The sequence below is a fragment of the Nautilia lithotrophica genome, from assembly GCF_054656815.1.
The window spans coordinates 1-96970 of sequence record NZ_BAAHXN010000004.1 but is presented as its reverse complement, the minus strand read 5'-3'; the positions used below and the strand labels follow the sequence as shown (position 1 = coordinate 96970).

Here is a 96970-nt window from a genome sequence, read left to right as displayed (position 1 = left end):
TCTTTTCTTATCTAATTTATACCTAGTTTAGAGTCTTGCAATGCTATGAGATGGTTTCTTTAAGTTTTATTCATGTGATTTTTTTATTTCATAAATATTTTGTTTCTTCCTAAATATATAAAGTTGATACTGCATAATTCAATTTATATATATCACGCACTTATTATTTCTTTTACTTATTATTATATAACTTTATAAACTCTTGTATATTTATTCTAAAATTCTTTTTTGATCATAAAGTCATACACTATATACCTAATTGTTATCAATTATATTATTGCTTCTTATTAATGATATATTAGTTTATTATGTCATTGTTATTATATTTATAAAAAAGATGTAAAAGAAAAAAAGAAAGATTAATTTTTAAAGTAATCCTGAATGGATTTTACTTTCTCTTCGCTTGTTTGTAAGAACTCAATCGCTTCAACAGCAGCAAATGCCGCCGCAATTGTTGTAAAGTAAGGAATTCCTTGATTTAGCACCTCTCTTCTTATTATTTTAGCATCATCTTTGCTTGCTTTATTATCGCTTGTATTAATAACAAGTGCAATTTCTTCGTTTTTGATCATATCTACGATATTAGGTCTGCCCTCACTGATTTTCAAAACTCTTTGACATTCTATTCCTGCTTCACTAATTACTTTATATGTTCCACTTGTAGCAACTATTTCAAATCCATGGCTTTTTAATGCTTTTGCAAGCTCAGGCGCAAATTCTTTATCTATATCCGTAAGTGAAATAAACACTTTTCCACTTGTTGGAAGGAAATTTTTACATGCAGCCTGAGATTTTGCAAAACTCTCCCCAAAGCTTTCACTGATTCCCATAACTTCACCTGTTGATTTCATTTCAGGTCCAAGTATTAAATCTGCTCCAGGTAATTTATTAAATGGAAATACAGCTTCTTTAACGGCAATATGCCCTTTTTGTTTTGGTTTAAACACATTTCCGTCAAATGTTACAACCCCAAATTTGTCATAAAAACTAAGCGCTTCTTGCAATACTTTACCATTATTTACTTCAGGGTTATATGCTAAATTCCACATAACTCTTGTAGCAACTTTTGCCAGAGGAAGTCCCGTAGCCTTAGATACAAACGGAACAGTCCTACTTGCTCTTGGGTTTACTTCAATTAAATATAGTTTATCTTTATGAAGGGCGTATTGGATATTTAAAAGCCCTTTAACACCAAGTTTAAGAGCTATTTGTTTTGTTGCGTTTTCTATTTCTTTAATTTTTTCTTCACTAATACTAACAGCTGGAAGCGAACACGCACTGTCCCCTGAGTGAATTCCGGCCTCTTCAATATGCTGCATAATTCCACCGATATACACTTCTTTTGTATCACTTATAGCATCTACGTCAAGTTCTATTGCTCTATCTAAAAATTTATCTATTAAAACAGGACTCTCATTAGATACGCTTACTGCTTCATCCATATATGCTTTAAGTTCATTTTCATTATAAACTATTCTCATAGCCCTTCCGCCAAGCACGTAACTTGGTCTTACAAGCACCGGATAACCGATATTTTCAGCTATTTTATAAGCTTCCTTTTTTGTAAAAGCGGTTCCGTTTGCCGGCTGATTAAGACCAAGTTCTTCTATAAATGCAGAAAATTTTTCCCTATCTTCTGCCGTATCAATTACCTCAGCAGATGTTCCTATAATATTTGCATTGATATTCGTTAGTGATTTGGCAAGTTTAAGAGGGGTTTGTCCTCCAAATTGAACAATAACACCATCCGGTCTTTCAAGTTCAACCACATTTCTAACTCTTTCAAACGTAATAGGTTCAAAATAAAGAACATCACTGGTATCGTAATCTGTTGAGACGGTTTCCGGGTTGCAGTTATACATAATTGTTTTAACACCCAAATCTTCAAGTGCAAATGCCGCATGCACACAGCAGTAGTCAAATTCAATACCTTGCCCGATTCTGTTAGGTCCTCCACCTAAAATCAACACTTTTTTATCGTTTTCAAGATCACTCTTTCTCAAAGGCACGTTTTTAGTAACATTTACACTTGAATAAAGATAACTTGTAGTAGTGTCAAATTCGGCCGCACACGTATCGACTTCGTTGTAGTCGATTTCAACACCAAATTTTTTTCTTGCCTGATATACGCCCTCTTCGGTTTTGCCTATAAGTTTGGCAATCATCCTATCACTAAATCCATATGTTTTGGCTTTTCTTAACAGATCTTCGTTCTCTAAGATTGCAGGGGTTATCTCTTTTTCAAGTTCTACAATCTCTTTAATCTGATTTAAAAACCATGGATCGATTTTACATATATCAAATATTTCGTCAATGCTTTTGCCTCTTCTAAACGCTTCGGCAACGTAAAGCAGTCTGTTTTCATTAGGCGTTCTTATATTTCTAATAAGTTCATCTTCACTGCATTCTATTTTTTCAAATCCATCAAGCCCTGTTTCAAGTGAATAAAGAGCCTTTTGCACAGATTCTTTAAACGTTCTTCCTATCGCCATAACTTCCCCTACACTTTTCATAGAAGTAGTAAGGGTTGAATCAGCCTGAGGAAATTTTTCAAATGTAAATCTTGGAATTTTTGTAACAACATAGTCAATTACCGGCTCAAAGCTTGCAGCAGTTCCCGTAATATCGTTTTTAATTTCATCTAAAGTAAATCCTACCGCCAAAAGTGTAGCAATTTTTGCAATCGGATAACCTGTGGCTTTAGACGCAAGAGCGGAGCTTCTACTAACCCTAGGATTCATTTCAATTACAATCATTCTTCCGTTTTTTGGGTTTACGGCAAACTGAACATTACTTCCACCTGTATCAACACCTATTTCCCTAAGAATCGCAAAAGAGGCATCCCTCATTTTCTGATATTCTTTATCAGTCAAAGTCAGTGCCGGTGCAACGGTAATGCTATCCCCCGTATGAACCCCCATAGGATCTACGTTTTCAATCGAACAGACTATAATACAGTTATCGTTTTTATCCCTGATAACTTCCATTTCATATTCTTTCCATCCAAGAAGCGATTCAAGTATTTCTATTTCATTGATGGGACTTGCTTCGATACCCGTTTTTGCTAAAGCTTCAAACTCTTCCATATTATATGCCACACCGCTTCCAAGTCCTCCCAAAGTATATGCAGCCCTGACTATTAAAGGAAACCCTATTTCTTTTGCAATTGCTACAGCTTCATCAAGCGTATGAGCGGTTTCGCTTCTGGCCATATCAAGACCGATTCTTTCTATTGCTTTTTTAAATTCTTCCCTGTCTTCACCTTTTTTAATAGCTTCCGGGTCCGCACCTAAAAATTCAATACCTTCAAGCATTCCTTTTTCATACATTTCCATTGCAACGTTAAGAGCGGTCTGACCACCCATAGTAGGAAGTATCGCATCAACATTTTCTTTTTTTATGATTTTTGCAACCACTTCGGAAGTAATAGGTTCTATATATGTGGCATCCGCAAACTCGGGATCAGTCATAATAGTAGCCGGGTTTGAATTAACAAGAACAACCCTGTATCCGAGTGATTTAAGCGTTTTTGCGGCTTGAACGCCGGAATAGTCAAATTCACAGGCCTGTCCTATTACTATAGGACCGGAACCTATAAGCAATATAGTTTTAATATCTTCTCTTTTTGGCATACGGAACCTTTTTTATATGTAATTATATCTTAATAATGAAAAATGGAAAATGCCAAAATGAAAATTAATGTATAATTCCATAAAAAAGGGATACGTTGAGTTTACCTCAAAAAATTGAAACATTAAGACTTGCTACGGCTTTTAATAAAAAAACAAGAGAATATGCTATAGAAAAATTAAAAAATGATAAAAAATACCTTCTTAATTGTTTAAATGAAGATCTTAGCGATAATGTAATTTTTAGAAATTATCAAGATTATTTAATTTCGGTAGCGTTAGAAGAAGAAGGAAAAATGAGACGTTTTAAGCCTATAAAAAGGCAAAAGGTATTTTCGACAAAAGAGTTTTTAAAATTATATATTAACGATTTAGAACAAGTCCCTCAAGAATTTAAAATTAAAAAAATAGGTGTATTCGATACTGAAACCACGGATATTTACGGATATATTATATCTTACGCAATAGTTATCCAGGATATGCAAACCCTTCAAACTGAGGAAATTTACGATTTTTTGAATCCTAAAGCGAAAATCAGTGAAGAAGCGTATGAAGTTCACAAAATAAAACAAGAAGACATAGAGCACAAACCTACATTTGCAGAAAAAAAAGATGAATTTCTAAATATATTCAATTCACTTGATATGGTGGTAGGACATAATGTTTTATATGACTTCGGGGTTTTAAAAAGAGAACTTGAAAGAGCCGAACATTTTCCAAATATAATTGACATCCCTATTTTTGACACTATGTATTATTCTGCCGATGTTGTAGTGCTTGAAAAGAAAAAAATGCCAAGACTTGAAGAGTGTGTGGCTTTTTTCTTCGGAAAACAAAACGTAAATTATCATGATGCGTTGGAAGACGTTAAAATGACTCTAAAAGTGTTTAACAGACTTCTTCAGGAAAAATAATCACAAAAAACACCTTTTACACCCATTTCAAACAACTTTTTTTGTTCTATCTTATCATTCACCGTATAAACATTGGTAAAAACGCCTATATCTAATAAATCTGCGACATCCTTTTTATCTACGTTAAATTTATCAATATTATAGGCGTCAACATTTAATAATTTAATATAATTAACCAAATTATCGGTTTTTTTATCAAACAGGGCCGCTTTATAAAAGCCATTTATCATTTTTACATAATTATGATTAAAAGAGGAAATTAAAATCAAATGTTTTACATCGAATTTTTCAATTCTTTGTAATATATCACTTACTATAAACTCATCATCTAAAAAAGAAGGTTTTATTTCCAAATTGGCTGGAAAATTATATTTTTTTATTAATAAAAGCACTTCATCCAGTAAAGGAATTGAGTTTTTGGGAAAAGAGAGATTATTATAATCCAAATCTTTATTAAAAGGATTTGATTTTATAAACCAGGAAACATTGTCGAGTTTTCTTATATCCTCATATGTAAATTCACATAAATTATAACTTTTTCTTTTAAAGATTTCTTTTACGTTTGTGGTTCTGGGCAAACTTTCATCATGAAAAACCACCGGTATTTTGTCTTTTGTATATTGAACGTCAAACTCAAACATATCAAAATATTTAATTGCGGCTTTAAAAGCCGCGATTGTATTTTCAGGATAAAAAGCCCTATAACCTCTATGTGCTATGCAGATATGTTTTTTTTTAAAAACATCAAACACTTTTTGCCTTTATTATTTTTAAATATTATAATTCCTTTTATTTAAAAAACAAAGGTTTACAATGTCTATATTAGATAGCATTATACTCGGAATAGTTGAGGGAATTACAGAGTTTTTACCAATATCATCCACAGCACATATGATAATAGTTTCCACCCTTTTAGGTTTAAAACAAAGCGTGGAAAATGTTGCATTTGAAGTTATAATACAGCTTGGTGCGACATTGGCAATAGTGTGGATATATTTGGAAAAAATAAACTTTAAAGAAATAAATCTTTGGAAAAAAGTGATTCTTGCTTTTTTACCTCTTGCGGTTATAGGGTTTTTATTAAGACATCAAATTAAAGAACTTTTTACAATTAAAACAGCCGCATGGATGTTTATAATAGGTGGAATAATATTCTTTATTGTAGAAAAAATATATTCCGAAGAAAAAGTTAAAATTAATGATGTTGAAAAAGTAACAGCAAAACAGGCACTGGTTATAGGATTTTTTCAGGTATTTGCCCTAATACCCGGAACAAGCAGAAGCGGAGCGACAATAATAGGTGGAATGCTAAGCGGACTTTCCAGAAAAACAGCGGCGGATTTTAGTTTTTTACTTGCGATCCCTACGATGTTTGCCGCAAGCGGTTATGAACTGGTAAAAAATATTAACTCATTCACTAATCAAAATATTTTGGTTTTATCTGTAGGTTTTATTGTCAGTTTTATTGCAAGCTATCTGGCTGTAAAACTTTTTTTAAAATTTGTTCAAAAATACACATTAAACGCGTTTGGTATATATAGAATAGTTTTTGGAATTATTCTGCTTTATTTGATAAACCAGGGAATTATTGTCCAATAACCCTGTTTCTTCCTTCATTTTTTGCCTTATACAGATATTCATCCGCCTGATTTAGTTTCTCTTCGAAATTGTGCTTATTTACGTTTGAAACAACACCAAAACTCGCAGTAAATTTAGGCACATGTTCATTAATGTTATTTTCGATATTCATTCTTAATTTTTCAGCTATTTTCATTGCAGCTTTTTTATTACCGGTAGCAAGAATAATTAAAAACTCTTCACCGCCCCATCTTGCAATTAAATCTTCTTTTCTTAAATTATTCTGCAAGATATTTGCAATCTCCTTTAAAACTTCATCCCCCGTTTTATGTCCGTATTTATCATTAATATGTTTAAATTTATCAATATCTAAAAAAATTATTGAAAAGTTTTTTTCAAGCTTTGGTAAAATTTTCAAAAGGCCTCTTCTGTTTAATAGTTTAGTTAAAGGATCCTTATAAGAAGACTCTTTCAATAAATCCAGATATTTGGATCGCTTTTTAATATAAAGATGCAATAACAAACCGGAAACAATAAATAATATCGTAACAATAATTCCTAATAATAGATAAAGTGTTTTTTGTTCGTTTAAATAATTATCCCTTTTTATTGAAACGAAATATGCTATAGTTTTGCCGCTTATATTTTTAATAGGCAATATCATTAAAATGTATTTTTCATTTTTATATGCTGTCAAATAAATATATTTTTTATTAAAGTTAACTATTTTTGAAAATTTTTTTTCCAACTTTTTAAGGTCATCTTTATTCAGATACTTTAAACTTAAAGCAAAATCCAACACTTTTTTATCCCAAACCAAATTCTTATCCAGCATACTCTCAATTCTGTACTTTTTATCTTTATTTAGATAATTCCATACTTTCTTTTTAATATCCGATTTTTTTAACAATAGTCCGTAAAAAGCAGGATATGATTTATAAATCATATTAATAATCGGTTTTGCAGAAAATGATATTTCCACAGACCCTATAAACCTGCCTTTGTAAAAGAGAGGATATACGTTTCTGAATCCATTAAAAATCCTACCTTCTTCAAAACCTCTTATAATTTTTTTATTTTTATTAACATAAACCAATGAAGGTCTGATATTTTTTAAAGAATCCCCATATTTGTCAAGTCTATGAAACCTAAGAAAACTTATTTCGTCTAAAAGGTGAAAATGTAATTGTCTAATTCCGTATTTTTGTAAAAATTTATATATGTTTTCGAGCTTTTCCGTTAATTTTGCTCTTAAAACATTTCTTTTATTTTTATCTATATTTGCTTGATATATTATTTTTAATATTTCCGGTTTGTTTATATTTAAAAAAAATATTGTATCGGCGATATTATTCAAAGAAATTGTTGATGTTTCAAACACATGCGTAAATAATTGATACTGCTCATTTAAATAATTGTTTTCCGTCTTTTTGTATTGATAATAAATATAATAAACACTAAAAATAAAAACCGCCAAAAAAAATAAATAAAAAACTAATTTTTTCAGATTGTCACTAATATCACTCCTCCATAAAATATTTTATAGCTAAATAATAGGCAAAATAGATAAGAAAGAAAAAAATAAGAGTTGAAACCAGCGGATTTGACATAAATGTTGTTACAAGTGCAAAGATTGCTACAAAAAGAATAAAAAGTTCGAAAATCCCAAACATCAATTTGTTTAGAATATCAAACTTCATTTTAAATCATTTCATAAAATTGTTTAAAAATATATTTCGCATCCCTAGGTCCCGGAGACGCTTCAGGGTGATGCTGAACTGAAAAAACTTTTTCATTTTTATATTTGACACCTTCGATTGTTCCGTCAAAAAGGTTCTTATGGGTAACCTCGGCAATTTCTTCAATTTCTTCAGGAACGTTATAGTTATGGTTTTGTGCGGTGATTTCCACTTCCGGATATTTACCTATAAAGTTTTTAACAGGATGATTTCCTCCGTGATGCCCGAATTTAAGTTTAAATGTCGGATATCCGTGCGCGATACTTAAAAGCTGATGTCCAAGACAGATACCAAACATCGGAACTTTTGCATCAAGCAGTTTTTTAATTTTTTCATGCACATCTTTTAAAATCAAAGGATCCCCAGGCCCGTTGCTTAAAAACACACCTTGAATTTCACCATTTTCATATTTTTCTATTACTTTTTCAACAGGTGTATGGGCTGGAACGACAATACATTCCATTCCGGCTTCTGTAAGTTCATTTAAAATGTTTCTTTTTACACCAAAATCGTAAACCACAATTCTTTTGTCTGTTTTTTTAGGATTGTAGCTCAAAGTCTTATCGTTCCATGCCCCGTTTGGATGAATATACTCTTCTTTTGTGGTAACTTCTTTAATATAATCTATTTCCTGAATGGTAGGTGTGGAATCAAGTATTTTTTTAAGTTCGTCTTTATCGTGTATTTCACTTGATGCTATCATCATCATAGCACCCTGGTTTCTTATTGTTTTTGTAAGATATCTGGTGTCAATTTCACAGATTCCAAGGACCCCTTCTTCTTTTAAAAATTCACCAAGACTTTTTTCACCCCTGAAATTTGAAAATGTATCCACATATTCTCTTACTATTACGCCTTTAAGCCATGCTTTTTTGCTTTCCATATCATCTGCATTAACCCCCACGTTTCCTATTTCAGGCATTGTAAACACAACAAACTGCCCGGCGTAACTCGGGTCGGTTATTATTTCCTGATATCCTGTCATAGACGTATTAAACACAATTTCACCGACAGCCGTTCCCTCAGCTCCAAAACCTTTAGCCTCAAAAAACATGCCGTTTTCAAGTAAAATACTTACTTTCATAATTTCCCTTTAAAAACTTTTCACTTTTAATTTTTCACTTTTCACTTAAATAAGTCCTCTTTTTCTAAGTTCTTGTTCATAAAGCCTCTGAAACACGAGCTCAAACTCTTCACTTCCCGGAACAAGCGGTCTTTTATAATTTTCTATTTTTCTATATACTTCGTCTCTCGCTTCTATTTCCCTGTGTAAAAATTCCATAATTGATTTATAAATAATATTTTTAATTTTTCCGTCTCTTACGTCATAATCAATTAATTCTTTATCCCAAAGCTCTTTTACGATAAAATGAGAAAGATCATCCACTCTTTCGTCTCTTTTTAAATTAAACCCTTCTTCTTCAGCAACTTTGCTTTTTATAAGCTTGAAAACTTCTCTTCTATCTACATCGTAAAACAAAAATTCATTCTCTTCTTCTTGCTGTGCAAGTATTTCTCTTGCTTTATTTTCTATTTCTCTTTCCCAAGCCACATCATCTTCTATAATTTCTTCTATTTCTTTTGTGGCAGCATCCATATTTTTAGGAAAGGTTACTAAACCGCTATTTAATAAATCAACGCTTATTTTTCTGGCAAGAAAAGGCACTTGGGCTTCTTTTATAAGCATACTAAACCTTTTTTTAGAATTATACCAAATATAAGGGAATTAAAAATATTACGCTAAACTATTAATAATAAAAATTTACTTTTTGCAATATGTTTAAATTATTATATTTTTCAGAAAAATCAATTGCTTCTTTTACTTTTTCACCTTCTACTAAAAACCCGACTGCACCTTTTGAGTCCTCTAAACCACCTGCGAGTATCACTTTTGCATCCAGATTAAATAATATTTTAAAAGCTTCTATTTCCGTAAATACTTGTCCTTTAAAAAATTTAAGCATAGCTATTTTGCTTCCTGTTGCAAAATCTACATTTTGTGAAGTTTCCACAAAATATGGAATCAGTTTTTCATGTCCTACCGGAATTATTATTTCACTTCCTCTACATACTGCTTTAACATAAAAATTTCCATATGTCCCGCCATTTGGATCTGCAGCGGCAACCGCAGCATATTTTTGTCCGCTCTCATACCAAAGAGCATTTGCACCTTTTATAAAAACATCATTTTCATTTATGTCGAAATCTTCAATATCCACAAGCATTCCGTTTTGTAAAATTATAATATTGTCTCTATTTGTAGTAACATTAAATTTAGCATTAACATTACATCCAGCTGCATAAAGAGAGTCTGTTTTTATCTCAAGATGATAAAGAAGATAATTATTTGTGCTTCCGTATGCAATATAAACTCTTTTATTAAAATCCAAATATTCTATTAAAGCTTTTGCTATTAAATGTTTAGCACCATTAACGGTTAGAAGTATCTGTGCTTGCATTGTCTTCTCCGTTTTGCATCATTTGTGTAAGGGTAGCAGCTTTAGCTGGGTCCATTTTGGCAAGTATTTTTGCCATTACTTTAGGTTGAAGCTTTTGAAGTATCTCAAGTGCGTCTTTAGGTTTCATATTTGAGAGAATCTGAGCAGCATTGTTCGGACGCATTTTTGCATAACTTTGAGTAATTTTATCAAGCTTTGCTTTTTTTATCTCTTCTAAAATTTTTTGATTTTTTTTAATCAGTTCTTCGATCTGTTTTTTTTCATCTTCTATTTTTGCAAGTGATGCATTTATTTCCGCCTGCTGCTTTTTTAATTTTTCTTCTTTTTTCTTCATTAACGCCATATATGTGTTTTTAAGTGCTTCAAAGGCTTCCTGTTTTTCAAGCAGTTTTTCAGCTTCTGCTTCAAGTTCTGCTCTTTTTTGATCAAAAATCTCATAACAATCAAGAAGTTTCTGCTGATCAACGGCAAATAAAAACATAGGCAAAAATAAAAAAGAAAAAATTATTTTTCTTAAATTCTCAATTCTCAATTCTCAATTCTCCGTTCTAATAAATTTCTCCTAAAATATCACCTACTTCCACATTGTCTTGCTGATTTAAATATTTAAAATGATCAGGCCCGAAAAATAGAAGTATTGAACTTCCAAATTCAAACCTTCCAAGTTCATCACCTTTTCTCAATTTAACAGGATTTTTATATTCAAATGTAGTAATTTCATTATAATCTTTTTGAAGTCTTTCATCAAAATTCAAATGAATTTTTCCTACAATCATAGCACCAACCGCTACAAAATAAAAATACCTGTCTTTTTTATCTTTACATCTTAACACCACTCTTTTATTTTTAGGAAAAACAAGCTCTTTTTCGAGCTGAGCAGGTTTTACAGGTTTTAATTCACCCGGAATATACGTAGCTTTTACAATCTCCATATCAATAGGAACGTGAAAACGATGATAATCGCTAGGTGATAAATATAAATTAATGAAATAACCGCCGTCAATTTTTGTTTCATATGGTATCAACTCATCAATTTTATATTTTTTACCCTTAATCTGATAAACGAAATTATCTTCAATATCGCCGTTGGCAATTACTTCAGAATCACTGGGACTAACTAAAATATCATCATCTTCATAAAATTCGATATATTTTTTGTGTCTGATGAAAAGATCATTCAACGTTTCGTAATCGCACGGGTTTTCAGGCTCATATTTTTCCATATCGATTTGAAAAATTTTCACATATGTTTTATTAATAAAACACTGAATAAATTTAGGGAATTTAGTTGTGGCTATTTTTACTACTATTTTAGAGAGCAAACGGGAGGGGTTCATTTTAGTTTTACTCCTTTTTGTCCTTTTTGAATTTTTCCTATTACATATGCATCTGAATTCGAAGTAATATAATCCACATTATTTTCATCTACGGCCAATACCAAACCTACACCCATATTAAACGTTCTATACATTTCAGATTCATCCACATATTTTGCCATAAAGTCAAATATCGGCAGGGTTTTAATTTTATCTTTATAAACTACCGCTTCCAAATCATCAGGAAGAACTCTTGGAAGGTTTTCGACAATTCCTCCGCCTGTAATATGTGCAAGTGCATTTATTTTATCTTTGAATTTTTTAAACTCTTTTACATAAATTCTTGTAGGTGTCAGAAGTATATCAATAAGTTTTTCACCCTCAATTTCATCGTCAAACTTCATACCAAGCTTATCGAAGAAAAGTTTTCTCACAAGTGAATATCCGTTTGAATGAATACCACTGCTTGGAAGTGCAAGTAGAATATCCCCATCTTTTACTTTAGGGTTAAGTTCGTCTTCTTCCGCAATCCCTACGGCAAATCCCGCCAAATCAAAATCATCTTCACTATACATTCCGGGCATTTCAGCCGTTTCACCACCAATTAATGCACACTCAGCCTGTTTACATCCTTCGGCTATTCCTTTTACCGTAGCGGCAGCGGCATTAACATCCAATTTCCCGGTAGCATAATAATCAAGGAAAAATAGAGGCTCACCGAAATTACAGATAAGGTCGTTTACGCACATAGCCACAAGATCTATACCGACAGTATCGTATTTTTTCGCATCAATCGCAAGTTTAAGCTTTGTTCCAACGCCGTCAGTCGCACTTAAAAGCACAGGCTTTTTATACCCTTGAGGCAATCTAAAAGCCCCTGCAAAACTTCCGATACCACCTACTACGTTTGAATTAAATGTTTCTTTAACGAAAGGTTTAATTCTCTCTACTAATGTATTTCCGGCATCTATATCAACACCGGCGTCTTTATAACTTATTGTTCCCATTATTCCTCCTCTTTACATTCACAATAACAGCTGCCAAATAGCTTTGTAAGAATCCACGTGCTTGGGCAAAAATCAAATGCTCCATATATAAAAAGCATAATAGCTACAAACGCCAAAAGAGCTAATGCAATAGTTGTAACACCATTTGCCAATAACATTAAAATAATTATCATCATAAATGCCATTAAAAATCTCTGTAGTCTTTCAGCACATGCAAATTTTTTACTTTTCATAATTCTCCTTTAAAAAATTAATTTATTTACTTCTTCCATTTTTTTAGAAGCCAGCTCTTTGGCTTTTCTTTCTCCTGTTTTTATTATATCCAAAATTTCATTATCATTAAGAGATGCTTTTTTTTCTCTAATAGGCGCAACTATTTTTTCAATATTCGCTGCACATCTTTTTTTACACTCCACGCATCCTATACTTCCCGCTTTGCAGGCGTTTTCTATTTCTTTTACCTCTTCAGCACTTGAAAAAGCTTTATGATATTCAAAAACTATACAAACTTCAGGATGTCCCGGATCCGTTTTTTTAATTCTTGCAGGATCGGTTTTTGCCTGACGGACTTTTGCCCAGATATCTTCGCTTGTTTCATCAAGATAAATTGCGTTATTGTAACTTTTAGACATTTTTCTGCCGTCAAGTCCGGGAAGACGGGGCATTTCCGTTAGAAGCTCTTTTGGCTCTACAAACACATTTTCTTTTTTAAACAGATAATGAAATCTTCTTACAATTTCCCTTGCTATTTCAAGATGCGGTTTTTGATCTTCCCCGATCGGCACAAGATTGGCATCGTATAAAATAATATCTGCGGTCTGCAGGACAGGATATGTTAAAAATCCCGCATTGTTTTTGTCTTTATATTCAGCCTGCGCCATTGCATCTTTATATGTTGGATTTCTTTCAAGCCAACTAACAGGCGTAATCATATTCAAAACAAGATAAAGCTCCGCATGTTCTTTAATGTCACTTTGAATGAATATTGTTGATTTTTCAGGATCAATTCCACATGCTATCCACTCTTTTACAAGTTCTATGCTTAGCTCTTTTAAATCAAGGCCTTCATCATATTTAGTTGAAAGAGCATGCCAATCAGCAACGAAAAAAAACGTGTCATATTTTTCTTGCAACTCAAGCCAGTTTTTAAGAACACCTATATAATGACCTAAATGCAAATTACCCGTAGGTCTCATTCCACTTACTACTCTCAAAACTTCGCTCCTATTTCTAAAAATGCACCTTTGTATTTTAAAAGTGTTTCATTATCACCATCTACGCCATAAGCTTCTTTGTATCTATATCCGACTTTTACAAATGGATTGACTGGTCCAGGAACATCAATAGTGTATTTTAACGCTCCTTGATAATCATAATGATGGTTATCCCCAGCTTTTGCCCATTTAATATCCCCAATTAAGGAAAAACCAAATACTTTCATTGTTTCTACATGCCCGTAAAGATAAGGCAAAACCACATCCCAATCATTGTCAATCCATGTTTTGGTAACACCACCGCCCGTTCCATAAATTTTGGTGTGTCCTTTCCATATATCTAAACCAAAACCTGCTTCAATATCAGCAACTACAGGTTTAAATTCATAAAAAAATGTAAAATCATAAGAATCTATTGTTTGTGAAGTGGTTGCGTTTGTAAGTGCCGTTGGAATTTTTACATCCCCAAAAATTTCCACATTTCCTGCTATGTAGTCACTATGTCCGGAAGTGTCATACTTTGTATATTGTGCTTTAATATTTGGTAATATAGGAATTGGATGGATAAACTTAACCCATACATAAGGATTTTTTTCATCACTTAATCCAAAATTCCCTGTATTACTATTTCCATCTGTTTCAGCTGAAGAATTATTAAAATAGTTTATAGTATTATTCAGTTTTACATATCCGCTAATATTCTGCTGTTCATACCCTAAACCGGCGCTAACACTCAATAAATCCGCGCTTGCAAGGCTAACAAGTCCCGCTGCAATTAATGCAATACTAAGCTTCTTCATTTTTTTCTCCTTTTTTTCTTGCTACAAAAACAATTGGCGTTCCTGTAAAGTCTTCTTTTTTCCTTAAAAAGTTTACCAAATATCTTTTATATGAAAAATGTAGTTTATTTCTATTCATAACAAGCGCAATCGTAGGTGGTTTTGTTTTATATTGGGTCGCATAAAAAATTTTAACTTCCTTACCGCCTATATCAGTTGGAATATGATGTTTGATAGTGGCTTCTTCAATCCATTTGTTTAGGGTTGAAGTCGGAATTCTTTTTGAATAATTTTTATAGACTTTAATAATTGTATCTTTAAGTTTGTCTATATTTCTACCGGTCTTTGCACTTACAACCAAAAACGGCGCAAAGTAAAGATATTTAAATCTATAATACACTTCATCTCTGAATTTATGAAACTCCTCTGAGTTTTCATCCCATTTGTTAGCAACGATAATCACGCCGTTTTTATGCTTATCAATAAGCCCTCCGATTTTTTCGTCAAGTTCCACAACACCTTCTTTCGCATCAATCACGAGTATGGCTATGTCGGCCTGTTCTAATACTTTTTCGGTTCTTAAAAGTGCATATTTTTCGATATCTTTTATTTTACTTCTTCTTCTAATCCCCGCAGTATCCACAAACGTAATATTCCAACCCTCATGCCAGATGCTCTCATCAATCGGATCTATCGTAGTTCCGTCAACATCACTTACTATTGCCCTCTCTTCTCCTACAAGGGCGTTTAATAGTGAGCTTTTACCCACATTTACACGTCCAACAATAGCAACTTTTATCTCTTTAATCTCTTCAAGGTTTTCTTCATTTTCTTCAGTCGCTAGAAGATCTTCAAGCGGAATCTCCTGCTCAAACTCGCTTACTTCAAACGTTTTAGGCTTTTTGGGAACAAACTTTTTAATTCTTTCTATCAGTTTTCCCACACCTCTGTTGTGAGCCACGGAAATAGGATAAATTTCATCTGCCCCCAGCTCATAAAAATCATAAACCTTTTCCATCATTTTGTCATTATCTATTTTGTTGACAACCAAAATAATATATTTTCCGAGTTTCTGCAAACTTCTGAAATATTTAATTTCTTCTTCATCAGGAATCGTTTTTCCATCCACCATATACAAAATCAAATCCGCATCTTTTGCCACTTCAAGCGCTTTTTCCTTTACTTTATTAAAAAGCTCGTCTCTTTCTTCAAGTCCTCCCGTATCAAGAAGAATTATTTCTTCCAAATCATCATCAAGGCTTACTTCTCTTTTTTTTACATCTCTTGTCGTTCCGGCTTTTTCACTTACAATAGCATCTCTTTCTCTTAATATTCTATTAAAAAGTGAACTTTTACCTACGTTTGGTTTTCCTAAAATTGCTACTTTTATCATTTCTGTCCTGTTTTTTTATTTATTATTTTACATTTTCCATTAATGTTTTTCAATTTATATACTATCTTTATAACTTATTTTTTTCTGTAAAAGATCTTTCATATGCACGTAATTGTTAAGTGCGTTTATATACGCCCTGGCACTTGCAAGCATCGTATCAATGCTAAGCCCGTGCCCCATAACAGCCGGTTTATTTTCGTCAAACACAACTTTTACCATAACTTTAGCCAAAGCGTCTTTGCCTTCCGTTACCGCTTCTACTTTATAATCAAGAAGTTTCCCGTTTATTCCGCTAATTCTGTCTATTACCTTAAATACTGCATCAATAGTCCCTTCTCCTATTGCTGCATCCACATAAACTTTATCTTCAAATTTTATTTTAGCTGCGGCACTTGGCATTCCGTCGCTGCAATCGCTAAGTTGTAAAGAAATCAGCTCATAAGTTTTAGGTGTAGAATCCATTGTGTCATTAAGTATGGCTATAATATCCTCATCATAAATCTCTTTTTTCTTATCAGCAAGTTTTTTAAATTTCATAAACGCTTCGTTTAACTCTTCCTGATTTAATTTAAATCCTAACGCTTCAAGTTTTTTTGAAAACGCATGTCTTCCGCTGTGTTTACCAAGAACGATAGTATCTTTTACATCAAGCCCTATACTTTCAGCACTCATAATCTCATATGTTTCTTTATGTTTTAATACTCCGTCCTGATGAATACCGCTTTCATGAGCAAAAGCGTTTTTACCTACAATTGCTTTATTAGGCTGTGGTTCAATTCCCGTAACACTTGCTACAAGCCTGCTTGTCGGATAAATTTCTTTTGTATTAATCCTTGTATCAATTCCGTCAAACAGATCTCGTCTTACTTTAATAGCCATTACTATTTCTTCAAGCGCTGCGTTTCCGGCTCTTTCTCCAAGTCCGTTAATTGTGCACTCAACCTGCCTTGCGCCGTTAAGCACGCTGTAAAGAGAGTTTGCCGTAGCAAGTCCCAAATCGTTATGACAATGCACACTGAAAATTATATCTTTTGGAAAATAATCCGTAAGTTCTTTAATCATTGCTCCCATTTCGGTAGGAAATCTGTATCCGACCGTATCAGGAATATTAATAGTCGTAGCACCGGCTTCTATTACAGCGGAAATAATCTCTTTTAAAAAGCTCATTTCGCTTCTTCCGGCATCTTCGCATGAAAACTCAACGTCCTCAACAAAACTTCTTGCATATTTAACCGCATCAACTGCTCTTTTTATTACTTCATCAGGACTCATTCTAAGCTTATATTCCATATGAATAGGGCTTGTTGCAATAAAAGTATGTATTCTTTTAAGTTTTGCCGGGGCAATAGCGTCTGCCGCCGCTTTTATATCTTTTTCCACAGCTCTTGCAAGAGAGCATATTGTGCTTTCACTTACCTCTTTTGCTATATTGTTAATAGCTTCAAAGTCTCCGGGACTCGCAGCTGCAAAACCTGCTTCAATAATATCTACTTTTAATTTTTCAAGTTGGCGAGCTACTTTTATTTTTTCTTCTATAGTCATAGAAGCACCGGGACTTTGCTCCCCATCTCTAAGAGTTGTATCAAAAATTTTAACCATTTCCATGGAAATCCTTTATATTTATAATTTAAAATTATATCATTTTACACTAATTTTAATTTTTTGTCAATGGAAAAAAATTATCGTTTAGATTTGATCACTTTCATATATCCTTTTATCCCTCTAAACACACCATAAAATGCATATAAAGTCAAAATAGTCGATAATGCTTCAATAGGATACAAGTAAATAAATGAAGCTATAATGATTATAATAATTAAAACTTTCAGTGCAATATTTTTATTTAAATCTATTTTTTTAAAACTAGGATATCTGAAATTACTCACCATTATCAGTCCTAAAAACAAAGCACCTACCAAAATAAATAAATCAAAACCACTTTTATAACTAACATCAAGCATAACCCAGCTTCCAAGCACCACCGCAGCGGTAGGAATCGGAAGCCCTATAAAGTATCTCGGATCATTTTCATTCGTTGTAACATTAAACCTGGCAAGTCTAATCGCCCCAAACACGACATATAACCCACTCACAAGTGCCCCAAATCTTCCATAATGTTCACCAATTGCAAAAAACAGAAGCATTGCCGGTGCCACACCAAATGCCACAATATCTGCAAGTGAATCAAATTCGACTCCAAATTTACTGGTGGTGTTTGTAAGTCTCGCAACTCTTCCATCAAGTCCATCGGCAATTAATGAAAAAACTATATAAATAAATGCTTTTTCATATTTACCTTGCGATGAGGCAATTACACTCATCACTCCAAAAAAGACGCTTAAAGCCGTAAAAAAATTTGGAATAAGATAAGCAAACTTAATCTTCATTCAAAAATCCTATTAAACTTTCACCTGCTTTTACTTTTTGAAATTCCGTTACTTTAATTTTCGCATTTTTAGGAATATACAAATCTACCTGACTTCCAAACATAATCATTCCATATCTTTCCCCAAGTCTTACCTTTCCAAATAATCCGAAATCAACTATTCTTCTTGTAATAAACCCTGCTATCTGATTAACAATAATTTTTGAATTATTTGTAAATAATACTCTGTGCTGTTCATTGAGCTCACTTGCTTTTTTATTGCCAAGCGCTAAAAAAAGCCCGTGAATATACTCTTTTGCGGTTATTTCACCATCAATAGGGCTTCTTTGAACATGAACGTCAAAAATAGAAAGTTTAATTGAAATCTTTATCATCTCTTCATGTATAATCGGTGCTACCGCTTCAGTTATTTCAATAATCTCACCATCACTAGGGGAAATAATGGCCCCTTTACTTTCGTCTTCCGGAACTCTTTCCGGGTTTCTGAAAAAATAAACAAAAAAAGCAAAGATTACAAAAAAAATAATCTGCCAAAATGCGTTAAAATGAAAAAGTAATGAAAGAATAAAAAGTGCACCGCTCGAAAATATAAAAGGATACCCTTCTTTTAAAATAATTTCAGTTTTCATTATTTCCTTCTTTTTCATTATTGTTTTGTTCTGTTTCAGTATTTTTTTCATCTTCAGTAATATTATTTTCATTATTTTCAAACTCTTTAATAAGCTCTCTTACCCTCTCACCTTCAATAACTTCTTTTTCATAAAGTTCTTTAACCATTTTTTCGATTACAGGAGAATACTCTCTAAGTTTACTTTTTACGTGTTTATATCTTTCTTCTAACGTATCTTTAATAAATTTATCTACATCCTCTTGCATCTTTTCCGAATATTCTCTAGCCTGTGCAAACCCTCCGCCTAAAAATCTGTTTGATTGCTTTTCAAGCACCATAAGTCCAGCCACTTCTGTCATTCCGTATATCATTACCATCGATTTTAATATATCAGTTGCTCTTTCAAGATCGTTACCAGCACCTGTAGAAATTTCGCCTATAAACACTTCTTCTGCAGCACGCCCACCTAAAAGCGTATCCACTTCTGCTATAAGTTCGCTTTTTTGCATTAAATATTTGTCTTCTTCCGGAAGGTTTAAAGTATATCCAAGAGCGGCAAGTCCTCTTGGAACGATTGAAACTTTTTTCACTTTTCTGGCTTCAGGGGTAATTTCCGCAATTACGGCGTGACCGCTTTCATGATAAGCAACGATTTTTTTATCTTTTTCATTTAAGCGTCTGCTTTTTTTCTCAAGTCCCGCAATTTGTCTCTCAACCGCCTCAACAAACTCTTCCTGGTTAACTTCTTTTTTACCTTTTCTACCGGCAAGAAGTGCAGCTTCATTTACAATATTCGCCAAGTCCGCACCGGCAAGCCCTGCCGTCATTTTTGCAATTTCCCTTAAATCTACGTCTTTTCCGGCTTTTATTTTTTTAACATGAACCTGAAGAATCTGAACCCTTCCTTCAAAATCAGGTTTATCAACTAAAACCTGCCTGTCAAATCTTCCAGGTCTAAGAAGTGCTGGGTCTAAAACTTCCGGTCTGTTTGTAGCGGCCAAAACTATTACCGGCTCGTTGGAATCAAATCCGTCCATTTCCGCCAATAATTGGTTAAGAGTTTGTTCTCTTTCATCATTTCCGCCAAACTGACCCGCAGCTGCCCTGCTTTTACCGATTGCATCAATTTCATCTATAAAAATAATACTTGGTGCTTCTTTTTTAGCCTGGTTAAATAGATCTCTCACCCTTGCAGCACCGACACCTACAAACATTTCTATAAAACTACTTCCGCTAACTGCAAAAAACGGAACATCCGCTTCACCCGCAACTGCTTTTGCAAGAAGTGTTTTACCTGTCCCCGGAGGCCCTACCAATAAAACACCTTTAGGGATTTTTGCACCGAGTTCGATATATCTTTCTGGATTTTTAAGAAAATCAACAATTTCTTTGACTTCTTCTTTTGCTTCATCATTTCCCGCTACATCGTCAAACTTAACATTTGGCTTTTCACTTTTTATAAGACCTTTGGCACTTCCTACACCAAGAACGCCTCCCATACCCTTTTGCATACGAGAAGCCAAAAACATCCATATCGCAAAAAATATAAATATAGGAATAATCCATCCAAAAATTAAATCATTTAGCCAATTAGTGTCATTCATTGCACCATATGGTATATTGTTTTCATCTAATATTGGTATAAGAGTAGTATCGCCTGGAACTTTTTGGACGGTTATTATTGCACCATCTTTTAGTTTTGCTTTAATGGTAGTTTTACCTATAGCCACATATTCTAATTTTTTCTGCTGTGCAAGTTTTTTAATATCGGAATATGTTAAATGCATAATTGGTTGATTTCCGTTTACAATTGCACTTACTTCACCTGTTGCTGTTGGTGCTATACTTCTAAAAATAACTATAATAATTAGTGCAAAGATTATAAATAATATCAGAGGATTTTTATTAAAAAAATTATCGTCATTCTTCTTTTGTGCCATCTATTTCCTTTTTAAAATTAATGTAACCCATTCGTTTTCAGGGATTTCTTCTATTAGTTCAAAGTCGCTGTATTTTTTTAAAACTTTATCTTTGTATTTATCTATTATACCCGAAAGTATTAAATAACTATTAACTCGTTCTTTTAATTCTTTTGAAATAAACACCAATACATCTGCAATGATATTTGCAACTACAACATCATATTTTTTATCTGTGTCATTAGCGCTACCATGCCAAATATTTTCATATTTTGCCTTATTTAATTCAAAATTTTCTTTTGCACTATCAACTGCTATAGCATCAGTGTCACAAGCATCAACATTTGCACCAAGTTTACTTGCAACAATACCCAATATCCCACTTCCACATCCGACATCTAAAAAACTATCATTTTCTTTTACATATTTTTTAATTGCCTTAACACAACTTCTTGTAGTTTCATGATGACCACTTCCAAACGCCAAAGCAGGGTCTATTAATATGTTTATTTTATTTTCTTTAGGTGGATACCAGCTTGGGTGTATATAAAACTCATCAATTTCAACTGGTTTTACTGATTCCTGATATGTTTTAATCCAATCTTTATTAGATTTTTCTTTTATGTCTATTTCTAAATCTATTTTAGTATCAAATATTTCTTCTAATGCATTTACATAGTTTTTTAATTCTTCTATTAAGTCTTCAAATTTATCTTCACTTCTTAATATAAGTGTGTTATCTTTTTCTTCTATTCCGTTAAAAAAGCGTTCCATTAAAAAATTTTCGATTTCATCTTTAAAAGATGAAACTTTAACGCTTAACTCATAATAATTGTTTGTCATTTGCTTCCAAGAACCGCTTCAAGTTTTTCTTTTAAAACCTGTGGGGTAAATGGTTTAACAATATAATTGTTAACACCTGCTTTAAGTGCAGTAATAACTTCTTTTTTACCACCTTCGGTAGTAACCATAATAATAGGTGTTTTAGAATCAACTTCCCTTACTTTCATTACAAACTCTAATCCATTCATATTTGGCATGTTCCAGTCTGTAATAATTGCGTCTATTTCATCTTTGTTATTTTGATATGCTTCCCAAGCTTCTACCCCATCAGCCGCTTGAATAGTATCTTTAAATCCAAGCCTTGCAAGAGTATTTACTATAATTCTTCTCATTGTTGAAGAGTCATCAACTACTAATATTTTGCCCATTAATACTCCTTTAAAATTTTTTCTAAATCTATTTTACCTTCATAAAATGCTTTACCTATTATTACCCCATAAATATGATTTTGTTTTACTTTTTTTATATCTTCTTCACTAGCAACACCACCACTTGCAATTACCGGTTTATTACTTGCTTTTTGAATTTCAAGTATAAAATCAATATTTAAACCGCTTAGCGTTCCATCCTTTGATATATCTGTTGCAATTATACACTCTATTTTTGATTTTTCATAAATTTTAGCAAGTTCACTCGCTTTAATTCCTTCCGTTTTCCCCCAGCCATCAATTGCAACAAATCCATCCTTCGCATCTATACCTACTGCTATGGGATAATTATCGGCAAGTTCCATTACTTTTTGAGGATTTTTAGCCGCAATACTTCCAAGTATCAATCTATTTATCCCCAAATCAAGATATCTTTTTATCGTATCTTCATCCCTTATACCACCGCCAAGTTGGATTTTAAGGTTTGTGTTTTTTCTAATTTTTTCAATTTGTTCGATATTTTTAGGCTCTCCTGCAAAAGCTCCATTTAAATCTACAATATGAAGCCACTTGGCACCCATTTCTTCAAAACGTTTTGCTAATTCATACGGCTCGTTACTATATACTTTCGCACTATCCATCAACCCTTTAGTAAGCCTTACAGCCTGTCCGTCTTTTAAATCAATTGCGGGAAATATTATCATTTAAACTCCTTATAATTTAACAAAATTGTCAAGTATTTTAAGTCCTGCATTATGACTTTTTTCCGGATGTGGTTGAAATCCAAAAACATTATCCCTATTTACAGCACTTACAAATTCATATCCATATATAGTCTTTCCAATTACATACTTTTCATCGCAAGTAACATGATAAGAATGCACATAATAAAGATATGGATCATCAAGTCCTTTAAAAAGAGGGGTTTCTTTTTTAAAAAACATTTTATTCCAACCCATATGCGGAATTTTATGTCCTCTTACTTTTTCTTTATCAAATTTAACTACTTTGCCTGGAATTATGCCAAGCCCTCTATGATTTCCGAATTCTTCACTGCTTTCAAATAAAAGCTGCATACCAAGACATACGCCAATTACATATTTACCAGTTTTGACAAACTCTTTCATTGCTTCATCAAGCCCGGTTTCTTCCAAATGTTCCATTGCATCACCAAAAGCACCGACCCCCGGAAAAACCAGTTTGTCATAATCTTTTAATTTATCAGCATTATTTACAATTTCTGCATTGACGCCAATTTTTTTAAACGCATTGTTTACACTTGCGAGATTTCCCATATTGTAATCAACAATACCAATTTTCATATTTTTCCTTCATTTTTCACTTTATTTAATGTCTTTTCCAACACTTTTCATATAATATGCAAGTCCTATTAATAAAAATGTAACCGATGCCAAAAGCGCTGCGGCATACATCAGTTTTTGAGGTGAAATCATAGCAAATTTAAATACCAGCATCAGTCCTTCAATAGCAAGAGCTATTACAATACTTCCTAAAAATTTAATCATTGTTTTATGTATCGCAAATGGATGATCCTCTTTTTCACCTATTACTTCCTCAAAAAGCAGTGTTTTTACCAAATCAAAAAGGGCCAAAGACAAAGTAATCAAAATTGTTGACTCAAACATTTTTTTAACATCTATGTTATTAAGCGTATATGTAAAAAACATCTTAATCCCATCAAAAAACAATAAAACACAAATTGCAAAAAGAGCTCCTGCAAAAATTCCATAAACTATTCTATTAAAATTATGAGCCCAAGTATCGCCTCTTTCATGATGGACAAACTTTAAAATTTCTTCAAGAGGTAAATCTATTACTGCTACATATAAAAGGTCACCTTTGTCATTGAAAACTGGCATTGCCGCACTTACAACCATATCTCCGCCTATTAAACTTGGATAAGGATCAGTTAATATACATTTTTTCTCTTTAACCGCTTTGTAAAAATATGTTCGATTTGCTTGATTAAATTCCACCTGAAAGTTTTTATATTTCTCTTTTATCGTAATCATTTTACTAATCTGTTTACCACCAGCATCAAGTATATATGCCGCATTTGCTCCCGGTAATTCATGCACAATTCTTTCAAGTCCTTCATATATAACATCTATTCCAATATTTGGGAGTCTGTTTGGAAGATTTCTCTGCAGTAGATAACAAAAATATGCTCTTGCGTCTTTCCTTATTTTCTGAAATTCCTGAATTTCCCTAATTAGCATTTTCCCCTCCTATAATTTTTAATAATTCTTCCACACAAAGTCCCATTGCGGTTGATTCATAACCTTTTACATTTTTTATATATTTTTTGCAAAAACCTTCAACCATACATGCACCAGCTTTTCCTTGCCATTCACCTGAATTTAGGTAATTTTCCAAATCTTTTTCAATAAAATCATAAAATTCGTATATTGTTTCGTCCAATCTTGAAAAAATTTGATTATTATATTTTACCCACATTGATGTAACTATTCTTATCTCTTTTCCGCTTTGTTTTAGTAAAATTTTTCTAGCATCTTCTTTTGATTTTGCTTTTCTTAATATTTCTGTTCCATCAGTTACAACGGTATCTGCTGTAATTATATTTTCATTAGGAAAACATCCCAAACAGCTCTTAAACTTTCCGTAACTGGCAATAATCACAAATTCATAAGGATCGGATGTTTTAATACTTTCCTCATCAAAAAAACAACTTTTTTGTATGAAATTAATTCCTGCTTCTTTTAATAATTTAGCTCTTGTGGGCGAAGAACTGCAAAGTATCATTTTAACCTTTTTATTGAAATTGTATCAAAATAGTTATACCTTAAAAATATACTCAAATACATTCATTTCATCCTCATAATAAACTTTATATTTTATAGAATACTTGTCACAAATATTTTTAACAATATTAAGTCCAAGCCCCAATCCCCTTTTATGAGTCTGTTCTCTATAATTTTTATCAAATATTTTTTTTGGATCTTTGATTGGCTCGCCAAATGATTTAAATTTTAAAATTATTTTATCTTTATATTTTTTGAGTTCTATATATATTTCTTCATCATTTGAATATTTAATTGCATTTGAAATATTGTTATCAACAATTCTTTCAAATTCAATTCTATTAATGAAATATTCAATATCTTCATCTATATCGACTATTAACTCTTTATCATTTACTTTTGCAATCGTATTAAAAAAACTCACTCTCTCTTTTAAAACTTCTGAAATATTTATATGCGAAGGCTTATATGTTATGGCTCTGTTTGAAGAGAGATAAGCCAAATCTTCATATGAGTTATTAAGCATTGCCACTGCGGCATCAATTTCTTCTATAATATCATGCACATTTTTATCTTTAATTTCAAGTTTTAACAAATCAGTATTAAGCATAATAACATTAAGAGGCGTTCTTATCTGATGAATGGTATCTACTATAAATCTTCTATTTAAATCTAAAAGATTTTTATTTTTTTCAATTTCATTATTCAATTTATAATGCAAAGTGTTATAACTTTCTTTTAATTCATCAATTTCTTTAATGAATGAATTACACTCATCACAAGGTTCGTTTTTCTTCATAAAGTTTACTAATTTAATTATTGTTTGAGATGAACGATGAATAATTACTATATATAAAAGAACAAATACTAATATTAAAAAAGAAAAAGTTAACAAAAGATTATTCAAAAGCTTATTCAAGTCCTGTTTAAGATGTTTTATATTATATACGGTTTTAATAATTACTCGGTTGTCCGTTCTATCAAATACAGAATTTATAAGAGTATACATTATAAGTTCATTTTTATTTAAATCTATCTTTTTAATAATGTTGTTATTTTTAGCAAACAAATCTACTACTTTTTTAAATAATATTTCGTTTTTTTGACTTAGATTTATATTATGTTTATCGCCTTCGCATTTAATTATATCATTTAATATTTTCAATGACTCTTCATACAATAAATTCAAAGGAACTTTCTTTTGATATCTTTTTTTCATATTTATTTTATAAATCATATATTTATTTACGAAATATAGTTTTAAATCTTTTATAGTAGGTTTAATGAAATAGTAAACTTTTTCCAAATCATTATAAATATCAACAACGTAAGCAAGTTGTAACAGATATTTTTTATCAGGTGATCTTATCAAATAATATTTTTTCAAATTCATAGAAGCTATATCTAAAAATATTGGAGATACATCAATTTCTTTTTTACCGGAAAATATTTCATCTAAAACTTTTCTAAATGCCGGGAATTTACCTAAATCATAACCTATATCAGGTTTATATGTTGCATCAATAATTTTATAATTCCTGTCAATTATAAAAATTTCATAATGTCCTTTATCAACATCTGAATTTAATACTTTTGCAACATTTTCAAGATCAATATGTCCTTTTTCATAAAAAAAAGGCAAAAGATATAGTTTTTCTATATCGCTCTCTTCATGACTTTTAAAAGTATATAAGGCTTTGTCAAAAATATTTTTGAATTTTTCTTTAATTTGGAGAGATTGAAAGGCATATTTGTTTACATAACTCTGTATTAATATATCTTTTGAACTTTTATATTGCATATAAATAAACATAAAAGTAACTAATGTAACTACAACAAAAAATAAAAAAATAACCTTATTTAGAGTTATTTTATTTTTTATCAAACCTATACCCTATACCTACAACGGATGTAATATAATCTTTTGGCAACTTATTTTTAAGCTCACTTACAAGTTGCCTTAAAGGATACTCTTTTCTTTTTTCATCTTCCCACACGAAATTTACAATTTCTTCTTTTGTAACTGTCTTTCCTATGTTTTTAAGTAAAATTGCAAGAAGCCTTTTTTCTTTTTTTCTAAGATTTGCCAAAACTCCATCAATATACAAATCAAATGTATCGAAATAAAAATCCATATTGTCAAGTGTGATTTTATCTTTATCATTACTTTTATTGCATGTTTCTTTTTTTACTTTTAACCAATGATTTATTCTAAGCAGCAGCTCTTCGGAATGAAAAGGTTTTTTTATATACTCATCACATCCGTCATGATTTTCACCATATGCTTTTTCCATATCTTCTATCTGTGCAGATGCGGTAATCATAATTATAATAGCTTGAGGATTTTTATGACGGATAAGTTTTATTAACTTAAGTCCGTCAATTTTAGGTAAATTAATATCTAAAAGATAAACGTCATATTCATGAATCAAAATATCATTAAAAGCATCTTCCCCGTCTTCTATATGATTTACTTCATAACCTTTGGTTTCTAATGTTTTTTTTAATGCTCTCCCTAATTGTTTATCATCCTCAACAAGCAAAATTTTCATCCATTCCCCTTATTTATATATTAAAATCCTCTTTAACTTTTTTTAACATATCATCTATTTTATTTACATCTTTTCCCCCACCCTGTGCGAAATCAGGTTTTCCTCCACCTTTTCCGCCAACTATTGGGGCGTAATTTTTAATAAGATCTCCTGCTTTAACACTATCAATTGTAGATACGGCTACAAGTGTAACTTTACCTTTATTTTCACCCGCTAAAAATGCTACAAGATTATCAACTTTTCCTTTAAGGTCCGTTGCGATTTCTCTAAGATTTGCGTTGTCTATTCTCTCGATTACGTAGTTGATGCCGTCTTTATTTACCGGTTTAATCTCTTTAACCGCCGCTTTTTCAAGCTCTTTGATTTCAGTTTTTAGTTTTTTAATCTCTTCTTTTTGTTTTTCCACAAACGCTTTTAGATCTTTTGCTTTGTTTTCAGCTTTAATTTCCTCAACTAAATCCCTATAATTTTTAGCGTATTTATACGCACCAAATCCTGCAACGGCTTCAATTCTTCTAACCCCGGCACTTACACCGCTTTCTTTAATAATATAAAAGCTGTTAACTTCAGCCGTATTGTTTACATGGGTTCCACCGCAAAGCTCAATACTGAAATCACCAAATTTTACAACCCTTACAACATCTCCGTATTTTTCTCCAAAAAGCGCCATGGCACCCATTTTTTTAGCTTCATCAATGCTCATTTCCTTAACTTCAGCCGGAATAGATTTGGCGATGACTCTGTTTACCATCTCTTCTATCGCATCAAGTTCCTCTTTTGTGAGAGCTTTTGGATGCGTAAAGTCAAATCTCAGTCTGTTTGCCTCAACTAAAGAACCTGCCTGTGTCACATGTTCACCAAGCACTTTTCTAAGTGCCGCGTGAAGAAGATGCGTAGCCGTATGGTTTTTGGCAATTTCGCTTCTGCTCTCATCAACCTTAGCCACCACTTCATCGCCTGTTTTAAGCTCTGCTTCAACTACTTTACTTAAGTTTCTATCGTCAAATTTCTTGGTATCTACAACTTTTGCAACTACCTTATCGCCTTTAACAAGCTCTCCTTTGTCTCCTACCTGTCCACCGCTTTCTGCGTAAAAAGGAGTCTCTTCAAGCATAACCCATCCGCTGCCGCTAAGAGAATCAACCATATTCATATTCTCATCAAAAAGGGCTTTTACTTTGGTTTTATACTCCGTATGCTCATATCCTACGAATTTGTTGTTTTCCACTTTTTCAAGGTCTTTTAGGTTAATTTTAATATCCCCGCTTCCTTTCCAGTTTGCACGGGCTCTGTCTTTTTGTTCCTGCATAAGTGCGTTAAACGTTTTCATATCAACCTGTTTGTTTACTTCTCTTAGCATATCCTGAGTTAAATCAAGCGGGAAGCCGTATGTGTCGTAAAGTTTAAACGCAACCTCGCCGCTGAATGTATCGCCTGTTGTTTTTTTAAGCTCTTCTTCGAAAAGCTGCATTCCTTTGTCAATCGTTTCGAAAAATCTCTCTTCTTCAAGTTTTATAGTATCTTTTACCGATTCTTTCTTTTCAAGAAGATAAGGATACTGCTCTCCCATCTGTTCAGCTAAAGTATCTACGATTTTATACATAAAAGGTTCTCTCATCCCTAAAAGATATCCGTGCCTAACACCTCTTCTTAAAATTCTTCTAAGAACGTATCCTCTACCTTCCCTGCTAAACTGCACACCTTGGGCTGTAAGGAACGTAACAGCCCTGATATGGTCGGCAATTACTCTGTGGCTCGCACCTCTTTTGTCCGTATGGTATTCTTTTCCTGTAATCTCTACAATTTTTTCAAGTAATGGTCTGAAAATTGAGCTGTCGTAGTTGCTCGTTACACCCTCTTTAATAGCCGTAATTCTCTCAAGCCCCATTCCCGTATCGATACTCGGTTTAGGAAGAGGAGTCAGTTTACCGCTCTCATCCCTGTTATACTGCATAAATACAAGGTTCCAAATTTCAAGGAATCTGTCTCCGTCTCCCCCTAAATAATCTTCAGGGGAATTAAACTTATCCGCACCCTGGTCGAAATGTATCTCACTGCATGGTCCGCATGGCCCCGTATCACCCATCTGCCAAAAATTGTCTTTATCTCCCATTTTTACGATTCTATCTTTAGGAACATATTTTTCCCAGATTTTGCCCGCTTCATCATCGCTTTCATGAATCGTAATCCATAACTTCTCTTTTGGCAGTTCAAGCACTTCGGTTACGAACTCCCACGCATAAGCTATAGCTTCTTCTTTAAAATAATCCCCGAAACTGAAGTTTCCGAGCATTTCAAAAAGAGTATGGTGTCTGTTGGTATATCCCACATTTTCAAGGTCGTTGTGTTTTCCGCCAGCTCTCATACAAAGCTGTGACGAACACGCTCTTGGTGGCTCTGGTGCCGGTTTTTCACCTGTGAAAATAGGCTTAAAAGGAACCATCCCGGCATTTGTAAACAAAAGTGTCGGATCATCCGGAACAAGGGGCGCTGAAGGGTAAACCTTGTGCCCTTTGCTTTCAAAAAATTCCAAAAACTTTTTTCTTATATCCATAAAAGGCCTTTTTTGATAAAATTTTAACAAAAAAGGTCTCAAAACAATAATGTATAAGAAAGAATTGGAAGTTTTAAAGAAAAAAAACAGACTTCGAGAAAGAAAAATATATCCTCAAAATATCATAGACCTAGCAAGTAACGACTATTTGGGACTTTCTGAAAACGAAAACATTCGAAAAAAAGCTTTTTCACATGCAATGGAATTTAATTCTCACGGCGCAAAAGCCTCCATGCTCGTAAACGGATACCACACGGCACACAAACTTCTTGAAGAAAAATTAAAAGCCCTAAACGGATTTGAAGAGGCTTTGGTGATTGGCAGCGGTTTTTTGGCGAATATGGCTCTGTTTGAACTCGGAAGAAAAGGGGATCTTTTTTTAGTGGACGAAGAATACCACGCAAGCGGCATAGTCGGAAGCAAACTAACGGGTGCTGAAGTTAGGTTTTTTAAACACAACGACATAAAAGATCTAATAGAAAAATCAAAAGATTATAAATCATACAAGCGTGTATTCACAGCCGTTGAAGGCGTATATTCAATGGCAGGGGACAAAGTTGATAAAAATATAACCGATTACGCCCAGAAAATCGGAACGCTTATAATCGATGAAGCGCACAGCGTGGGTGTTCTTGGTAAGAATCTTATGGGTATTACGGACGAATACAGCTTAAACCCATCAAAAACGATCAAAATGGGAACACTCGGAAAGGCGCTTGGAAGCTATGGGGCATACATTTTAGCCAATGAGGAAATTATTTCATATCTTCTAAACAGGGCCAAAAGCGTAATTTACACCACGGCTCTCAGTCCAGTTGATGCACTATTGGCATATTACGCCCTTGAAGAAATGGAAAAAAATAGAAATTTCTATAAAAATGAAATAAATAAGAGAAAATTAATCTTAAATTCAGATTCATTAATTAAAATTCTGCCCGCCCAAGACAATAAAGCACTCCTTTTAAAGCAAAAGCAATTATTTAACCGCAACATACTAATAGGGGCCATACGGCCTCCTACGGTAAAATCACCCATATTCAGGCTGATTGGACGGGTTAATGTCGAAATTGATATAATTTCTGAAACGATAGATTTTTTAAAGGGACAATTTGTTTAAAAAAATATTTACTTTTTTTCTAATTATAGGGTTTTTGATTACATTAGGAATATTTGGTTATTTTATATATTTATATAATTCTACCCGTTTTGCAAGTGAAAAAATTATATATTACAATCCTCCTTTAAGTGCGAGATTCTACGACAGAAACGGAAAATTAATAGCCGTAAAATATAAAAAAGAAAACAGATTCTACGTAAAATACGATGACATTCCGGGTCGTTTAATCGAAACGCTTATCGCTACGGAAGACACTTCTTTTTTCGAACATGAAGGAATAAATTTTAATGCAATTTTAAGGGCTTTAATAAAAGATATAAAAGCCGGAAAGAAGGTTGAAGGCGCTTCTACGATTACACAACAGCTTGTAAGAAACATATATCTAAACCGCAAAAAAACTATTGAGAGAAAACTCAAAGAGATGATAATTTCTATGAAAGTTGAACATTTTCTCACAAAAGAGGAAATTCTCGAAAGATACTTAAACCAGATATATTTTGGTCACGGATATTATGGCGTTGCAACCGCCGCATACGGATATTTTCACAAAAACCTAAAAGATCTAAATTTAAAAGAAATAGCTATGCTTATAGCGCTTCCTAAAGGTCCTTCACTTTATGACCCTACCAAAAATTATGATTTAAATATCAAAAGGGCCGACAGAATTATAAAAAGGATGTATCTTTTAGGATGGATTTCGCCTTCGGAATACAAACAAGCAATTTTAGAGCGTCCCATAGTCTATAAAAAAATGATTGAAAATCAAGCACCTTATGCAGTCGATACGGCCATTATGAGACTGCTTCCAAAATACAAAGACCTGTTTACCAGAGGTTATAACATATATATGACAATTGATTTGCCAACCCAAAAAATTGCACAAAAAACAATTAAATGGAACAAACAAAGGGTTTTGAAACTAAATCCTGATCTTAATGAGAGCATACTTAATGGAGCAATGATTAACATTAACCAACAAACAGGTGAAGTATTGGCAATTGTTGGTGGTGCGGATTATAAAAAAAGCAAATTCAACCGTGCAGTCCAGTCAAGAAGAAGCGTGGGAAGTGCAATTAAACCATTTATATACCAAATTGCCCTTAATATCGGCTACAACCCTGCAAGTCTTATTCCGGATATTAGCAGAACTTTTAAAATTCCAAGCGATACCCCAGAAGAAGACAAATACTGGAAGCCTAAAAACTACGAAAAAAACACTTTAGGACTTATAACATTAAGAGAAGCTCTGGTGCATTCCAGAAACTTAGCCACCATAAACCTTGTTCTTTCAATGGGACTTGACACCGTTATAAAGGAAATGTATAACTTCGGGTTTGACAAACTTCCAAACAACTTAAGCATCGCCCTTGGAAGTGTGGGTGAGAGTATGTGGAAATTCAGTGAGCTTTATACGATATTCAGCAATTACGGAATAAAAAGTAAAGTTCATATAGTTAAAAAAATAACTATACCAAAAGAAAACATTACTATTACCATTGAGCCAAAACACGAATACATTGAACCCGATTATCAGGCGTATTTAATCGTCAACATACTTCAGGATGTTGTAAAAAAAGGAACTGGTAGAAACGCCAAAGTAAAAGGAATCGAAATAGCCGGTAAAACAGGAACGACAAACGATTTCAGGGATGCATGGTTTTGTGGATTTACGCCAAACAGTGAAACGCTTGTGTGGTTTGGAAACGACGATTCAAGCTCACTTGGAAAAAGAATGTCGGGTGGTAGGGTTTCGGCACCGGCATTTGCATACTTTTATAAACATCTACTTCAAATTCATCCGGAACTTATTAGAAAATTCAAAGTGCCAAAAGGTGTAAAAACATACGAAATAAACGGGCATAAAGAGCTTTTCACAACGCAATCGCCACCGCCTAAAGAAGAAACTTATGTTCCTGTATTTTAATGATACATTTCTATAAAAGAAAACCTTAGTTTTTTAAAAAAAGAATAAAACTCAATCATTTCCTTTTTGGCATCTTCAAGTGAAATTTCTTTAAATTTAATTTTTCCTCTTCTAAACTGAGACAATCTAAAACAATCAAGCGGTAAAACGTTTCCGATTTTAGGATATCCCCCGATTGTCTGATGTTCTTTTAAAAGCACTATAGGATCACCGCTTGAAGGAACCTGAACGCTTCCGAAACTTATACCTTCTGAAATGATGTCACCTTTTTTAGGATTAACCTCACCTTTTAAAACCGCTCCTTGGCGGTTGATTGATTTTAACTGGAACTCTTTATTTAAAAATTCGGCCGTGTCGAAAAGCTCTTTTTGATGTCCAAATATAATTCTAAGTTCTAAATTTTCAGGAATGTTAAAAGAAATTTTTGCATATCTGTTGGGAATAGTTTGCGGATTTTTAAGTTTTAATACATCACCCTCTTTTATAGGCTCTAATATCTTTTCTCTTATGCTCACGCTGCAGCTTCCGTATTTTTTTGGCGCATTAAAGCCGTTTTTTACACACAAATATGCAAAATTCCCTTTTTTTAAAGGTTTTATTTTTACAATGTCGCCTTTTTTCAGTTTAAAGGTTCTGTTTATTTTATATTTTTGAGAATTAATCTCAACTTCCCCGTCAATTGCGCAAACGGCGGCAGAAAAATCCCTCATTACCTCAAACTCAAAATTACCAAACGTAATTTCAACACATGCCTTTTCCTTATCACCTAAAAGAGCATTTGCCAAAAGATATGAAAACTCGTCCATCACCCCGCTGTGAGTAAGCCCTATATCGGTATATCCCGCCCTTCCCATATCCTGAAATGTGCTTAAAAAACCGCTTTTTATCACCTTAATCAATTTCGCCGCCTCTGTTGATAAATTCAGCCCTTGTTATTGGCTCAAATTTAACTTTTTGACCAACTTTAAGAAGTGAAAACCCGTCAATCTTTTCACTGAACATCTCTTTATAAGTTCTTGCTATTATATTCCAGCCTCCCGGACTTTTCATAGGATAAACACCCGTCTGCTCACCGGCTATTCCGATAGAGCCTTTAGCCACTTCACTTCTTGGAGGAATTCTGGGAGTCGGAATATCCACAATCCCCATATACGCAAAGCCCGGCAAAAATCCTATCGCGTAAACGTCGTATATTTTTACAGAATGCCTTTTTATTACCTCTGTAATGCTTATTTTGTGATATTCGGCCACCCTTTTTAAATCATACCCGACACTTTCATCGTAAAATGCAGGGATTACAATCACTTCCGAGGTTTCTTCCAATTCTTCTATGTCTTCAACAAGCATATTTTTTATACCCTCAAGTGCATCATCATATGTTCTGTCTATTCCGTATTTGACCAAAATAGTAGTATATGAGGGGGTAACTTCTAAAAAGTGAGGTTTTAATATTTCATAATTTTTCATAACGAGTCTGTGGATTTCAGGTGAGATCACATTACCAAATTCAATTATTAAACTATCAACCCCCGCTACTTTAAACTTCATAAGATTTCTCTTATGGCTTTGATTATCTCAAGAGCCTTTTCATTATCCCCATGCACACAGATAGTATCTACCTTTAGATTCAAAACCTTTTTGTTTTCGCTTAAAATATACCCCTCTTTAAACATCAAAACCCTCTCAAGAATTTCATTTTTATTACTAATTACGGCATTTTGTCTGCTTCTTGGCACCAAAAACCCGTCATCCGTATAGTTTCTGTCTGCAAACACTTCATATATCAGTTTAACCCCGAACTCATCAGCAATATTTTCATATTCTTCGTTTTTAGAACTGCTAAGAATCATAACTGGAAGATTTAGCACACTTGCCGCGTTCAATACAGCCCTAAACACTTCCGCATCCCCCATCATATCGTTATAAAGAGCACCATGGGGCTTTATGTATTTAATATCCGTTTCGTGTTTTTTGCAAAATGCATCAAGAGCACCCACTTGATAAATAATGTAATCTTCAATCTCTAAGCCACTGCATTTCATACTTCTTCTTCCAAATCCCAAAAGATCAGGATATCCCGGGTGTGCCCCTATTTCCACATTATCGTTTTTGGCCAAAAGAACGGTTTTATCCATTATAATAGGATCTCCCGCATGAAACCCGCATGCAATATTTGCCATGTCAATAAGCGGCATAATTTTTTCATCCATTCCAAGTCTGTAATTTCCGAAACTTTCACCCAAATCAGCGTTTAATTTAATCATTTTATCATTGTCCTTGGCAGATATAGTGCAATTTCAGGAAACAATGTAATAATTACCACTATTAAAATCATTATAACAAAAAAAGGAAACGTTGCTTTAAGAATATAATCGATTTTTTCACCCGAAATCCCTTGTATTACAAAAAGCGAAAACCCAACAGGCGGCGTTATTTGAGAAAGTTCCACCATAAGAACCAGAAATATCCCAAACCATAAAGGATCAAACCCCGCATGTATTACAATCGGAAGCACAATCGGAAGAGTCATAACCACAATGGAAATTCCATCCAGTATCATCCCCAAAATTATATACATAATGCCAATTACCAAAATAAGCATATAAGGACTTAAATGCATTGAAGCTATCCACTCACTTACAGCCCTTGCAATCCCCAAAAACTCAACTACCTGCGAAAGAAATCCAGCACCCGCGATTATAAAACTTATCATAACGGTCGTTTTTATAGAATTCAGCATTGAAACCTTAAAGACTTCCCATGTCAATGTTTTAAAATAGATAGATAGGACAATACTGCCAAGCACCCCCAAAGCCGCAGCTTCTGTAGGAGTGGCAAAACCTGCGTATATGCTTCCAAGCACCAAAGCCACAAGTAAAAATACCGGGATTAATTCCTTAACGGCTCTAATTCTTTCACCCCAGCTATACTCTTTTTCTGTTTTGGGAGTAACGTTTTTTCTGACTTTTGATATTATAATTATATACATAGAATACGCACCTGCCAAAAGAAGTCCCGGTAAAATTCCACCAATAAAAAGTTTACCAATAGATACGTCCGCCAAAACACCATAAATAATCATAATAAGACTTGGCGGTATCAAAAACCCAAGAGTCCCGCTTCCGGCAAGCGAACCGATAGCCAGTTTTTTATCGTAACCTCTTTTTTTAAGCTCTTCCAATGTAATTTTTCCAACAGTTGCCGTTGTAGCTGCAGATGAGCCGGAAACTGCGGCAAATAATGACGATGCCGCCACGTTTATATGAAGAAGTTTTCCCGGGATTTTATTAAACCATGGAATCAGTCCGTTAAAAAGCTTGGTGGAAATATCACTTCTAAACAAAAGCTCACCCATAAAAATAAACATCGGAAGGGCCGCCAAAGACCAGGAATTTAGAGTGTCATACATCGAACTTGCAAGAAGAGAGCCTATTTTATCCCAAATGCTGATAATAGGTGGCAGATTAACTTTGAAAATCAGCATTCCCACTATTCCGGTTACAATAAGAGAAATCGCAATCCATACCCCCATAAGTAAAAAGAAAAACATTACAACAACTAAAACAGCGGTTAATAAAAGAGGATCACTTATCATTTACAACCTTTATTAAAAATCCCACAATAGCAAGTAAAAATATAAAAAGCCCAACCACCATCGGAATTTGAGTAAGATATAAAGGCGTTTCGCTAACCCCTTCGCTTACCATTTCATAGCTATAAGATTCCCAGCATAAAATAATAGAACGATAAAATATAAATCCTACTACCGCCAATGCGATAATTCCTGCAAACAAATCCATAATTTTTCTTATATTTTTAGGCATTTTGGAATAAATAATGGTTATTCTTATATGGCCGTTTTCTTTAAATGTAAACCCTAACCCCAAAAATACATAAGCCAGATAGAAATAACCACTATATTCATCAGCAATCATCGTAGAATGATTAAAAATTGCCCGAGAAAAAATTTCAATTAATATAAGGGTTGTTAATAAAATAAAAGCAATGGAAGAAAAAAAAGCCCCAAAGTTTGAGAGCTTTTCAAAAATTTTTACTAATTTTTTCATTGTCTGTATTTTTTAAATATCTCTTTAACATCTTTTGGCGCATCTTTTAGATAATCTTTAAGCATTTTATCAGCTATTTGGTCAAGTTCTTTTTTTAGTGTTGGCGTTGCTTCCTCTACGACCATTCCATGTGCTTGAAGAGTTCGCAAAGCTTTTGTATCTTCTTCTTTAGATACTTTCCACTGCATCGCTTCTGTTTCTTTTGCGGCTTTAAGTATTGCTTTTTGCTGAGCCGGTGTTAGACTTTTCCAATAATCAAGATTAATAGTAACTCCCTGAAGTGGATATGCATAATTTATTTTTGTAAAGTGACTCAAAACTTCCCAAAATTTCCCGTCTTTTCCTGATACAGAAGAAGTAACCACGGCATTTACAAGCCCAGTTCTCAGAGCAGAATAAACCTCAGCCCATGGAAGCGCCACGGCACTACCGCCTGCAAGTTGAATAAATCTGGCTGAATTTTTATCATACGTTCTGGCTTTAATGCCTTTAAAGTCTTTAAGGCTTTTAACTTCCCATTTGGTATAAAGACCGCTTGGCGGCCAGCTTACGGCATACAGAAGTTTTTGATTCCATTTTCTGCACACTTTTTCATAAGCGGGTTTTGAAAGTTCATATAATCTGTAAGCATCGTCATAAGATTTTGCGATAAACGGAAGAGCTGAAATACCAAACACTTTCCCGCCACCTGAAGTAAATGGTAAAAACATATCGCTAATAGGCACAACGGCATTTTTCACCGCTTTTAAAGGATTGCCTTTAACAAGAGAATTACCTGCATGAACCTTGATTCTAATAGTTCCATTTGAATATTTTTCAACAAGTTTGGCAAAAGTTTCGGCACCTTTTGTATGGAAATTGTTAGGTCCGTAAACGCAATTCATATCCAAAGTCATTGTTGAAGCAAACAAAGCCCCCGCCGTTACCAGCATTGCTGAAATTTTTTTTAGCATCTCTTTCTCCTTTTGTGAATTTAAGATTAATTATAGCACATTTTATTTTTTGATTTCTTTCAATGTGCTTAACATTCCGGCAAGTGAAATTAAAACTGCCCCAATCAACTGATTTAAATCAGGAACCTGCCCCAAAAACAGATATGCTAAAATCATAGCAAACACAATATCCAGATACTGCAAAATAGAAGCAAGTGAAACTTTTATGTAATTTAATGCGTCATACCATAAAAATAAAGCAAGTGCCGTATGAACCACCCCTGTAATAAAAGCGATAATTATACTTTGTAAACTTAACTGCCAATCATTAAAAAATAAAAAAGGAGCGGTTATAAAAATAGAAATCAGAATCTGCCATGCAGTTACGGCAGCAGCTCTATGATGCATTGTGGCTATTTTCGAAAAAAAACCCAACGCTCCGTAACTAACAGCTGCTAAAAACGCCAGCAGGGCACCTTTGCTTAAACTTATCCCGCCATTACTTATAATCACTCCTAAAAAAGCAAAAACAGAAGAGATTATTATGAATTTATTAAGTTTCTCTTTTAAAAACATTCCGGCAAGAAGTAAAGAAATAATAGGTCCCACATAATAAATAGTAACCGCAGTTGCCACATCCGTATAATTAAATGCCAAAAAGAAAAACACCCAGTTCACTCCAAGTGCGATACCGCTAATTAATAAAGGCCAAAAAGGACGCAGTTTTAAAAACTCCTTAATTCCGGTGCGTTTCACGGCAAAATAAAGTATAAAAGGAAATGCGAAAAGAACTCTAAAAAATACAAACACCCCACTCGGAAGGGCAGAATATATCGACATTAAAGGGGTGCTACCCCAAATAAAAGTAGCCCCTATCATTTCAAGAAGACCTTTTTTTTCTTTATTTTTCATTTATAATATTCCTTTTCATTTTCCATTGAAACATTCTCAATTTTCCATTAATTCTCTCGCCATTTCCACCTCACCTATAAGCGCCAAATAACACGCATAAACATTCTCTTCGCTGAAATTTTTTAGAATTTCCCTTTTTTCATACTCACGGATACTTAAAGGTTCATCAAATTTAACGTTTATATCGCCGTATATAAAAATCCCGTGTTCGTTTTTTACTACGTTTTGGGCGTCGAATTTATCATGCTTTGCAATCACCCTGATAATTTCTACACCACTTTGAATATAAAAATTCAGCCTCTCATAAACCTCCCTATCAAACACATCTACAAAAACATCTTCTTTAAAATACTTAAATTTAAGATAATAAATCGTAACGATAAGTATTGAAGGGGTAAGAGCCGAATAAATATGCGTTTTATCCGCTTCAAATTCCAATATCTCACCTGCATGAAGAGGGTGAATATTATCAACGCTTCCGACTTTCACATCGCCCTTTAAAACATAGACTCTCTCAACCGCCCCGGCAAAATGCGGTTTTGCTATATATTCGGCCCCGCTTCTTAGGTTCATTTTGTAACTTTCAAATTCATCCGTTTTTTCTATTAAAACAACGCTGACACCTTCACCCTTTACTTCACCTTCACCCACAAGTTCTCCAAACGGAACCCCTAAAACCTCGGCAATCGCCCAGATAGTATTGATGGTGGGATTGGTTTTGTTTTCCTCTATTTTAAAAAGTGTGGACTTTGCAACCCCCGCACGGCTTGCAAGCTCACTTAAATTAAGCCCTTTGTTCTCTCTAAAGAATTTTATTTTCTCTCCTAATGTCATTTCAAACCTTTTGTTTCTTTTAAGAAATTATATCACAATATTTGTTTCTTTATGGAAAATTGATATAATTTTAAAAAAGGTTCTTTGTGAATTTAATCCAAGGTATAGCCACTATCGTAATTACGCTTCTTGGAAGCGGCGTGTTTATTGTTCCGGCTCTGAGTGCGACATACAGCGGATGGGCCGCACTTGTTTTATGGTTTGTATTAGCCCTTATGATACTGCCTGTTGCGTTTGTATTCGGAAAACTCGGGATTATGTACCCGAGTGCCGGAGGGAGTGCTACGTTTGTAAAAGAAGCTTTCGGTGAAAAAATGGGATTTGCCACAAAACTTCTATACCTTTCAATCATCCCAATAGGCCCGCCGGTTGTAATTATCACAGCCGCTTCATACCTCGCGGGTGCGTTTGGGAGCGAATATCTGATTGAATTTATACTTTTGGCGAGCGGAATTATTTTGATTTTAAACCTGATGAGTCTCACAATCTCATCCAACATAAACATCGCCGTAGCAATTACAATAATTACGATAATTTCAACGTTTTTTACTATATCTTTTTTTCAAAATTACTACATTACCTCCCACAAAATTCACATAATCAAAACTCTCGGAATAATATTTTGGTGCTTTGTGGGAATTGAAGCCATGAGCCATATTTCACACGAATTTAAAAACGAAAACGACTTTTTCAAAGCCGTCGTAATCGGAATAATAATAGTAGCATTTATGTATATGGCCGTTACTTTTTCGTTGCTTGTATTTAACGCTTATGGAAGTGAAGACAAAAACCTCCACTCGCTTGTAAGTGTAGCGTCACACATAATGCCTTACGCCGATAAAGTTATGGCGGTGGTGGCGTTTATTATATGTATAATGGCTTTAAATTTATACGTAGCATCTCTAACGCGTCTTTCAACGACCTTGAATATCGGATTTAAAAAGGCTCTTTTCGTAATCATGGGAATTATTTTAGCAATTAGTGTTTTAAAATTTATGTTTAGATTTAAGATTGATTTTTTAATAACATATTCAAACGGGGTATTTGTTTTGATCTATTTCTTAGTATCCCTTTCGGCATTTAAAATATTAAAAAGCAAAACCACACTTGCCGCGGTAGTCTCAATGGGTGTGATTATTGCAATTTTGGGGTTTGATATGGTGTATGCGTTAATTATGCTCGCAATTTTTTATTTATTAAAAAAAGAGGTTTAGAAAACCTCGTATTTTGCAAGAAGAGAAGAAATTCTTTTTTTAACTTCGTCTTTGCCAAGAACACTTAAAAGTGCAGAAAGATCTATACCTTTTGTATCTCCTACCATTGCTATACGAAGCGGCGGCATAAGGAATTTTGGTTTAATATCTTTAAGTTGTAAAAACTCATCCATTACATCATGCCACTCTGGTGGAAGTTTAGGATTTTTATCATTTAAATAAACTAAAAATTCCCTAAGATTTGCAATCACCTCATCTTTTAAGAATTTTTTTACGGCTTTTTCGTTATATTCACTAGGTGGCGTTAAGATTTTATTTATTTCAGCCGCCATTTCCTTAAGGGTTTTAACTCTTTCTTTAAGTTCATCTATTAAAATCTCTTTTCTGTCGTGATCAATTATATCCACACCAAAATCATCTCTTAAAAGTTTTTCTATTCTCTCATTAGGTGAGTTTTTAATATAGTGCTGATTCAGCCAGTCAAGTTTTTCTTTATTGTATCTGCTTGGTGCTTTGTTGATGTATTTTGGATCAAATAGTCTAATCATTTCTTCAATACTGAAAATTTCCTGATCGCCGTGACTCCATCCAAGTCTTACAAGAAAATTTAGCAGCGCTTCTGGAAGATAACCTTCTTTTTTGTATTCCATAACGTCAACGGCTCCGTCCCTTTTGCTCATTTTAGAGCCTTTTTCGTTGTGAATCATAGGAACGTGGTAAAATTTCGGCACATCCCATCCAAACGCTTTATACACAAGCACCTGTTTAAAGGTATTAGTAAAATGATCGTCCCCTCTTATAATATCAGTCATTCCCATTTCGTGATCGTCTATTACCACAACGAAATTATAAGTAGGAGTCCCGTCGCTTCTTGCGATTACGAAATCATCAACCTGGCTTGCGTCAATTTCCGCTTTTCCTTTAACCCCGTCTTCGAATCCAACTTTTCCTTCAAGCGGTGCTTTAAATCTAATAACATAAGGCTTATCAAGCTCACCTTCAAAATTTCTATATTTTCTGATATCTATAGGGGGTTCTTCGCCCTTCATTCTTGCTTCTCTTATGCTTTCAAGCTCTTCTTTTGTAAGATAGCATTTATAAGCCATGCCTTTTTCTAAAAGTTCGTTTATATATTTTTTATAAATATCAAATCTCTCGCTTTGAAAAACCACCTCTTCATCCCAGTGAAGACCTGTCCAGTTAAATGCTTTTAATATCGCATCAACAGCTTCTTGTTTGTTTCTGCTTAAATCCGTATCTTCGATTCTTAATCTAAATTTACCTTCGTTTTTTTTAGCCCAAAGCCAGTTAAAAAGAGCGGTTCTTAATCCACCTATATGAAGATATCCTGTAGGACTTGGTGCAAATCTGGTAACTACCATTAATATCCTTTTTGGTGAAATTATATCAAATCACATATCTTATTTTTTTATTGATCAAAATCAATCAATTTTAATTTGATATTCGTTAAAATATGAAAAGTCCGGAAAGGATTAATAATGGGAATGTTTAAAAACATACTGCTTAAACTTAAAAAAATTTATACTTTTGAAGATAAACTTATTACAGAACTTAAGCATGATCATCAAAATCTGTTTTCGCTTTATCATAAAATTGAAAAAAATTTATATAAAGAACAATTTGACAAAATACCAGAAATTCTTAAAAAGTTTCATTATGAATATAGACTACATATCATATACGAAGACAATTATTTTTACACATATATGAAAAGTAAATATAAAAATAACGAAAAAATCTTAGAATTTATTAATAATAAACAAGAAGAAATGAAATCAATTTCAAAAGCAATTGCAGATTTTATCAATCGATTTGATTCGGTAAATAAAATTAAAACAGATCAGTTTAAAATAGAATTACAAAAACTCGGAAAAGCATTAAAATCAAGAGTAGAATTTGAAGAAAAAGAGCTTTATACCCTTTATACCTGAACTTTTCTTTCTATTATTTTTACACTTATCATTACCACAATAACCTCAAGCACGGCCGTGAAAACCAATACATTAAACCAATAATCGCTGATGGTTCCATTCTGATGTGCAAGAGTCGCCGTTGCAATCAATAAAGTAAGCGGCATCGAAAGAGAAAGTGCAAAAAGAATCGTTTTTCTTAATCCCAAAGTAAAATAAAAAACGGCCGATGCTAAAATCCTAATTGCAATCATTACTGCGACAATCATCAATGAATCTCGTATCATATTAAATGATATCAGCGATAAATTCAAGGAACTTCCAACATGAACGAAAAATATGGTAATTAAAAATCCAAAACCAAAAGGAGCAAGTTTATGTTCCAAATCTTTGTTATGTTCAAAAAATGTCGCAATAAACACCCCTACCACAAACGCACCAAGAACTACATCAAGATGTATTTTCATTAAAAACGCTATCATAATAAAAAAGAAACTAATAGCAATCCTTACATCCTGATGATATTTATCGACACCCGGCATAAGATAATGTTTAAGTTTTGGAAACCACCAAAACAGAGCCCTCATCATAAAAAACACAATTGCTAAAAATCCTAAAAATAAAAATAATATTCCTATGTTTATTAATAGTTCTTTACCAAATCCAAATTCAAAATACCCACTTACAATCGTTAAAATCAAAATTGATATAAGTTCACCCAAAACACCTATTTTAATGGCTAAATCAAGCCACTCTTTTTTACCAATTTCCTGCTGAATTGAAATCATAAGACCAATGGATATAAGAGGCATAATAACCAAAAAAACTTTTGAAAAACCAAATACGAAAACAAAAAGCATACTAACCAGATTTAAAATTATTAAAAACAAAATTCCTTTTTTAAAAAGAGATTTTTCCATTTTAAAAAGATCTTTTAAATTAACTTCCATTCCGGCCAAAAGCATCAAATACAAAAACCCAACCTCAGCCAGTAAATTAAACATTTCATTATGATGTATAAAACCAACCGCACTGAATATTGCCCCAAGTGTAATTTCAACCATGGATATTGGTAGTTTTAGCGTATTACTCAAAAACGGCGATATTAAAAGTATTATTGATAAAGATATAATAAGTAATTCAGCACTCATCGGCTATTTCAAACCCTTCTTTAATTAATTTTTCTAAATCCCTGTCCGGTCTTTCACCTTTTGTCGTTAAATAGTCGCCTATTACAATTGAATTGGCACCGGCTTTTAAAGCCTCCGTCCATTCATTGCCAAACACTATTTCCCTTCCGCCAGCCAACATTATTATAGCTTCTTTAAATTCATTTGCAAATCTTTTTACTATTGTAAAAGCAAATTCTTTGTTATGGGTGGCTTTTAAAGGCAGTTTTTCATTTTCGATAAAAAAATTCAGCGGAATTCCATTGGGTTTTAGCTGTTTTAAGGAATTTATAAAACTTTCAATATCTTTTTCGCTTTCACCCATTCCGAATATTCCCCCACAACAGAGTTGAAGTCCAACCGATTTAATATTTTCACATGTCTGAAATCTCTCATCCCAAGTATGGGTAGAACAGATTGTGGGATAATATTCACGGCTTGTTTCAAGGTTGTGGTTATATATTTTAACACCGGCTTTTTTAAGTTCTTTTAACGACTCTTTATCAGCCGTTCCGTTACAGGCTATAATAGATATATCGACTTCTTTAAGGACTGCTTTTGCCGCAGAGCAGACATACTCGAGCGTTTTACCATCAAGTCCCTTGCCGCTTGTTACAAGACAAAATCCCGCTGCCATGTTTTTTTTGGCAAGTTTAGCTTCGTTTACAATGGTTTTTAGATCTTTTTGTCTGTATCTGTTTATATCCGCACCCCATTTAACGCTTTGCGTGCAAAATCTGCAGTCTTCATTGCACGCACCGCTTCGTATATTACTTATGGCACAGAGATATATTTTTTTCATTTTAAACCTTTGGCAAGATAAACTCTTTTACCTTTGTTTTCCATTCACTTGTTTTAATTTTTCTATAAAATAGTGTAACTATATATTTTCCTTCACTGACATCAAGCGTCATACATGTTGAAAATCCGTGATCCCTTGCACACACTTCACCCGGGTTTAAAATTAGATTTTTACCATTAAATGTAATGTCAACATCATGCGTATGTCCGTAAACGATTATATCCGTATCCAAAGGAAACATATATTTCGGATAATGCATCAGTTTCCATGTTTTACCCGCAAGTTTAAAATAATGTGGTTCTGTAGTTAGATTATACTTATCAATTACTTTATAAAGGTGAAAATCATTGTTTCCTAAAACCGCAGCATATCTTATCTTTGATGCTTCAAGATATTCTAAAACTTCCTCTTCCACTATATCCCCAGCATGCAAAATAAACTCAACACCTTCGTTTAAAAGCAAATCAATGGCCTTTTTGGCTCTGCCGGCCTTTCTATGTGTATCGGACATTATTCCTATTTTCAAATTTCATCCTTAATTTGTCACTTTTAATTTTTATCAACTCTGTGTTTACATTTAATACATTCATATATATCTTTTTTTCTATATGTTCTCTCTGCCATTAAATATCCACACTCAGGACACTTTTTATTAACCGGTCTGTATTTTGATATAAAATTACATTTAGGATAATTTGCGCATCCGTAAAATTCGCCCCTTCTTGATTTTCTTTTTACTATATCCCCGCCGCACTCAGGACACTTCACATCTTCTAAAACCTCCGGTTCATTTAAAGGTTTAGTATTCTTGCATTCCGGATAATTACTGCACGCAAGAAATTCTCCCGATTTTCCTCTTTTTATAATCATGTCGGCACCGCATTTGTCACATTTAACATCGGCTTTTTTTTCTTCTTTCTCTTCAATAGGGCGTGTGTATTTACATTTCGGATATGCACTGCAAGCTATAAACTCACCAAACCTTCCTTTTCTGATAACAAGCGGTGCCCCGCATAAAGGGCATGTTTCGTCAATAGGTTTAGCGATTTTTTGAGAAGGAATCTCTTTATATCCTTTATTTACAAGTTCCATAAACGGATTGTAAAATTCCTTTAAAACCTCCTGCCAGTCTTTTTTGGCTTCCGCTACCTCATCAAGCATCTCTTCCATATTGGCCGTAAAGTTTGCATCCACAATATCCGGAAAATGTTTTTCAAGCGTTTCTATTACGCTGAATGCAATTTCTGTCGGGTGCAGTTTTTTATCTTTTACCTCTACATAATTTCTGTTTTGCAAAAGGGTAATTGTCGGCGCATAAGTCGAAGGTCTTCCTATACCTAACGATTCCAGTTTTTTAATAAGACTGGCTTCCGTGTATCTTTCAGGCGGCTTTGTAAAATGCTGGGTGGCTTTAATCTCTTCGGGTTTTAGGGTTTCGCCTTTTTTAAATTCCGGAAGCAAAGTATTTGCACTAGGTTTTCCGTAAACTTTGTAAAATCCGTCGAATACAAGTTTTCTTCCGCTGATTTTAAATTCGCCTTTATCGTTTGAGATGTAAATATTTTGGGTTTCAAATTTAGCGTCTTTCATTTGGGACGCAAGAAATCTGTTAAAAATCAAAGTATAAAGTTTAAGCTCATCCGGTTTTAGATAGTTTTTTAAATCATCCGGGGTAAGTCTTACGTCAACAGGTCTTATCGCTTCGTGCGCTTCCTGAGCACCCTGAGATTTTGTCTGATATGTTTTTGGCTGTGCATACTCTTCGCCGATATGCTGTTTTATAAATTCAATTGCCGCGCTTTGAGCCTCTTTTGCTATATTTAAACTATCCGTTCTCATATATGTGATAATACCCGTCTCACCTACGGGTGTTTTTACACCTTCATAAAGTTTCTGGGCGATCTGCATAGTTTTTCTCGGGCTAAACCCAAGTTCGCTACTGGCAACCTGCTGAAGTGTTGAAGTCATAAAAGGTGCGGGGGATTTAACGGTTGTGGTTTTTGTTTCAATTTCCCTTACAACATATTCGAGAGGTTTTAATTCATTTACTATTTTTTGGGCTTCATCTTTTGTTTTAATGTCAAATTTATCAAGTTTTTTTCCGTTATATTTTACTAAAGAACCTTCAACTTTCTTAAAAATTCCTTCAATACTCCAGTATTCCTGAGGTTTAAACGCCCTAATTTCCCTTTCCCTGTCAACCACAAGTTTAAGGGCAGCACTTTGAACCCTTCCGGCACTAAGACCCTTTTGAATTTTTTTATTAAGAAGAGGTGAAAGTTTATATCCTACTATTCTGTCAAGAAGTCTTCTTGCCTGCTGAGCGTTTACCCTGTTGATATCGATAGTCCTTGGGTTTTCAAGTGCTTTTTTTATAGCAGTTTTCGTAATTTCATGAAAAACAATTCTTGGAAGATCTTCCGGTTTTTTACCTATTACGTGGGCTATATGATAACCTATAGCTTCCCCTTCTCGGTCTTCATCCGTAGCAATATAGATGGTTTTTGCTTTTTTTGCTTTTTCTTTTAATTCTTTGGCTATTGGCTGATGGTCACTTGTTACTCTGTATTGCGGAATAAATTTATCTTCTTCTATTTTTATTCCAAAAGACGTTTTAGGCAAATCTCTTATATGCCCTTTACTTGCAACAACTTCATAATCTTTTCCCAAAAAGTTTTTTATCGTTCTCGCTTTTGCCGGAGATTCCACTATTATTAAATTTTTAGCCAAAACATATGCCTTTTTTTGGCGGTATTATACCAAAGATAAATTATAAGCAAATTTTTAATATTGCTTTAATTTTGATATCATTAATAAAAAAAAGGAGAAAAAATGAAGGGGGAAATTATTCATATCACTGAAACTGAAGGAATAATACTTACTGATGAGGGAAAAAGATATAAATTCACTTTAAGCGAATGGAAATCAGAAGAAAAACCTTCAAAAGGTGACATTGTAGATTTTATTGAAAACGGCGAATTTGCAAACGAAGTCATATTGTTAAAATCCAAACATTTAAACATGCCCGATATTTCTGCAGTTACGGATATATTAAATAGCGATGACCTAAAATCCATAAAATTGCTGGGTGGAATTGGGTCAGTTTGTCTATTTTTTACATGGATTCCATATTTGGGATTTTTATTTGCAATTGCCGGACTTATACTTTTGACAATTGCAATAAAAAAACTTTCAGACAAAAATAAAGAAGAAAATATCTTTAAAAACTGGCTTATCGCATTAATTATAAGTCTATTAAGTTATGTAATGACTATATTCATTACTGGCGCCACTATCGGAATAGCTGCATCATTAACGGATGAAAATACGGCTATGGCAGCATTCGGAATAGGAACAATTCTTTTATTCATCTTTATTGTTGCAATTCAAATCGTATTGGGAATAATGTATAAAAAAGTTTTTTCCGCTATTGGAGTTGTTACAAACGAAAAATTATTTAATACAGCCGCAAATTTCTTTTTCTGGGGAGGTATTTTATATATAGTTATTATTGGCGCATTTTTATTTTTTATAGGGTGGATTTTGGTAACAATTGCGTTTTTTACACTAAAAACGGAAAAATCTTAAAATTTTTAAAAATCATTTAAATATCAGTTTTTTAAGATACGATATGTATTAGTTTTAATTTTAAATATTGCACTTGCAACATTTGATATAATTCAAAAAAATTTTAAAGGTTTAACATTTGAAATTTCTTTTAAATAAAAGAATAGTAGCATTTATAATTACTTTGCAAGAAGCATTTGTAGCAGTTATTCCTTTTATAATTTTTACAGCTTTTTTATTATTACTAAAAATATTTATGGATTATTTTCATTTAAATTTCATTCCTCGCAATATATTAGATGACTTTACAAAAGTAGTAACTTCTTTTACATCAGTAATTGCTACAATTTCAATTGCTTTTTTTATAGCCAAAAGAATTAAAATATCAGAAATAATAGCTATTTTTTTATCAATTATTCTATTTTTATCGATTACAATTTATGAAAATCCTGAATTTCCATTAATTTTACCTTATGGGTTTACTATTGCAACTATATTTGCACCGATTTTTGGAACATACTTTTTGAAACTCTTTTACCCTAAATTAAGTTTACATATAAATATATCTGACGGAAATTATCATATTTATAGATTCTTTAATTATATTTTTGTATTTTTCGCGGCTTATTTTGCAACAATGACTATTTATATTTCCATAGATGCAATAATGGATATTGTTATTGATAAATTCAATCCTTTATCTCTTGATTTACCTAATATTATTATATTAGCCATTAGAGACATTTTAGTTCAATTATTCTGGTTTGTGGGAATTCATGGAGAACATATGGTCAGTGCCCTTTTTGGAAAAGAGATATTATTTAAACAGATGTTACCAAATTTAACATACGGAGAGTTTCACAGAATATTTATCAATATAGGCGGTGCCGGAATAGGACTTAGTTTATTAATTGCTCTATTATTATATGCTAAAAATGAAACGGTAAAAACCATCGCTAAAATATCTTCGCCTTTTGTTATTTTCAATATAAACGATATTATAATATTTTTAATAATTGTATTTAATAGATTTTTATTTATACCTTTTGTTTTTTTGCCTATATTAAATTTAATTTTAGCTTACATATTCATTAATGCAGTGCCATTACATTTTACAACTTATAATGTAATATGGTCAACGCCAGTATTTGTTGATGGTTATTTGAAAACCAATTCTTTGGTAGTTCCACTTTTTCAGGTAGTTTTAATCACAATCGATACGCTTGTTTATTCTTATTTCATTAAAAAATATTTTGAAATTCAATCGTTAGAGAGAAAAAAACACATATTACAAAATAACCTTGAAATTACAGATGAATTAAGGGCTAAAAAAGACATTAAAGCATTTTTGGCAAACCAAGAACTAATAGAAGCAAATACAAAATTAAATGAACTTATAAATGATTTAAACCAAGATAATTTAATGATTTATTACCAGCCAAAAATTGATATAAAAAACAATAAAGCACAAAAATTTGAAGCTTTGATTAGATATAACGATAACGGACAAATAAGAGGGCCTTTCTTTTTGGATATTATAGAAAAATCTGGTTTGGCACCTATTATCGATATTTGGGTTTGTAAACAGATTAAAAAAGATCTTTTACAATGGCAAAAAGAACATTTTTTCCCACAAATAAGCATAAACCTGCATCCAGACACATTGAAAAGCACTGATGCAATAAATAAAATTATCGGTATGTTTAAAGAAGAAAATATTATATTTGAAATAATAGAAAGAAGTTTTATAGATGAAAGAGCTAAAGAAAATATCAACAGGCTAGTTGAAAACAATTATTTAATATCAATAGACGATTTTGGAGTGGGATATTCTTCTTTAGAAACATTAATTAAGCATAAATTTGATGAACTAAAACTTGATAAAACGCTTATTGATGAAATAGAGACAAAAAAAGGTTTTTTGGTTTGTCAAAACACCGTGCATTTATGTAAAGATTTAAATATAAAAGTCGTAGCAGAAGGGGTTGAAAACAAATTTCAATTAAACAGCTTAAAATTTATGGATGTTGATTATATCCAGGGATATTACTTTTCACCTGCCCTGCCTTTTGAAAAAGTAAAAAAATTTAGTGAGGAATTTAACTTAAACGATTTTTAAAATCCTCATAATGAAATTCTCTTGCCTTGTATATTGAGCCGTCTTTTCTTTTTATAATAATATCCGGGAGTTTAATTCCATTGAATGCGGTATTTTTAACCATTGTATAAATCGCCATATCTTCAAATATAATCTTATCACCTATTTCCAAAGGTTTATCAAAGCTATAATCCCCTATTACATCACCTGCCAGACATGTAACCCCGCCGAGTCTGTAAGTGTATTTTTTCTCATTCGGTTCCCCAGCACCTCTTACCACGGGTCTGTAAGGCATTGCAAGGACATCCGGCATATGAGCTTCTGCAGATGTGTCAAGTATGGCTATTTTCATCCCGTTATCTATAATATCAAGCACTTCAGCTACAAGATAACCAGCATTAAGCCCCACCGCTTCGCCAGGTTCAAGATATACGTCTTTGATATTAGGATATCTGTTTCTAAATTCTTTAATCATTTTAATTAAATTATCTACATTATACCCTTCTCTTGTAATATGATGTCCGCCGCCGAAATTTACCCATTCCATATCTTTAAGATATTCCCCATACAGCTTTTCAAATCCTTCAAGCGTTCTCTCAAGTGCATCGTCAAGCTGCTCGCAAAGCGCATGAAAGTGAAGTCCGCTTACATTCCCAAGCTTATCTGCCCTGAAATTCGCTTTTGGAATTCCAAGACGGCTAAACGGCGCGCATGGATCGTATAAAGGCACGGGCGAACTTGAAACACCCGGATTTACTCTAAGACCTATTAAAGACTTAGATTTCACTCTATTTTCAAATCTTTCAAGCTGGTTAAAACTATTAAATACAACCGTATGCGAAATATCTGCAACCTCATCAATCTCATCTTCTTTGAAAGCAGGGCAGTAAGTATGCACTTCCCAAGGTTTCATATTAGCGAGTTTCGCTTCCCAAAGACCGCTCGCAGTAGCTCCTGCTAAATATTTTTCAAGCAAGTCAAAAGTGGACCATGTAGCATAACCCTTTAAAGCTACCAAGATTTTACAATTAGCTTCTTTTTGAACCTTATCTAAAACTTTGAGGTTTTTTTCAAGCAGATTTTCTTCAATAACATATGCAGGGGTTTTAATATCCATTATCAGCCTTTTTAATGAAATTATACTAAAAGCATAATCAAAGCAATATAATTTACCATAAATTTAAAAGTGCCTGACACCAAATTATTCTCAATTCTCAATTCAATAACTAGTATTTGTCACTTTTAGAATTATTTAAGAAATTAAAAAAGACCTGATTATAAAGTCAGGTCTAAAATCTTGCTTGTTCTTTCTATATCTTCAACACTTGGTTTTTTATCAGCCCCTACATGTTTTAATACTCTAGCCACAATAAGCATTAATGCACCTATATATTCAGGCAGCATCTCTTCAAGTTCTTTTGAAATAGGATATTTCAAAGGCGGAATCTGTTCCAAATATAAAAGCACATCTTTAAGGTCTACTTCTTCTTCAAGTTTTTTAAACTCTCTGATACTTTCTTCAAAACCTTTTGTTAACGGCATATCCGCAGGCATAATAATATCTCTTCCGTTAAATCCGGTTTTCTCCACTGCCACTAATAATAAATCATGAAATTTTTTTTCTACAATATCGATAATTCTGTCAGCTTTCGATTTATCTAGTTCTAAACTTGCCGCTTTTTTAAAAACAGCTTCAATTTTTTTAAATCCAACTACTCTTGACATTTCCCTCTCCTTAAGTTTTTTATAATTATATAATTTAATCTAAAAAATGTCAAGTAAATTGAGCCATAATAACTAAATTAAAATGTAAAGCCTACACCTACATACAAACTGCTATCATAATTATGATCAAACCTTATATCTCTATAGCCAATAAAAACTTCTCCATTCTCTATAAATTGTGTTCCGGTTTCAACTTTAAATTTCATATATTTATCCGCCTCATCAAAACTTAAAATTTTTGGTGCATATTCAAACTCTCCCCTAACAAACACAGGAATCGAAAATTGCTGAATATATCCTGAAGCACCCAACCCTACAGGTAATGCAGAGTTTTTTGAAGTATGAACGAAATCAACAAACAATGAAAATTTCACAGGAATATCAATGCCAATAGCCTGACCTTCACTTTTTACACCTGCATAAAAAAAGTTTGATTTATCTGAATGGATTAGATACCCACCTCTTACATAAAAAGGCTGTTCGTAAGTAACTTTAGCCTGTCCCTCAATCATAATAGTATCATTTGTGATTTGTAAATTTGCAAAATTACCTGCAAATAATCCGCATGCCGCAAATAAACTTAAAATTAATTTTTTCATTAATTCTCCTTTTTTCAAAATTATATCTAATAAACCAAAACTTTTACTTTCTCGCCTGCATTTAAAGAATACAGCCCTTCATCGAGCATCATTAAAGCATTGTTGTTTATTAAATTTGTTAATATTCCGCTACTGCCCTGTTTTTTCCCTCTAGTATCAACTATATATTCCCCATTTTCAAAATTAATATTTACAGCCACAAACTGGGTTTTTTTAAACTTTTTAATAAAATCGTCTCTGAGCTTTGCTTCAATTATTTTCAAAGATTTTTTATTTTCAAAAGCATCCGCAATAGGCACTACATACAATAAAAACGTAACAAAACTGCTATAAGGAAATCCCGGAAGAGAAACAATATATTTCTCCCCTGCGCGGGCTATCATAATCCATTGTCCAGGTTTTATATTTACGCCATGAAAAAGAACTTCAAATTCACCGGTAATCTCTTTTACAAAATCAAAATCCCCTACACTAACCCCACCGGTTGTTACAACAATATTGCTGTTTAAAAGAGCGGAAGTTATTTTATTTTTTATAGTTACTTTATTATCACCTGCAATTCCCAAATTATGGGTTTCATATCCCAAACTTTTACCAAGTGCGGTAAGAGTGTAATTGTTTGAGCTTCTAATCTGTCCCATTTTATATTCTTCATCTAAATCGACTACTTCTTCACCCGTAGCAAGGACTGATATTACCGGTTTTTTAACGACATCCACAACCGGAATTCCAAGTGAAGCCAATACACCTATTTCACCGGCCTTAATCAGTGTGCCTTTTTTAAGAAGAGTTTCGCCTTTTTTAAAATCTTCGCCAACCGGTCTTACTGAAAAACCTCTTTCAACTTTTTCTTTAATTATCAATTTATCCCCATCAACTTCAACATTTTCAATAGGCACAAGTGTATCGCTATTTTGTGGCATAAAACTTCCTGTATATGTTTTAACCGCTTCACCATCATTGATTTTATCATATTCAAAACTACCTGCGGGATTTCTTCCTATTATTCTGATTTCTTTATCTATATCTTCATATCGTATGGCATATCCGTCCATTGAAGCGGTAGGCATATACGGATTATCGTATTTTGCTTTAATATCTTCGGCTAACACTCTATTTAAGGCATTTTCCAAAAAAAGCCTCTCACTTGCTTTTACGCTCGGAAGATTTTCATTTAAAATTTTTATAGATTCGTCAAAACTAATATGCGCCATTATTTCTCCTTAATTTTCACTTTTCACTTAATATCCCAGCTCCAGGAAGCTCTTTTGCCCTGTCTTTTGCAAACACTCTTTTCCCGTTAATTAAATCATATTTCCAAATAGGCGCGTTTGCCTTAAAATCTTCTACAAACTCTTCTAAGTATTTAAAGCCTTCTCGTCTGTGTTTTGTAAAAATTGCACATAAAAAGCTGGTTTCACCAACCATTACATCACCAAAACTATGCGCCATTGTTATTTTGCAGTCATCTAAATTTTGCCACTTTTTAAACCACTCATTAAGCATAGGAAGGTATAAATCAAAACTTAACCCCTCAATTCCGTTATCAGGTCTTACTATACCGATAAACGGAATCATTGCACCATATCCTTCAAGCTTAAACTCCTCATACCACCTTTCAAGAGTTGGTATAACCGGAACTCCGCCTTTAAAAACTTCTAACATAACATCTCCTTACAATATTTCTTACAACTTTAAACTTGGAACCTGGAACTTGACGGCTTTATTAACCTCCACAAACAGGTGGAAGTATTGCCACTCTATCACCATCATTTAGTTTCACGTCAAGAGAAGCCACAAGCTTATCATTAACTGCAACAGCTGAATTTTCCAGCCAATCTTTTAAAGTTTCATCTTCCGATAAAACTTCTTTTAATTCCTTTAAACTACTTACATCTATCTCCATATTTTCTTTATTAATCGGTCCTAAAAATTCGACTTTCACCATAAAAACTCCTTATTTTGACATATCAACTTCGATTTATATGATAAAATAATATCCAAAAAAGGCTGATATGCTTATAGGTCATATTGATTATTTAAACCTTTTGCCATTTTATCAATTTTTAAAAAAAAATGGCATAAAAATAAAGAAATCATATCCATCAAAAGTAAATGTATGGTTTGAAAAAGGTTTAATAGACGCTGCATTTATATCTTCTATCAAAGCCAAAAACAGAAAATGTTTAAATGCTGGAATCGCTGCAAACAAAAAAGTTAAAACTGTTTTGGTATGTCCGGGGGAAGGAGAAGATTATGAATCAGCGACATCGAATGTTTTAGCTAAAATTTTGAAAACAAAAGGTAAAGTTGTAATTGGTGACAAAGCATTTAAAGAAAAACACTGCATAGATTTAGCCGAACTATGGTATGAACATTATAAATTACCTTTTGTATTCGCTCTGTTTTGCACAAACAAAAATCATGAAAAATATAAAAAATTGATACATAAATTTTTAAACCAAAAACAGAAAATTCCTTATAGCGTTCTTAAAAAATATGCCAAAAAAACCGGTATTTCAACCAAAGAAGCCAAAGATTACCTTGATAATATTATTTACTATAAAATAGGATGGAAAGAGAAAAGGGCTCTTAAAAAGTTTTGGGAAAAAGCGAAGAAAGTAAAAAGCGTAAAATGAAAAATGAAAAGTCCAATTTATTTGAAATAGAGAATTTACCAAGTATTGATAGTGAAACTTTTGAAATTCTACTAAAACATAAAAACGTAGAAATAAAAAAAATAATCTCAAACACCCTAAAAACCCCTCAAACTTTTTGCCAAAAAGAAGATGAATTTGTCGTGCTTTTAAAAGGATGTGCCAAAATAGAAATAAACGGGGAAATTAAAAAACTAAAAGCAGGCGACTGGCTTTTTATTCCGGCAAACACACCGCACACTTTAATAAAAACCAAAAAAACGGCCATATGGCTTGCAATACATATTTATTGATAAATCTTTTTAATATAATCTATTCTTCTTGTCATATTAAGCATTAACATATCCGCAATTACACACGCAGCCATTGCTTCTACTACAACACTTCCCCTAACAGCCACAATCGGATCGTGTCTTCCTTTTAGATCAACTTCCACCTCGTTGCCGTAAATGTCAATTGATTTTTGCTTTTTAAAAATAGAAGGTGTTGGTTTAAAATATATTTCAGCTTCAACGCTCTCTCCGTTACTTATACCACCGAGTATTCCCCCTGAATTGTTACTTAAAAAGCCTTCTTTTGTAATTTCATCATTATTTTCATATCCTGTAAGCTCATGTGCTTTTCTGTTACCTATATATATACCTTTTACGGCGTTTATACTCACCATAGCACTTGCCAAAACATTATCAAGCTTATAATAAATCGGCTCACCTAAACCAACCGGTAAATGATCTATTTTAAGTTTCACTATACCGCCTAAAGAGTTATGCTCGCTTCTTTTTTCATCAATAAGATCTATCCATTTCTGTTCGGCTTTTTCATCAAGGGCAAAAAGAGGTGATTTTTTTGCATATTCGTAGTTTTCTTTTTCTGCTCTTACCCCACCAATTTCAATAACACCGGCTTTAATATCAATATTCAGCTCTTTTAAAAGCATTTTTGCAACTGCACCCGCTGCAACCCTTGCGGCGGTTTCACGGGCGGAACTTCTGCCACCTCCCCTGTAATCTCTAATTCCGTATTTATGAAAGTATGTAAAGTCAGCATGTCCTGGACGGAAAATATCCTTTATATTTGAATAGTCCTTGCTTTTTTGGTCTTTGTTAAAAATCACTATTGCTATAGGTGTTCCTGTTGTTTTCCCCTCAAAAACACCACTTAACACTTCTGCCCTATCGCTTTCTTTTCTTTGTGTGGCAAATCTGTTTTTTCCGGGTTTTCTTCTATCAAGCTCGCTTTGTAAAAATTTTTCGTCAAAATCAAGCCCCGCTGGAACTCCGTCAATGACAACCCCGATAGCTTTTCCATGCGATTCTCCAAATGTAGTAAATCTAAATATTTCACCAAAACTATTGAACATTATCTTCCTTTTTTGCCGTTTGTCATCTTTTTTCTACTTCACAACTTACCAACTTCACAACTTCTCAACTTATAAATTAAGTTCTTTTTTCAACATCTCTATAGTAAGTCTTGCACCTTCTTGCTGTGCCGTTTTTTTGCTTTTACCTTTTGCTCTTGCGTATTCTTTGTCTTGTATAAATACACCTATTTCAAACTCTTTTTTATGATCGGGACCACTTGCACTTATTAGTCTGTATTCCGGAACCACCCCAAAATGAGCTTGTGTTATTTCCTGAAGTGTAGTTTTATAATCTTTAAGCAATTCTTCAGGTGTTATTATCGGAAACTCTTCTTTTAAAAGTTTCAGTGCCACTTCTTTTGCTTTTTCAAATCCCGATTCTAAATATATTGCACCTATTACAGCCTCAAAGGCACTAGAAAGAATTGATGGCTTTTCCCTTCCGTTATTGTTTTCCTCAGCAGGTGAAAGATATAAATATTTACCAAGATTAAGTCTTTTTGCAAGTCTTGTAAAAGAGTCTTCATTAACAAGTGCGGCTCTTAACTTAGATAAAATACCTTCCTCCGCTTTAGGAAAAAGATGAAAAAGATATTCACCAACTATTAAATCCATTACAGCATCACCTAAAAATTCTAATCTTTCGTTATTTACCTCTTTTTTATAACTTCTGTGAGTGAGAGCCTCGGTTATCAATTTTTTATTCTTAAACTGATACCCCAAGCTCTTTTCGAGTTCACTGATCTGCATTCATTATCCTTTGTGTTGTTTTTGGTATCAAATCCATACATTCTGGATTAAATTCAATCAATGAATTTAAATCCATAAACTGAGGTTTGCTTACCAGGTAAAAAAATAGAAAATGTGTCAATGCGCTTATAGGATTTTTACAATCTATACACTCGCTTTTTTTTATAATTTCACATTTTTCGTCTTCTAACTCCCAAATTTTAGCAATTTCTGCGGCTATTTCAAAAAGTGTCATACCTGTCATACGCTTAAGTAAAGTTCCAAGTTCTAATGGTGCTGATTCTGTTATTAATTCAACTTCTCTTTTTTTATCGCCCAAAAGCATATCGCATACACATACCGCAACAGGAATAATTGCACCAATTTCCGGATATTTTTTATATTTCTCTTTTCCAAATTCTAAAATCATGTATTCTTCATAAACAGCTAAAAATTGCGCCTGAAAATCTTTGAAATTTATATTAAAAATATTCCACTCTTTTGGCTCAAGAAGGGAAACTATATAACTATAAACAAGGCTTTTTGCCATTTCAAGCCCTATCATCGTAAATAACTGAACCGTATCTTCTACTTTATTAGGAAGTGAAAAATAAGCAGAGTTTACAACATGTTCTATCTGTTTTTTTAAAACCAAGTCATTTTCAGCTTCCATTGCTGCTTTTCTTAAATCACCCTCTTTTAAATATTTAAGAGCTTTTGCAGCGCTTTTAGGCAAAGGTGGGACTTGTGATAGATATTTTTTAATCTCTTCTTGAGAAATAAGCATTATTTTTTCCTTTTATTCGCTTCCTCTTTTGCAATTTTATCACAAATTTCATTTTCCTTATGCCCGGAATGTCCTTTTACCCAATTTACATTTATTTTGTGCGGTTTACTTATATTAATAAACTCTCTCCATAAATCCGGGTTTTTTACATTTTTAAAATTTTTTTTAACCCACCCTTCCAACCATTCATTAATTCCTTTTAGAACATAAGTAGAATCGGAATACAACTCAATTTTACAAGGTTCTTTAAGAGCCTTAAGGGCTTCTATTACCGCTATAAGTTCCATTCTGTTATTAGTTGTATGTTCTTCACCGCCTTTTAATATTTTTTCATGTCCTTTATACCTTAAAATTGCGCACCATCCGCCCGGACCCGGATTTCCAAGAGAGCTTCCATCCGTAAAAATTTCAATTTTTTTCATTACTACCTTTTTAATATTTTTTATCAATTAAGTATTTAAGTAAAAAGATAAAATTTGTCTTTTTTAATTTTTTCTGTTATAATACCTAAAAATTTTAACAAAAGGAGGCAAAAATGCCAAAAATTAACAGATATCAAGACATTTCTCAAATCGATAAAGAAGCAAAAAAAGATTATATCGACAGACACTCACCATTTATTCATTGTGAAGACACTGCAAAAAAAGGTGAAAAATTCAAAGTAAAAGTAAAAGTTGGTAACGAATACTCACATCCAGATGATTTTGATCATTACATTGCATATGTTCAATTATGGAATGGAGAAACTCTACTTGGACAGGCTACATTTACACCTGGAACTCTTGGAAATCAAAAAGACCATGTTGAAGTTGATTTTTATATTGTTCCTACTTCTAGTAAACTTAAACTTACTGCGATGGCTTATTGCACAAAACATGGTTTATGGGAAAGTGAAGTTAAAGAAGTTTCTGTATCAGAATAAAAGATATCTTTCTCTTAAATTGCCCTTTTTTAGGGCTTTCTGACAAAAATCTTACATAAATTAAAACAAATGAATGTTCATATGTATAAAAAGACTATTTTTCTATTAAATATAGATTAAAATTTATTGACACCCCCATTTTTTTGATATATAATTTCCGTAGCCTCGAAGGAGGGCTTATGATTAAACGCATTCTGTTTTTTTACATTGACGGTTTTAAAAACATGTCAAGCGTCGGTCAAAAACTTTGGCTGATTATCATTATTAAGTTGGTGGTGATTTTTGTGGTTTTAAAAGTGTTTTTCTTCCCTACAATTAGTTCAAAAGTAAAAGGGGAAGAAGCACAAAAAGCACTTTATTTAAACCACTTGACAAAAGTCACGACCGACAAACAAAAAAAGGAGGAATAGCATGGTAGATTACAGCATGCTTGAGTGGGCGAGAGCCCAGTTTGCTATGACAGCACTTTTCCACTTTTTCTTCGTGCCATTTACACTTGGTATGTCGTTTATCGTAGCATTTTTTGAAACGATTTACGTAAAAACTGGAAAAGCTGAATGGAAAGAAATTACACAATTTTGGCAGTTAATTTTCGGTATTAACTTCGCAATCGGTCTATCTACAGGTATTATTCACGAATTTGAGTTCGGGACTAACTGGTCTACATACTCATGGGTTGTTGGTGACTTATTTGGAGCACCATTAGCAGTTGAAGGTATTGTTGCATTCTTCCTTGAAGCAACATTTGCGGCTATCGCATTCTTCGGATGGAAAAGAGTTAGCAAAGGTGTTCACTTAACATCATCATGGTTACTTGCTATTGGTTCAAACCTTTCAGCACTTTGGATTCTTATTGCAAACGGATTTATGCAACATCCAAGTAGTGAATTCTATAAATACAACATTGACAATGCAAGACTTGAAATGACAAACTTCTTTTCAATGATTACACAGCCTGTTGCACAGGTAAAATTCTTACACGTTGTAAGTAGTGCATATACTCTTGCAGCCGTATTTGTTTTAGGTATTTCATCTCTATATTTACTTAGAGGAAAACATAAAGATTTCGCGAAAAAATCTGCAACAGTTGCAGCAGCTTTCGGTTTAGTAGCTTCAATCTTTACAGCTGTAATAGGTGACGAGCACGCTTATGAAGTTGCAAATACGCAACCTACTAAAATTGCAGCAGCTGAAGGTTTAATTGTTGGTGAAAAAGGTGCACCTATCGTAGCTATTGGTATTCCTAAAACAGTTGATCCAAGAAATACTAACAGCAATGATGAAGCATTCGCATTCAAAATTGAATTACCAAGTATGTTATCGTTACTTGGAAAAAGAGATGCAAACGCATTTGTTCCTGGTCTAAAAGACTTAGTAAACGGAAATCCTGAATATGGTATTTGGTCATTTGATAAACTTCATGAAGAAGGTGCAAAAGCTATTGAAGCACTTAAAGCTTACCATCAAGCAAAAGCTAATAATGATAAAGCAGGAATGGAAGCAGCAAAAGCTGAATTCTATAAAGTTGTAGCAGATGTAAATGGAGTAAAAGTTACAAGAGCAGACTTAATGGGTTATGGATACTTAACAGATCCTACTAAATTATATCCACCAGTTGCACCTGTATTCTATTCATTCCATATCATGGTTGCACTTGGATTCTGGTTCATTTTATTATTCATCTTAGCTTATGTATCAATTTTAAAAGGAACTTTCGAAAACAATACTCTTGTTCAAAAACTTGCAGTTCTATCTGTTCCACTTCCATGGATTGGAACAAGTTTCGGATGGATGACTGCAGAAATCGGAAGACAACCTTGGACTGTATTTGGTGTGTTACCAACAAGCGAATCAGTAACACCAATTGCACTGCAAAATGTTCAAGCAACATTTTTCTTATTCTTAACAGCTTTCGTAATCCTTGGTATTGCAGAGCTTAAAATCCTATTTACGGTCGTTAAAAACGGACCAAAAGGAGCGCACTAATGACTTGGGCACCAATTACAGTGGACGCAACACATTTTTATCTACAAGTTTATTGGTGGATAATTGTTGCGGTTCTAGGAGGACTATTCTTATTCATGACATTTGTTCAAGGTGGACAAACACTATTCCATGTTGCACAAAATGAAACAGAAGAGAGAGGTATATTAAACTCTCTTGGTAGAAAATGGGAACTTACATTTACAACATTAGTAATGTTTGGTGGTGCATTATACGCAGCATTCCCACTATTTTATTCTGTATCATTCGGTGGGGCTTATTGGGTATGGATGTTAATTCTTTTCGCATTCGTTCTTCAAGCGGTATCTTATGAATATATGAACAGAACTGGTAACCTTATCGGAAAAGGTGCATACAAATTTTTCTTATATTTCAATGGGGTTGTAGGTATCGTTTTAATCGGTGCGGCAGTTGGAACATTCTTTACAGGTTCAAACTTTACATATGATCCTGCAACAAGAATTCTTGAGTGGGGAACTGCTAAAGATGGATTTAATCTAAGAGGTCTTGAAGCTGCAATTGATTTTGGACATGGTGCATGGTTCAACCTAGCTATGGGTGTTTTAGTATTCGCGGTAGCTAGAATTCTTGGAGCTTTATGGTTAATTAACGACTTAGATGAAACTGACTTTGCTGATGTAGTAGCAAGACTTAGAGCAGTAATTAAAAGATGTTTTGTTGTATTACTTGTAGCTTTAGTAATCGTTCTTTACGGACTAATTACCTTAAAAGGTTATGCATACGACATTCATGATCCAAAAGGAACTGTTTCATTAGTTGCAGGGAAATATTTACAAAACCTATTAGCATTCGGTGCTATTCAGTTAATCGTATTTTTAGTAGGTGTTGTTCTATTCGTTCTTGGTGTATTCCAAAGCGGATTCGGTAGTTCAAGAAAAGGTATCTGGGCTGCAGGTTTAGGAACAGTTCTTATCGGAATTATCGTATTTACATTAGCTGGTTTAAACGGAACTGCGTTTTATCCAAGCTATGCTGACTTACAAAGCAGCTTAACAATTCAAAACGCATCAGGTTCAAAATATACACTAATGGTTATGGCATGGGTTAGTGTTGCTGTTCCTTTTGTTTTAGGATACATTATGTATGTTTGGTATCAAATGAAAAAAGCTGGTCCTATTACAAAAGAAGAAATCTTAACAGACGACCATGCATATTAAGGAGTGGATATGAGAAAATTTTTAGCATTAATAACACTATTTCTTGGAAGCTTCCTTTTCGCTTCTGAGAAACTATTGCCAAATGGTATTACACCAGAAGCACAACATATTAATACAACTTGGGGACTGATTCTATTCTTTATGTGGCCGATTTTAATCATCGTTGCATATAAATTCGTAGAATTCACTCTTAAAAAAACGGGGATTGAAGAAGATTTATAATCTTCCCCTTTTTTCTTACTACATTACTCTTCTTACAAATTAATTTCACTTTCAACTATTTGTGTTGCTATTTTTTTGCTATAATTTTATTCCATACAACCACATTTATTAGGAGAACTTTATGATAAAAGAATTGGACAAGATTGGTATTAAAGCAAACAAGATAATACACAATCCAAGTTATGATAAAATCATTGAAGACACGCTTAAAAAAGGTGAAGTAGAGTTAACTGCAAGCGGTGCTACGGCTGTTGATACTGGCGAGTTTACGGGTAGAAGTCCCAAAGATAAATATTTTGTTAAACAACATCCAAGTGATCAATACATAGCATGGGGTGATATAAATCAACCAATCTCTCTTGATACTTTCAAAAAACTTGAAGCTTTCACTAAAGAAGAACTTTCAAAAAAAGATGAATTATATGTTGTTGACGTTTTTGTTGGTGCTTCTAAAGAAAGTAGAAGAGGTATAAGATTTGTTACACCAATAGCATGGCAAGCTCATTTTGTTATGAATATGTTTATATTACCAACAGAAGAAGAACTTAAAAGCTTTAAACCTGATTTTACTTTCTTAGTTGCAGGAAAAGCAAGATATCCTGAATGGGAAAAAGAAGGTCTTAATAGTGATATTTTTGTAGCTTTTAATATAGAAGAAAACTTAGCGGTAATGAGCGGAACAATGTATGGCGGCGAAATGAAAAAAGGTATATTTACTATGATGAATTATTGGCTGCCACTTGAAGGTAAACTTTCTATGCACTGCTCTGCAAATGTTGGGGAAAAAGGTGATGTTGCATTATTTTTCGGACTTTCCGGAACAGGTAAAACAACTTTATCAACTGATCCAAAAAGAAAACTTATAGGTGATGACGAACACGGATGGGATGATAAGGGAGTATTTAACTTCGAGGGTGGATGTTACGCAAAAGTAATCAATCTTGATAAAGACAGCGAACCTGAAATTTACGGAGCAATAAAAAGAGGCGCTTTACTTGAAAATGTTGTAATTAAAGACAATGGCGAAGTTGATTATACTGACGGAAGCAAAACGGAAAACACAAGAGTTTCATATCCTATTGAACATATTGAAAATCATGAATGCACACTTCAGGGAGGACATCCTAAAAATATAATATTTTTAAGTGCAGATGCATTTGGAGTGTTACCACCTGTTTCAAAACTTACTAAAGAGCAGGCAATGTATTATTTCTTAAGCGGATACACTGCTAAAGTTGCAGGAACTGAGAGAGGAATTACTGAGCCCGTTGCTACATTTAGTGCATGTTTTGGTGAACCTTTCTTACCTCTTCATCCAACAGTTTATGCAAAACTTTTAGGTGAAAAAATTGACAAACATGAAGTAAATGTTTATCTTGTAAATACCGGTTGGACAGGTGGACCATATGGTGTTGGGCATAGAATGAGTATTAAAGACACTAGAGCGTGTATTAACGCAATTCTTGACGGGAGTATTAACGATGCAGAATTTGAAACACTCCCTGTATTTGAACTCCAAATCCCAAAAGAACTTCCTGGAGTAAATACAGAAGTATTAAATCCGAGAAACACTTGGGAAGATAAGGACGCATATGATAATCAACTTAAAAAACTTGCAAGTATGTTTGTTGAAAATTTCAAAAGATACGAAGACGTCCCAGAAGGTGTAGAATACGAAAAAGCCGGTCCTAAATTATAATAAACATATTTTATATTCTTTTTCCTCTCTTTTTTATTCTTTTAAGATTAAAACTATTGCATTTTATTTAGTTTTTTTATATAATTTTAGTCCTTAAATGCGGGCTTAGCTCAGCTGGCTAGAGCGCCACCTTGCCAAGGTGGAGGTCGCGGGTTCGAATCCCGTAGCCCGCTCCAGTAAATTTAAAGCTTTAAATTTACTATGGCGCCATAGCCAAGTGGCTAAGGCAGGGGCCTGCAAAGCCCTGATCCCCGGTTCGAATCCGGGTGGCGCCTCCATTTTAAGCTTATTTTAAGATTTATTTGATAAACTTTCACTTCACAAAGCCCGGGTGGCGGAATTGGTAGACGCAAGGGACTTAAAATCCCTCGGGAGCTTTTCCCGTGCCGGTTCGAGTCCGGCCCCGGGCACCATCCACTTAAAAAAACTTAAGCTTAAGTTTTAAAATGGAGAGGTGGGTGAGTGGTTGAAACCGGCGGCCTTGAAAGCCGTTGAGGTCGCAAGGCCTCCGCGGGTTCGAATCCCGCCCTCTCCGCCACTTATCTTCTTCTAATCAGTGTCTGTCACTTTTAATATTTTCCAATTTTGCTATAATATTTATATGGATAATAAAATTATTGGTTTAGATGAATTTAAATACAATGTAACTAAAATAAGTCTGTTTTTAGCTATTATCATTGCATTTGTTTTTTTTGTTTTAAGACTTTTAAATATTATTCCAAGACCTACTTTAGCAACTTTTAATACAACTACATTATTGTTTTTTTTAATAATTATGTATATTGCTTTAATAAAATTTAAAGAGAAACTTTACACTATCCAGATTATTACTTATTTCGTAATTGTTACATTCATATCTTTACAGACTGTCGTAGCAAAATACAATATATTTTTACCTGTGTGGATAGATTTTACAATACTTACAGCTTATATTGCTACAAACAGAAAAATCGCAATTATTATATCTTTATATGGACTCATTAGTTTATTTGTTATTAAAATATTCAATTTATATGCGATTGATACATTTTCTTTTATGACGTTAATTATGAGTTTAATTGCTTTTTCTATTCTGGGATTTTTAATTTCAATCCAATTAGATAAATATGCACAGGAAAATTTAGAAAAAAGCAAAAGACTTGAACAATTGGCTTTAATAGACGAATTAACACAAATATTTAACAGAAGAGCATTTTTTAAAATAGCACAAAAACTTTTAATGCAAGCAAAAAGAGAAGACAAAAATCTCACGATTATTATGTTAGATATTGATCATTTCAAAACAATTAATGATACTTACGGACATAAAGCTGGTGATTTAGTTTTAAAAGAATTCGTTTCAAAAATTAAACAAATTATTAGGGAAAATGATCTTTTTGCAAGAATCGGCGGTGAAGAGTTTGTAATTTTATTATATGATATTGCAGAAAAAGACATTGATGTTATTTCAAATAAAATTCTAAATGAAATAAGAAATATGCAAATTATTTTTGAAAATAATATAATAAAAATTACCGTAAGTTTGGGAATTTATATTATAAATAGCCAAAACGAAGAAAACATTCAACATGCATTAATAAATGCTGATAAGGCGTTATATGTAGCCAAAAAGACTGGAAGGAATAAAGCGGTTTATTATTAATTATTTTATAACGATGTTCGTGCTTTGAGAAGCCTGCCCTTCCATCAATGAAGGCGTATTATAAACTATCTTATAACTGATTTCCCCTTTTGATGGTATGTCTGTATCAATAAAAAAATTTCCTTTTACATTAGATGCTTTTTTTAACCATATTGATTGATTTTTTTCTTTGGAATAAATGGTTATTCCTAAATTTTTAACAGGCGGATTAAATTCAATTTTTACATATTTAAAAGGCTTGTTAAAATATGTAAGTTTTGGTTTTGGGGGAATTGGTATTTCATACCTATATGTTTTTACTAAATATTTTTGACTTAATTTACTTTTTTCTTTAGTTTTTGAAACCGCCTGAAGGGCATACCAATATGTTTTTCCATATAAAATATCAGTGTCAAAAAAACTTTTTTCTTTCGGATTAACTTCGGCTACCGGTTTACCTTTTACATCATCAATTAATCCCCTGTAAACAATAATCTTATTGGGTTTTTGTCCTGTATTTGAAACTTCAAAATCTATAATTATTTTACCTTTTTTAAAAGTTATTTTGTTTATATCCGGCGCATATACAGGTAAATGCCCCGGCAGCTTTACTTGAACGGCTTTTGAAGGCTCGGATTTATTACCGCTCATATTTATGCTAATTAATCTGTAAAATACTGCTCCGGCCGCATTATAAGCAAATATATCATCATAATAATTATCTTTAACAGGTATATCGTTTAACGCCACCCATTTTTCATACCCTTCATATTTTTTTTCTATTATATATCCTAATATATCTCCTTTAACTTTTTGCCATGTGAGTTTTACCATGTTAGGATACACTTTTGCTTTTAAATAACCCGCTTTTTGAGGTGTTTTATCCGATGAAACAACCACATTTGCCAAGTTTGAGGGTTTTCCGATTTTACCTTTTAAATTTACGCTTCTTATTCTGTAAATATAACTTACCCCTTCTTTAGCCGTTTTATCTACATAAGCAGAAACATTTCTTGTTAAAGGCTCTTTCGTAAGTAAAGTAAAAAATCCTTCCGCCCACTCTCCCCTTTCTATAATATATCCGTATACCAGTGGATTAACAGATGGTTTCCAGGTTAACTTCACACCTTTGTTAATAGGAATTGCTTTCAACTCGGAAGGTGGTATTAAAGCCTTTTTATCCGGATGATAAATTGATATAAAAGCCGGCTTGGAAATTCTATTAAAGATATCAATCCCTTCCACTTTATATGTTACTTTTTTTTCTAAGGGTGCATACACATCTGTGTATAAGGCTCTTTTTTTATCCCATTTTATACCTGTAACCAAAAAAGGTTTAGTTAAAAGCCTCCATGTGTTGTCTGGTTTTTTTCTGTAAATTTTATATGCAAAAGGGGCATTCTCTTTATTTTTAGGAGGATTCCAAAAAAGAGAAATTCCTTTTTTAGTGTTTTTAGCCGTTAAATGAACAGGTTTTGTGGGTAAAGGAGTTGCTTTATAAGCATCAATCGGCTTACTTTTTATTATAATATCTCTTGACCCCTTTACTTTTAAAATATACTCACATTTACCGATTTTTTTCACATTCAACATTGCTGCCAATCCGTCCTTAACAGCCAAATCAAAGTCCATAAAAATTTTAAAAAGTTCTATGTTTAATGCATTTTGGTTTTTTTGATCCATTTTTGAATTCTTTAAAAGTTTGATGAAATAAATCATTTTTTTAGAAAAGGCTATTTTTTTAACTTCTTTATTATCACACAATAAAACCCATCCTTTTTCAGACCAGTATCTTGGGGGAACATACCATCTGAATCTCAATGTTCCTTTTCCATCAGAAACCACATTTAATGTGCGGTATTTTTCAGGAATGGAAGAAGTTGCAAAAAGAAAATTCACTAAAAAAAGTATCACAAATATTTTATTTATTTTTTTCATAATTGCCCTTTACCAATGAATATTGACTTTAAAAAACGCTGGTTTCAAACCAATATCTACCCCTACATTCGGAAAAGGTGAAGGAAAATCTATTTCCGCACCACCCAAAGCTATTATAGGATTGCAACATCCCAATTTAAAATAACCCAAAGCTCCTACGCCAACACAATGTTTTCCTAATGGTTTACCAAAATTTATACAGGCTTTTGCATGATAATTCTCATTGGCATACAATAAAAAAGAAAAAGGGTCATAATACATTTGATAATTTACTCTTGTATCTACACCTATTGAAGCGCAGTTTGCCCTTGATTTTTCACAAGATTTGTCACCTACACTACTAAATCCGTAATAAGAATGAAAACCGGCTTTAACGCCTTTTATATCAGTTCCGGCCATAAAATACCCATCACCCCTGAACATGAGCATTTTACAGGTTAGAGGATCATCTTCCGTTCCTACATGCAGATAATATGTGTTTCCGAGATATAAATCAACTTTTCCGTTTTCACCTCCTGTGGCATCTGCGGTTAATACCGGATTTGAATTATTAGGAAATGAAACTTGAGCACCTATTGTGCTTTGGAAATGGCTTTTATACACATATTCCATTTTCCCCTGTTTAATATCCACTTTTTTAAACAGTGTTCCTTTTATATCGTAAAAACCTACTTTGTTTTCCGATTTATTAATTACAAGTGTGCTTTGAACTTTTAATAAATTTTCATCCCCGACCATTACACCGGCTCCAAAAGCAAGACCAAGCCCATGACTCATACTCGGTTTTGAATTACAACCGGATCCTTTAACCAGGTCATCTGGATCAAAGTGATAACAGGCACCGCCTTTTATCATATACAAAAATACACTCGGGAAAATTGGTATATGGGCATTATCAAGCTTAGTATATATAAGCCAGTAACTTTTTCCTTCAAGCGTTCCGTATCTAAAAGTCCCTTCAACAGCGGGAGCACCCGGAAAATAACTTGTATTTACATGCGCGCTGAATGTGTCGCTCTCCATGGCACCGCATTCATCACCCGTCATATTCACACTCACACCTGCTAAATGAGGATACAGCGAAACATCGCTTTTAGGACCTAAAGGAGAGGTGTAAAACGCATAGCGTGCTTTTGAATTAGACCTTGTTATATAATTCAAATCTTTAAGCGTGCTTTTATTCATAGGTTTGCTTAGAGGATAACTTCTTGTAACAGGTTTGAATCTAGCCACTTTAAGTTCATCGGCAAGCAATGATCCTTTTTTACTCAAAGCATAAGTAATGTGTGTGGAAGTCTGGCTCCATTTTTCAAGTGTTAAAAACGCGTTGAAATCGGCATCTAATTTTTTTGCACTTCCGTGTTTGTGATACGATTTTAAAAGAACTTTTTCCACGTTTAAAACAGCCCCACCTAAATTGATTGTCTGATTTTTAAGCGATATCTGAATGAATGACGCATTGTTTTTACCGAATCCCACTGTTTCAAACATACTGAAAAACATATCGTTTATATCAACCGGTATTTTCTGCTTTCTGTCCCTGTCATAAAAAATCAGCGTGGCATCGGCAAACATTCCCATTTCTTTATCAACTTTTGCAAAACCTTTTATTTTTTTAATTCTAAGCTCCAAAGCGCCGTATTTTTCGACCGGTTTTTCACTGCTTTGAAGGTTTATTTCAACTTCCGTTTCTTTCTTGCTTGAAACTTTATAGTTTAATGTTACATCTCCGCCTTTTAATCTAACTTTAGGCCAAGGCATATCAATATAAAAGTTTTTGTATTTCGCTTCTAAATTACTGCCTTTCACCTCAACACTTATTGCATCCCAGCCTATTTTCCCTTCACCTAAAACATGTGAAAAAGGCTCTTTTTGATTAAATTTACCATTAAGCCCGCTGCCGTTTATAACCCAATGCCCAATAGGCAAAGAAAGCTCATTGGCCAAATTAAACGTATAAGGATAAAGTTTTCCTTCTTTAATGTTAATTCCAACCCATTTTCTGTCGGCTACTCCGAGATCACCGCCTTTTCCTTCTTTATGGCTTAAGTCTATGTCAACTTTTTGTGATGAGATATTAAACAGGCTCCAGCCTATTCTTGTTATAGGTAATGACAGATCTTTGATATATATATCCCCGTCGTAAGAAACTATTGATGATAAATCCTTCCATATTACGGGTTTATTGTTTTTTGCGCTATATAAAGAGTTGTCGCTTAGAGCATAGTCGGCTTTGATTTCTATTTTTCCGTTTAAATAGGCACTGAATTTTTTTATGGTGAGTTTTATACCCGCACTTGTGGTTACTGGTAATGAATTGTTTATTGAAAGGCTGCCTTTTTTGACCACAAGGTTTTTATCTACTTCCCAGTTTTCAAATTGTATCGACAAATAGTATTCACTAACCCCGTTATAAGAGTTTGCCAGACGAAACAGAACTTTACCCTCACCGCTGTATGTATTGTCGCTTTTTTTGAGATTTCTCAAATCAAATACCATTAAATATTTATTGTTTTTCACTGGATATAAAAACACGCATGGTTTATTTCCATTTTGTTTTTTAACATCATAATAGGCGTTTGCTATAAGCGCTTTTTCCTTATTTTTGCCGTTTTCTAGTATGTTATAAATACCCATTACGGAATAATCCATCATTTTCTGTGTCTGTTTTTTTAGGACTTCGGCTTTTACAGATATGTTATGTTTTTTGATCTCTTTTACAGGCAGTTTTGGAGACATTATGCTTAAAATCTCATCGATTGGTTTACTCCATGATTTCGGATCGTTATAATTTAAATTGTCTCTGTTAGGCGTAGGTCCCAGTTCGAAATCCTGCATTTGAACTTTTACCCCGTCCACAAACCAGGAAATTCTTACCACCCCTTTGCCGTGATAACGCAATTTAGCCACTGCAAAAAACGCTTTACTACAAGGTGTGACGGATGTGTGAGGGGTTTTATCTTTATTTAATAGCGAAGCGGCGTTAAAAGTTTTTAATTTTAAGCCTTTTTCGTTTTTTTCATCTGAAGAGAAATGGTCTATTTTTAAAGAAGTAAGTTTCAACGGTCCGTTTGCGTCAGGGTCTTTTACTATATAAACATCCAAAGGGTTGCAATATACTTCAAAAATCCTGTCACTCGCCGTTTGCATTTTTTCGATTTTATTTACAGAAGATACTTTAAACTGTTCAAAAGCGTCGCTTTTCACATTACCGGCTTTGGCATAATAATAAAATCTGTTTAACAGCGAAGCTTCGTCGTTTTGTCTGTTTCTTTTTGCAATTTGGGATGCTTTGCCAAGCTCTTCAACAGGCAATACATATACCCTGATTTTAAATCTTCCCGCTTCTGTGTAGGTATGCTCTTTTTTTAGACTGATAATTTGATTTATTCCGCTGTTGGTAATATTACAGCTTAAGCTGTTTTCCCCGCCGATATGTTCACAGGAAATTGCCGAATCTCTGTCATATTCGTGCAAATCAATAATATCATATGTCCCGTCCCCCCAGTCCACGACCAAATCTTTCGGGCTCCAAGGTGAGTTTTCCAGACTGAATTTACCGTATAGTTCAAGCGTGTCCCCGGGATAGAAATTTTCGCTGTTGCTTCCTTTTATCTTGGTGACGCTCAGCAGTTTGTTCCTTTCATCACAAACTGTCCCTGTAGGTGCTTTTCCCATTCTTAAGACTTCAAATTTCGATTCGCCTATTTTTACTATTGCAATTTTTTTGCAGCCTTTTATATGTTTGAAAGCTTCAACCTTCCAAAAAAGAAACCTTGCACCAGGATAGTTTTTTACATAATAACCGAGTTTGTATTTTTCCGGATTTTTATTTTCATCATTTTCAGGTGTAAAATTAGCTGGGATATGTTTGTATAATTCATACAGCTGTGCAGGTGTTAGTTTTAAAGAACCTCTGCTGTCATTCGATTGTATTATAAATGATTTTATTCTTTTTTTATCCACCGTATAAAAAGAAACGATATAGTATGCAGGCTCGATATTGTAACCAGCCGACCATTTAAGCTTAAGCTGATCATCTAAAAACGGAATTGCACCCCTCATTATCCCGGAATGAATTTTTTGGCTTGTTCCGGTATCTTCTATACTGGTTACATACTTTTCAAGTGATTGCGGTTCCAAAGCTATAGTTACGATTTTTTCTTCTTTTTTTTCACTTTCACATTGAAGCTTTATGTTTTTAGGGATTTTTATAGGACCCACAAACCAAACGTGTGCGTTGCTTTTAAACCACTCTGAACTTTCAGGGGGTTTAAACAGAATCGCCGATACATCAACATCCGTTTTTTCCGGAACGTTTAACTTAAGCTTGATTGTGTCTTTAGCGATAAATTCAACAGAGGTTATTTTTATTTTTTCAGATTCAAGTGAAAATTTAAGATTGTTTGTAAAATTCGTTCCTTTTATAATTATTTCGGTTTTGCTGTTTTTTAGAATCCTGTCCGGTTTTACGGAAGTAATAAACACGGGCTTAATATCAAGTTTTGGTATCTCTTTTTTAACAACCCTTACCACTTTTAAAGAGAGCCTGTAAGCTTTTCCGATTTCCGGCTCAAAACTCCATTCCCACTCTTCATTACCTTTTGCTATATGCCAGCTTTTCCCCCCGTCAACAGATACGGCAACACGCAATTTACTAACCGGAACATCTTTTGAGTTGCTTTCCAAAATACCCCTTATTACGACTTTTCCGTCTTCGAGATCTTCCGGATAGAAAACTATTTCCTCCTCATCTAAAGAATCGAATTCCCTTCCGTTAATAGTAATATCATCAATATATCCATCTTTTTGGGCATTTACTATTTTGGTAACTTCGGTTGGGCAGGTGTTTATATTAGCATACAGTGAAGAGAAAAAAATAAAAAAAATGAAAAGTATTTTTTTCATAATAACCCCTATCGGCTGCTGAAGTTAAAAACATACGATAGTCTTGCTTTATACTCGTCGTAACTGGCGCTTGGAGTATTTTCTATATCGTTATGTTTTTTTTCAAGTAACAACCTTACAGATTTTGTCCCTTTATTATTCAATTTGTAATTAACTCTTGCCTGATAAGAAGAATATTCGCTGTTTTGGCTCATTTCCCTGTGGGCAAATTTTGAAAGATAATTCATAGCAAATGAAAGTCTAGAATTATGATTGTAACTTACATCAACTTTAACCCCGTAATTTTTATCTCTGACATTACTTTGTTGGATTCTGTTATGATTTAAAGTTATATTTAATGTGTAATATTTTTCTTTTGAAATTCTTTTTTTATATCCTACACCCACTCTTAAAGATTTTGTAATATTTGCCGTTGAATTATTGTCATTGGCATTGCTGTAATCTAACCCAACCATATATTTCCAACCGCTTTTTTGTCTTAAGTTAAACGTTATTCCAGCTGTTTTTGTATTACTATCTTCACCTCGTCCGTTTATATCCATATTCGAAAATTTAATATATACATTGGATCTTTTAATACTTTTGGGTCTGTATTTAAAAGATATATGCTCATACGCAGTTCTTTTTGTTCCGTTTAAATCATGGTTTAAATTATCCCTTTTAAATCTAAATCCAAACCTTGAAGTCAGCCTATTGGTTATTCTCCAGCTGTTAGCATTTTCAAACTGCTCCATGTCTTTATTTGTTCCGCCCGTTAAGGATATGTAATTTGGCGAAATTCTTGTATATATAAAATTGCTTCTCAATTTTCTTAAAGAAGGTTTTGTCATTAACTTAATTTGTAAAGCTGTATGGGAAGACATAGGCTTATTATTTCTTATATCATCCGTAGCATTTGAAAGTCCAAATCTACCTTTTAACGTAAAATACCTATTAAATCTCCATTTGCTGTGAATTCCGAATGCAATACCTTTTTTTCCGTTTATAGTTGTATTTGTTTCATCGCCTGTAGATAAATCATCTTTATATACAGAAGCTACAAAAGCAATCTCTTGAGAGCGCTTATTTATATATTTTGCTTCAAAAGCTCCACTATATCCATTAGGTTGCTCATTTGGAACACTCTGCATTAATTCTTTCCATGTGGCTTTTTTTACACCTCCTATAAATACATAATTCCATGTTTTATGTTTTTTAGGTGAAGTGTATGTTGCTTTTAAACCTTTTAAACTTCCACCAAACACATAAGGATTCATTGAAGCGGCTACATCCCCTGCTTCAAGATACCATATATCGTTTTTTATAAAAGAGTGAAAATATAATAAACTTGTCCCGTCTTTTTGTATATTGTTATCATTGGTAGCCCTCCCTTTTATTTCAATTCCGGCTTTTGCATTTTTAATAGGCCCCAAAAACCTAATCATTAATTCCTGATTATGGGTAAAACCTTCCTTTTGAGCGTCTTGAGAGTTTGAACCGGTAACATTCACAGATTGAACATATCCTACAAGCCTTCCAAAAAATGTCCATTTTTCATTATTGTCTTTATTATTTTTTGCAAAGCCCGCCATTATAAAAACCATTGATATTAAAAATATTATTTTTTTCATACTTTTTACCTTTATTATGGCTCTATTTTTACTTCATTATTTTCTTCATTTGACTCTTCAATTTCATTGTTTGGATCAACTTTCACGATAATACTTGTTCCTGAGCAGTCTAAATTATCATGATCTTCCCATACTATTTGAGAGCTTATTTCACCAGGTGCCAAATCAGAATAATATGTTCCGCTTTTAGATGTATCCCCCATTCCTCCCAAATGATTAGCCAACCACTCGATAGCTCCTGCGTGTGTAGCCACAGAACCAATGTTTTTCAAATAAAATTTAATACGAACATATCCGTCCATATCCTCACAAGAAACATCAACAACCGTTAAATCAGGAAGATTGTTCTCTTCTGGCACTTCCCCTGCAATATGTGGAATTTCTTCTTTCCATTCGGCCAAACTATCACCCCATAATACATTTCCGGCAAGTTCAATTAATTTATATTTTCCATTAATCTCATCAAATAAAAATCTAGAATATCCTCTTTTTACAAGTTCTCTTGTTCCGTTTAAATATTGATACCTTTTTACCCATTTTACGTATAAATATCTTTTAATTCCATCTGAGGTTATTTTGTCAATCCAATAATCAAAATCCAAAATTTCGTATGTTCTGAAATCATTTTCAATCGCCTGTTGAAAAAGCATATAATCTTGCAAAAACCTGTCTTCACTAACTAATGAAAAAAAGCCGTCTTCATTTTCGTCTTCGTAATACTGCATTAATTCTTTAAAAACATTTTTAACTTTATCATCTCTACTTTGATTTAAAACGACGATCGTTTTATCATAATCACCCTCACTATATGCTAAACTTCCAATTAACAATAAAATAACCACTAAAAAACTCTTAAAAAGCTTATTCATTTTTTCTCCTTTACATAGTGTAACTCAACAAAAACGAAAAGATATAACGCAGCCCTTGTTTCATTATATCACATTTATACTTCTATTAATCTTAATTTAATAAATTATTAATATAAACATTACTTTTATACACACTTTATAAGAAAGTTGATTATTTTAATGAAATAAATTTATTAAATTTTTTGAAAGAAAAAAGAAGAGAATTTTTATTAATCTTTAAGAAGTTTGTTTAAGATTTTTTCAATATTGCCATATTCATAAATATATCCGTGTTTAACACCGCTTATTATAATTTTTTTATTTAAATTCGGTATTTTTTTCATTAAGTTATCAATGTTTTTTTGAGGAATGATATCATCGTTTTCAACCAGCAACACATTTACGGGTGCTTTTACATTTTTTATCCATTGAATTTCTTTAAATTTATATTTAACCAGTTTTTCAACAGGTAAAAACGGGTATTTACTTTTTGCAACGCTTACAATCGAATCAAAAGGTGTTATCAGAATAAGTTTTTTAATTCTTCTTTTAGATGCCACAAATGCCGCTATAGCACTTCCTAAACTTCTTCCTATGATTATTTCGGGTTTATATCTGTCAAATATTTCAAGTGCATATTTAAGTATGCATTTTTCACAGGGCTTCCCTTCGCTTCCGGCATAGCCGGGATAGTTAAATCCAATAAAATTGTAATCTTTAAGTTTTGGCGCTATTGTGTCAAGAAATTCTATTACATTGTTTGCGTTTCCACTGAAATATAAAACCAAAGGCAGATTATTTCCGTTTTTAGTATAAGCACCTTCTAACACTATCCCGTCAGTTGTTTTAAAAAATATTTTTTGGGCTATTTTAGGCTCAACAGGTTTAGCCCATTTTCTATTAAAAATTTTATTCTCCTGGGTTACATACAAATATATGACTGCCCCGAAATATAATAAAATACCGCTTAATAAAATTAAAATCAGACTTTTCATTAATATCCTTAATGTTTATTTAAAATTGTATCTTAATATTATACTCATATTATACAATTACTTAATACAAGTGTCTGTCACCAAATCATAAAAATCAAATTTTTTTTAATTAAAAAGGCAAAAAGCCTTTTATTAAAATTCAATTAACCCTTCAAGAGGAGAACTCGCAGTAGCATAAGGTTTTTTAGGAATTCTTCCAGCTTTGTATGCCATTCTTCCGGCTATTACCGCATGCTTCATAGCTTCTGCCATTGCTATTGGATTTTTTGCTTGAGCTATTGCCGTATTTGTAAGAACCCCGTCAGCCCCAAGTTCCATTGCAACAGCCGCATCACTTGCAGTCCCTATTCCAGCATCCACAATTACAGGCACGTTTACAGCATCTTTAATAAACACCACATTATATCTGTTTTGAATACCTAGCCCGCTTCCAATAGGTGCGGCAAGAGGCATAACCGCATGTGCTCCAGCGTTTTCAAGTCTTTTAGCCATAATCGGATCGTCATTCGTATAAGCCATAATCGTAAAATCTTCTTTTGCCAAAATTTCACAAGCTTTAAGAGTTTCCATTACATCAGGATAAAGTGTTTTAGCAGTGTCGCCTATAACTTCAAGTTTAATTATATCTATACCCGTAGCTTCTCTTACAAGTCTGAAAAGCGTAATTGCTTCTTCGGCAGTTGTGCATCCAGCAGAATTTGGAAGAATTTTTACATCAGTATCTTTGAAATAATCCATTAAATTTTCTTCATTCGGATCCATAATATTTACACGTCTTACAGCCACCGTAATCATTTCAGCACCGCTCGCTAGAGTCGCATCCCTTGTAGTCTGAAAATCAGGATATTTTCCGCTTCCTACTATAAGTCTGCTTGTAAATTCATATTTTCCTATTTTTAAAATATCACTCATTAATACTCCTTGTATTTCAGTAATTTGTTATTGGTATATTGGTTTTATAATTTTACACCCGACCAGCTTATGCAAGTCGTGCAAGTTTTCTTACTTTATATTTTTACTTTCCTCTTTTCACTTTTATGTAATCCCAAATTTCTTTATCACCAAACAAACCTTTTCTTGCAAATAGCATAATTCCCAAAAGAATCAAACTAAACACAACCATTCTAAGACCTGGTATTCCATGCACAGGTCCGATAGACCACGTCGCGTCATCAAGAGGTCTTAATACTTCCATACCACCGATAAACAGAAGTGTTCCAAGAATTGCCCCACTCATACTTCCAAGTCCACCTAAAACAATAATAATTAGTAACTGGAATGTCAGCATAAATGTAAACTGATCCGGAGAAATAGACCCAATTGAACTAGCCAAAAGTCCACCACCTACACCTTCGAAAAACGCACTAGTCATAAAGGCTAATGTTTTTGTTTTAAATGTATTTACACCCATTGCTAGAGCGGCATCTTCGTCATCCCTTACCGCTTTCATCGCACGCCCGTATTTTGAATAAACAATATTATACACAAGCACTATCGTCACAAGTGCCGTAAAACCAATCCAAAAGTAACTCGCAAACCCAGGAATACTATCAAGTCCCATAGATCCGTTTGAAATCTCAGGATTGTTGATTAAAAATATTCTAATTATAAATCCAAAACCAAGTGTAACGATTGCAAGATAATCACCTCTTACCCTAAATACAGGAAAAGCTAGAGTTAATGCTACAAGTGCGGAAACTATACCACTTATAATCAATGTAAAGAAAGGATTAGGCAAAAATATGTCCCTGATAAACGGATAAGGATCTGCAATCATATACATATCAGCCTTTATTTCGGGACTCAACATTAAAAGTGCAGTCACATACGCACCAATAGCCACAAATCCGTTAGGTTCAAGTGAAAACTGCCCCGTTACTCCGTTTATAAGATTGTAACTTACAGCTAAAATTATAAATATATACACGTTACCCAAAACGGTAATCGTATAATCGTTAAAAAGATTAGGTGACACATATAAAAACCCTAAAAACAAAGCCGTAACAATTCCTATAATTCCGAAATATTTTATTGCACCCATATTTTTCATTTTTGCCTTTTCCATCATTAAAACCTTTGTCTTTCAAAATCTATACCCATAATACCAGTAGGTTTAAACAGAAGCACGAAAATTAAGAAAATAAACGCAAAAGCGTCTTTCCATCCTCCAAGTTCCGGAAAAAATCCCGGAATCGCAACTTCTGCAAAACCTAAAATAAATCCACCAATTACAGCACCTGTTACACTTCCGATTCCACCAACAACAGCAGCGGCAAATGCTTTAAGACCAACAAGCATACCCATATATGGATCGATGCTCGGATACGCCATAGCATAAGCGATTCCACCTATCGCAGCCAAAGCACTACCCAAGGCAAACACGAAAGCAATAATTTTATTGGAATCCGCTCCCATTAATTTAACGGTTTGGATATCAAAAGCAAGCGCCCTGATTGCAATACCTACTTTCGTTTTATATAAAATAAACAACACTATTCCCAATAAAGCCAGTGTTAATATAGGAACAAGTATCGTTAATACAGGAACCGTCAATGAACCCATATGAATGATATGAGAAAACCATTTAGGAAAATAAAACGCCTGATAAGTTCCGCCTAAATACTGATTGGCAATAACATTAAAAAGAGATTCTAAGAAAAATGAAATACCGATTGCCGTAATTAAAAGAGAAATTTTAGGTGCGTCTTTATCCAAAAGAGGTTTATAAGCACTCGCATACGTCAATATACCAACACCTGCGGTAAAAATAATGGCAAATAATACAGATACGTAAAAATTCAGTCCCATAATTTTAAAAAAGATAAATGCCATAAAAGCACCTACCATCATAATGTCACCATGTGCGAAGTTAATAAGTCTAAGCACTCCATAAACCAACGTATACCCTATTGCAATCAGTGCATACATACTTCCAAGGGAAAACCCGTTTACAATCTGTTGCAATACAAAACCAATGTCCATTTACTTTTCCTTTTTTTTCATTTCTTTATACAATTTTTCATGTTCCCGTTTTACATCCTCACTTACTTTTCTTCTAGCAGAAATAAATCCGATTATAGCATTATTTTCATCTTTTATAGGCATAATTGTAGCATCTACCCAGTAATATTTTCCATCTTTTCTTAAATTTTTTACTATTCCGTTCCATTCTTTACCTTGCAGTATTGTATCCCACATTTCCTCAAAAATTTTCTTTGGCATATCTGGATGTCTAACAATACTATGTGGACGACCTTCCATTTCACCTTTTTTGTAACCTGAAAGAGCTCTAAAAACAGAATTCGTATAAATAATTTTCCCCCTAATATCTGTTTTTGAAACCACAGGTCTATTATCTTGATTTACATCTTCAAATCTAACTTCCTCGTCAATTATTTTCATGTTACTCATTTTATCCCCCCTTTTCACAAATTACTTTATTTCTTCCTTGTTTTTTTGCAAAATAAACTTTTCTATCTGCTTTTAATATCAAATCTTCGACATTTTCGTCATTATCTACCGAATATTCACATACCCCCGCACTTATAGTGAATTTTATATTTTTTTTATCACAAAAATTATGTTCTTCAACCAGTTTTCTAAAATTTTCAAGTTTTTTACATGCATTATTTGAATCTGTAAAAGGCATAATAATAAAAATTTCTTCTCCTCCATATCTTGAAACAATATCAGATCCTCTAAAATTACTTTTTAGAAGCTCAGCCAATTCTTTTAATGCGCAATCTCCTATAAGATGTCCATACGTATCATTAATTTTCTTAAAAAAATCAATATCGATCATTGCTACACTTAACGGAAATTTATATCTTTTTGCTTCTTCAATTTTTTGTGTTAAAAACTCTTTCATATATTCTCTATTATAAAGTTTTGTTAAAGGATCTGATATTGATTTTTCATAAAGTTTTTTATTATTATCTTCTAATTCCCTTAAAATAAGTTCCTTTTCCAAGGATATAGCAATAGGAACTGCTATTTTATTTAAAAGCATTTCTAAAAGTTTTTTATCTTTTTTATTTATATTTTTATTTATAATAATATAAATATCACCTATTTTCTTGTCATTTTGCAATAACACTTTTTTATAAGAATAATTTTCATCCATATGATCTATTTCAACAATTTTATGATCCTCACCAAATGAAAAACAATGTTCTACCTCAGATAAAGGAGATATCCCACAAATTTCAATTTTTTGAATGGAAGGAATTACGTTTTTTATATTATCAAAAAGATTTCTTAAAACTAAATTAAAAGAACTTAAAGACACCGTATCTTTAAAAAATTTTTTTAAAACTTCATCAGTTTTATTCAAAATAAAAAGATCACTTTCATAATCATCAAGAAGGTATAATCCACATTCTAAATCTTTTAGCTTTTCTATAAGAGGATCTATCAGTTCTTTCTTAATTATTGAGCCATGTTGAGGTGCTATCATCAAAGGATGTTTTTTTTGAACCTGTTTTAAGGCATGATGTAAAACCTCTTTGCTTGGCATATAATGCTTATGAAAAGGTTTTGCCGCTTCAAAGTAATCATCCACATCTTTAGCAAAAAGTGAAAACTCATCAGTAAGCCCACCAAATAAATCACTGGAAAAAAGAATACCGGTTTTTTTATCATAAGTGCAAAAAGCACCAGGAAAATGCGCATAAGGGGTAAAAACAAATTCAAGTTCTCTTTTTCCAGCTTTAAGTTTCCAATTATGCTGATCTATTAAATAAAAAGGGGTTTCCCACATATAATGTTTTAAAAGCATTTCAGTCCGCCAATGTGTAACAATATATCTTTCCCCTTTTGGCATTATTTTTTCAAATGTAGAATAACATCCTACAATATCAGGATCCTGATGATGCATAATAATATATTTAATATCTTTTAATTCAATCAAAGAAGTCAATTTTTCAAGAACTACAGGGAAAGTTATCATACTTCCAGGATCAATGAGAATAGATTCGCTTCCGTTTTTAATCAAATATACATGACACTGGAATGGGTCATCCGGTATTACATATCCTATCCAATATACGTCCGGTGCAATTTCTATTGGTTTACTAAAATCCATTTTACCTCTTTATTAAAATAATAAAAACATTAAAAAGCACCTTAATGCCGTTTAATGTTTTCACTCCCAAAAGGGAGAAAAAATTAAGGCTTGATAAGTTCTTTAAATACAACTTTTCCGTCTACGATTTCTTCAACAACCGCAGGTTTGTTGATTGGGTTACCGGTTTTAGGATCAATTGTTAAATATCCAGTAACAGCTTCAAGGTTTTTAGTATGTCTAATTGCGTCATTGATACATTGTTTAAATTGAAGATTTGTTTTATTTGCTTTTGTGTCACATTGTTTGATTGCGTTATAGATTAATAAATATCCATCAGCACCAGTTGCTGCGAATGCGCTCGGTAATCTTCCGTATTTTGCTTTAAATTCTTTAATAAATTCTTTTGATAATGCAGTAGGCGCTTTTGCAGGGTCAAAGTGATCAGTATACATTACACCATTAGCCGCTTTTCCAGCAAGTTTTTTAAGAAGTGCAGGGTCAGCAATACCATCACCACCCATTACTGGAGAATTTACACCAGCAGCTCTAAGCTGTCTTACAAGAAGTCCTTCTTCAGGCGCATAGATTGGTGTATAAATAAAATCAGGATTTAACTTTTTAATTTGTGCTACTTGAGCGTTAAAGTCTTTATCACCACTATTTATAAATAGTTTTTTAAGAACTTTTCCACCATCTTTTTTGTATGCTTTTTCAAATGCTTTAGCCAAACCTACAGAGTAATCTTGTTTCATATCAAATACGATTACCGCAGTTTTAAGATTATGTTTTAATGCATATTTAGCAGCAACAGTTCCTTGGAAATCGTCTGTAAAACATGCTCTTGTTATATATTTGCTTCCTTTTGTAACTCTTGGGTTTGTAGCAATTTGAGTAACTGTAGGTGTTTTAGTAGCACCAGCAAATCTTTTAATAGATAAGCTCATAGAACTAGCAAGAGGTCCTTCAACAGCCACAACTTTTTCACCACTAACAAGTCTTTTATACCCGTTAACAGTTTGAACTTTGTCAAATTGTCCGTCAACTACAACTAAAACAATTTTATCACCATTTGGTAATGTGCTGTATTTTTCATGAACAAGTTTAATACCATCAAGTGTTTTTTGTCCAAATGATGCAATAGGCCCTGTTAAAGGTTGTAAAATACCCACTTTAATTTCTTTTGCCATTAATGTGCTAGCAACTAACGCACTAAGCCCAAGTGCTAATAATTTCTTTTTCATTCACGCTCCTTTTATGTTAAAATTACCCAAGTATTATACCAAAAATGAAATTACTATAAATAAAGGGAATTAATGATTGATTTAAAGCTGTTGGAAAAAGATTTTGAGCAAGTTTCAAACCGATTAAAATTAAAAGGCGTTGATGAAAAAAGCCTTGAAGAAATCAAAAATTTATTTAAAGAAAAAAAAGAATTAAAAACACAACTTGACAAACTTTTAGAACAAAGAAACACTTTATCCAAACAAATTGGTAGTTTAATGAAAAATGGCGAGAAAGAAAAAGCTGAAGAGATTAAAAAAGAGGTAAATAATTTAAAAGAAGAAATATCTTCTCTTGAAGAAAAATTAAAATATATTGAAGAAACCTTATCACAAAAAGCACTTATAATTCCAAACATTCCCGATGAAGACGTTCCAATCGGAAAAGATGAAAATGACAATGTTGAAATTAAAAGAGTAGGCGATGTTCCGGTATTTGATTTTGAGCCAAAACCTCATGACGAACTAGGTGAAAAACTTGACTGGCTAGATTTTGTAAGGGGAGTTAAACTAGCAAAAAGCCGTTTTACTGTTATGAAAAAAGATGCGGCAAGGCTTGAGAGAGCACTTATTAATTTCTTTTTAGACCACAACAGAGAATGGGGCTTTGAAGAGGTTTATGTTCCTTTTATGGTAAACAAAGAGACAATGACCGGAACAGGGCAGCTTCCAAAATTTGAAGAAGATTTATTTAAAATTGAAGATGAAAATTTATATCTCATTCCAACTGCAGAAGTTCCCCTTACAAACCTGTTTAGAGATGAAATAATAACCGATTTGCAAAAGCCTATCAAACTCACTGCATATACGCCTTGCTTCAGAAAAGAAGCGGGAAGTTACGGAAAAGATACCAAAGGTATTATAAGACAACACCAATTTGACAAAGTGGAACTCGTAGCAATAACAAAACCGGAAGATAGTGATAAAATGTTTGAAGAAATGGTTGCATGTGCCTCAAGCGCTCTTGAAAAACTGGGTCTTCCATACAGACAATTAATGTTATGCACGGGAGATCTTGGATTTAGTGCGGCTAAAACGATAGATTTAGAGGTATGGATTCCTTCTCAAAACAGATACAGAGAAATAAGTTCTGTTTCAAATACAAGGGATTTTCAAGCAAGACGCGCAAAAATCCGATATAAAGAAGGAAAGAAAAACAGATTAGTCCATACTTTAAACGGAAGCAGTTTGGCAGTCGGAAGAACACTTGTAGCCATAATGGAAAATTACCAGACAAAAGACGGCAACATTCAAATACCGGATATACTTAAAAAATATTTATAAGGTAAATAGTGGCAGAAGAAAAAAACACTAATACAGAAGAAAATGTAATTGTTATAGAAGAAGGCGAACAAACCAAAAAAAAGAAAAACAAATTCATACTTATTATAATTATTCTCTTATTGGTAACAATCATTCTTCTTTTGATATTAGCCGCCGTCGTAATAACTAAAAAAAAGAAATCATCTGCTGCTCTTTCACCTGAAATTACTGAAATCACAAAAAAACTGGAAAAAAAACACATTATTCAAAAAGATGAAATCAAACAACTTATAAAAAGAGCCACTATTCTTTACAATAAAGGAGAAAAAGAAAAAGCCCTGCAAATTTTAAACAAACTCTCAAGCTACTCGGAAGCATTATCATATTATAATTTAGGCGTTATCAAACTTGACGAAAAAAATTATAAAAAAGCGCTGGAATATTTCCAAAAAGCAATTAAAAACAAAGACAATCGTGCTTTAAGCGCAATTAATGCCACTTATGCGGCTCTTATGCTTAAGAATAAAAAACTTTTTGATTATTATAGACATTTAGCTTACACTTTTTTACCTGAAATAGCAAAGCTAAAAAGTTATCCTTATTATTATGCAGTGGTTATGTATTATATGGGATATGAATTTGAATCTATTCCGGCTTTAAAAACAAAAAACCCTTATTTTGAAGAATCTAATAAACTTTTGAGTGCGATTTATGAATATTATGGAGATTTTACAAAAGCTCAAAACATTGAACACGATCCTTTTTTCAAAGGACTTTCTCTTGCAAGAATAGGTGAATATTCACTAGCAAAAACGTATCTTGCAATGTCGGACAGAAACGAATCTCAATTTGCTCTTTCTTTAGTGGATTTAAAACTTTCAGATTTTAAAGAAGCTTCAACTATTTTAAAAAAATTTGAAGATAATAATATTTATCCAATTAATGTTTACTTACAACCTTCTTTATTTGAAACAAAAACAGCCCAAAAATATTTTAAAGAAAATTTCCTAAAACAGAAAGAAGATTTTTACGATCTTTTCTTTTATTACGCCCCTTATAAAGTTTTTAATATGAACCAGACAATTTCATATCTTAAAAAAGGAATTGCGGGAATTCCAATAGGTTCTATTGAGGAGTCTCAGTCATATCTTAGTAAAAGTGCTACTTATTCCGCACTAAATATTAAAATTTCAAATGCTTTAAAATTAGCATTAAACGGACATATTTACCTTGCAAACCAAAAATTTAAACAATTGATTAAAAAAAGGGATACTTCATATATATTACATTACGACTTGGCTTTAACTTATGCACAATTAGGTGATTATAATAATGCTTATATTCATTTTTTAAGGGCATACCATTTAAATCCAAATGATTTAAAAAGCGGTATTTATGCTTTGATGGCACTCGGTAAAATTAAAAAAACAAACGAATACCTTATTAGTTCCATTAAAGAAGATTTAAACGATAATACGATTTTAGAACAAGCCCTTCTAGCAATAGTCCAAAATAACGCCGTGAATATGGCAGCGTTTTTAGAAAAAGATGAAAAAAATACGCCTACATGGATTATAGCAAGACTTACTTCAAAAGCCTTGCTTGATAAAGATTATACATATGAAGCATTGAAACTCAAAAGTATGTATCCAAAAGAAATAGTTGCTAATTTATTATATTTTTATGCCAATAATCATAATTTACCTGTTTACAAACTTGCCCTTAATTATCAATCAATGTTTTTTTCTCAAAAATTGAATATGAATGACTTTTATTATGGCGCAAAAATCGTAAGAGACTGGTATTTTACTTTTGCCAAAATTTCAGGACTTTTAAATAAAGTGAGATTAAATTTAGTAAATCAGGCGAAAAAAGAAAATTTTGATTTAATTCCCATATTAACAAGAGTGGCTTTTGCAAATTTATACACAAAACATTTTGAAGAGGCTTATGTAATATATAACGACCTGATTAATAATAAAAATATAACAGACCCTCATACATTATATCATGCCGCCGTAGCTGCAATTGGTGCTGGGCATCATTCAAACGCTGTAGCTTTAATGGAACTTGCAAAACTTAAAAACCCTTCATTTTACGAAGCAAGATTTGGTCTTGGACTTTTATGGCAAGAGGCAAATAATTTAAGAGCGGCTTCAATTCAATATGCCAAAATTCCTGATGGATTTAAAAGCAAATATTTTGATTTTAATATTCTTCAAAAATAACTTTTTACCTAATTCTTAATTGTTGCAAATGAAACTTTTTAACGCTAATTTAATCCTTTTTGTTGTATAATTCCCAAAAAAAGAGGAGGTTTTATGAAGTTTAGCTCAAAAGATTTTGGAGGTAGTCCAAAAAATATTGATATCAATACTCAAAAAACAATAAATTACACCGAAACTCACGAAATAACTGATATTAATACTTTCGTTAAAAGAACTTATCAGTTGTTAGCAGGAAGTTTAATAGCTGGTGCTGTTGGCGCATATGTAGGTATGGGCTTTGTAGGTAATATGGTAAACTATGCCACCGGGTCACTTACATTTACTTATTGGGGTGCGGTTATTTTAGAGTTTATTTTACTTTTTGGAATATATGCAGCTAAAAATAAAACTCCTCTAAACTTAGTTTTATTATTTGCTTTTACGTTTATGACAGGATTTACATTAGCACCTACTCTTGCTATGTTTATTGCAGCAAATATGGGATATGTAATTGGTGAAGCGTTTGGGCTTACGGCAGTTGCTTTTGCAGCTCTTACAATTTTTGCAATGAATACGAAAAGAAATTTCACTACAATGGGCAAAATGTTGTTTATCGCACTGATTATTATGATTGTTGCAAGTATCGCAAATATTTTCTTACACCTTCCAATGCTTCAACTTGCAATCGCAAGCGTAGGCGCGGTGCTTTTTAGTTTCTTTATTTTATACGACACTCAAAATATAATAAGAGGAAATGTATCAAGTGAAATTGAAGCAGCCGTTGCATTGTATTTAGATTTTCTAAACCTATTTATCTCACTTCTTCAGATTTTAGGATTCTTAAACAGTGAAGAATAATCCTCCTCTTTTCCGCACTATTGATGCAAATATCAATAGATACAAAGAAGGAATCAGGGTAGTTGAAGATATTTTAAGATATGAATTCAACTCACCCCTTGCAAAAGAACTTAAAAACTTAAGACATATTAAAATCCCAAATTATGAAGAATTTGTAAAATACAGGGATTCCATACATGATATTTTAAAACCTTCAACAAAATCCGAACAAACAAGAAACAATTTAAAAGACTTAATAATCTCTAATTTAAAAAGAGCTCAAGAAAGTGCAAGAGTTTTGGAAGAAAGTTTTAAACTTTTTGATATAATTACATCTGAAAAATTTAAATCCGCAAGATATTCTCTTTATAACTTGGAAAAAGAGATTTTAGAACTTCTGGGGACATAGCTCAGTTGGTAGAGCACCACGCTGGCAGCGTGGTGGTCACGGGTTCGAGTCCCGTTGTCTCCACCATTACTTAGTTTTGTTTAACTCATTGAAATGTTTTTTAAAACTATTTTTATCAATTGTTACTACAACCGCTCCTCTAAAATCATCTTGTTTATAATTGATAGCTTTATCGTATGAATAATATTTTTTTAATGTATTTTTTACATTTATATCCAGCATACTTCCATGACATCTTAAACAAACTTTTTTAACGTAAATAGCTTGGAATATCTGAATTTTTCTAGGATACTCGACAATAACTAAATTATTTTTATTTCTTTTTTGTTGTTGCATTTTTCTCAATATTTTATACTCATTTATATTCGGCCGATTGTAAGGATTTCTGTTTTTATATGAAATTCTTTTTAATTTTATTCTTACTTTCAATTCCCTACTTAATTTTGCACCTGTTTTCATAGTCAAAGAATTGGCATTGTTGTAGCAATATTCTATTGCTTTTGCTTCACCTTCATTTTGCAATTTTGTTTTCAAAGTTTTCTTTAAAATCTGTGTATATTCTTTGTATGCTTCCGATGCAATTTTTATGATTAATTTTTCATCATTCTGATTCATTTGTGCTAACAACAATACACCTACACTTGTTATAGTAAAAAATATTTTTTTCATCCCACCCCCTTTATCATCCTATCTATAACCATTTTATCACAATCACTTCAAACTCCAAATGTTTTACTGGAAAATTTTTCAAAAATTTTTTTAATTTACACACGTTTGTTTTAACATTACCACTTACACCCGAATATTTAATATATTCCAGTAATTCCTTAGGTGAAGAAAAACTCATTTCGTAATAAAGTTTTTCAATATCTTTTGGTTTTAAAATTTCACATGCTTTTAAAACTTCATCTTCTGAACAAATTGGTGAATTTATCCCTAAATATTCGTGAAGGGATTTGAAAGTATTTGAAGTAAAAACTGCCAATAAATAATCTTTTTTTAAATTCTTAATTTCTCTAAATACAAATTCAAGACTTTCCGCCCACTGAAGTGCAGAAAATGACACAATCTGTTCAAAATTTTGTTTTTTTAAAAGTTCATAACACTCTTTTTTATTAAAATCGGCCTTTATGGTGTTACATGGGTTTCTTTTAAGCATCTCTTCACTGCTGTCAATACCCAGGTAAAACTCAAAACTTTTATATTTACAAAGCCCCTCACTGCCGCAACCCAAATCGACAATCCTATTTTTTACAAACGGAAGATATTTTTTAATGATTCTCTTTTGAATAACATTATATTCGCCGTATGTATGGGCAAACCTGTTAAAGCTGCTTATTTTTCCCTCTATACCCCAATAAATCTTTGATTTTTTGGGAGCCCCATAATTTTCAATTCTCAATTCTCAATTCTCCATCCTCAATTTATGATATAATTCTATCCAAAAAAGGTAAAAAATGACCGGTATTTTATTTACTATTCAGATTATTTTGGTAGTAGCAATAGTTATTTTGGTATTACTTCAAAAATCACAATCAATGGGACTTGGTGCATATTCCAGCTCAAACGATACGGTATTTGGTGCAAAAGGACCGATGAACTTTTTAACAAAAGCAACTATGATACTTGGACTTTTATTTGTTTTAAATACTTTAACCCTTGTATATATGTATAATAAACAGGCAAACACTTCTGCCCTTGATGAAGTAAAAGTTCAAACAACAAAACAAACTACAAAATCAACTCCGGCTGTTCCGAGTGTTCCTCAAGCGCCAGTAAAACAATGAGATTAATTTTTCTTTTTTTATTGCCGCTTTGGCTTTTAGCCGAGGCGCATCTGTTCGTTTTACACAGAATCGACGACAACAGGCACCCTTACACAAATACGTCTTCAAAAGAATTGATAAAATATTTCGAATACATCAAATCCAAAGGTTTCAAACCCGTAAAATTATCTACCCTTATAAAAATGCAAAAAGAAGGTAAAAATATTGATAAAGTCGTCGTTTTTACTATAGATGACAGCTATAAAAGTTTTTATAAAAACGGACTACCCGTTTTTATAAAATACAACATTCCGTTTACGCTTTTCGTTTACACCAAAGCCACAACTCAGAAATGGGGCGATTTTATGAGCTGGGAACAGGTCAAAGAGTGCGCCAAATACGGCGAACTCGGAGTTCACAGCTGGTCGCACCCGCACTTAGCTAGATTAACAGATAAAGAAATAATTGAAGATACAAAAAAAGCAATTAACGCTTTTAAAAAATATTTGGGTTATGTGCCGGATATGTATGCTTACCCTTACGGGGAATATAACGAGAGGGTTAAAAAAATAATCAACTCTTTTTTCCCTATCATAGCCAATCAAAATCCCGGCGCATACGGGCTTAATTCACCTATAAACGATATAGACAGATTCGCCCTGACCGGTGAAGTTAATATTGCCAAAAAACTTAAAATCAAAATTTTAAATATAAAAAACCTTCAAATAAAAAGAGATAAAAATAAAATAACTAAAATCAGCGGATATACCAATAAGCCGTATGTAAACATTTATATTACCAAACTCGGATGGAAAGGCGTTAAGGTTAAAAACGGATATTTTGAATATAAGCCTGATTTTACCCTGAAAAAATACAGAAACAGGGTAATCATAAGATATAATTATGAAATGATTTCAAGATTAATATTAAAGGAGGAATAATGGAAGAGGTATTTGAGTTTGCCAAAGAGCATATGGAAAAGAGTATAGAGGTTTTAAGAAAAGATTTAAACACATTAAGAACAGGAAAAGTATCAATACACGTTCTTGACGGGGTTAAAGTTGAATATTACGGAGCACCCACACCTCTAAACCAGGTAGCAAACGTAAATGCGGTTGACGCTACTACAATTGTGGTAAGCCCGTGGGATAAATCAATTATCAACGATATCGAAAGAGCGATTCAGGAAGCAAATGTCGGCGCAAATCCAAATAATGACGGAGATGTTATTAAACTTTACTTCCCTCCAATGACAGAAGAAGAGAGAAAAAAACAGGCTAAAAAAGCTAAAGAATTCGGTGAAAAAGCAAAAATCGCAATCAGAAACATCAGACGCGAGGCAAACGACGACATCAAAAAAATGTTTAAAGACAAAGAAATCACAGAAGACGATCAAAAAAGAGGGCTTGATAAAGTTCAGGAAATTACCGACACTTATGTTGCTAAAGTGGATGAAATAGTAAACAAAAAAATCGACGACGTTATGAAAGTTTAAAAAATTAAACAATGGAAAATGTAAAATGGAAAATGTAAGAGAAATATACGAAAAATACGGCGCCCTTTTAAAAGGGCATTTTCTTTTAAGCAGTGGTAAACACAGCGAATATTATTTACAAAGCGCAAGAGTATTGGAACATCCGGAAGTTGCCGAAAAATTAGCACGTGAGCTTGCTAAACAGATCAAAGAAGCTGGAATTGAAGTGGACAGCGTATGCTCACCGGCAATCGGCGGGCTTCTTGCTGGGTATGAACTCGCACGTGCTTTAGGCGTGAGGTTTATTTTTACAGAAAGAGTTAAAGGTGAAATGACTTTAAGACGCGGATTTGAGGTTAAAGAAGGCGAAAAAATCCTAATCTGCGAAGACATCATTACTACAGGCGGAAGCGCAATGGAAGCCGCAAGGGAAGTTGAAAAAAGAGGCGCCCAAGTCGTGGCATTTGCCGCTATTGCCAACAGAGGCGTATGCCAAAGGGTAAACGGAAAAAGCAAAAGAAAAAGTGAGTGCAAACTGCCTGAAAACAAACCTTTTTTTGCGCTTGATGATTTCGACTTTGAAGTTTACGATCCGGAAAACTGCCCTATGTGCAAAGCCGGAAGCACCCCTGTTAAACCTGGCAGCAGAGGGAACTAATGTCCTGCCCTCTTTGCAACCCCCAAAATGAAAACGTAATTTTCCAAAATGATTTTGTAAGAGTTATACTTGTAGACGAAATACCGGGCTACATACGAATTATCACCCAAAAACACATAAAAGAATTCAGCAATTTAAGCGACGAAGAAGCAGTTAAAATCACACTTCTTACCAAAAAAATCGAAAAAGCGATCATAAACACACTAAATCCCGATAAAGTAAATATTGCAGCACTCGGAAACATGGTTCCTCACCTTCATATTCACATTATTCCGAGATTTAAAAACGACCCGTGGTGGCCGGGTGCAACGTTTTGTGAAAAACAAAGAGAATTCAATTACCCTGTAACACAAAAAAATCTAAACAACCTGATAACTTCAATAAAAAAGTTAAATGCCAAATAAAACCTTTTTTATTTTAAGTCTTTTTTATTTTCTTTTTTTTACACTTATAGGCGATTATGTTATTTTTATGCCCAAATTCTTTAAACAGATAGGATTTGACGCAAAAGAGATAGGGATTATTTTTTCAATGCTTCCGATTGCGAGATTCGTAACTCCTTTTATTTATCTAAAAAAGCCCCTAACCAAGCTCGATTACATCTTAGCGCTTATAATATCTACGCTTTCATCGTTTTTACTGCTGAGTCACAATTTTTATATTATTTTAATTGCATTTTTTCTAATAGGTGTGAGTTTCAGTGTCGTATTCCCTTATATAGAGGCTATAGCGATAGAACAGCTAAAAGAAAAATACGGCAAAACAAGGGTATACGGAAGTATCGGGTTTATGCTTTTTGGAATCGTGTTTTCTTACATAAACGGCGATCTTGTGTGGCTTTTTATTATTTTAATGATACTTACAAACATTACGGCGCTATATTTTCTTGAAGATAAAACGATTACGAAATCCTCTTCTTCCATAAATCTCGCAAAAGAGTGGAAATTCTGGATGGCCGTTGTGTTTTTACAAATAAGCTTCGGAGGGTTTTACAATTTCTTTACCATTTACAACCTAAACCACGGCATACCGAAAGAATACATAGGCTGGCTGTGGGCTATAGGTGTAACTGCGGAAATTTTTATATTCATCTTTCAGCACCGCTTTATTAGCAGATTTAAACCGGTGTTTTTACTTAAAATATCCATTCTCTTAACCGCTTTTAGATGGTTTATACTTTATCTTTTTCCCGGAAATCTAACAATGGTGGCGCTTTCACAGCTTATACACGCGTTTTCTTTTGCTATTTTTCACACTTCGGCTCTACTTTATATTTCTAAACACTACGCCAACAAAACCCTTGCTCAGCAGTTTTATGCCGGAATAGCCTATGGTATGGCGGCATTTGCTGGAAGTATACTTTCCGGAGTTTTATACGGGGAAAATCTCTTTTTATATGAAAGTGTAATAGCGTTTTTAGGATTTTTGATTATGTTATAATACATGAAGATAAAATTAAAGGGGCTTAATGCTTCCAAAAAAAATTCACGACAGAAAAATTAAACTCGATTTTCAAAATACCATTATTTCCGGACCGAAGGGTGTGGGGAAAACATTCTTAGTGTTTAATTTCCTTGAAAATTTCAAAGGGAAATACAAATATATAGATTTTTCCGATTACAGGGAAAAAAATTTTGATTTTTCGGGAATTGAGCTTTTGATTCTTGATAATTATGATTTTTCAATTGAAATCCCTCCCGTTACAACCTTCATTATAACAGATAAAAAATTTGACCTTGAAGGGTTTAAAAACATCGAACTCAAAGGCCTTGATTTTGAAGAGTTTTTTTCTTTTGACAACTCTCAAAGTATCACGCACAGCTTTGATAAATTTTTAAAAACGGGCAACTTGCCAAGGAGTATATATTTAGAAGACTATTTTAAAGACGAATATTTAAAAGACACATTTGACCTTTTGCCGTATAACAAAGAAATTTTGAAATTTTATTTTTCCCATATAGGTGAAAAGTTTACACTTTATCAAATATATCAGATACTTAAAAAACGCATAAAAATAAGCAAAGACAGCTTTTACAAAACTACAAACGAACTTATCGAAAAAAGAATCATTTTTGAAGTCAATAAATTTAATTCTCCAAAATCTCCCAAAAAATTTTATTCATACAATTTTGCTTTCAAAAACATACTTACAAATAGAAAAAACATTCTTTTAACATTTGAAAATATTATATTTTTAGAACTTAAAGAAGATGAAATATATTATAAAGATACCCTTAGCTTTTATCTTCCTAATAAAGAACTCGGAATAATGGTAATGCCATTTGCCAATGAAGAAATATTGGAAGAAAAACTTAAAAAAGTAAAAGATGTAAAAAAAGTTCAGGTTATTACAATTTCAAATGAGTTTGAAATTAAAAACAAAAATTTCGAAGTGGAGGTAACACCGTTTTGGCAGTGGAGATTTGCGGAATAGACGAAGCAGGACGCGGACCTATAGCCGGACCTCTTGTAGTGGCGGGATGCGTATTCAAAAATGAAAAGTTAAAAGTGAAAAGTGAAAAGTGGGAAAATTTCTTACGAGAACTTAACGATTCCAAAAAACTTAGCGAAAAAAAAAGAGAAGAATTGTTTGAGATTATAAAAGAAACCTGTGAATATCATATAGTATTTGTAGATAACAAAACAATTGACAAAAAAGGTCTATCATTTGCAATAAAGTATGCACTAAATGAAATAAAAAACACCTTAAAAGCCCAAAAATATCTTTTTGACGGAAATTCAAATTTCGGGGTTTTGGGAATTGAAACTATAATCAAAGGTGACGGAAAAATCAAACAGATAAGCGCAGCAAGCATCTTGGCAAAAGTCAGCCGGGATAAATATATGATTGAAATTGCCGATAATTACCCTATGTATAATTTTAAAAAACACAAAGGCTATATTACACAAGGACATATTGAAGAGATCAAGCAATACGGATTTAGCGATCTACATAGAAAAAGTTATAGACTAAAAGCGCTAGAACCAACACTTTTTTAAGGAGAATATTTGAAAAAACTTATTTCACTTGCACTTGCTCTAAATTTATATGGCGCATTTCCTTCGTGGTATTATAAAGTTAAAGGGACAAAACAGCAAAAAGAAGCATTTGTTGAGATAATGCTCCCTTTAATTCAGGCAGAAAACAAAAAAATTATTCATTTAAGAAAATTAATAATAGATATATTCAATGACCCGTATTATTTAATAAATCCTAAAAAAATAGCTTTTTTAGCCAAAATAGCAAAAATATATAAAATTAAAGATATTACAAATAAAGAAGAATTCTTAAAAAAAATCAATATAATTCCCCCTTCCCTTGCACTAGCCCAAGCTGCGATAGAAAGCGGCTGGGGGAAAAGCAGATTTGTAAAAGAAGCAAATAATATATTCGGTCACTGGACATATTCAAATAAAGGGCTAGCCCCTAAAAGTAAATACGAACATATAGATATTGATTATTCAATTAAAATTTTCCCTTCTTTAGAAGCTTCAATTGCTGCATATATGAGAAACCTAAACAGAAACCCCGCATATAAAAAATTTAGAGATCTAAGATATAAATTTTTTAAAAAGCACAAAAAGTTCACAGGGCTTGACGCCGCAGAAACAATGATAAACTATTCACAAAAAAAAGAAGAATATGTAAAACTTTTAAAAAATATGATCAAATCAAACAACTGGCAAAAATATGACAAATAATCACTTATGTGTCATAATGTTAATATAAAATTAAATTAAAAAAAGGAGAAAAAATGAGCGGATTTTTAGCTCTTGCAATTGCTTGGGGAATTAAAATTCTTGGTGCAATTGCAATTTATATTATAGGTAAATGGATTGCGCAGTTTTTAACTAGTTTATTTAGAAAAATGCTTGAACGTTCAAACACCGATGTCACACTGGTAAAATTTTTAGGAGACTTGGTTTATTTTGGTTTAATTGTTTTAGTTATTATAGCGGCTCTTGGCACATTGGGTGTAAATACAACATCGTTTGCTGCCATAATAGGTGCAGCTGGATTGGCTGTAGGTTTAGCACTTCAGGGAAATATTGCAAATTTCGGTGCTGGCGTAGTTTTATTATTTTTAAGACCTTTTAAGGTAGGTGATTTTGTTGAAGCGGGTGGAGCTGTAGGTGTAGTGGATGCAATAGGTATTTTCAATACAACATTCAAAACAGGAGACAACAGAGTGATTATCGTTCCAAACTCAAACATTATCGGCGGAAATATTACAAACTATTCAAGAGAAGCTATCAGAAGAATAGACCTTGTTATCGGTGTCGGTTATGAAGACGATCTCAAACTTGTAAAATCAACTCTTGAAGAGATCCTAAACAACCATCCGAAGGTTCTAAAAGACCCTGCACCTGCAGTAGCTTTAGCTGAACTTGCAGACAGCAGTGTAAACTTTAATGTAAGACCTTGGGTTAAAAGTGAAGATTACTGGAGTGTTAGAAGCGAACTTCTTGAAACTATCAAAACTACATTTGATGAAAAAGGAATCAACATCCCTTATCCTCAAATGGATGTTCACGTAGATCAAAAAGCGGCTTAATTCCCGCTTTTTATAAACTCTTCAATATTCTTGTAAATCCCATCCATCAGTTTGTTTCTTGCTTCAATGCTTGTCCATGCGATATGAGGGCTTAGAAGCGTTATGTTTTTAAATTTCAAAAGAGGATTATCCGCGTTTACGGGTTCTTTTTCAAATACGTCAAGTCCTACGAAAAGATTTTTTTGTTCTAAAATTTTGGCAAGGTCTTTTTCATTGATAATACCGCCTCTTCCGAGATTAACAAGCACAGCGTTATCTTTTATCAGTGAAAGTTTTTCGTAATTTAAAAGATCTTTTGTGTTTTCATTCAAAGGTGCGTGGATTGAGATAATATCGCTGGTTTTTAAGAGTTCATTAAGTTCAACCCTTTTATATTCGGGATTAATGTTTTTTCCACTTGTAGAATAATAAACCACTTCGGCACCGAAACTTTTGGCTATTTTGGCAACTCCCCTTCCGATTTCACCAAGCCCTATTATTCCCCATCTTTTTCCTGAAATTTCAAACCAGTTTTGAATATGTGTAAATATTTCACTTTTAGGATATTCATTGCGCGTATAATTGTCAAAATAACACACTTTGTTTAAAAGTCCTAAAACCAGTGCGAATGTTTGCTGAATAACGGCATTTGTCGAATACCCAGCCACATTTTTTACAGGTATTGCCTTTTGTTTTGCATATTCCAAATCCACATTGTTCATCCCGGTTGCGGCAATCTGAATGAATTTAATATTAGCATTATCCATTATATATTTATCAATCACCACTTTATTGGTAACCACAATATCAGCTTCTTTTACCCTCTCAAGTGTTTGGGAAGGTTTTGTGGTTTGATAAATTTTCACACTTCCGAATTTTTTAAACTTTTCAAAATCAACATCACCGAGTGTCAGCGCATCTAAAAAAACTATGTTCATATCTATCCTTTAAAATTTTTAATAATTATACCAAACGCTTTATCTTAGTGTCTGGCACTTCAAATTGAAGTTATTGAAGTTATTGAAGTTATTGAAGTTATTGAAGTTATTGAAGTTATTGAAGTT

General features: G+C 33.0%; 94 protein-coding genes and 5 tRNA genes. 36 read left to right on the top strand and 63 right to left on the bottom strand.

What is annotated here, in order from left to right; translation table 11 throughout:
* Positions 1 to 359: 359 nt before the first annotated feature.
* Positions 360 to 3632, bottom strand: coding sequence for a carbamoyl-phosphate synthase large subunit (gene carB / locus ACYQ19_RS08615; protein ID WP_459979019.1), 3273 nt, complete (start codon positions 3630 to 3632; stop codon positions 360 to 362).
* A gap of 95 nt (positions 3633 to 3727) precedes the next feature.
* Between carB and ACYQ19_RS08610 the strand changes: the two genes are divergently transcribed.
* Positions 3728 to 4543 carry a 3'-5' exonuclease gene (locus ACYQ19_RS08610; RefSeq protein WP_459979018.1) on the top strand — a complete coding sequence of 272 codons (816 nt, stop codon included), beginning with the start codon at positions 3728 to 3730 and terminating at the stop codon, positions 4541 to 4543.
* Here the strand turns inward: ACYQ19_RS08610 and ACYQ19_RS08605 are convergent.
* Positions 4531 to 5295, bottom strand: a complete 765-nt coding sequence (locus ACYQ19_RS08605; protein WP_459979017.1) for a glycerophosphodiester phosphodiesterase — start codon at positions 5293 to 5295, stop codon at positions 4531 to 4533. The two genes, ACYQ19_RS08610 and ACYQ19_RS08605, sit on opposite strands and share 13 nt — an antisense overlap.
* 61 nt (positions 5296 to 5356) lie before the next feature.
* Here ACYQ19_RS08605 and ACYQ19_RS08600 point away from each other — a divergent pair, with 61 nt between their 5' ends.
* Positions 5357 to 6142: an undecaprenyl-diphosphate phosphatase gene (locus ACYQ19_RS08600; protein WP_459979016.1), complete on the top strand. Its 786-nt coding sequence runs from the start codon at positions 5357 to 5359 to the stop codon at positions 6140 to 6142.
* On the opposite strand, the gene ACYQ19_RS08595 is transcribed toward ACYQ19_RS08600, so the two are convergent.
* The 24 genes from ACYQ19_RS08595 to alaS all read right to left on the bottom strand — a co-directional run bounded on the left by ACYQ19_RS08595 (position 6129) and on the right by alaS (position 30043).
* Positions 6129 to 7598, bottom strand: coding sequence for a sensor domain-containing diguanylate cyclase (locus tag ACYQ19_RS08595; protein WP_459979015.1), 1470 nt, complete (start codon positions 7596 to 7598; stop codon positions 6129 to 6131). The genes ACYQ19_RS08600 and ACYQ19_RS08595 overlap by 14 nt on opposite strands.
* A gap of 224 nt (positions 7599 to 7822) precedes the next feature.
* Positions 7823 to 8944: a glutamine-hydrolyzing carbamoyl-phosphate synthase small subunit gene (gene carA, locus ACYQ19_RS08590; RefSeq protein WP_459979014.1), complete on the bottom strand. Its 1122-nt coding sequence runs from the start codon at positions 8942 to 8944 to the stop codon at positions 7823 to 7825.
* 45 nt (positions 8945 to 8989) lie between these two features.
* Positions 8990 to 9547 carry a DUF507 family protein gene (locus ACYQ19_RS08585; RefSeq protein WP_459979013.1) on the bottom strand — a complete coding sequence of 186 codons (558 nt, stop codon included), beginning with the start codon at positions 9545 to 9547 and terminating at the stop codon, positions 8990 to 8992.
* Between the two features lie 61 nt (positions 9548 to 9608).
* Positions 9609 to 10319 carry a hypothetical protein gene (locus ACYQ19_RS08580; RefSeq protein ID WP_459979012.1) on the bottom strand — a complete coding sequence of 237 codons (711 nt, stop codon included), beginning with the start codon at positions 10317 to 10319 and terminating at the stop codon, positions 9609 to 9611.
* Positions 10291 to 10851, bottom strand: coding sequence for a MotE family protein (locus ACYQ19_RS08575; protein WP_459979011.1), 561 nt, complete (start codon positions 10849 to 10851; stop codon positions 10291 to 10293). The genes ACYQ19_RS08580 and ACYQ19_RS08575 overlap by 29 nt, the downstream gene beginning before the upstream one ends.
* Positions 10852 to 10867: 16 nt before the next feature.
* Positions 10868 to 11656, bottom strand: coding sequence for a phosphatidylserine decarboxylase (locus tag ACYQ19_RS08570; RefSeq protein ID WP_459979010.1), 789 nt, complete (start codon positions 11654 to 11656; stop codon positions 10868 to 10870).
* Positions 11653 to 12642 (bottom strand): phosphoribosylformylglycinamidine cyclo-ligase, encoded by a 990-nt coding sequence (gene purM, locus ACYQ19_RS08565; RefSeq protein ID WP_459979009.1) that lies wholly within the window; start codon positions 12640 to 12642, stop codon positions 11653 to 11655. The genes ACYQ19_RS08570 and purM overlap by 4 nt, the downstream gene beginning before the upstream one ends.
* The gene (locus ACYQ19_RS08560) at positions 12642 to 12875 is read right to left on the bottom strand and encodes a YgaP-like transmembrane domain (protein WP_459979008.1); all 234 of its coding nucleotides are present in this window, start codon (positions 12873 to 12875) and stop codon (positions 12642 to 12644) included. Before ACYQ19_RS08560 ends, purM begins: the two co-directional genes overlap by 1 nt.
* Before the next feature lie 9 nt (positions 12876 to 12884).
* Positions 12885 to 13856, bottom strand: coding sequence for a tryptophan--tRNA ligase (trpS, locus tag ACYQ19_RS08555; protein WP_459979007.1), 972 nt, complete (start codon positions 13854 to 13856; stop codon positions 12885 to 12887).
* Positions 13853 to 14656: a TIGR04219 family outer membrane beta-barrel protein gene (locus ACYQ19_RS08550; protein WP_459979006.1), complete on the bottom strand. Its 804-nt coding sequence runs from the start codon at positions 14654 to 14656 to the stop codon at positions 13853 to 13855. Before ACYQ19_RS08550 ends, trpS begins: the two co-directional genes overlap by 4 nt.
* Positions 14643 to 16028, bottom strand: a complete 1386-nt coding sequence (gene der / locus ACYQ19_RS08545; protein WP_459979005.1) for a ribosome biogenesis GTPase Der — start codon at positions 16026 to 16028, stop codon at positions 14643 to 14645. The genes ACYQ19_RS08550 and der overlap by 14 nt, the downstream gene beginning before the upstream one ends.
* A gap of 54 nt (positions 16029 to 16082) precedes the next feature.
* The gene (locus tag ACYQ19_RS08540; RefSeq protein WP_459979004.1) at positions 16083 to 17633 is read right to left on the bottom strand and encodes a 2-isopropylmalate synthase; all 1551 of its coding nucleotides are present in this window, start codon (positions 17631 to 17633) and stop codon (positions 16083 to 16085) included.
* 74 nt (positions 17634 to 17707) lie between these two features.
* Positions 17708 to 18415 carry a CDP-diacylglycerol--serine O-phosphatidyltransferase gene (pssA, locus tag ACYQ19_RS08535; RefSeq protein WP_459979003.1) on the bottom strand — a complete coding sequence of 236 codons (708 nt, stop codon included), beginning with the start codon at positions 18413 to 18415 and terminating at the stop codon, positions 17708 to 17710.
* Positions 18405 to 19043, bottom strand: coding sequence for a phosphatidylserine decarboxylase (locus ACYQ19_RS08530; RefSeq protein WP_459979002.1), 639 nt, complete (start codon positions 19041 to 19043; stop codon positions 18405 to 18407). The genes pssA and ACYQ19_RS08530 overlap by 11 nt, the downstream gene beginning before the upstream one ends.
* The gene (ftsH, locus tag ACYQ19_RS08525) at positions 19033 to 20964 is read right to left on the bottom strand and encodes an ATP-dependent zinc metalloprotease FtsH (protein WP_459979001.1); all 1932 of its coding nucleotides are present in this window, start codon (positions 20962 to 20964) and stop codon (positions 19033 to 19035) included. The genes ACYQ19_RS08530 and ftsH overlap by 11 nt, the downstream gene beginning before the upstream one ends.
* Positions 20965 to 21786, bottom strand: a complete 822-nt coding sequence (locus ACYQ19_RS08520) for a 50S ribosomal protein L11 methyltransferase (protein ID WP_459979000.1) — start codon at positions 21784 to 21786, stop codon at positions 20965 to 20967.
* Positions 21783 to 22154 (bottom strand): response regulator, encoded by a 372-nt coding sequence (locus tag ACYQ19_RS08515; RefSeq protein ID WP_459978999.1) that lies wholly within the window; start codon positions 22152 to 22154, stop codon positions 21783 to 21785. Before ACYQ19_RS08515 ends, ACYQ19_RS08520 begins: the two co-directional genes overlap by 4 nt.
* A complete protein-coding gene (hisA, locus tag ACYQ19_RS08510) occupies positions 22154 to 22858 on the bottom strand; it encodes a 1-(5-phosphoribosyl)-5-[(5-phosphoribosylamino)methylideneamino]imidazole-4-carboxamide isomerase (protein ID WP_459978998.1) in 705 nt (234 codons plus the stop codon). The genes ACYQ19_RS08515 and hisA overlap by 1 nt, the downstream gene beginning before the upstream one ends.
* Positions 22859 to 22867: 9 nt before the next feature.
* A complete protein-coding gene (gene hisH / locus ACYQ19_RS08505) occupies positions 22868 to 23476 on the bottom strand; it encodes an imidazole glycerol phosphate synthase subunit HisH (RefSeq protein WP_459978997.1) in 609 nt (202 codons plus the stop codon).
* Between the two features lie 21 nt (positions 23477 to 23497).
* Positions 23498 to 24394 (bottom strand): PDC sensor domain-containing protein, encoded by an 897-nt coding sequence (locus ACYQ19_RS08500; RefSeq protein ID WP_459978996.1) that lies wholly within the window; start codon positions 24392 to 24394, stop codon positions 23498 to 23500.
* Positions 24384 to 24938, bottom strand: coding sequence for a septum formation inhibitor Maf (maf, locus tag ACYQ19_RS08495; RefSeq protein ID WP_459978995.1), 555 nt, complete (start codon positions 24936 to 24938; stop codon positions 24384 to 24386). The genes ACYQ19_RS08500 and maf overlap by 11 nt, the downstream gene beginning before the upstream one ends.
* 33 nt (positions 24939 to 24971) lie before the next feature.
* Positions 24972 to 26738, bottom strand: a complete 1767-nt coding sequence (locus tag ACYQ19_RS08490; RefSeq protein WP_459978994.1) for a sensor histidine kinase — start codon at positions 26736 to 26738, stop codon at positions 24972 to 24974.
* 70 nt (positions 26739 to 26808) lie between these two features.
* Complete coding sequence (locus tag ACYQ19_RS08485) at positions 26809 to 27489, bottom strand: response regulator transcription factor (protein ID WP_459978993.1); 681 nt, start codon at positions 27487 to 27489, stop codon at positions 26809 to 26811.
* A 13-nt stretch (positions 27490 to 27502) separates the two neighbouring features.
* A complete protein-coding gene (gene alaS / locus ACYQ19_RS08480) occupies positions 27503 to 30043 on the bottom strand; it encodes an alanine--tRNA ligase (protein WP_459978992.1) in 2541 nt (846 codons plus the stop codon).
* A 49-nt stretch (positions 30044 to 30092) separates the two neighbouring features.
* On the opposite strand from alaS, the gene ACYQ19_RS08475 reads away from it, so the two are divergent.
* Together ACYQ19_RS08475 and ACYQ19_RS08470 are read left to right on the top strand one after the other, a co-directional pair.
* A complete protein-coding gene (locus tag ACYQ19_RS08475; RefSeq protein ID WP_459978991.1) occupies positions 30093 to 31160 on the top strand; it encodes an aminotransferase class I/II-fold pyridoxal phosphate-dependent enzyme in 1068 nt (355 codons plus the stop codon).
* Positions 31153 to 33084 carry a transglycosylase domain-containing protein gene (locus ACYQ19_RS08470; protein WP_459978990.1) on the top strand — a complete coding sequence of 644 codons (1932 nt, stop codon included), beginning with the start codon at positions 31153 to 31155 and terminating at the stop codon, positions 33082 to 33084. The genes ACYQ19_RS08475 and ACYQ19_RS08470 overlap by 8 nt, the downstream gene beginning before the upstream one ends.
* On the opposite strand, the gene ACYQ19_RS08465 is transcribed toward ACYQ19_RS08470, so the two are convergent.
* The 8 genes from ACYQ19_RS08465 to ACYQ19_RS08430 are packed head-to-tail and all read right to left on the bottom strand — an operon-like array spanning position 33081 to position 39829.
* Positions 33081 to 33974: a 5-oxoprolinase subunit C family protein gene (locus ACYQ19_RS08465; protein ID WP_459979021.1), complete on the bottom strand. Its 894-nt coding sequence runs from the start codon at positions 33972 to 33974 to the stop codon at positions 33081 to 33083. The two genes, ACYQ19_RS08470 and ACYQ19_RS08465, sit on opposite strands and share 4 nt — an antisense overlap.
* 1 nt (position 33975) lies before the next feature.
* Complete coding sequence (locus ACYQ19_RS08460; RefSeq protein WP_459978989.1) at positions 33976 to 34632, bottom strand: 5-oxoprolinase subunit B family protein; 657 nt, start codon at positions 34630 to 34632, stop codon at positions 33976 to 33978.
* Positions 34629 to 35348, bottom strand: coding sequence for a 5-oxoprolinase subunit PxpA (locus ACYQ19_RS08455; RefSeq protein WP_459978988.1), 720 nt, complete (start codon positions 35346 to 35348; stop codon positions 34629 to 34631). Before ACYQ19_RS08455 ends, ACYQ19_RS08460 begins: the two co-directional genes overlap by 4 nt.
* Positions 35345 to 36679, bottom strand: a complete 1335-nt coding sequence (locus ACYQ19_RS08450) for a TRAP transporter large permease (protein WP_459978987.1) — start codon at positions 36677 to 36679, stop codon at positions 35345 to 35347. Before ACYQ19_RS08450 ends, ACYQ19_RS08455 begins: the two co-directional genes overlap by 4 nt.
* Positions 36669 to 37151, bottom strand: a complete 483-nt coding sequence (locus ACYQ19_RS08445) for a TRAP transporter small permease subunit (protein ID WP_459978986.1) — start codon at positions 37149 to 37151, stop codon at positions 36669 to 36671. Before ACYQ19_RS08445 ends, ACYQ19_RS08450 begins: the two co-directional genes overlap by 11 nt.
* The gene (locus ACYQ19_RS08440; protein WP_459978985.1) at positions 37148 to 38104 is read right to left on the bottom strand and encodes a TRAP transporter substrate-binding protein; all 957 of its coding nucleotides are present in this window, start codon (positions 38102 to 38104) and stop codon (positions 37148 to 37150) included. Before ACYQ19_RS08440 ends, ACYQ19_RS08445 begins: the two co-directional genes overlap by 4 nt.
* 42 nt (positions 38105 to 38146) lie before the next feature.
* Entirely contained in the window at positions 38147 to 38995 is an 849-nt protein-coding gene (locus ACYQ19_RS08435) for a DMT family transporter (protein ID WP_459978984.1), read from the bottom strand.
* A gap of 36 nt (positions 38996 to 39031) precedes the next feature.
* On the bottom strand, positions 39032 to 39829 hold the full coding sequence (locus tag ACYQ19_RS08430; protein WP_459978983.1) for a helix-turn-helix domain-containing protein: 798 nt from the start codon (positions 39827 to 39829) through the stop codon (positions 39032 to 39034).
* 86 nt (positions 39830 to 39915) lie between these two features.
* On the opposite strand from ACYQ19_RS08430, the gene ACYQ19_RS08425 reads away from it, so the two are divergent.
* Entirely contained in the window at positions 39916 to 41043 is a 1128-nt protein-coding gene (locus tag ACYQ19_RS08425) for an amino acid permease (protein ID WP_459978982.1), read from the top strand.
* Here the strand turns inward: ACYQ19_RS08425 and gltX are convergent.
* On the bottom strand, positions 41040 to 42425 hold the full coding sequence (gene gltX, locus ACYQ19_RS08420; RefSeq protein ID WP_459978981.1) for a glutamate--tRNA ligase: 1386 nt from the start codon (positions 42423 to 42425) through the stop codon (positions 41040 to 41042). The genes ACYQ19_RS08425 and gltX overlap by 4 nt on opposite strands.
* 117 nt (positions 42426 to 42542) lie before the next feature.
* On the opposite strand from gltX, the gene ACYQ19_RS08415 reads away from it, so the two are divergent.
* Entirely contained in the window at positions 42543 to 42995 is a 453-nt protein-coding gene (locus ACYQ19_RS08415; RefSeq protein ID WP_459978980.1) for a hemerythrin domain-containing protein, read from the top strand.
* On the opposite strand, the gene ACYQ19_RS08410 is transcribed toward ACYQ19_RS08415, so the two are convergent.
* From ACYQ19_RS08410 to topA, 4 genes are read right to left on the bottom strand one after another with little or no spacing between them, the layout of a single operon-like run.
* Positions 42986 to 44125: a cation:proton antiporter gene (locus ACYQ19_RS08410; RefSeq protein ID WP_459978979.1), complete on the bottom strand. Its 1140-nt coding sequence runs from the start codon at positions 44123 to 44125 to the stop codon at positions 42986 to 42988. The two genes, ACYQ19_RS08415 and ACYQ19_RS08410, sit on opposite strands and share 10 nt — an antisense overlap.
* Positions 44115 to 44945 (bottom strand): biotin synthase, encoded by an 831-nt coding sequence (locus tag ACYQ19_RS08405; protein ID WP_459978978.1) that lies wholly within the window; start codon positions 44943 to 44945, stop codon positions 44115 to 44117. Before ACYQ19_RS08405 ends, ACYQ19_RS08410 begins: the two co-directional genes overlap by 11 nt.
* Position 44946: 1 nt before the next feature.
* A complete protein-coding gene (locus ACYQ19_RS08400) occupies positions 44947 to 45471 on the bottom strand; it encodes a YfcE family phosphodiesterase (RefSeq protein WP_459978977.1) in 525 nt (174 codons plus the stop codon).
* 23 nt (positions 45472 to 45494) lie between these two features.
* Complete coding sequence (gene topA / locus ACYQ19_RS08395) at positions 45495 to 47675, bottom strand: type I DNA topoisomerase (RefSeq protein ID WP_459978976.1); 2181 nt, start codon at positions 47673 to 47675, stop codon at positions 45495 to 45497.
* A gap of 102 nt (positions 47676 to 47777) precedes the next feature.
* On the opposite strand from topA, the gene ACYQ19_RS08390 reads away from it, so the two are divergent.
* Together ACYQ19_RS08390 and ACYQ19_RS08385 are read left to right on the top strand one after the other, a co-directional pair.
* Entirely contained in the window at positions 47778 to 48533 is a 756-nt protein-coding gene (locus ACYQ19_RS08390) for a DUF996 domain-containing protein (RefSeq protein ID WP_459978975.1), read from the top strand.
* A gap of 118 nt (positions 48534 to 48651) precedes the next feature.
* The gene (locus ACYQ19_RS08385) at positions 48652 to 50631 is read left to right on the top strand and encodes an EAL domain-containing protein (protein ID WP_459978974.1); all 1980 of its coding nucleotides are present in this window, start codon (positions 48652 to 48654) and stop codon (positions 50629 to 50631) included.
* Here ACYQ19_RS08385 and nspC read toward each other — a convergent pair.
* From nspC to ACYQ19_RS08355, 6 genes are all read right to left on the bottom strand, one after another.
* Positions 50612 to 51727, bottom strand: a complete 1116-nt coding sequence (nspC, locus tag ACYQ19_RS08380; protein WP_459978973.1) for a carboxynorspermidine decarboxylase — start codon at positions 51725 to 51727, stop codon at positions 50612 to 50614. The two genes, ACYQ19_RS08385 and nspC, sit on opposite strands and share 20 nt — an antisense overlap.
* A 158-nt stretch (positions 51728 to 51885) precedes the next feature.
* Complete coding sequence (locus ACYQ19_RS08375; protein ID WP_459978972.1) at positions 51886 to 52335, bottom strand: DUF1931 family protein; 450 nt, start codon at positions 52333 to 52335, stop codon at positions 51886 to 51888.
* 77 nt (positions 52336 to 52412) lie between these two features.
* Positions 52413 to 52934 carry a hypothetical protein gene (locus tag ACYQ19_RS08370; RefSeq protein ID WP_459978971.1) on the bottom strand — a complete coding sequence of 174 codons (522 nt, stop codon included), beginning with the start codon at positions 52932 to 52934 and terminating at the stop codon, positions 52413 to 52415.
* 26 nt (positions 52935 to 52960) lie between these two features.
* Positions 52961 to 54148 (bottom strand): molybdopterin molybdotransferase MoeA, encoded by a 1188-nt coding sequence (locus tag ACYQ19_RS08365; protein WP_459978970.1) that lies wholly within the window; start codon positions 54146 to 54148, stop codon positions 52961 to 52963.
* 16 nt (positions 54149 to 54164) lie between these two features.
* Positions 54165 to 54599 (bottom strand): molybdopterin synthase catalytic subunit, encoded by a 435-nt coding sequence (locus ACYQ19_RS08360; RefSeq protein WP_459978969.1) that lies wholly within the window; start codon positions 54597 to 54599, stop codon positions 54165 to 54167.
* A 61-nt stretch (positions 54600 to 54660) separates the two neighbouring features.
* A complete protein-coding gene (locus ACYQ19_RS08355) occupies positions 54661 to 54882 on the bottom strand; it encodes a MoaD/ThiS family protein (RefSeq protein WP_459978968.1) in 222 nt (73 codons plus the stop codon).
* Positions 54883 to 54949: 67 nt separating this feature from the next.
* Between ACYQ19_RS08355 and ACYQ19_RS08350 the strand changes: the two genes are divergently transcribed.
* On the top strand, positions 54950 to 55573 hold the full coding sequence (locus ACYQ19_RS08350) for an MqnA/MqnD/SBP family protein (protein ID WP_459978967.1): 624 nt from the start codon (positions 54950 to 54952) through the stop codon (positions 55571 to 55573).
* Positions 55570 to 55884 carry a cupin domain-containing protein gene (locus ACYQ19_RS08345; RefSeq protein ID WP_459978966.1) on the top strand — a complete coding sequence of 105 codons (315 nt, stop codon included), beginning with the start codon at positions 55570 to 55572 and terminating at the stop codon, positions 55882 to 55884. The genes ACYQ19_RS08350 and ACYQ19_RS08345 overlap by 4 nt, the downstream gene beginning before the upstream one ends.
* On the opposite strand, the gene aroC is transcribed toward ACYQ19_RS08345, so the two are convergent.
* The 4 genes from aroC to rnhA all read right to left on the bottom strand — a co-directional run bounded on the left by aroC (position 55878) and on the right by rnhA (position 58889).
* Positions 55878 to 56951, bottom strand: a complete 1074-nt coding sequence (aroC, locus tag ACYQ19_RS08340; protein ID WP_459978965.1) for a chorismate synthase — start codon at positions 56949 to 56951, stop codon at positions 55878 to 55880. The two genes, ACYQ19_RS08345 and aroC, sit on opposite strands and share 7 nt — an antisense overlap.
* A 69-nt stretch (positions 56952 to 57020) precedes the next feature.
* Positions 57021 to 57701 carry a ribonuclease III gene (gene rnc, locus ACYQ19_RS08335; protein WP_459978964.1) on the bottom strand — a complete coding sequence of 227 codons (681 nt, stop codon included), beginning with the start codon at positions 57699 to 57701 and terminating at the stop codon, positions 57021 to 57023.
* A complete protein-coding gene (locus ACYQ19_RS08330) occupies positions 57688 to 58467 on the bottom strand; it encodes an HDOD domain-containing protein (RefSeq protein WP_459978963.1) in 780 nt (259 codons plus the stop codon). Before ACYQ19_RS08330 ends, rnc begins: the two co-directional genes overlap by 14 nt.
* Positions 58467 to 58889 carry a ribonuclease HI gene (gene rnhA, locus ACYQ19_RS08325; RefSeq protein WP_459978962.1) on the bottom strand — a complete coding sequence of 141 codons (423 nt, stop codon included), beginning with the start codon at positions 58887 to 58889 and terminating at the stop codon, positions 58467 to 58469. The genes ACYQ19_RS08330 and rnhA overlap by 1 nt, the downstream gene beginning before the upstream one ends.
* A gap of 113 nt (positions 58890 to 59002) precedes the next feature.
* On the opposite strand from rnhA, the gene ACYQ19_RS08320 reads away from it, so the two are divergent.
* From ACYQ19_RS08320 to ACYQ19_RS08270, 11 genes are all read left to right on the top strand, one after another.
* Positions 59003 to 59389: a class II SORL domain-containing protein gene (locus ACYQ19_RS08320; RefSeq protein ID WP_459978961.1), complete on the top strand. Its 387-nt coding sequence runs from the start codon at positions 59003 to 59005 to the stop codon at positions 59387 to 59389.
* Between the two features lie 179 nt (positions 59390 to 59568).
* Complete coding sequence (locus tag ACYQ19_RS08315) at positions 59569 to 59799, top strand: DUF4492 domain-containing protein (RefSeq protein WP_459978960.1); 231 nt, start codon at positions 59569 to 59571, stop codon at positions 59797 to 59799.
* Position 59800: 1 nt separating this feature from the next.
* Positions 59801 to 61375 (top strand): cytochrome ubiquinol oxidase subunit I, encoded by a 1575-nt coding sequence (locus ACYQ19_RS08310; RefSeq protein ID WP_459978959.1) that lies wholly within the window; start codon positions 59801 to 59803, stop codon positions 61373 to 61375.
* Positions 61375 to 62571, top strand: coding sequence for a cytochrome d ubiquinol oxidase subunit II (locus tag ACYQ19_RS08305; protein WP_459978958.1), 1197 nt, complete (start codon positions 61375 to 61377; stop codon positions 62569 to 62571). The genes ACYQ19_RS08310 and ACYQ19_RS08305 overlap by 1 nt, the downstream gene beginning before the upstream one ends.
* A 9-nt stretch (positions 62572 to 62580) precedes the next feature.
* Entirely contained in the window at positions 62581 to 62793 is a 213-nt protein-coding gene (locus ACYQ19_RS08300; protein WP_459978957.1) for a hypothetical protein, read from the top strand.
* Between the two features lie 121 nt (positions 62794 to 62914).
* On the top strand, positions 62915 to 64492 hold the full coding sequence (gene pckA, locus ACYQ19_RS08295; protein WP_459978956.1) for a phosphoenolpyruvate carboxykinase (ATP): 1578 nt from the start codon (positions 62915 to 62917) through the stop codon (positions 64490 to 64492).
* A gap of 99 nt (positions 64493 to 64591) precedes the next feature.
* Positions 64592 to 64668, top strand: a tRNA-Gly gene (locus ACYQ19_RS08290).
* Positions 64669 to 64695: 27 nt separating this feature from the next.
* Positions 64696 to 64770: transfer RNA gene (locus ACYQ19_RS08285), tRNA-Cys, on the top strand.
* A 47-nt stretch (positions 64771 to 64817) separates the two neighbouring features.
* Positions 64818 to 64905, top strand: a tRNA-Leu gene (locus ACYQ19_RS08280).
* Positions 64906 to 64940: 35 nt separating this feature from the next.
* Positions 64941 to 65030, top strand: a tRNA-Ser gene (locus ACYQ19_RS08275).
* A gap of 63 nt (positions 65031 to 65093) precedes the next feature.
* Positions 65094 to 66134, top strand: coding sequence for a GGDEF domain-containing protein (locus ACYQ19_RS08270; RefSeq protein ID WP_459978955.1), 1041 nt, complete (start codon positions 65094 to 65096; stop codon positions 66132 to 66134).
* Here ACYQ19_RS08270 and ACYQ19_RS08265 read toward each other — a convergent pair whose 3' ends face one another.
* From ACYQ19_RS08265 to ACYQ19_RS08215, 11 genes are all read right to left on the bottom strand, one after another.
* Positions 66135 to 68051 (bottom strand): fibronectin type III domain-containing protein, encoded by a 1917-nt coding sequence (locus tag ACYQ19_RS08265; RefSeq protein WP_459978954.1) that lies wholly within the window; start codon positions 68049 to 68051, stop codon positions 66135 to 66137.
* 9 nt (positions 68052 to 68060) lie between these two features.
* A complete protein-coding gene (locus tag ACYQ19_RS08260) occupies positions 68061 to 72959 on the bottom strand; it encodes an IPT/TIG domain-containing protein (protein ID WP_459978953.1) in 4899 nt (1632 codons plus the stop codon).
* An 8-nt stretch (positions 72960 to 72967) separates the two neighbouring features.
* The gene (locus ACYQ19_RS08255) at positions 72968 to 74569 is read right to left on the bottom strand and encodes a hypothetical protein (RefSeq protein WP_459978952.1); all 1602 of its coding nucleotides are present in this window, start codon (positions 74567 to 74569) and stop codon (positions 72968 to 72970) included.
* Positions 74570 to 74583: 14 nt separating this feature from the next.
* Positions 74584 to 75438 (bottom strand): CARDB domain-containing protein, encoded by an 855-nt coding sequence (locus ACYQ19_RS08250; protein ID WP_459978951.1) that lies wholly within the window; start codon positions 75436 to 75438, stop codon positions 74584 to 74586.
* 209 nt (positions 75439 to 75647) lie between these two features.
* Positions 75648 to 76412 (bottom strand): alpha/beta hydrolase, encoded by a 765-nt coding sequence (locus ACYQ19_RS08245; RefSeq protein WP_459978950.1) that lies wholly within the window; start codon positions 76410 to 76412, stop codon positions 75648 to 75650.
* A gap of 132 nt (positions 76413 to 76544) precedes the next feature.
* Positions 76545 to 77324 (bottom strand): thiazole synthase, encoded by a 780-nt coding sequence (locus ACYQ19_RS08240; RefSeq protein WP_459978949.1) that lies wholly within the window; start codon positions 77322 to 77324, stop codon positions 76545 to 76547.
* A 103-nt stretch (positions 77325 to 77427) separates the two neighbouring features.
* The gene (locus ACYQ19_RS08235; protein WP_459978948.1) at positions 77428 to 78480 is read right to left on the bottom strand and encodes a branched-chain amino acid ABC transporter permease; all 1053 of its coding nucleotides are present in this window, start codon (positions 78478 to 78480) and stop codon (positions 77428 to 77430) included.
* Positions 78480 to 79394 (bottom strand): branched-chain amino acid ABC transporter permease, encoded by a 915-nt coding sequence (locus tag ACYQ19_RS08230; RefSeq protein WP_459978947.1) that lies wholly within the window; start codon positions 79392 to 79394, stop codon positions 78480 to 78482. Before ACYQ19_RS08230 ends, ACYQ19_RS08235 begins: the two co-directional genes overlap by 1 nt.
* Entirely contained in the window at positions 79395 to 79823 is a 429-nt protein-coding gene (locus ACYQ19_RS08225; RefSeq protein ID WP_459978946.1) for a PAS domain-containing protein, read from the bottom strand. It abuts the gene before it with no gap.
* 1 nt (position 79824) lies between these two features.
* Entirely contained in the window at positions 79825 to 81495 is a 1671-nt protein-coding gene (locus tag ACYQ19_RS08220) for an oxygen-binding di-iron domain-containing protein (RefSeq protein ID WP_459978945.1), read from the bottom strand.
* Positions 81496 to 81578: 83 nt separating this feature from the next.
* Positions 81579 to 82718, bottom strand: coding sequence for an ABC transporter substrate-binding protein (locus ACYQ19_RS08215; RefSeq protein WP_459978944.1), 1140 nt, complete (start codon positions 82716 to 82718; stop codon positions 81579 to 81581).
* A gap of 72 nt (positions 82719 to 82790) precedes the next feature.
* Here ACYQ19_RS08215 and serS point away from each other — a divergent pair, with 72 nt between their 5' ends.
* The 5 genes from serS (at position 82791) to ACYQ19_RS08190 (ending at position 87539) form a co-directional block, all read left to right on the top strand.
* The gene (gene serS, locus ACYQ19_RS08210) at positions 82791 to 84041 is read left to right on the top strand and encodes a serine--tRNA ligase (protein ID WP_459978943.1); all 1251 of its coding nucleotides are present in this window, start codon (positions 82791 to 82793) and stop codon (positions 84039 to 84041) included.
* Between the two features lie 8 nt (positions 84042 to 84049).
* Positions 84050 to 86248: a tetratricopeptide repeat protein gene (locus tag ACYQ19_RS08205; RefSeq protein ID WP_459978942.1), complete on the top strand. Its 2199-nt coding sequence runs from the start codon at positions 84050 to 84052 to the stop codon at positions 86246 to 86248.
* A 93-nt stretch (positions 86249 to 86341) separates the two neighbouring features.
* Complete coding sequence (locus ACYQ19_RS08200) at positions 86342 to 87085, top strand: Bax inhibitor-1/YccA family protein (protein WP_459978941.1); 744 nt, start codon at positions 86342 to 86344, stop codon at positions 87083 to 87085.
* A complete protein-coding gene (locus tag ACYQ19_RS08195; RefSeq protein WP_459978940.1) occupies positions 87075 to 87473 on the top strand; it encodes a thiamine-phosphate pyrophosphorylase in 399 nt (132 codons plus the stop codon). The genes ACYQ19_RS08200 and ACYQ19_RS08195 overlap by 11 nt, the downstream gene beginning before the upstream one ends.
* A tRNA-Ala gene (locus ACYQ19_RS08190) sits at positions 87464 to 87539 on the top strand. The genes ACYQ19_RS08195 and ACYQ19_RS08190 overlap by 10 nt, the downstream gene beginning before the upstream one ends.
* On the opposite strand, the gene ACYQ19_RS08185 is transcribed toward ACYQ19_RS08190, so the two are convergent.
* Both ACYQ19_RS08185 and ACYQ19_RS08180 read right to left on the bottom strand, forming a co-directional pair.
* On the bottom strand, positions 87540 to 88142 hold the full coding sequence (locus ACYQ19_RS08185; RefSeq protein WP_459978939.1) for a Tll0287-like domain-containing protein: 603 nt from the start codon (positions 88140 to 88142) through the stop codon (positions 87540 to 87542).
* A gap of 22 nt (positions 88143 to 88164) precedes the next feature.
* Positions 88165 to 88875, bottom strand: coding sequence for a methyltransferase domain-containing protein (locus ACYQ19_RS08180; protein WP_459978938.1), 711 nt, complete (start codon positions 88873 to 88875; stop codon positions 88165 to 88167).
* A 55-nt stretch (positions 88876 to 88930) separates the two neighbouring features.
* Here ACYQ19_RS08180 and secG point away from each other — a divergent pair, with 55 nt between their 5' ends.
* The 10 genes from secG to ACYQ19_RS08130 are packed head-to-tail and all read left to right on the top strand — an operon-like array spanning position 88931 to position 95927.
* On the top strand, positions 88931 to 89260 hold the full coding sequence (secG, locus tag ACYQ19_RS08175) for a preprotein translocase subunit SecG (RefSeq protein ID WP_459978937.1): 330 nt from the start codon (positions 88931 to 88933) through the stop codon (positions 89258 to 89260).
* Positions 89257 to 90180: a polysaccharide deacetylase family protein gene (locus ACYQ19_RS08170; protein ID WP_459978936.1), complete on the top strand. Its 924-nt coding sequence runs from the start codon at positions 89257 to 89259 to the stop codon at positions 90178 to 90180. Before secG ends, ACYQ19_RS08170 begins: the two co-directional genes overlap by 4 nt.
* Positions 90177 to 90734, top strand: a complete 558-nt coding sequence (gene frr, locus ACYQ19_RS08165) for a ribosome recycling factor (RefSeq protein WP_459979020.1) — start codon at positions 90177 to 90179, stop codon at positions 90732 to 90734. Before ACYQ19_RS08170 ends, frr begins: the two co-directional genes overlap by 4 nt.
* Positions 90735 to 90759: 25 nt before the next feature.
* Positions 90760 to 91371, top strand: coding sequence for an orotate phosphoribosyltransferase (pyrE, locus tag ACYQ19_RS08160; RefSeq protein WP_459978935.1), 612 nt, complete (start codon positions 90760 to 90762; stop codon positions 91369 to 91371).
* Entirely contained in the window at positions 91371 to 91775 is a 405-nt protein-coding gene (locus tag ACYQ19_RS08155) for an HIT family protein (protein ID WP_459978934.1), read from the top strand. Before pyrE ends, ACYQ19_RS08155 begins: the two co-directional genes overlap by 1 nt.
* On the top strand, positions 91765 to 92811 hold the full coding sequence (locus tag ACYQ19_RS08150) for an MFS transporter (protein WP_459978933.1): 1047 nt from the start codon (positions 91765 to 91767) through the stop codon (positions 92809 to 92811). The genes ACYQ19_RS08155 and ACYQ19_RS08150 overlap by 11 nt, the downstream gene beginning before the upstream one ends.
* 28 nt (positions 92812 to 92839) lie before the next feature.
* Positions 92840 to 93805 carry an ATP-binding protein gene (locus ACYQ19_RS08145; RefSeq protein WP_459978932.1) on the top strand — a complete coding sequence of 322 codons (966 nt, stop codon included), beginning with the start codon at positions 92840 to 92842 and terminating at the stop codon, positions 93803 to 93805.
* On the top strand, positions 93781 to 94371 hold the full coding sequence (gene rnhB, locus ACYQ19_RS08140; protein ID WP_459978931.1) for a ribonuclease HII: 591 nt from the start codon (positions 93781 to 93783) through the stop codon (positions 94369 to 94371). Before ACYQ19_RS08145 ends, rnhB begins: the two co-directional genes overlap by 25 nt.
* A 9-nt stretch (positions 94372 to 94380) precedes the next feature.
* On the top strand, positions 94381 to 95073 hold the full coding sequence (locus ACYQ19_RS08135) for a glucosaminidase domain-containing protein (RefSeq protein ID WP_459978930.1): 693 nt from the start codon (positions 94381 to 94383) through the stop codon (positions 95071 to 95073).
* A gap of 53 nt (positions 95074 to 95126) precedes the next feature.
* On the top strand, positions 95127 to 95927 hold the full coding sequence (locus ACYQ19_RS08130; protein WP_459978929.1) for a mechanosensitive ion channel family protein: 801 nt from the start codon (positions 95127 to 95129) through the stop codon (positions 95925 to 95927).
* On the opposite strand, the gene ACYQ19_RS08125 is transcribed toward ACYQ19_RS08130, so the two are convergent.
* Positions 95924 to 96844 (bottom strand): D-2-hydroxyacid dehydrogenase, encoded by a 921-nt coding sequence (locus tag ACYQ19_RS08125; protein ID WP_459978928.1) that lies wholly within the window; start codon positions 96842 to 96844, stop codon positions 95924 to 95926. The two genes, ACYQ19_RS08130 and ACYQ19_RS08125, sit on opposite strands and share 4 nt — an antisense overlap.
* Positions 96845 to 96970 lie beyond the last annotated feature (126 nt).

What these genes read in the sequence shown, in the direction of transcription:
- rnhA (WP_459978962.1), bottom strand. Translation starts at nt 58,889, where the DNA reads ATGAAAAAAATTGAAATTTTTACGGATGGAAGCTCTCTTGGAAATCCG.
- ACYQ19_RS08370 (WP_459978971.1), bottom strand. Translation starts at nt 52,934, where the DNA reads ATGAAAAAATTAATTTTAAGTTTATTTGCGGCATGCGGATTATTTGCA.
- maf (WP_459978995.1), bottom strand. Translation starts at nt 24,938, where the DNA reads ATGATACTTTGCAGTTCTTCGCCCACAAGAGCTAAATTATTAAAAGAA.
- ACYQ19_RS08365 (WP_459978970.1), bottom strand. Translation starts at nt 54,148, where the DNA reads ATGGCGCATATTAGTTTTGACGAATCTATAAAAATTTTAAATGAAAAT.
- serS (WP_459978943.1), top strand. Translation starts at nt 82,791, where the DNA reads ATGATTGATTTAAAGCTGTTGGAAAAAGATTTTGAGCAAGTTTCAAAC.
- ACYQ19_RS08430 (WP_459978983.1), bottom strand. Translation starts at nt 39,829, where the DNA reads ATGACATTAGGAGAGAAAATAAAATTCTTTAGAGAGAACAAAGGGCTT.
- ACYQ19_RS08375 (WP_459978972.1), bottom strand. Translation starts at nt 52,335, where the DNA reads ATGTCAAGAGTAGTTGGATTTAAAAAAATTGAAGCTGTTTTTAAAAAA.
- ACYQ19_RS08215 (WP_459978944.1), bottom strand. Translation starts at nt 82,718, where the DNA reads ATGAAAAAGAAATTATTAGCACTTGGGCTTAGTGCGTTAGTTGCTAGC.
- ACYQ19_RS08350 (WP_459978967.1), top strand. Translation starts at nt 54,950, where the DNA reads ATGCTTATAGGTCATATTGATTATTTAAACCTTTTGCCATTTTATCAA.
- ACYQ19_RS08570 (WP_459979010.1), bottom strand. Translation starts at nt 11,656, where the DNA reads ATGAACCCCTCCCGTTTGCTCTCTAAAATAGTAGTAAAAATAGCCACA.
- ACYQ19_RS08405 (WP_459978978.1), bottom strand. Translation starts at nt 44,945, where the DNA reads ATGAAAAAAATATATCTCTGTGCCATAAGTAATATACGAAGCGGTGCG.
- ACYQ19_RS08240 (WP_459978949.1), bottom strand. Translation starts at nt 77,324, where the DNA reads ATGAGTGATATTTTAAAAATAGGAAAATATGAATTTACAAGCAGACTT.
- ACYQ19_RS08600 (WP_459979016.1), top strand. Translation starts at nt 5,357, where the DNA reads ATGTCTATATTAGATAGCATTATACTCGGAATAGTTGAGGGAATTACA.
- ACYQ19_RS08485 (WP_459978993.1), bottom strand. Translation starts at nt 27,489, where the DNA reads ATGAAAATTTTGCTTGTTGAGGATGATAAACAATTAGGGAGAGCATTA.
- ACYQ19_RS08415 (WP_459978980.1), top strand. Translation starts at nt 42,543, where the DNA reads ATGGGAATGTTTAAAAACATACTGCTTAAACTTAAAAAAATTTATACT.
- carA (WP_459979014.1), bottom strand. Translation starts at nt 8,944, where the DNA reads ATGAAAGTAAGTATTTTACTTGAAAACGGCATGTTTTTTGAGGCTAAA.
- ACYQ19_RS08530 (WP_459979002.1), bottom strand. Translation starts at nt 19,043, where the DNA reads ATGAAAACTGAAATTATTTTAAAAGAAGGGTATCCTTTTATATTTTCG.
- ACYQ19_RS08580 (WP_459979012.1), bottom strand. Translation starts at nt 10,319, where the DNA reads ATGCAAGCACAGATACTTCTAACCGTTAATGGTGCTAAACATTTAATA.
- hisH (WP_459978997.1), bottom strand. Translation starts at nt 23,476, where the DNA reads ATGAAAATTGGTATTGTTGATTACAATATGGGAAATCTCGCAAGTGTA.
- ACYQ19_RS08265 (WP_459978954.1), bottom strand. Translation starts at nt 68,051, where the DNA reads ATGAAAAAAATAAATAAAATATTTGTGATACTTTTTTTAGTGAATTTT.
- ACYQ19_RS08435 (WP_459978984.1), bottom strand. Translation starts at nt 38,995, where the DNA reads ATGAAAAATAAAGAAAAAAAAGGTCTTCTTGAAATGATAGGGGCTACT.
- ACYQ19_RS08560 (WP_459979008.1), bottom strand. Translation starts at nt 12,875, where the DNA reads ATGAAAAGTAAAAAATTTGCATGTGCTGAAAGACTACAGAGATTTTTA.
- ACYQ19_RS08500 (WP_459978996.1), bottom strand. Translation starts at nt 24,394, where the DNA reads ATGCTAATTAGGGAAATTCAGGAATTTCAGAAAATAAGGAAAGACGCA.
- ACYQ19_RS08220 (WP_459978945.1), bottom strand. Translation starts at nt 81,495, where the DNA reads ATGGATTTTAGTAAACCAATAGAAATTGCACCGGACGTATATTGGATA.
- ACYQ19_RS08345 (WP_459978966.1), top strand. Translation starts at nt 55,570, where the DNA reads ATGAAAAATGAAAAGTCCAATTTATTTGAAATAGAGAATTTACCAAGT.
- ACYQ19_RS08170 (WP_459978936.1), top strand. Translation starts at nt 89,257, where the DNA reads ATGAGATTAATTTTTCTTTTTTTATTGCCGCTTTGGCTTTTAGCCGAG.
- ACYQ19_RS08235 (WP_459978948.1), bottom strand. Translation starts at nt 78,480, where the DNA reads ATGATGGAAAAGGCAAAAATGAAAAATATGGGTGCAATAAAATATTTC.
- ACYQ19_RS08445 (WP_459978986.1), bottom strand. Translation starts at nt 37,151, where the DNA reads ATGAAAAAATTAGTAAAAATTTTTGAAAAGCTCTCAAACTTTGGGGCT.
- ACYQ19_RS08460 (WP_459978989.1), bottom strand. Translation starts at nt 34,632, where the DNA reads ATGAAGTTTAAAGTAGCGGGGGTTGATAGTTTAATAATTGAATTTGGT.
- ACYQ19_RS08520 (WP_459979000.1), bottom strand. Translation starts at nt 21,786, where the DNA reads ATGACAAACAATTATTATGAGTTAAGCGTTAAAGTTTCATCTTTTAAA.
- pssA (WP_459979003.1), bottom strand. Translation starts at nt 18,415, where the DNA reads ATGAAGATTAAGTTTGCTTATCTTATTCCAAATTTTTTTACGGCTTTA.
- ACYQ19_RS08450 (WP_459978987.1), bottom strand. Translation starts at nt 36,679, where the DNA reads ATGATAAGTGATCCTCTTTTATTAACCGCTGTTTTAGTTGTTGTAATG.
- pyrE (WP_459978935.1), top strand. Translation starts at nt 90,760, where the DNA reads ATGGAAAATGTAAGAGAAATATACGAAAAATACGGCGCCCTTTTAAAA.
- carB (WP_459979019.1), bottom strand. Translation starts at nt 3,632, where the DNA reads ATGCCAAAAAGAGAAGATATTAAAACTATATTGCTTATAGGTTCCGGT.
- ACYQ19_RS08225 (WP_459978946.1), bottom strand. Translation starts at nt 79,823, where the DNA reads ATGAGTAACATGAAAATAATTGACGAGGAAGTTAGATTTGAAGATGTA.
- ACYQ19_RS08315 (WP_459978960.1), top strand. Translation starts at nt 59,569, where the DNA reads ATGATTAAACGCATTCTGTTTTTTTACATTGACGGTTTTAAAAACATG.
- ftsH (WP_459979001.1), bottom strand. Translation starts at nt 20,964, where the DNA reads ATGGCACAAAAGAAGAATGACGATAATTTTTTTAATAAAAATCCTCTG.
- ACYQ19_RS08330 (WP_459978963.1), bottom strand. Translation starts at nt 58,467, where the DNA reads ATGCTTATTTCTCAAGAAGAGATTAAAAAATATCTATCACAAGTCCCA.
- ACYQ19_RS08540 (WP_459979004.1), bottom strand. Translation starts at nt 17,633, where the DNA reads ATGGAAATGGTTAAAATTTTTGATACAACTCTTAGAGATGGGGAGCAA.
- ACYQ19_RS08130 (WP_459978929.1), top strand. Translation starts at nt 95,127, where the DNA reads ATGAGCGGATTTTTAGCTCTTGCAATTGCTTGGGGAATTAAAATTCTT.
- ACYQ19_RS08320 (WP_459978961.1), top strand. Translation starts at nt 59,003, where the DNA reads ATGCCAAAAATTAACAGATATCAAGACATTTCTCAAATCGATAAAGAA.
- ACYQ19_RS08310 (WP_459978959.1), top strand. Translation starts at nt 59,801, where the DNA reads ATGGTAGATTACAGCATGCTTGAGTGGGCGAGAGCCCAGTTTGCTATG.
- ACYQ19_RS08200 (WP_459978941.1), top strand. Translation starts at nt 86,342, where the DNA reads ATGAAGTTTAGCTCAAAAGATTTTGGAGGTAGTCCAAAAAATATTGAT.
- secG (WP_459978937.1), top strand. Translation starts at nt 88,931, where the DNA reads ATGACCGGTATTTTATTTACTATTCAGATTATTTTGGTAGTAGCAATA.
- ACYQ19_RS08390 (WP_459978975.1), top strand. Translation starts at nt 47,778, where the DNA reads ATGAAGGGGGAAATTATTCATATCACTGAAACTGAAGGAATAATACTT.
- ACYQ19_RS08145 (WP_459978932.1), top strand. Translation starts at nt 92,840, where the DNA reads ATGCTTCCAAAAAAAATTCACGACAGAAAAATTAAACTCGATTTTCAA.
- ACYQ19_RS08305 (WP_459978958.1), top strand. Translation starts at nt 61,375, where the DNA reads ATGACTTGGGCACCAATTACAGTGGACGCAACACATTTTTATCTACAA.
- ACYQ19_RS08300 (WP_459978957.1), top strand. Translation starts at nt 62,581, where the DNA reads ATGAGAAAATTTTTAGCATTAATAACACTATTTCTTGGAAGCTTCCTT.
- purM (WP_459979009.1), bottom strand. Translation starts at nt 12,642, where the DNA reads ATGGGAACAATAAGTTATAAAGACGCCGGTGTTGATATAGATGCCGGA.
- rnc (WP_459978964.1), bottom strand. Translation starts at nt 57,701, where the DNA reads ATGCAGATCAGTGAACTCGAAAAGAGCTTGGGGTATCAGTTTAAGAAT.
- ACYQ19_RS08230 (WP_459978947.1), bottom strand. Translation starts at nt 79,394, where the DNA reads ATGGACATTGGTTTTGTATTGCAACAGATTGTAAACGGGTTTTCCCTT.
- ACYQ19_RS08360 (WP_459978969.1), bottom strand. Translation starts at nt 54,599, where the DNA reads ATGTTAGAAGTTTTTAAAGGCGGAGTTCCGGTTATACCAACTCTTGAA.
- hisA (WP_459978998.1), bottom strand. Translation starts at nt 22,858, where the DNA reads ATGATAATATTTCCCGCAATTGATTTAAAAGACGGACAGGCTGTAAGG.
- ACYQ19_RS08585 (WP_459979013.1), bottom strand. Translation starts at nt 9,547, where the DNA reads ATGCTTATAAAAGAAGCCCAAGTGCCTTTTCTTGCCAGAAAAATAAGC.
- ACYQ19_RS08255 (WP_459978952.1), bottom strand. Translation starts at nt 74,569, where the DNA reads ATGAAAAAAATAATATTTTTAATATCAATGGTTTTTATAATGGCGGGC.
- ACYQ19_RS08125 (WP_459978928.1), bottom strand. Translation starts at nt 96,844, where the DNA reads ATGAACATAGTTTTTTTAGATGCGCTGACACTCGGTGATGTTGATTTT.
- ACYQ19_RS08515 (WP_459978999.1), bottom strand. Translation starts at nt 22,154, where the DNA reads ATGGGCAAAATATTAGTAGTTGATGACTCTTCAACAATGAGAAGAATT.
- ACYQ19_RS08260 (WP_459978953.1), bottom strand. Translation starts at nt 72,959, where the DNA reads ATGAAAAAAATACTTTTCATTTTTTTTATTTTTTTCTCTTCACTGTAT.
- ACYQ19_RS08185 (WP_459978939.1), bottom strand. Translation starts at nt 88,142, where the DNA reads ATGAAAAAAATATTTTTTACTATAACAAGTGTAGGTGTATTGTTGTTA.
- der (WP_459979005.1), bottom strand. Translation starts at nt 16,028, where the DNA reads ATGATAAAAGTAGCAATTTTAGGAAAACCAAACGTAGGTAAAAGTTCA.
- aroC (WP_459978965.1), bottom strand. Translation starts at nt 56,951, where the DNA reads ATGTTCAATAGTTTTGGTGAAATATTTAGATTTACTACATTTGGAGAA.
- alaS (WP_459978992.1), bottom strand. Translation starts at nt 30,043, where the DNA reads ATGGATATAAGAAAAAAGTTTTTGGAATTTTTTGAAAGCAAAGGGCAC.
- nspC (WP_459978973.1), bottom strand. Translation starts at nt 51,727, where the DNA reads ATGGATATTAAAACCCCTGCATATGTTATTGAAGAAAATCTGCTTGAA.
- gltX (WP_459978981.1), bottom strand. Translation starts at nt 42,425, where the DNA reads ATGGTAGTTACCAGATTTGCACCAAGTCCTACAGGATATCTTCATATA.
- ACYQ19_RS08270 (WP_459978955.1), top strand. Translation starts at nt 65,094, where the DNA reads ATGGATAATAAAATTATTGGTTTAGATGAATTTAAATACAATGTAACT.
- ACYQ19_RS08475 (WP_459978991.1), top strand. Translation starts at nt 30,093, where the DNA reads ATGTATAAGAAAGAATTGGAAGTTTTAAAGAAAAAAAACAGACTTCGA.
- pckA (WP_459978956.1), top strand. Translation starts at nt 62,915, where the DNA reads ATGATAAAAGAATTGGACAAGATTGGTATTAAAGCAAACAAGATAATA.
- ACYQ19_RS08155 (WP_459978934.1), top strand. Translation starts at nt 91,371, where the DNA reads ATGTCCTGCCCTCTTTGCAACCCCCAAAATGAAAACGTAATTTTCCAA.
- ACYQ19_RS08150 (WP_459978933.1), top strand. Translation starts at nt 91,765, where the DNA reads ATGCCAAATAAAACCTTTTTTATTTTAAGTCTTTTTTATTTTCTTTTT.
- ACYQ19_RS08250 (WP_459978951.1), bottom strand. Translation starts at nt 75,438, where the DNA reads ATGAATAAGCTTTTTAAGAGTTTTTTAGTGGTTATTTTATTGTTAATT.
- ACYQ19_RS08245 (WP_459978950.1), bottom strand. Translation starts at nt 76,412, where the DNA reads ATGAAAAGTCTGATTTTAATTTTATTAAGCGGTATTTTATTATATTTC.
- ACYQ19_RS08440 (WP_459978985.1), bottom strand. Translation starts at nt 38,104, where the DNA reads ATGCTAAAAAAAATTTCAGCAATGCTGGTAACGGCGGGGGCTTTGTTT.
- ACYQ19_RS08410 (WP_459978979.1), bottom strand. Translation starts at nt 44,125, where the DNA reads ATGAGTGCTGAATTACTTATTATATCTTTATCAATAATACTTTTAATA.
- ACYQ19_RS08490 (WP_459978994.1), bottom strand. Translation starts at nt 26,738, where the DNA reads ATGCAATATAAAAGTTCAAAAGATATATTAATACAGAGTTATGTAAAC.
- ACYQ19_RS08455 (WP_459978988.1), bottom strand. Translation starts at nt 35,348, where the DNA reads ATGATTAAATTAAACGCTGATTTGGGTGAAAGTTTCGGAAATTACAGA.
- ACYQ19_RS08355 (WP_459978968.1), bottom strand. Translation starts at nt 54,882, where the DNA reads ATGGTGAAAGTCGAATTTTTAGGACCGATTAATAAAGAAAATATGGAG.
- ACYQ19_RS08550 (WP_459979006.1), bottom strand. Translation starts at nt 14,656, where the DNA reads ATGAAGAAGCTTAGTATTGCATTAATTGCAGCGGGACTTGTTAGCCTT.